At 43.1% G+C, this 91,645-nt stretch carries 90 protein-coding genes; 55 read left to right on the top strand and 35 right to left on the bottom strand.

Going from position 1 to position 91,645, the window contains the following annotated elements:
• Positions 1 to 41 precede the first annotated feature (41 nt).
• Complete coding sequence (locus tag GVO62_RS09580) at positions 42 to 1,082, bottom strand: UDP-N-acetylglucosamine 2-epimerase (protein ID WP_159118821.1); 1,041 nt, start codon at positions 1,080 to 1,082, stop codon at positions 42 to 44.
• A gap of 171 nt (positions 1,083 to 1,253) precedes the next feature.
• Here GVO62_RS09580 and GVO62_RS09575 point away from each other — a divergent pair, with 171 nt between their 5' ends.
• Positions 1,254 to 1,796: a gamma carbonic anhydrase family protein gene (locus GVO62_RS09575; RefSeq protein ID WP_159118819.1), complete on the top strand. Its 543-nt coding sequence runs from the start codon at positions 1,254 to 1,256 to the stop codon at positions 1,794 to 1,796.
• Here the strand turns inward: GVO62_RS09575 and aroE are convergent.
• Entirely contained in the window at positions 1,793 to 2,632 is an 840-nt protein-coding gene (gene aroE / locus GVO62_RS09570; protein WP_159118818.1) for a shikimate dehydrogenase, read from the bottom strand. The two genes, GVO62_RS09575 and aroE, sit on opposite strands and share 4 nt — an antisense overlap.
• On the opposite strand from aroE, the gene GVO62_RS09565 reads away from it, so the two are divergent.
• Complete coding sequence (locus tag GVO62_RS09565; RefSeq protein ID WP_159118816.1) at positions 2,631 to 3,059, top strand: group II truncated hemoglobin; 429 nt, start codon at positions 2,631 to 2,633, stop codon at positions 3,057 to 3,059. The two genes, aroE and GVO62_RS09565, sit on opposite strands and share 2 nt — an antisense overlap.
• A 115-nt stretch (positions 3,060 to 3,174) precedes the next feature.
• Here the strand turns inward: GVO62_RS09565 and GVO62_RS09560 are convergent, their stop codons facing one another.
• The 7 genes from GVO62_RS09560 to GVO62_RS09530 form a co-directional block, all read right to left on the bottom strand.
• The gene (locus GVO62_RS09560) at positions 3,175 to 3,855 is read right to left on the bottom strand and encodes an OmpW/AlkL family protein (protein WP_159118814.1); all 681 of its coding nucleotides are present in this window, start codon (positions 3,853 to 3,855) and stop codon (positions 3,175 to 3,177) included.
• A gap of 240 nt (positions 3,856 to 4,095) precedes the next feature.
• Positions 4,096 to 5,028, bottom strand: a complete 933-nt coding sequence (gene hemF, locus GVO62_RS09555) for an oxygen-dependent coproporphyrinogen oxidase (protein WP_159118812.1) — start codon at positions 5,026 to 5,028, stop codon at positions 4,096 to 4,098.
• Positions 5,025 to 5,630, bottom strand: a complete 606-nt coding sequence (locus GVO62_RS09550; protein WP_159118810.1) for an L-threonylcarbamoyladenylate synthase — start codon at positions 5,628 to 5,630, stop codon at positions 5,025 to 5,027. Before GVO62_RS09550 ends, hemF begins: the two co-directional genes overlap by 4 nt.
• Positions 5,631 to 5,675: 45 nt before the next feature.
• The gene (locus GVO62_RS09545) at positions 5,676 to 6,218 is read right to left on the bottom strand and encodes a DNA topoisomerase family protein (RefSeq protein WP_105932365.1); all 543 of its coding nucleotides are present in this window, start codon (positions 6,216 to 6,218) and stop codon (positions 5,676 to 5,678) included.
• Positions 6,219 to 6,305: 87 nt separating this feature from the next.
• Positions 6,306 to 6,782 (bottom strand): DUF494 family protein, encoded by a 477-nt coding sequence (locus GVO62_RS09540; protein WP_025257120.1) that lies wholly within the window; start codon positions 6,780 to 6,782, stop codon positions 6,306 to 6,308.
• 1 nt (position 6,783) lies between these two features.
• Positions 6,784 to 7,893 (bottom strand): DNA-processing protein DprA, encoded by a 1,110-nt coding sequence (gene dprA, locus GVO62_RS09535; protein ID WP_159118808.1) that lies wholly within the window; start codon positions 7,891 to 7,893, stop codon positions 6,784 to 6,786.
• A gap of 39 nt (positions 7,894 to 7,932) precedes the next feature.
• Entirely contained in the window at positions 7,933 to 9,006 is a 1,074-nt protein-coding gene (locus GVO62_RS09530) for a LysM peptidoglycan-binding domain-containing protein (RefSeq protein WP_159118806.1), read from the bottom strand.
• A gap of 216 nt (positions 9,007 to 9,222) precedes the next feature.
• Here GVO62_RS09530 and def point away from each other — a divergent pair, with 216 nt between their 5' ends.
• The 4 genes from def to trkA all read left to right on the top strand — a co-directional run bounded on the left by def (position 9,223) and on the right by trkA (position 13,459).
• The gene (def, locus tag GVO62_RS09525) at positions 9,223 to 9,732 is read left to right on the top strand and encodes a peptide deformylase (RefSeq protein ID WP_159118805.1); all 510 of its coding nucleotides are present in this window, start codon (positions 9,223 to 9,225) and stop codon (positions 9,730 to 9,732) included.
• Between the two features lie 8 nt (positions 9,733 to 9,740).
• A complete protein-coding gene (gene fmt, locus GVO62_RS09520; RefSeq protein WP_159118803.1) occupies positions 9,741 to 10,691 on the top strand; it encodes a methionyl-tRNA formyltransferase in 951 nt (316 codons plus the stop codon).
• Between the two features lie 2 nt (positions 10,692 to 10,693).
• Positions 10,694 to 12,013 carry a 16S rRNA (cytosine(967)-C(5))-methyltransferase RsmB gene (gene rsmB / locus GVO62_RS09515; RefSeq protein ID WP_159118801.1) on the top strand — a complete coding sequence of 440 codons (1,320 nt, stop codon included), beginning with the start codon at positions 10,694 to 10,696 and terminating at the stop codon, positions 12,011 to 12,013.
• Between the two features lie 66 nt (positions 12,014 to 12,079).
• The gene (trkA, locus tag GVO62_RS09510) at positions 12,080 to 13,459 is read left to right on the top strand and encodes a Trk system potassium transporter TrkA (protein ID WP_105932370.1); all 1,380 of its coding nucleotides are present in this window, start codon (positions 12,080 to 12,082) and stop codon (positions 13,457 to 13,459) included.
• Between the two features lie 157 nt (positions 13,460 to 13,616).
• Here trkA and GVO62_RS09505 read toward each other — a convergent pair whose 3' ends face one another.
• Positions 13,617 to 15,068: a TrkH family potassium uptake protein gene (locus GVO62_RS09505; RefSeq protein WP_159118799.1), complete on the bottom strand. Its 1,452-nt coding sequence runs from the start codon at positions 15,066 to 15,068 to the stop codon at positions 13,617 to 13,619.
• 294 nt (positions 15,069 to 15,362) lie between these two features.
• Positions 15,363 to 16,016, bottom strand: a complete 654-nt coding sequence (gene elbB, locus GVO62_RS09500; RefSeq protein ID WP_159118797.1) for an isoprenoid biosynthesis glyoxalase ElbB — start codon at positions 16,014 to 16,016, stop codon at positions 15,363 to 15,365.
• Between the two features lie 421 nt (positions 16,017 to 16,437).
• Between elbB and polA the strand changes: the two genes are divergently transcribed.
• Entirely contained in the window at positions 16,438 to 19,230 is a 2,793-nt protein-coding gene (gene polA / locus GVO62_RS09495) for a DNA polymerase I (protein ID WP_159118795.1), read from the top strand.
• Between the two features lie 387 nt (positions 19,231 to 19,617).
• On the opposite strand, the gene yihA is transcribed toward polA, so the two are convergent.
• Positions 19,618 to 20,253 (bottom strand): ribosome biogenesis GTP-binding protein YihA/YsxC, encoded by a 636-nt coding sequence (gene yihA / locus GVO62_RS09490; RefSeq protein WP_159118794.1) that lies wholly within the window; start codon positions 20,251 to 20,253, stop codon positions 19,618 to 19,620.
• A 174-nt stretch (positions 20,254 to 20,427) separates the two neighbouring features.
• On the opposite strand from yihA, the gene GVO62_RS09485 reads away from it, so the two are divergent.
• The 4 genes from GVO62_RS09485 (at position 20,428) to GVO62_RS09470 (ending at position 23,163) form a co-directional block, all read left to right on the top strand.
• Positions 20,428 to 21,051 carry a c-type cytochrome gene (locus tag GVO62_RS09485; RefSeq protein ID WP_159118792.1) on the top strand — a complete coding sequence of 208 codons (624 nt, stop codon included), beginning with the start codon at positions 20,428 to 20,430 and terminating at the stop codon, positions 21,049 to 21,051.
• A 354-nt stretch (positions 21,052 to 21,405) separates the two neighbouring features.
• Positions 21,406 to 22,053, top strand: a complete 648-nt coding sequence (locus tag GVO62_RS09480) for a class I SAM-dependent methyltransferase (RefSeq protein WP_159118790.1) — start codon at positions 21,406 to 21,408, stop codon at positions 22,051 to 22,053.
• 126 nt (positions 22,054 to 22,179) lie between these two features.
• Entirely contained in the window at positions 22,180 to 22,683 is a 504-nt protein-coding gene (yihI, locus tag GVO62_RS09475; protein WP_105932377.1) for a Der GTPase-activating protein YihI, read from the top strand.
• Positions 22,684 to 22,701: 18 nt separating this feature from the next.
• The gene (locus GVO62_RS09470; protein WP_105932378.1) at positions 22,702 to 23,163 is read left to right on the top strand and encodes a DUF2489 domain-containing protein; all 462 of its coding nucleotides are present in this window, start codon (positions 22,702 to 22,704) and stop codon (positions 23,161 to 23,163) included.
• A gap of 160 nt (positions 23,164 to 23,323) precedes the next feature.
• Here GVO62_RS09470 and GVO62_RS09465 read toward each other — a convergent pair whose 3' ends face one another.
• Positions 23,324 to 23,932 (bottom strand): DNA-3-methyladenine glycosylase I, encoded by a 609-nt coding sequence (locus GVO62_RS09465; RefSeq protein WP_159118788.1) that lies wholly within the window; start codon positions 23,930 to 23,932, stop codon positions 23,324 to 23,326.
• Positions 23,933 to 24,078: 146 nt separating this feature from the next.
• Between GVO62_RS09465 and glyQ the strand changes: the two genes are divergently transcribed.
• From glyQ to GVO62_RS09450, 3 genes are all read left to right on the top strand, one after another.
• Positions 24,079 to 24,984, top strand: a complete 906-nt coding sequence (gene glyQ / locus GVO62_RS09460) for a glycine--tRNA ligase subunit alpha (RefSeq protein ID WP_025257136.1) — start codon at positions 24,079 to 24,081, stop codon at positions 24,982 to 24,984.
• A gap of 2 nt (positions 24,985 to 24,986) precedes the next feature.
• Complete coding sequence (glyS, locus tag GVO62_RS09455) at positions 24,987 to 27,065, top strand: glycine--tRNA ligase subunit beta (protein WP_159118786.1); 2,079 nt, start codon at positions 24,987 to 24,989, stop codon at positions 27,063 to 27,065.
• Positions 27,066 to 27,152: 87 nt separating this feature from the next.
• On the top strand, positions 27,153 to 27,596 hold the full coding sequence (locus GVO62_RS09450) for a hypothetical protein (protein WP_236547115.1): 444 nt from the start codon (positions 27,153 to 27,155) through the stop codon (positions 27,594 to 27,596).
• Positions 27,597 to 27,678: 82 nt separating this feature from the next.
• Here the strand turns inward: GVO62_RS09450 and GVO62_RS09445 are convergent, their stop codons facing one another.
• Both GVO62_RS09445 and GVO62_RS09440 read right to left on the bottom strand, forming a co-directional pair.
• Positions 27,679 to 28,818: a hypothetical protein gene (locus GVO62_RS09445; RefSeq protein WP_159118784.1), complete on the bottom strand. Its 1,140-nt coding sequence runs from the start codon at positions 28,816 to 28,818 to the stop codon at positions 27,679 to 27,681.
• Positions 28,819 to 28,847: 29 nt separating this feature from the next.
• Positions 28,848 to 29,537: a hypothetical protein gene (locus tag GVO62_RS09440; protein WP_159118782.1), complete on the bottom strand. Its 690-nt coding sequence runs from the start codon at positions 29,535 to 29,537 to the stop codon at positions 28,848 to 28,850.
• A gap of 738 nt (positions 29,538 to 30,275) precedes the next feature.
• Between GVO62_RS09440 and GVO62_RS09435 the strand changes: the two genes are divergently transcribed.
• The 5 genes from GVO62_RS09435 to GVO62_RS09415 are packed head-to-tail and all read left to right on the top strand — an operon-like array spanning position 30,276 to position 33,145.
• Entirely contained in the window at positions 30,276 to 30,731 is a 456-nt protein-coding gene (locus GVO62_RS09435; RefSeq protein ID WP_159118780.1) for a nuclear transport factor 2 family protein, read from the top strand.
• Between the two features lies 1 nt (position 30,732).
• Positions 30,733 to 31,482 (top strand): SDR family NAD(P)-dependent oxidoreductase, encoded by a 750-nt coding sequence (locus GVO62_RS09430; protein WP_159118778.1) that lies wholly within the window; start codon positions 30,733 to 30,735, stop codon positions 31,480 to 31,482.
• Positions 31,479 to 32,051: a DUF2878 domain-containing protein gene (locus GVO62_RS09425; protein ID WP_159118776.1), complete on the top strand. Its 573-nt coding sequence runs from the start codon at positions 31,479 to 31,481 to the stop codon at positions 32,049 to 32,051. Before GVO62_RS09430 ends, GVO62_RS09425 begins: the two co-directional genes overlap by 4 nt.
• Positions 32,052 to 32,070: 19 nt before the next feature.
• Positions 32,071 to 32,607, top strand: a complete 537-nt coding sequence (locus tag GVO62_RS09420; protein ID WP_159118775.1) for a chalcone isomerase family protein — start codon at positions 32,071 to 32,073, stop codon at positions 32,605 to 32,607.
• A gap of 10 nt (positions 32,608 to 32,617) precedes the next feature.
• Positions 32,618 to 33,145 carry a DUF3833 domain-containing protein gene (locus GVO62_RS09415; RefSeq protein WP_159118773.1) on the top strand — a complete coding sequence of 176 codons (528 nt, stop codon included), beginning with the start codon at positions 32,618 to 32,620 and terminating at the stop codon, positions 33,143 to 33,145.
• Positions 33,146 to 33,194: 49 nt separating this feature from the next.
• Here GVO62_RS09415 and GVO62_RS09410 read toward each other — a convergent pair whose 3' ends face one another.
• The 9 genes from GVO62_RS09410 to dnaA form a co-directional block, all read right to left on the bottom strand.
• Positions 33,195 to 34,577: a sensor histidine kinase gene (locus GVO62_RS09410; RefSeq protein ID WP_159118771.1), complete on the bottom strand. Its 1,383-nt coding sequence runs from the start codon at positions 34,575 to 34,577 to the stop codon at positions 33,195 to 33,197.
• Positions 34,577 to 35,257, bottom strand: coding sequence for a response regulator transcription factor (locus GVO62_RS09405; protein WP_159118769.1), 681 nt, complete (start codon positions 35,255 to 35,257; stop codon positions 34,577 to 34,579). The genes GVO62_RS09410 and GVO62_RS09405 overlap by 1 nt, the downstream gene beginning before the upstream one ends.
• Positions 35,258 to 35,375: 118 nt before the next feature.
• Positions 35,376 to 36,053, bottom strand: a complete 678-nt coding sequence (locus GVO62_RS09400; RefSeq protein ID WP_159118767.1) for an OmpW/AlkL family protein — start codon at positions 36,051 to 36,053, stop codon at positions 35,376 to 35,378.
• A 526-nt stretch (positions 36,054 to 36,579) separates the two neighbouring features.
• The gene (locus GVO62_RS09395) at positions 36,580 to 38,010 is read right to left on the bottom strand and encodes an IS1182 family transposase (protein ID WP_159118766.1); all 1,431 of its coding nucleotides are present in this window, start codon (positions 38,008 to 38,010) and stop codon (positions 36,580 to 36,582) included.
• 204 nt (positions 38,011 to 38,214) lie between these two features.
• Complete coding sequence (locus tag GVO62_RS09390; RefSeq protein WP_159118765.1) at positions 38,215 to 38,736, bottom strand: hypothetical protein; 522 nt, start codon at positions 38,734 to 38,736, stop codon at positions 38,215 to 38,217.
• A 568-nt stretch (positions 38,737 to 39,304) separates the two neighbouring features.
• Positions 39,305 to 41,725 carry a DNA topoisomerase (ATP-hydrolyzing) subunit B gene (gene gyrB / locus GVO62_RS09385; RefSeq protein WP_159118764.1) on the bottom strand — a complete coding sequence of 807 codons (2,421 nt, stop codon included), beginning with the start codon at positions 41,723 to 41,725 and terminating at the stop codon, positions 39,305 to 39,307.
• Positions 41,726 to 41,733: 8 nt separating this feature from the next.
• Positions 41,734 to 42,822 (bottom strand): DNA replication/repair protein RecF, encoded by a 1,089-nt coding sequence (gene recF / locus GVO62_RS09380; protein WP_159118763.1) that lies wholly within the window; start codon positions 42,820 to 42,822, stop codon positions 41,734 to 41,736.
• 122 nt (positions 42,823 to 42,944) lie between these two features.
• On the bottom strand, positions 42,945 to 44,045 hold the full coding sequence (dnaN, locus tag GVO62_RS09375) for a DNA polymerase III subunit beta (RefSeq protein WP_159118762.1): 1,101 nt from the start codon (positions 44,043 to 44,045) through the stop codon (positions 42,945 to 42,947).
• 32 nt (positions 44,046 to 44,077) lie between these two features.
• Positions 44,078 to 45,739, bottom strand: coding sequence for a chromosomal replication initiator protein DnaA (gene dnaA, locus GVO62_RS09370; protein ID WP_159118761.1), 1,662 nt, complete (start codon positions 45,737 to 45,739; stop codon positions 44,078 to 44,080).
• Positions 45,740 to 46,354: 615 nt separating this feature from the next.
• On the opposite strand from dnaA, the gene rpmH reads away from it, so the two are divergent.
• From rpmH to GVO62_RS09245, 25 genes are all read left to right on the top strand, one after another.
• Positions 46,355 to 46,489 (top strand): 50S ribosomal protein L34, encoded by a 135-nt coding sequence (rpmH, locus tag GVO62_RS09365; protein ID WP_014290886.1) that lies wholly within the window; start codon positions 46,355 to 46,357, stop codon positions 46,487 to 46,489.
• A gap of 15 nt (positions 46,490 to 46,504) precedes the next feature.
• Positions 46,505 to 46,864 carry a ribonuclease P protein component gene (gene rnpA / locus GVO62_RS09360; RefSeq protein ID WP_105932699.1) on the top strand — a complete coding sequence of 120 codons (360 nt, stop codon included), beginning with the start codon at positions 46,505 to 46,507 and terminating at the stop codon, positions 46,862 to 46,864.
• Positions 46,828 to 47,097 (top strand): membrane protein insertion efficiency factor YidD, encoded by a 270-nt coding sequence (yidD, locus tag GVO62_RS09355; RefSeq protein WP_173359264.1) that lies wholly within the window; start codon positions 46,828 to 46,830, stop codon positions 47,095 to 47,097. Before rnpA ends, yidD begins: the two co-directional genes overlap by 37 nt.
• 10 nt (positions 47,098 to 47,107) lie before the next feature.
• The gene (gene yidC, locus GVO62_RS09350) at positions 47,108 to 48,763 is read left to right on the top strand and encodes a membrane protein insertase YidC (protein WP_120962276.1); all 1,656 of its coding nucleotides are present in this window, start codon (positions 47,108 to 47,110) and stop codon (positions 48,761 to 48,763) included.
• A 64-nt stretch (positions 48,764 to 48,827) separates the two neighbouring features.
• Complete coding sequence (locus GVO62_RS09345; protein ID WP_105932389.1) at positions 48,828 to 49,310, top strand: YajQ family cyclic di-GMP-binding protein; 483 nt, start codon at positions 48,828 to 48,830, stop codon at positions 49,308 to 49,310.
• A gap of 2 nt (positions 49,311 to 49,312) precedes the next feature.
• Positions 49,313 to 50,701, top strand: coding sequence for a tRNA uridine-5-carboxymethylaminomethyl(34) synthesis GTPase MnmE (mnmE, locus tag GVO62_RS09340; RefSeq protein WP_159118759.1), 1,389 nt, complete (start codon positions 49,313 to 49,315; stop codon positions 50,699 to 50,701).
• A gap of 53 nt (positions 50,702 to 50,754) precedes the next feature.
• A complete protein-coding gene (gene mioC, locus GVO62_RS09335) occupies positions 50,755 to 51,192 on the top strand; it encodes an FMN-binding protein MioC (RefSeq protein ID WP_120962282.1) in 438 nt (145 codons plus the stop codon).
• A gap of 29 nt (positions 51,193 to 51,221) precedes the next feature.
• Positions 51,222 to 51,890 (top strand): DnaT-like ssDNA-binding domain-containing protein, encoded by a 669-nt coding sequence (locus GVO62_RS09330; RefSeq protein WP_159118757.1) that lies wholly within the window; start codon positions 51,222 to 51,224, stop codon positions 51,888 to 51,890.
• Positions 51,891 to 51,896: 6 nt separating this feature from the next.
• Complete coding sequence (locus tag GVO62_RS09325) at positions 51,897 to 52,724, top strand: ATP-binding protein (protein ID WP_105932393.1); 828 nt, start codon at positions 51,897 to 51,899, stop codon at positions 52,722 to 52,724.
• Between the two features lie 941 nt (positions 52,725 to 53,665).
• The gene (gene mnmG / locus GVO62_RS09320) at positions 53,666 to 55,567 is read left to right on the top strand and encodes a tRNA uridine-5-carboxymethylaminomethyl(34) synthesis enzyme MnmG (protein ID WP_159118756.1); all 1,902 of its coding nucleotides are present in this window, start codon (positions 53,666 to 53,668) and stop codon (positions 55,565 to 55,567) included.
• 282 nt (positions 55,568 to 55,849) lie between these two features.
• A complete protein-coding gene (gene rsmG, locus GVO62_RS09315) occupies positions 55,850 to 56,485 on the top strand; it encodes a 16S rRNA (guanine(527)-N(7))-methyltransferase RsmG (RefSeq protein WP_105932395.1) in 636 nt (211 codons plus the stop codon).
• Between the two features lie 35 nt (positions 56,486 to 56,520).
• Positions 56,521 to 57,315 carry a ParA family protein gene (locus tag GVO62_RS09310; RefSeq protein WP_159118754.1) on the top strand — a complete coding sequence of 265 codons (795 nt, stop codon included), beginning with the start codon at positions 56,521 to 56,523 and terminating at the stop codon, positions 57,313 to 57,315.
• A 45-nt stretch (positions 57,316 to 57,360) separates the two neighbouring features.
• A complete protein-coding gene (locus GVO62_RS09305) occupies positions 57,361 to 58,239 on the top strand; it encodes a ParB/RepB/Spo0J family partition protein (protein WP_159118753.1) in 879 nt (292 codons plus the stop codon).
• Positions 58,240 to 58,445: 206 nt separating this feature from the next.
• Positions 58,446 to 58,832: an ATP synthase subunit I gene (locus tag GVO62_RS09300; protein WP_159118751.1), complete on the top strand. Its 387-nt coding sequence runs from the start codon at positions 58,446 to 58,448 to the stop codon at positions 58,830 to 58,832.
• A 100-nt stretch (positions 58,833 to 58,932) separates the two neighbouring features.
• Positions 58,933 to 59,766: a F0F1 ATP synthase subunit A gene (gene atpB / locus GVO62_RS09295; protein ID WP_120962294.1), complete on the top strand. Its 834-nt coding sequence runs from the start codon at positions 58,933 to 58,935 to the stop codon at positions 59,764 to 59,766.
• 98 nt (positions 59,767 to 59,864) lie between these two features.
• Positions 59,865 to 60,086, top strand: a complete 222-nt coding sequence (gene atpE, locus GVO62_RS09290) for a F0F1 ATP synthase subunit C (protein ID WP_012520222.1) — start codon at positions 59,865 to 59,867, stop codon at positions 60,084 to 60,086.
• Between the two features lie 45 nt (positions 60,087 to 60,131).
• Positions 60,132 to 60,602 carry a F0F1 ATP synthase subunit B gene (atpF, locus tag GVO62_RS09285; RefSeq protein WP_014951452.1) on the top strand — a complete coding sequence of 157 codons (471 nt, stop codon included), beginning with the start codon at positions 60,132 to 60,134 and terminating at the stop codon, positions 60,600 to 60,602.
• Positions 60,603 to 60,616: 14 nt separating this feature from the next.
• The gene (gene atpH / locus GVO62_RS09280; RefSeq protein WP_120962296.1) at positions 60,617 to 61,150 is read left to right on the top strand and encodes a F0F1 ATP synthase subunit delta; all 534 of its coding nucleotides are present in this window, start codon (positions 60,617 to 60,619) and stop codon (positions 61,148 to 61,150) included.
• A gap of 13 nt (positions 61,151 to 61,163) precedes the next feature.
• The gene (gene atpA, locus GVO62_RS09275) at positions 61,164 to 62,705 is read left to right on the top strand and encodes a F0F1 ATP synthase subunit alpha (protein WP_105932400.1); all 1,542 of its coding nucleotides are present in this window, start codon (positions 61,164 to 61,166) and stop codon (positions 62,703 to 62,705) included.
• A 58-nt stretch (positions 62,706 to 62,763) separates the two neighbouring features.
• On the top strand, positions 62,764 to 63,624 hold the full coding sequence (atpG, locus tag GVO62_RS09270; RefSeq protein ID WP_159118749.1) for a F0F1 ATP synthase subunit gamma: 861 nt from the start codon (positions 62,764 to 62,766) through the stop codon (positions 63,622 to 63,624).
• 33 nt (positions 63,625 to 63,657) lie between these two features.
• Positions 63,658 to 65,043, top strand: coding sequence for a F0F1 ATP synthase subunit beta (atpD, locus tag GVO62_RS09265; RefSeq protein WP_159118747.1), 1,386 nt, complete (start codon positions 63,658 to 63,660; stop codon positions 65,041 to 65,043).
• Positions 65,044 to 65,103: 60 nt separating this feature from the next.
• Positions 65,104 to 65,517, top strand: coding sequence for a F0F1 ATP synthase subunit epsilon (locus GVO62_RS09260; protein WP_105932402.1), 414 nt, complete (start codon positions 65,104 to 65,106; stop codon positions 65,515 to 65,517).
• A gap of 196 nt (positions 65,518 to 65,713) precedes the next feature.
• Positions 65,714 to 66,664 carry a hypothetical protein gene (locus tag GVO62_RS09255; protein WP_159118745.1) on the top strand — a complete coding sequence of 317 codons (951 nt, stop codon included), beginning with the start codon at positions 65,714 to 65,716 and terminating at the stop codon, positions 66,662 to 66,664.
• 61 nt (positions 66,665 to 66,725) lie between these two features.
• Positions 66,726 to 67,502: a hypothetical protein gene (locus GVO62_RS09250; protein ID WP_159118744.1), complete on the top strand. Its 777-nt coding sequence runs from the start codon at positions 66,726 to 66,728 to the stop codon at positions 67,500 to 67,502.
• Between the two features lie 108 nt (positions 67,503 to 67,610).
• Positions 67,611 to 68,210: a glutathione S-transferase family protein gene (locus GVO62_RS09245; protein WP_159118742.1), complete on the top strand. Its 600-nt coding sequence runs from the start codon at positions 67,611 to 67,613 to the stop codon at positions 68,208 to 68,210.
• Positions 68,211 to 68,228: 18 nt separating this feature from the next.
• On the opposite strand, the gene GVO62_RS09240 is transcribed toward GVO62_RS09245, so the two are convergent.
• Positions 68,229 to 68,813, bottom strand: coding sequence for a tRNA-uridine aminocarboxypropyltransferase (locus GVO62_RS09240; RefSeq protein ID WP_159118740.1), 585 nt, complete (start codon positions 68,811 to 68,813; stop codon positions 68,229 to 68,231).
• An 80-nt stretch (positions 68,814 to 68,893) separates the two neighbouring features.
• Between GVO62_RS09240 and GVO62_RS09235 the strand changes: the two genes are divergently transcribed.
• From GVO62_RS09235 to GVO62_RS09225, 3 genes are all read left to right on the top strand, one after another.
• Positions 68,894 to 69,235 carry an MGMT family protein gene (locus GVO62_RS09235; protein ID WP_373996018.1) on the top strand — a complete coding sequence of 114 codons (342 nt, stop codon included), beginning with the start codon at positions 68,894 to 68,896 and terminating at the stop codon, positions 69,233 to 69,235.
• A 50-nt stretch (positions 69,236 to 69,285) separates the two neighbouring features.
• Positions 69,286 to 70,491: an HD-GYP domain-containing protein gene (locus GVO62_RS09230; protein WP_159118738.1), complete on the top strand. Its 1,206-nt coding sequence runs from the start codon at positions 69,286 to 69,288 to the stop codon at positions 70,489 to 70,491.
• A gap of 385 nt (positions 70,492 to 70,876) precedes the next feature.
• Positions 70,877 to 71,518, top strand: a complete 642-nt coding sequence (locus tag GVO62_RS09225; RefSeq protein WP_039221278.1) for an OmpA family protein — start codon at positions 70,877 to 70,879, stop codon at positions 71,516 to 71,518.
• A gap of 48 nt (positions 71,519 to 71,566) precedes the next feature.
• On the opposite strand, the gene GVO62_RS09220 is transcribed toward GVO62_RS09225, so the two are convergent.
• From GVO62_RS09220 to GVO62_RS09205, 4 genes are all read right to left on the bottom strand, one after another.
• Positions 71,567 to 72,031: a nuclear transport factor 2 family protein gene (locus GVO62_RS09220; RefSeq protein WP_159118736.1), complete on the bottom strand. Its 465-nt coding sequence runs from the start codon at positions 72,029 to 72,031 to the stop codon at positions 71,567 to 71,569.
• 303 nt (positions 72,032 to 72,334) lie between these two features.
• Complete coding sequence (locus tag GVO62_RS09215) at positions 72,335 to 73,336, bottom strand: LacI family DNA-binding transcriptional regulator (protein WP_159118735.1); 1,002 nt, start codon at positions 73,334 to 73,336, stop codon at positions 72,335 to 72,337.
• Positions 73,337 to 73,381: 45 nt separating this feature from the next.
• Complete coding sequence (locus tag GVO62_RS09210) at positions 73,382 to 74,989, bottom strand: MFS transporter (protein ID WP_159118733.1); 1,608 nt, start codon at positions 74,987 to 74,989, stop codon at positions 73,382 to 73,384.
• A gap of 17 nt (positions 74,990 to 75,006) precedes the next feature.
• Positions 75,007 to 76,344, bottom strand: coding sequence for a GH1 family beta-glucosidase (locus GVO62_RS09205; protein WP_159118731.1), 1,338 nt, complete (start codon positions 76,342 to 76,344; stop codon positions 75,007 to 75,009).
• 525 nt (positions 76,345 to 76,869) lie between these two features.
• Between GVO62_RS09205 and GVO62_RS09200 the strand changes: the two genes are divergently transcribed.
• The 5 genes from GVO62_RS09200 (at position 76,870) to GVO62_RS09180 (ending at position 85,002) form a co-directional block, all read left to right on the top strand.
• A complete protein-coding gene (locus GVO62_RS09200) occupies positions 76,870 to 79,800 on the top strand; it encodes a TonB-dependent receptor (RefSeq protein ID WP_236547116.1) in 2,931 nt (976 codons plus the stop codon).
• A gap of 143 nt (positions 79,801 to 79,943) precedes the next feature.
• Entirely contained in the window at positions 79,944 to 81,617 is a 1,674-nt protein-coding gene (locus GVO62_RS09195; protein ID WP_159118727.1) for a tryptophan halogenase family protein, read from the top strand.
• Positions 81,595 to 83,100 carry a tryptophan halogenase family protein gene (locus GVO62_RS09190; protein ID WP_159118726.1) on the top strand — a complete coding sequence of 502 codons (1,506 nt, stop codon included), beginning with the start codon at positions 81,595 to 81,597 and terminating at the stop codon, positions 83,098 to 83,100. Before GVO62_RS09195 ends, GVO62_RS09190 begins: the two co-directional genes overlap by 23 nt.
• Positions 83,101 to 83,393: 293 nt before the next feature.
• Entirely contained in the window at positions 83,394 to 84,731 is a 1,338-nt protein-coding gene (locus GVO62_RS09185; RefSeq protein WP_159118724.1) for a type II toxin-antitoxin system HipA family toxin, read from the top strand.
• Positions 84,724 to 85,002, top strand: a complete 279-nt coding sequence (locus tag GVO62_RS09180) for a helix-turn-helix transcriptional regulator (protein ID WP_131137245.1) — start codon at positions 84,724 to 84,726, stop codon at positions 85,000 to 85,002. Before GVO62_RS09185 ends, GVO62_RS09180 begins: the two co-directional genes overlap by 8 nt.
• Positions 85,003 to 85,100: 98 nt before the next feature.
• On the opposite strand, the gene GVO62_RS09175 is transcribed toward GVO62_RS09180, so the two are convergent.
• Positions 85,101 to 85,964 (bottom strand): YicC/YloC family endoribonuclease, encoded by an 864-nt coding sequence (locus GVO62_RS09175; protein WP_156087296.1) that lies wholly within the window; start codon positions 85,962 to 85,964, stop codon positions 85,101 to 85,103.
• A gap of 301 nt (positions 85,965 to 86,265) precedes the next feature.
• Here GVO62_RS09175 and rph point away from each other — a divergent pair, with 301 nt between their 5' ends.
• Genes rph through tusA form a run of 3 tightly spaced genes read left to right on the top strand, consistent with a single transcriptional unit; the run spans position 86,266 to position 87,892 of the window.
• On the top strand, positions 86,266 to 86,979 hold the full coding sequence (gene rph / locus GVO62_RS09170; RefSeq protein WP_014951432.1) for a ribonuclease PH: 714 nt from the start codon (positions 86,266 to 86,268) through the stop codon (positions 86,977 to 86,979).
• A gap of 21 nt (positions 86,980 to 87,000) precedes the next feature.
• A complete protein-coding gene (pyrE, locus tag GVO62_RS09165; protein WP_159118722.1) occupies positions 87,001 to 87,642 on the top strand; it encodes an orotate phosphoribosyltransferase in 642 nt (213 codons plus the stop codon).
• Positions 87,632 to 87,892, top strand: a complete 261-nt coding sequence (tusA, locus tag GVO62_RS09160; protein WP_159118720.1) for a sulfurtransferase TusA — start codon at positions 87,632 to 87,634, stop codon at positions 87,890 to 87,892. The genes pyrE and tusA overlap by 11 nt, the downstream gene beginning before the upstream one ends.
• A gap of 8 nt (positions 87,893 to 87,900) precedes the next feature.
• Here the strand turns inward: tusA and GVO62_RS09155 are convergent, their stop codons facing one another.
• The 5 genes from GVO62_RS09155 to GVO62_RS09135 form a co-directional block, all read right to left on the bottom strand.
• Positions 87,901 to 88,704, bottom strand: coding sequence for a DUF1206 domain-containing protein (locus GVO62_RS09155; RefSeq protein WP_159118718.1), 804 nt, complete (start codon positions 88,702 to 88,704; stop codon positions 87,901 to 87,903).
• A 77-nt stretch (positions 88,705 to 88,781) separates the two neighbouring features.
• Positions 88,782 to 88,967: a hypothetical protein gene (locus GVO62_RS09150; protein WP_159118716.1), complete on the bottom strand. Its 186-nt coding sequence runs from the start codon at positions 88,965 to 88,967 to the stop codon at positions 88,782 to 88,784.
• A 25-nt stretch (positions 88,968 to 88,992) separates the two neighbouring features.
• Positions 88,993 to 89,454, bottom strand: a complete 462-nt coding sequence (locus GVO62_RS09145) for a hypothetical protein (RefSeq protein ID WP_159118715.1) — start codon at positions 89,452 to 89,454, stop codon at positions 88,993 to 88,995.
• A 153-nt stretch (positions 89,455 to 89,607) separates the two neighbouring features.
• Complete coding sequence (locus tag GVO62_RS09140) at positions 89,608 to 90,195, bottom strand: YqaA family protein (protein WP_159118714.1); 588 nt, start codon at positions 90,193 to 90,195, stop codon at positions 89,608 to 89,610.
• A 24-nt stretch (positions 90,196 to 90,219) separates the two neighbouring features.
• Positions 90,220 to 91,512, bottom strand: coding sequence for a metal-dependent hydrolase family protein (locus tag GVO62_RS09135; protein WP_159118712.1), 1,293 nt, complete (start codon positions 91,510 to 91,512; stop codon positions 90,220 to 90,222).
• Positions 91,513 to 91,645: the final 133 nt, after the last annotated feature.

The following is a 91,645-nucleotide window of genomic DNA, read 5'->3' as shown; positions in this document are numbered from 1 at the left end:
AAAAAAAGTGTCATATTCGTTTTGAACGCTCAAAATACCAACTATTCCCAATATTTCAGCTTATTCCTTAACCTAAACTTGCGCCAAAGGTTCAAAGGCTTCTTCTTAATTTTATCTTTATAGTTGTTATTGAAGTCATCAACCGCATCTAAAATCCGCTCGCAGTTATGTCCGTCTCTATATGCTTCATGATAATGAGCAAAGTCATTAACGTCTTTCATTAAGTCATCAGGTCGAGACAATGCCGTTTCTATTGCGCCCTCTACTTCATTCACATCGGTAACATTCAAAAGATGTTTTCCAGGGTTTGTATTGCAATAAGTAACAACAGGCTTATCCATCAACATAAACTCTAGGATAATTGAACTACTGTCGCACAACATAACGTCAGATTGCTGGAAGTCTTCTAATCGTACATTATCAATAAATGAAACATTGCTATGTTCGTCTGCCAACGCACGGTACTTATTCAAAAGCGCTTGGTCGCTAATCTTTGGATGAAACGTCAATCGCCAATTCCAATTTTTGCTTTTTGCCAGATGGCTTATGGTGTCAACCAGATGTGGGGCTGATGAAATTCCCTGTGAAAAGGTTGTGCCATAGAGGATAGTTGGAGCCTTATTATGCTTCTCATAGTCTAGGAAGTAAGGATCAACCTTTGCCCACCCCGTTTGATACACTTTGAAGAATTGATGTTTTGCTTCGAGCTTCTTGAAATACTCTGTGCTGCTTGGGCCTTGAGTGCAGTACATATCAAACCACCCGCGAATAGAAAAGTGGTCATCTTTTTCGTTATTCTTTTCTCCTCGCTTGCCTATGGGATATCCATGGAACACAGACACTTTTATGCCAGGTAAAAAGTGAAATATGAGATTCCCGCATGCAAAAATTGCGAGAGGGTTAAAATCGATAATGTCTTCAACGCTATTAAGCCTCAACTCATCAGCCTCTAAAAGGTCAGGACACCCATCCTCTAAAAACCACGCAGCTTCATCGCCTCTAGCTCTTATTGCTTCTTGTAGAGGTCTGTATATAGGGTATGCATAAGCAAGCCCGGTAAAAAACACATAGCGTTTTGACATCTATTCTTCTCGATATTTTTCGTAACGCATTACTCTATCATTTTTCTTTTCGACATTCCTTGGGCGGTGTTTGCATTGGGGATTCTCTAGGCGCTTATCAGTATCAACCCTTCTTTTTTGCTGTTAAAGTTTGCATCATTCACTTTCCTACTTCGTTTATAAGAGTGTGTAATGCATAAATCAGTAGATAGCTTTAAGGGTGTCTCACCTATTTTAGGGAAGCACGTTTACATCGATGCCTCTGCAAGAATAGTTGGAGATGTAGTATTAGAAGATGATGCCAGCATTTGGCCGTTAGTAGCAGCCCGTGGTGACGTGAACAAAATTCGTATTGGCGCCCGTTCTAATATTCAAGATGGCAGTGTTTTACACGTTACCCGTAAATCTGAGAAAAATCCCAACGGCTTCCCACTTATTATTGGTGAGGACGTTACCGTTGGGCACAAATGTATGCTGCATGGCTGCCAATTAGGTAATCGTATCCTGGTAGGTATGGGCGCAATTGTAATGGATGGTGTTATAGTTGAAGACGATGTGTTCATTGGTGCAGGTACATTAGTACCGCCAAACAAGAGATTAGAGAGCGGATTTCTTTATGTAGGAAACCCCATGCAAAAGAAAAGGCCACTCAACGACGCTGAAATAGCATTCCTAAAACAATCGGCCATTAACTACGTAGTATTAAAAGATGAATATCTTGAAGAAGCGAACTAGTTTCGCTTCTCGCTTTGCTCAACGATATCTCTGACCCGCTTTACAATATCCGATGTGTCAGGGCGCTTTTGTGTCCATATATAGAAGGCTTCGGCCGCTTGCTCAACTAACATTCCTAGCCCATCTATTTGTGTTTTAACACCTAGCTCAGCCGCATTTCTCATAAAGCGCGTGGGTGAGTTTTTATAGACCATGTCGTAAACCACTTCACAGTGTTGTAAAACACCATCAGTCAAACTACACGGCAATTCATTGCTTAAACTGGCGGCTGTTGAATTGATAATAATATGAGGCGCAACATCTGCGATATCTTCTATCGCCACCACCTGCACTTTAGGGTTTGAAGAAGCGGATGCTACTTCCTCAGCCTTCGCTTTTGTTCTGTTGGCGATGATTAAAGAAGCGGCACCTGCTTTTAATAACGGCGAAATGACGCCACGGGCTGCGCCACCGGCACCAATAAGCAATACACGTTTGCCCTTAATTTCCGCTCTATTATTGAGTAAATCATTTACCAGCCCAACACCATCTGTGTTGTATCCAAGCACATCACCATTGCCACCATTCATTAGTGTATTAACAGCTTGTGCATCTTTAGCCGCTTGGTCATCTACCTTTGCTAAGTTGAATGCATCAAGCTTAAAAGGCATGGTGACGTTACAACCTACCGCGCCTTCCTGAGCTAAAAACGCGTTGGCGGCATCTACAAAACCGTCTACTGGCGCAAGTATTTTTTCATAAGAAATATTTTCTCCCACTTGATCTGCAAACATTTGATGAATAGTTGGTGATAAACTCTGTGAAATAGGATTTCCGAATACAGCGAATTTTTTCATGGGAATACGAGACTTATTTAATATAAAGAAAAGCAACAATCGTTCTAAGAAGAGTACACCATATGAGCGTATAGGTGGAGAGGAGAAAGTACGGGAGTTAGCAAATGCTTTTTACGACATTATGGAGACCGATCCGCTAGCGAAAGAACTACTTACTATTCACCCTCAGCCACTAGACAGAATTCGTCATGTGTTTTTTTTATATTTGAGTTTATGGCTTGGCGGCCCTGATGATTATCAGCAGCAATTTGGTCATCCGCGTCTGCGTGCGCGTCATCTTCCCTACACAGTAACACCCGAGTTAAAGGCACAGTGGATGTACTGCATGAGAAAAGCCATGTTTAAAACCGTTGATGATATTACTTTAGCACAACAGTTAATTGAGGCGCTTGACCAACTTGCCGAACACATGGTGAATACACAATAAAAAAGCGCGTAAAAAGGATTAACCTTCTAACGCGCAAGTCCCCTGTACTGTCTACGCTCTTTGTGGCGCATAAAGTAGTGCAATTGTGAAAGCCTAACTTACCAGTAATAAAACTTTAGAAAGTGTAACCTACAGATAGTGTATAAACCCACGGGTCTATTTCAATATCGTTTACAGTGCCAGAAGCTTCGCCCACTTTAAATGTGGCTTCAGTATCAATATCTATATAGCGAACCGACGCGTTTACATGCCACTTTTTATCGATTTGGTAATCCATACCTATTTGGGCAGATAAGCCAAATGAGTTATCTAACGATAGGTCACTTAAACCCGCCGTTTCATTTGCACCCGTAAATTCCTCGTCAAAGATAAAGGTATAGTTAATCCCTGCACCAACGTAAGGCTGAAACGCCGAGCTTGCATCATTGAAGTAATAGTTAGCCGTCAATGTCGGCGGTAAGTGTGTTACCTCACCAAGCTGATTACCCGTACCTAATGGATCGGCAACGGAAAAGTTAACATCATGCTTAAATGGCGTTGCTGCCAGAAGTTCTATATTGATATTGTCGGTAATAAAGTACGCAACGTTTAAACCTAACTGGGTATCGTTGCCAATATTAAGTGCAACGCCAAGATCCGTCCCACCGGCCACGATATTAGACGTTGATTCATCCGGAGCTACCGTCGTAAGACCGCCTCGAACAATCCAGTCGCCCTGTTGATGAGCGCTGACTAAAGGTGAAAGTGCAGCAAGTGTAAGACAAAGTGCAGATGCAGATAGAAAGTGTTTGCGCATGATGTGTCTCTTTATATGTTTAACCAAGATGGCGCTACTTTACGCCTTTCGCTTAGCGAAACATTGATCCAGCGCAAGGTTGGTAAGCTACTGAAACACTGATGATATTCAGTATTGATGTAGATCAAAAAACGCCGTGTAAAAATATTACACGGCGCTTTTTCAGTCATTGAAATCGGTGTTTAACTATTGTGGTAGTGAGTAAGTTTTAAACCCCGATAACGCCTCGTTTGTGGCGCGTTACCAGTCAGTAGGCTTCAACCAGTCTGTTAACTTAGCTTCAGCGCTACCTGGTGCAGGTGAATAGCAATACTCCCAGCGGGCTAACGGTGGCATCGACATTAATATGGATTCCGTACGCCCACCAGTTTGCAAACCAAATAAGGTACCGCGGTCAAACACAAGATTAAACTCAACGTAGCGCCCTCTTCGATAAAGCTGGAAATCACGCTCTCTTTCGCCGTAATCAGCGTGCTTGCGGCGCTCGACAATAGGGACGTAAGCATCGATAAACCCATTACCGACTGCTTGCATAAATGCAAATGACTGTTCAAAGCCCCATTCATTAAGATCATCAAAAAATAAACCGCCAACGCCGCGGGTTTCGTTGCGATGCTTTAAGTAAAAATAGTCGTCGCACCACTTTTTGTATTTAGGATACACATCCTCGCCAAATGGCTTACACAACTTCTTCGCAGTGTTGTGCCAATGCGCGACATCGTCTTTAAACGGATAGAATGGTGTTAAGTCAAAGCCACCACCGAACCACCAAATGGGGGCTTCGCCCTCTTTTTCAGCAATGAAAAAACGAACATTAGCGTGGGATGTTGGGATATACGGGTTATGTGGGTGAATTACGAGAGATACGCCCATCGCCTGAAAATTTCGCCCTGCAAGTTCAGGTCGATTAGCCGTTGCCGATGCGGGCATTTGGCTTCCAAATACATGGGAAAAGTTAACGCCACCTTGCTCAATCACCGCACCATTTTTTAGTACTCGAGAGCGGCCGCCGCCTCCTTCTTCACGCTGCCAGCTGTCTTCAACAAACTGACCTTTGCCATCAGCAAGCTCCAGCGTTTGGCAAATGGTGTCTTGCAATCCTAATAGATAGCTTTTTACCTGTTCAATGACTTCGGCGGCGTTTTTACCATCCAGTAATTCTGCTGATGTCATACTCTTATTACCTCTGCTGTGTCACCATCGCGAATGGTACTGGGTTTGGATGCACCGCCAACTTCTCCGTCAATGTAAAAGACAGAATCGGCGAATACGGCTTTTGCTTCTTCAGTGGTGGTAGCCGGCGGTTGACCGGTAAGGTTAGCGCTTGTAGAGACTAAAGGCCTACCTAGCTTATTACATAACGCCACCACTACAGGGTGATTAGTTACACGCACAGCTATTTTACTGTGCTTGCCCGTCAACCATGCTGGTGCCGACGCCGACTTGGGTAATAACCAAGTGTTAGGACCCGGCCAACTTGAAAAGATATCGGTGCGCCTGTCAGGACGAATAGCATTGTCGTCAACATAAGGCAGCAATTGACTGTAATTCGCAGCAATTAAGATCACGCCTTTTTCAACTGGTCGCTGCTTTATCTCTAATAGCGCATTTACTGCCTCTTCGTTATCTGGGTCGCACCCGATACCCATTACCGCTTCGGTTGGATAAACGATTAAACGACCAGCTTGAAATGCGGCAACAACTGGGTCTACTTCAGATAAACTAGCCTCAACGGGGTTAAACGTATTTACGCTCCCATTTTGGATATCAGACATGGTTTTAATCTCTACGTATAGTTCTTCGTATAGTTGTTCGTATAGTTACTTTTTAAAGCCACAAGTTGGCTGAGGGCACTGAATCTGCCCTTTTTTATCTATTAAAACTCCCCATCCACATTCGGGGCACTTTTCATTTACTGGCGTGAAATTTAGCACATAACGGCATTTCGGATAATGGTTACACGCAAAAAACTGTTTGCCGTATTTGTTAGTACGCGAGATTAACTGGCCTTTCTCACACTTTGGGCAATCTACCAAAGTATCTTCTTTTTCTTTTATAGGCTCAATGTGATGGCAAGAAGGAAAATTAGTACAGCCGATAAACATACCAAATCGGCCCTTTTTTATTGCCAAGTCAGATGCGCATTCAGGGCAGGCTACACCCTCTAAGGTTTTGAGTATAGTGGTTTGCTTATCGTGAAGTGGCTTGCTGAAAGTACATTCAGGATAGCCCGAACAACCTATAAAGGGACCTGATTTGCTGTTCTTTATGTGAAGAGGTTTACCGCAGTCCGGGCAGTCTCCGAAATTATCATCAAGAGCATGCTCGTGCGCTGAAAAAAGTGAATGGTCTATTTTAGACATGTATTAGACGTTAAGGCCTTAAACACGCTGCTATTTCACAGCGTATTCTTAAGTAGGTTTTTTTAAATGCCAGAGTCTACGACTGCATTAATGCAGAACACCATCTGGCTCTTCGAACAAAAGATCTTCCATCTGCGCGTAGGCTTTTTCTTTGCCAGGCACGTTAAACAGTACCATTAGCACAACCCACTTCAGATCTTCTAAACAAAATTCGCTAGAGTCAATTTCCATAACGCGATCTATTACCATCTCGCGCGTAGACGCATCCAAAACGTTGACCTGTTCTAAGAACATAAGAAAACCGCGACATTCCACATCTAAACGCATTTGTTCTTCGTGCGTGTAGATACGGCTTAAGCTAGTGCTAATGCCTTTGCAAAAATACGGTTTAATATCCGTTTCTTGCAGTGCTGCTAACTTTTCTAACCATGCGAGGGCTTTATAAATCTCATCGTGATGAAATCCTGCGCGCACAAGCTCTTCCGTTAACTCGTCTTGATCAACACGAATTTCCGTTTCACTGTGAATGAAGTTTTCAAACAGATACATGAGGATATCGAACATATTATTTTCCCCTCAATTTAACGTAACCACCAGGGACAGCAGCTACTAAACCACGCAACTCATATTCTAATAATGATGCCATTGCTTGCGATACAGATAAGGCATTGCGCTGGGCTATGACATCAATAGCGGTGATGTCATAATCCACACTAGCTAATAATTTATCGGTTGCCAAGCTATTCGCTGCACTTTTTTCGTCTTGTTCATCTATGCCTAAGCTTATTTGCTCGGGATAAACCTCAATTTCTTCGAGAATATCGTTGCTAGTAGTTACTAATTTTGCGCCTTGCTGGATTAACCAGTGGCAACCTTCCGAATACGCGTGAAAGATATTTCCTGGCACAGCGAATACTTCTCGCCCAAGATCTGCGGCCAAATTTGCAGTTATCAAGGTACCGCTTTTAATTTTTGCCTCTACCACTAAGGTTCCAAGAGATAATGCCGCAATTATTCGATTGCGACGAGGAAAGTGCCAAGGCTTAGGTCCCTGCCCGGGGAAAAACTCTGTAATGCTTAACCCCCCATTATGGTTAATGTCATTAAGTATCTGGATATTTTTAGCTGGATAAACTTTATCAGGCCCAGTCCCCATAACTGCAATGGTGCCTGTGCTCCCTGCCATAGCGCCTTGGTGTGCAGCGCTATCTATTCCCATTGCGAGACCACTCGTCACTACCACTCCGTTATTAGATAAGCTCAGAGAAAAGTCATTGGCAATTTGTTTGCCTTGATGACTGGCTCGCCGACTACCTACCACTGCGATTTGTTTTTGCCCTAACAGTTCTAAATTGCCGGTAGCAAATAATACGAATGGCGGGCTGTCCAGTTGCTTGAGTAACGCTGGATAAAATGGCGAGTCTACGGTGATGATATGTCTATTTTGACCGGCTTCTTTCCATTTGAACGCAGCATCGACATACGGTTGTGATATTTGACCGATAAGCGCTTTTGTCTTTTCGCAAAGGGCTGTGTTTTCTTTTAAAAGCTCATGGGGAGAAAGCTGGTAGCGCTCCAGCACTTCTAGCCAACTCTTTGGCGAAACGCTCTGTGCAGAAGCAAGTTTAACCCACGGTAACTGCGTACTATCGGGGGGTGTTAGCTGTAAGTTCATCATCGCTCCTTAGTGAGCGACAATGAACTTAAAAAAGCATTAAGGTTTCGCCACTATGAAGCCGCGCTTAATTCCTTTATTCGCTCGCGTTATTAATCCATAACTTGCCGCATCAAATGTTTTAAATACTACGACTTCGCCAACTTTGAGTGCGGGCTGTGATACCGTATCGATAAACCATTCTCCGCCGCTTCTTGCGCCAGGCTCATCGACATAGCGCGGGCTTTCTTCGTCAATAATAGCTGGCCCTTGAGCGTAAACTCCCAAGACGGTACCAGGAGAAACATCTACGGAGCCCAAGTCGAGGATGACAACATCGTACTTACCAAGCAAATCGTATTCATGTAAGTCGCCAACTACTGCTCCTCTTTGCGATTTAGCTGGAACCAATTCAAAGCTATCGGGATGGTCGAACCCACCCGCCATTAGCTTATCGCCACGCTTTGCTTCCTGATCCGCATCGTCAATAAAAAGCAACATACTATCGTCAGCTTGCCCATTTTCTACCAACGAAGCCGAAGATACGTGAGTAACTTGAATACCCAATATTTCTCCGTCTAGATTTTTTATAGTAGCGTGCTTTCTCACTACCCTAAACTGATCGTCAGTACTGAATTGCTGTTGACTGAGGACAAAATCGTCCGAAGCAAATCTCACGTTTCCGTCTTGATTGCCCAACAACTTAGGCAATGCTTTATAGGCGCCTTCTTCAAGAAGCATGTGCTGCCTGATAAACGGAGAGAGCGTTGTCCAAGAGAGGACGTCTACCGGCTTTGGTTTAAGGCGTCTGTCTGTGGATGGTGAAAGTTTGTAAGTGGGTTTGTCTCGTTTCACCGTTAAAACAGGCTCACCATCAACAAAACCAACAACAATTACATCGCCTGGATAGATTAAGTGAGGGTTATCTATTTGCGTATTGGTACGCCATAACTCAGGCCAGAGCCAAGGTTCGTTTAAGAAGATATTTGCTATAGCCCAAAGTGTATCCCCACGCTTCACCGTATAGGTTTCCGGTGCTGTCTCTTTGAGCTGAAGCGCAAATGCAGGTAACGACAACAATGCACAAATAAGTAATATTGCGCCGCGGCGAGCGCCTATTAATCGTTTTTTCAAATTAACCACCTGCAAATTATTCACTATCTCTTTTTGTTGCTTTTTCGCACAATAGCACTATATCGGCAAAAGTTGTTATTCTTATAGGTCTTCGGCAAAAAACTGCACGAAAGTAACCGATATACGTTAGAATAGTAACTTAATAGGCACTGTAAAGCGTGCTGGCAATTAGATCGTATATGAATTTATACAGCGAAAAGGTGAAGTAAGCGAGAAATGGCAATTTTAGACGTATTAAGTTTTCCTGATGAGCGTCTTCGTACGGTAGCTAAACCCGTCGAAGAGGTTAACGACGAAATTAAACAACTGGTATCGGATATGTTCGAAACCATGAAAGACGAGAACGGAATTGGCCTTGCAGCTACGCAAGTTAACCGCCATGTTCAAGTTGTTGTAATGGACGTATCAGAAGATCAAAACGAGCCACGCGTATTTATTAACCCTGAAATTATTCGTAAAGAAGGCTCGACAATTAGTGAAGAAGGTTGCTTATCTGTGCCGGGCAACTACGCCAAAGTAGAGCGAGCAGAAGCGATTACCGTTAAAGCTTTAGATCAAAATGGCGAGTCGTTTGAGCTAGATGCTGAAGGGCTGTTGGCCATTTGTATCCAGCACGAACTCGATCATTTAAAGGGTAAGTTGTTTATCGACTATCTTTCCCCTCTCAAGCGCCAACGCATTCGCAAAAAGCTTGAGAAAGAAGCACGTCTTGCAGCTAAAGCTTAAGGATTAACGTGACAGCGCCATTGAAAGTCATTTTTGCCGGTACTCCGGATTTTGCAGCTAAACATTTATCGGCACTACTTGATAGTGAGCACGAGGTTGTTGCGGTTTACACACAGCCAGACAGACCTGCCGGACGTGGTAAAAAGCTAACAGCCAGCCCTGTTAAAGTACTTGCAGAAGAAAGTAACATTCCTGTTTACCAACCCCACTCTTTAAAAGTCGAAGATGCACAGCAAGAACTTGCTGCCCTTAACGCCGACTTAATGGTTGTTGTTGCCTATGGTCTGTTACTCCCAACGGCGGTGCTTAATGCGCCGAGACTCGGATGTATCAATGTACACGGTTCAATTTTGCCTAAGTGGCGCGGTGCAGCGCCAATTCAACGTGCTATATGGGCAGGAGATGCTGAAACCGGTGTAACTATAATGCAGATGGACGAAGGCTTGGACACAGGTGACATGCTATACATTGCAACGTTGCCCATTGCTGCTAACGATACTAGCGCGACCATGTACGACAAACTTGCCGAACTTGGACCTAAAGCCTTGGTAGATGTAGTCAATGACTTCGAAAGTTATTCTCCTACGAAGCAAGATGATACACAGGCAACCTACGCCAAGAAGCTGTCTAAAGAAGAAGCCTTAATTGATTGGTCTGATGACGCCGAACAGATTGAACGCAATATTCGAGCGTTTAATCCATGGCCCGTAGCTTGGATGCAGGTTGAAGACCAAAATGTAAAAGTGTGGGCTGCCAATGTGGTTACCCTCCCTAATAAAACTTCTCCCGGAACTATCGTTAGCGCGAATAAAGAAGGTATTACTGTTGCTACTGGACGGGACGCGCTTTGTATTACATTGCTTCAGATCCCTGGTAAGAAAGCGCTCCCTGCCTCTGACGTAATCAATGCTCGCAAAGCTTGGTTTGAAGTAGGTCGTTGTCTGACACAAACGGATTAAACGTGAAACCACTACCTCTACCGAAACAAAAAAACTTACGTGCCGATTGTGCGTGGGTTATCTATCAAATCTTAGAGCAAGGTAAATCATCTCGAGAGTGTTTAGAGCGCGTTCAACGCAGGCACAATGCAAGAGATAATGCATGGTTACAGGAAATGTCGCTGGGAGTAATGCGTCGTCTTCCAATACTGCAGCATTGGCTCAGAACCCTGCTCGATAGACCTTTAAAGGGTAACAAAAAAGTCGTTGAGCATTTGATTCTTCTTGGCCTCTATCAGCTTAATTTTTCTCGAGTAAGCAAGCATGCGGCGGTAGGTGAAACGGTGGCCGCAGCGTCGTATTTAAATGCTTCCGGGCTTAAAGGCTTAGTGAACGCAGTGCTACGTAATTTTCAGCGTGAAGAGCTTGCTTGCAAACCAGTTGATGATGCCATCATTAATAGTGGCCTGCCCAAGTGGCTGTATAAGGCGATAGAAGAGGCCTACGATGCTGATGCAGATCACGTGCGAAATGAAACAAACGCAATGGCCCCTATTTGGCTTCGCGTTAATACGCTTCAAACATCCTTAACAGCTTTCACTGAAGCACTTGATGGCGCCGGGGTTCAATACACGCTGAGCGATCAGCATTCAGATGCGATCATACTTACCAACAGAGAAGACATCACCGCCCTGCCTGGCTTTGAAAAAGGCCACTTTGCAGTACAAGATGGTGCGGCTCAGTTAGCGGTACATTATTTAAAGCCGCAGACAAATGAACGTATTTTAGATTGTTGCGCTGCGCCCGGCGGGAAAACAGGTCATATTGTAGAGCGCGAACCAAACACCGAATATGTATTGGCTTTGGATGCGGATGCCAGCCGTCTTAAACGCGTCGAAGAAAACATGACACGGCTTAAGCATCAGGTTGATATTAAACAAGGGGACGCTGCTGCCCCTGATTCATGGTGGGACGGTAAGCTGTTCGATAGAATTTTGCTGGACGCACCTTGTTCTGCCACAGGTGTTATTCGTCGCCATCCGGATATTCGCTGGTTACGTAAAGCCAATGATATAGATAATCTCGCGCAGCTGCAGCGCCGTATTTTGGATACTCTGTGGGGGCTACTAAAGCCCGGCGGTACCCTGCTTTATGCTACGTGCTCCATTTTGCCAAAAGAAAACGCAACGCAAATAGCGCAGTTTTTATCAGATACTCCCGATGCAATGTTGTCGCCGATAACGAAAACCGAAACTCCTGAAAAACCTGGTCGCCAAATTAAACCAGGTGAACAACAAATGGATGGTTTCTATTATGCGAGACTGGTAAAGTCGGCAGAATGAGAGCTCAATAGTTGTGCAATATCATAAACGTAAGACCGGCACGAATACGAAGGCAAAATAATAACAATGAAAATCATCATTTTGGGTGCAGGACAAGTAGGTGGCACGCTTGCTGAAAACCTCGTCGGTGAGAATAACGAAATTACCGTTATCGATTCAGACCCTACCATACTGCGTGGACTTCAAGACCGACTTGATCTGCAAGTAGTGACTGGTGTGGGGTCACACCCTGATGTACTGCGTAAAGCCGGCGCAGAAGACGCCGATATGTTGATAGCAGTGACCAACAGTGATGAAAGTAACATGTTGGCCTGCCAGGTAGCTTACAGCTTGTTCAAAACCCCTACCAAGATTGCCCGTGTACGTTCTGAGCAATACATCATCTATCAAGAGCAGCTTTATAAGCAGCAAGATATTCCCGTTGATCATATTATTGCGCCAGAACAACTGGTCACTAAAGCCATCAAACGTCTTATTGACTATCCAGGTGCGCTTCAAGTGGTTGAGTTTGCTGACGGTAAGGCGAGCTTGGTTGCAGTAAAAGCCTACTATGGTGGTTTGTTAGTCGGACACGCTCTATCTGCACTTAAAGACCATATGCCTAACGTAGAAACTCGCGTTGCTGCCATATATAGGCGGGGCCGTCCTATTCGTCCATTAGGAACAACCGTGATAGAGGCTGACGACGAAGTTTTCTTTATTGCAGCGACTAAACATATTCGTGCAGTGATGAGCGAGCTTCAAAAGCTTGAGTCTAGCTATAAGCGAATTATGATTGCAGGCGGTGGATTGATTGGTGCAGGTTTAGCCAAAAAGCTAGAGCATAACCACAATGTAAAGCTGATTGAATATAGCCCAGAGCGGGCGAAGTACCTTTCCGCCAATTTAGATAAAACCATCGTTTTCAGTGGCGATGCCTCTGACCCAGAGCTACTTAGTGAAGAAAACATTGAACAGGTAGACGCTTTCATCGCCGTTACTAACGATGATGAGGCGAATATAATGTCAGCAATGCTAGCAAAACGCATGGGGGCACAAAAAGCCATGGTGCTTATTCAGCGAAGCGCCTATGTAGACTTGGTTCAAGGAGGCGAAATAGATATTGCCTTTTCACCTCAGCAAGCCACCATTTCCGCCCTATTAACCCACGTGCGTCGCGGTGACATTGTTAACGTTTACTCGTTAAGACGCGGCGCCGCTGAGGCCATTGAAGCCATTGCACATGGTGATGAAAATACCTCTAAGGTCGTTGGAAAACAAATCGGTGATATTAAGTTACCACCAGGCACCACCATTGGTGCTATTGTTCGCGACGATCAGGTAATAATCGCGCACAGCGACACAAAAATAGAAGCTAACGACCACATTATCTTGTTCTTAGTTGATAAAAAATACATTGGTGATGTGGAAAAGCTGTTCCAGCCAAGCGCTTTTTTCTTTGGCTAGTGCAGTGCATAAGGAAGTGAATTCAACACGCGGATTAATACTAATAACAGTGTTATTAGAGGCGGTAAAATAGCGTTAAAACAAATTTTACGGCACGCACAAAAAGGCGCTACTCATCGCCCTTTCTCTTAACTTGGATGCGCTATGAACTTTCAAATTAACTACGCCAAAACGTAGGAGAAAACAGCACCAGAAGCGAGAACACTTCCAATCGTCCAAATACCATAGCCGTTACCAGGATCCATTTCCCAGCATCGCTAACATCAGCATAATTCGCAGCGACACTGCCAAGTCCTGGACCTAAGTTATTCAACATCGCAGCTGTTGCGGTAAACGCGCTTAGATTGTCGAGACCAGTGGCAATCAAACCAATCATTATTATCACAAAGACCACAGCATAAGCCGAGAAAAACCCCCACACGGCCTCCACGACTCTATCAGGCATCGCTCGGTCACCGAGCTTTACGCTGTACACGGCTTTAGGATGAATTAGCCTGTCAACTTCTCGCTTACCTTGTAAGAAAAGTAAGCACACCCGTACGACTTTTAAACCGCCACCCGTTGAGCTTGCGCACCCACCAATAAAGCTAGAAAAAATAAGCATGATGGGTAGAAACGTTGGCCACACAGAGAAATCTGTTGTTGCAAAACCTGCCGTGGTGCTGATTGACACCGCTTGAATCATAGCTTGGTCGAGAGCTTGCTCCGCTGAACTATAGTAGCCTGAAAGCGTAAGCACTAAAAAGCAAATGCCGATAAGCGACGCTTGAATAATAAAGAACGCTTTAAATTCAGGATCTTTAAAGTAACCTTTTATTGACCGTGAGCTCACCGCTGCATAATGGAGCGAAAAGTTAAGCGCTGCGATAAGTAAAAAGACCGTACAGACTACATTTACTACAGGGCTGTTAAAATAACCCAAGCTGGCGTCATGATTTGAAAAACCACCAATAGCGACGGTGGAAAAGGCGTGGCAAATAGAGTCAAAAACACTCATCCCTGCTAGCCAATATGCACCAGCACATGCAATAGTGATTGAAAGATAAATGTACCATAAATGCTTTGCTGTATCGGCTATGCGTGGTGTCATCTTATTGTCTTTCACAGGGCCCGGCGTTTCAGCTCGGTAGAGCTGCATGCCCCCCACACCTAAGATAGGCAGAATTGCTACGGCAAGTACGATGATACCCATACCACCTAGCCATTGTAGCTGCTGCCGGTAAAATTGTACTGAGTGCGGCAGAAAGTCTATTCCCTCTATAACCGTTGCGCCAGTGGTTGTTAAGCCTGAGAAAGACTCAAAGAAAGCATCGGTTATTGTCATACTTGGTTGTTCTAGCAAAATTAGCGGGATTGCCCCCACACTGGCTAGTACTGTCCAGAAAAGCGCAACGATAAGGAAACCTTCACGGGCCCTTAAATCATTTTTTTGCTGACGATTGGGATACCACAGCGCCATACCGCCAATAACGCACAATATAAATGCGAGGGTGAAAGGAAGGCCGCTGCCATCTTGATAAACTAACGACACGATAGCAGGTGGGATCATGGTTACGCTAAAGAGCGCAATCAGTAATCCAAGTATTCGTATAATGGCACGGTAGTGCATTTTTTATTAAGCCTTTGTTCTTATAACGGCGCAATCGTTTCAGTGTGTCTTTGAACAATACCAAAGAGCATCTCACTCCAAGGCCAATGATTCTTTACTATGCATTTTTTAGCATGTTATGCCGTTTGGGTTGGATGAATGTTTAAAAACACTATCAGAAACATTCATCTCGCTATAGTTTGAGCTTAAGCGATGGTCGAGAGTATAGAGTTTTGATTATAAGGCGATTATCTATACGGGGAAACCTTTGTCTCCCCTTATCACTTTACTATGCAAATACAGATGGTACAGATATCATTTCATGGCAAGGACGGTACTCACCATTTTACTGATACTCGCATGAGCTTCGCTAATGCTATTTGCCATCATGTATGCTGGTGTTGTAACGAGTTTAGCGTCGTTATCTACCACCACTTCATCAACGGCACAATCGACGTGACAAGCACCTAACGCATTTAAGCCCTCAGCTGTATCTTTATCGCTACCTATCGTCATCTTTGTTTGATTGCCATATACTTTTGCGGCAAGCGCTGGTGCAATACATGCGTATGCTGCGGGCTTTTTCGCTCGAGCGAAGGCTTTACAAACGTTGAGTACGTCTTCATTGAACGCACAGTTTTTGCCGTCTACAGCAAAAGTACACAGGTTCTTTGCAGCACCAAAGCCGCCGGGTAAAATAAGCACATCAAATGCATTTACGTTGCATTCAGCTATCGATTTTATATTTCCTCTAGCAATACGCGCTGACTCAACTAAAACATTACGTGTTTCACCTTCGGCAACCTCTCCCGTAAGGTGATTGATTACGTGTAGTTGTTCCACATCAGGTGCGAAGCATTGATAAGAAGCCCCCTCTTGCTCAATGGCTAAAAGCGTTAATACCGCTTCATGCAACTCAGCTCCGTCGAATACGCCACTTCCACTTAAAATCACGGCTACTTGCTTCATATTATTCTCCTAGGCGACATGCCATCTACTTATAAAAAAATTGGCTATTAAACACGCAATTGCTCAAAAAAAGTTCTTAATAATACGTATATACAATGTTAATGGTTATGCTACATTACTTGGCCAACTTGGTTAAACCAAAAATAAACGTTCACCAAGTTATCCACATAAAATGGAATGTTTAGTAGCAGGTATGCTGTTTTCACACCTTTGTCTCATTCCCTTATTTTTCTTGATTTGAAAGGTGATCTTTAATTTGACAAAGATCATCTGGATCACTGTGTCTTAAACTTTAGATCACAATGTTATCCACAGGCTAATAACGATCCGCTCTCCATCTTAATCTTCCTTCATTATATGGCGATCTAATCAAGGCTGTGGCATCCTTGCGCTCATATTGTATATTGGAAAAACGTCATCTATGCCTGACTCTAAAAAGCCCCCATTTATTCTTGTCGATGGATCGTCATATCTATTTCGCGCCTTTCACGGGCTTCCGCCGCTGACAAACTCAAAAGGTCAAGACACAGGTGCTATTTATGGCGTTGTGAACATGCTTAAAAGCTTGATCAAACAATACAATCCTACCCATATGGCGGTAATTTTTGACGCCAAGGGCAAAACGTTTCGCGATGATATTTATAAAGAGTACAAAGCGAATCGCCCTCCCATGCCGGATGAGCTTAGAAGTCAGATCGAGCCTTTACACACCATCATTAAAGCAATGGGCTTACCTGTCATTGTAGAGTCAGGCGTTGAAGCCGATGACGTGATTGGCACGTTAGCAAAACACGCTACTGAAAAGGGTATAGAAACCCTGATCAGTACGGGTGATAAAGATATGGCACAGTTGGTTAACGAACACGTTACTCTGATCAATACCATGACGAACCAGATTATGGACGTTGAAGGAGTGAATACTAAGTTTGGTATTCCACCGGAACTCGTGATCGATTTTCTAGCCCTTAAAGGTGATAAAGTTGATAACATCCCGGGCGTCCCGGGTGTAGGTGATAAAAGCGCCCAAGCTTTGCTAAACGGTATTGGCGGCATTGACGACATCTATAAGAATTTAGATAAGATTGCCGATCTTTCCTTTAGAGGTAGCAAGTCAATGGCTGCTAAAATGGAAGAGTATGAGGAACAAGCTCGCCTTTCCTATACACTTGCCACTATCAGTGTTGATCTAGACTTAGAGTATGATGTCGAAACACTGATGCCTTGCCAGGCAGACAACGAACAGCTTCGCGATCTGTTTGCAGAATATGAATTTAAGCGCTGGCATGCCGAAGTGAGTGCACTGGTTGCGGGGGGTGATACATCAAACACCCCAAGTACAAATGCTAACGATAACGACGACAACGAAGAAGAAAGTGGTTCTTCGCTCTCTGTCGAGATTGATAAGTCAAAATACGAAACCGTACTTGATAAGGACCGCTTTAATGAGTGGGTTGATAAATTAGCGAAAGCCGAATTAATTGCTTTTGATACCGAAACCACCAGCCTGAACTACATGGATGCAGAGATAGTTGGCGTGTCGTTCTGTATTGAAGAAGGCGAAGCTGCTTACGTGCCTGTTGCCCATGATTATCCCGACGCACCAGTACAATTATCAAGAGAATTTGTACTGGATGCCTTGAAGCCTATTTTGGAATCAGACCAAGTAATAAAAGTAGGCCAGCACATTAAATATGATAAGAATGTTTTAGCTAACTACGACATTACGTTAAACGGCATAGGCTTCGACACTATGCTTGAAAGCTATGTACTGAACAGTACTGCACAGCGCCACGATATGGACTCACTCGCCCTCGCCTACCTTGGCCATAAAACGATTCATTTTGAAGAGATTGCAGGCAAAGGTGCTAAACAGCTCACGTTTAACCAAATTAATCTTGATGAAGCTGGGCCTTATGCCGCAGAAGACGCCGATATCACCCTTCGATTACACAATGCAATTTGGAGTAAGTTGAAGGATATTCCTGAGCTTAAAAATCTACTGATAGATGTTGAAGTTCCCCTTGCCTGTGTTCTTTCTCGAATGGAGCAAGAAGGAGTTTTAATTGACAGTCAAAGACTGCGTCAACAAAGCCAAGACCTTGCTACACGTATTGCTGAACTTGAAAACGAGGTGCATGAAGAAGCCGGTGAACCATTTAACCTAGGTTCAACCAAACAGCTTCAGCATGTTCTTTTTGAAAAGATGTCGCTACCTGTAATTAAAAAGACACCTAAAGGCGCGCCGTCCACGTCTGAAGATGTACTACAAGAGCTTGCGCTAGAATACCCACTTCCAAAAAAGATTATGGAATATCGCGGCTTAACAAAACTCAAGAATACCTATACCGATAAGCTACCGAAAATGATCAATCACCGCACAGGTCGAGTGCATACGTCTTATCATCAAGCGGTAACGGCAACAGGGCGCCTTTCATCAACGGATCCTAATTTACAAAACATTCCTATTCGCAATGAAGAAGGTCGTCGCGTACGTCAGGCGTTTGTTCCAAGGGAAGGAAATAAGTTTGTCGCAGCTGACTACTCTCAAATTGAGCTGCGTATTATGGCGCACCTGTCTGGCGATAAAGGTCTTCTAGATGCGTTTGCTAACGGTAAGGATATCCATAAGGCAACGGCTGCTGAAGTATTTGGTGTGCCATTAGAAGACGTGACAACAGAGCAGCGACGCAGTGCAAAAGCGATTAACTTTGGTCTTATTTATGGAATGAGCGCGTTTGGTTTATCGAAACAACTTAATATTCCACGTAATGAAGCACAAAAATACATGGATCTCTACTTTGAACGCTATCCTGGTGTACTTGAATACATGGATTCAACCCGTGAGACCGCAAAAGAAAAAGGCTATGTAGAAACTGTATTTGGTCGTAGGCTTTATTTGCCAGATATTAAAGCAAGTAATGGAGCCCGTAGAAAAGGAGCTGAACGCGCCGCAATCAATGCTCCGATGCAGGGGACAGCAGCAGATATCATTAAGATGGCAATGATTAAGGTAGATGACTGGATAAGAAAAAATGCATCTGACGATGTCACTATGATGATGCAAGTACACGATGAACTGGTTTTTGAAATTAAAGAGGACAAAGTAGATGCTTATGTTTCTACTATTACTTCGCTAATGGAAAGTGCCGCTACGTTAAATGTGCCACTTGTTGTAGAAGCAGGCGTGGGCGAAAACTGGGACGAGGCGCACTAATTCGGTAATTAGATTACAGTTTTAACAGTGAAATGTAAGAATACGCTTCACTATTTGGTAATTTAATTACATAACACCCTTGCCTTTTCTGTGCGTTGTTGTAATATTACGCATGTAGGGTACAGAGGTGAGAAAGCTGTTTTCAAACCTTTGCTTTAACCCCGACAGTTTTGTCGGGGTTTTTTTATGTCTGCAGAAAAGTAATAATTTTTAATTATCAGTGATTTAAAAATTTAAAAATAATTTTTTTAACTTTTTCTGAACTTCTCTATTTCTGGCTACTCTATATCTACGGTTTTTATGTGTTTTCTCTCAGTTTACGCCTCGCACTTCGCGGGGCGTTCTTTTTTCAAACACACGACTTTGTTATCAAGATAGCAAAAGTTATCACTCCCCTTCGCTGTCAGACTCTTCACCACTTTCATTTTTATTTAAACCGAACCATGTATCTAAAATGCGCTCTAGTTCTGGTAAACCATGTTTATTTAGTGACGAGAAGGTTTGTACGGTTACATCGCCCATGAACGCCATTGCGGCCTCACGAGCCATAAGATGCTGTGCTTTTCGCTTGCCGCTTTTTAATTTGTCAGCTTTTGTAAGTAGTGCCAATACTGGTATATCTGACGCTACAGCCCAATGAATAAGGTCTTGGTCTAAATCTTTAAATGGATGACGAATGTCCATCAGCACTACCAAACCTTTAAGCGATTTACGCTTCTGTAAGTACTCGCCCAGTGATGCCTGCCATTTCTTTTTCATTGCCACAGGAACTTTGGCAAAGCCGTAGCCAGGTAAGTCCACTAGACGAAGTTCTTCCTCTAATTCAAATACGTTGATTAATTGGGTTCGACCTGGCGTCTTACTCGTTCTCGCTAAGTTTCTTTGACGAGTAAGGGTATTAAGTGCGCTTGATTTCCCTGCATTAGAACGACCCGCGAAGGCGACTTCAATGCCAGTGTCATTTTTCAAGTGACGAATGTCTGGTGCACTCGTAAAGAATTTTGCTTTGGTGTAGTACGACATCTAGAATAACCTCAACATGCGTCACAACCTTTGGTTTACAGTTATTTAATGAATAAACCAGCTAAAAACCATAGTTTTATCATGGAATAGGTTTTTCTGACGCGTTAAATGTGTAAAATACGCATGATATCACGTATATCACGCGAGCCGTTGGATCCATTTAAGAGATTTATTATGAAAAAACTGTGTTTGTTGGTATGTATGTCTTTAGGTTTAAGCGCGACTGCGATAGCAGAAGGCGATGCCGAGGCAGGAAAAGCGAAATCTGCAGTATGTGCAGCCTGTCATGGCCCTGATGGCAACAGCATGATTGACATGAACCCAAAACTTGCTGGCCAGCATGAGAAGTACATCGTTAAACAATTAACCGAATTTAAGCTAGCCTCTCAAACGGGCGGTGAAGAAGGTCGTAACAACGCTGTTATGAACGGTATGGCTGCTCCTCTTTCAGAACAAGACATGAAAGACTTAGCGGCTTACTTCTCGAGTCAAGAGCCAAAAGCCGGCGAAACACCTGAGCAGTACGTTGAAGCTGGACGTACACTTTACCAAGGCGGCGACGAGTCGAGAGGCGTAACAGCGTGTATCGCATGTCACGGACCGAAAGGTAACGGTATGGGCTTAGCTGGCTTCCCTGATATCAGCGGTCAACACGCAACTTACACAGCCTCACAGCTTAAAGCATTCCGTTCAGGTCAGCGTCATAACGACATGAATGGCATGATGCGTGATATCGCAATGAAATTAACCGATGAAGATATCGAGATTTTATCTAACTATATCGCGGGCTTACACTAAGCGTGACCGTTTTTAAACATTGTTGTTAAAATTTTGTTACCGAAAAAGTTGTATTTTGAAATTATTCGTGTAATCTAACGGCGTAGTTTGTAGGGGCCTTTGAAAACCTACAGGCTAAATAACAAGAATAATAATAAAAATGCAGCATGGAAGACAGGATAAAGAGCCACGAGGGCCAAAAACAACAATACAGCTCTGCTAACAAAAAAAATAAGGGGAGCACAGCTAGGGAAGCCAGATACACATAGATGTGTATAACGGGAGAGGTGTCATTGACACTCATACAATGCAAGGTGATGGTGAAAACCATCACCTTTTTCTTTTTCTAGTACTTCTTAAATTACCCGCTTTTTTATGTCTTGCCCTTTATGTTTAAGCTCTACACCACCGTCTCATTATCACAGTGATAAAAAACGTGACTACCTTCAATGCCACCATTGCAGCTTAGTCTATGTTTCTCCTGATTACTTACCATCTAAAGAGCAGGAAAAACAAGAATATGATCTGCATGAAAATAATTTTGAAGACGAAGGTTACAAAAAGTTTTTAAGAAAGCTTGTGACGCCCTTAACCCCCATTATCAAAGAGTTAAGCAGCGAAGAATTACGAGGATTAGATTTCGGTTGTGGCCCTGCCCCAGTTTTAGCAAGCATGCTAGAAGATGAAGGTATTCAAATGAACACTTACGACCCCTTCTATGCCAATACGCCTCAAGCGCTAGAACAACACTACAACATCATTACGTGTACAGAAGCTATAGAGCACTTTCATACTCCTCATAAGGAATGGGCATTGCTTACCACACTTCTAGCCTCCGAAGGTGTACTTGCCATTATGACAAAACGGGTGATTGATAAAGCGCGCTTTGCTAATTGGCACTATAAGAATGATATAACTCACGTTAGTTTTTTCAGTGTGGCTACCTTCGAGTTTTTAGCGCGTAGAGATGGGTTAGATGTCAGTTTTCCGGAAAACGATGTCGTTTTAATGAGAAAACGCTAGAGCGAAACATCGAATACTTAAACTTGTGTGTATTGATTTTCGACTGCTAACCCAAAGATCAATACGTAGGCACGAATTCGCGCTATAATAGCGTTGTTTTTTCACTCTCTTTGTTATTTGGAAATTATGGCACGTTCAAAGAAATCTCGTAAAGTCGGCTTGATCGGCGTTCGAAAAGATCCTGACTTTAAACCTAGCGAAAACCGCAAATCTGACTCGCCTCGCCCGAAAAAGCACAAAGGCAAGCCTGCTGGTAATCGCCACAATGTTGAACAGAAAAAAGTGACTGGCAAAAAGAGTGCAGAGAATAAAGATCCTCGCCACGGCAGTAAAAAGCCTATTCAGCTCGTTAAATCTGTCACTCCAACACCCGTTCAAAAGAAAAAGTTCGCTACACCAGCACAAGAGTTGGCTGCGCTAGAGGCTGACCAACGCCTATCTGACTTACTCGATAAGCTTGATGACGACAAACCATTGACTCGAGAACAACAGGCTTATGTTGATGAAAAGATGGCCCGTCACCGTATTCTTTGCGATTTACTTGGCATAGTCGAAGAGGACGATGAAGACGATGATATGGATCCGTTTGACGATTTAGACGCTATTAACATTGACGACTTCAAGCATTAATAAGAACGGGAAGAATTCATGCTTTGGGCAGTACTTTCAGGCATAGCACTATTAATTATTGTTGGATTGGGTTTTTATGCAGGTAAGCTGCTGTTCCTTTTGAAACAGCAGAAGGCACGTCAGGAGGCCGCAAGGCAATCTAGGATAGCCAATATCACCGACAGTATTATTGTTATTGCTAAAGCGATGGATCAGCAACAGTGCGATTTATCGGAAGGCGTTATCCGCATAGTGAACTTGCTGAATGCGCTGCCAATTAAAACACCACCAGATTTTAAGGCGCAGTATCCTCAGATTTATGCGCTTTTTGCTGAAATAAGTGGGTTTGCGGTTTTAGAAGAGAGGCAAAAGCTGCCTAAAAGCGAACGTAGAAAGCAGGATGTAGCCCGAGAGCAAATCGAGTCGGAGTACGAGTCAAAAGTGTTAGCAGAGCTTCCTCCTTTGCAAACCTATTGCCAAACACTTATGACAAATAAATAAATCTGTTGGGCACGTATTCTCGTTTTTTGAAAATTGGCCGATGCGCAGACTGCGTGCGGTCAATGTCTTATACCAGTCCGTATAGATAATAGGCAAAACTCTCTCCTTTTATTAACGCTATTGCTCTTCAACGACGTCTGATGAATTGATGTAGCTGATGTCATTTAACAGCGAGCTGGCAAGTTTGCTCATAACAATGGCATTTTACTTCATGATCGTTAACCATACCTACGGCCTGCATAAACGCATAGCAAATCGTTTCACCTACAAAATTAAACCCGCGTTTTTTTAATGCTTTTGACATCGCCTTCGACGCCTGCGTATAGGTTGGCGCTTTCTTGGAATCGCTCCATGCATTGATAACGGTACGTCCCTCAGTGAACTGCCAAATAAATTCACTAAACGGCTGTGTTTCTTCTATGGTAAGAAACCCCTTGGCATTTTTGATAATCGACTCTATTTTCAGCCTATTTCTTATTATCCCACTATCAAGCATAAGCCTATCGACATCGGAAGATCCCATTAAAGCTATTTTTTCAGGGTCAAACTGGTGAAACGCGCGCTCAAAATTCTGCTGTTTTTTTAAGATAGTCAGCCAAGATAAACCGGCCTGTTGACCATCAAGACATAACTTGGCAAAAAGTGCGCGACTGTCCAACTCCGGTACCCCCCATTCGTTATCGTGGTAAACAAGATAGATAGGATCGTTGCTCACCCAGCCACATCGATGTAAAGGTGTTTTTTTGTGTGTTTTCTTTTGGTTTGACATGAATGAAGATTAAATCCTTGCTGTGAACAGGCAATTGGGCTTTATTCGTAACGTTTTTTCACCCTTTACACCTACATACTATGCCTCACAAATTGTATACTATCCCACCTTTATTTTTAGTCAGATAACCAATAAGCAGCGGATGTATGCAGAAATACGATATTAAGACCTTCCAAGGGTTGATCCTTGCGCTTCAAGATTACTGGGCGCGTCAGGGCTGCGTTATTATTCAGCCTCTGGATATGGAAGTGGGTGCAGGTACATTTCACCCTATGACGTTTTTACGTTCTTTGGGTCCAGAGCCAATGAGTAGCGCCTATGTTCAACCATGCCGCCGACCTACTGATGGTCGATACGGCGAAAACCCAAACCGCTTACAGCATTATTATCAGTTCCAAGTAATGCTCAAGCCTTCGCCTGATAACATTCAGGAGTTGTATTTGGGCTCTTTGAAAGAGTTAGGTTTTGATCCGTTAGTTCACGACATTCGCTTTGTTGAAGATAACTGGGAATCGCCAACGCTAGGTGCATGGGGTCTTGGTTGGGAAGTATGGCTAAACGGTATGGAAGTCACTCAGTTTACTTACTTCCAACAAGTAGGTGGGATCGAATGTAAGCCAGTAACCGGTGAAATTACCTACGGTCTTGAGCGACTCGCCATGTACGTGCAAGGCGTAGATAGTATCTATGATTTGGTTTGGACCGACGGCCCTATGGGTAAAGTTACCTATGGTGATGTTTTCCACCAGAACGAAGTTGAGCAGTCGACGTATAACTTCGAACATGCCAACGTTGAAGCCTTGTTTAGAACTTTCGACGAATGCGAAGCAGAAAGCAAAAAGCTGATCGAAAACAACCTACCTTTACCTGCTTACGAGCAAGTAATGAAGGCGTCTCACGCATTTAATTTACTTGATGCCCGTCATGCTATCTCCGTTACCGAGCGTCAGCGCTATATACTTCGTGTTAGAACCTTAGCTAAAGCCTGTGCAGAAAGTTATTACCAAGCGCGTGAAGCATTAGGCTTCCCACTATGTAACAAGGAGGCATAAGCGTGCGTACAGAAAATTGTTTAGTTGAATTAGGTACTGAAGAGTTACCACCGAAAGCGCTAAAATCTTTGGGTGAAGCCTTCGCCACACAGTTTGAATCAGCGCTAACACAAGCAGACCTAGACTTTGGCTCAGTTAGTTGGTTCGCAGCCCCTCGCCGTCTTGCTGTTTATGTTTCAGGCCTTGCCGAAGGTCAAGCCGACAAAGTGGTAGAAAAACGTGGCCCGGCAGTTTCGGCAGCATTTGATGCAGACGGAAATCCTACTAAAGCAGCTCAAGGCTGGGCGCGCGGTAATGGCATTGATGTAGCCGATGCAGAGCGTCTCGTCACTGATAAAGGTGAATGGTTACTTCACAAAGCTCAAGTTCCCGGACAATCAGTTGTTGAGCTACTAGAAGGGCTAATCAACCAGACAGTGAGCAAGCTGCCTATTCCAAAGCCAATGCGTTGGGGTAATTACAATACTCAGTTTATACGCCCTGTTCACACCCTTTGTGTGCTTTACGGTAGCGAAGTGGTTAACGTGTCAGTATTGGGGCTAACAAGCGACCGTGTTGTTCAAGGTCACCGCTTCCATGGCGACGGACGCTTTGAGCTCGATCATGCGGACAACTACGCTTCGGCTCTAGAACAGCAATATGTGCTTGCAGATTTTGAAGCGCGTAAAGATAAAGTACGTCAGCAATTAGAAGACGCAGCGCAAAGCTTGTCGCTTAAACCAGATTATAACGAAGACTTACTTGAAGAGATTGCGTCACTTGTTGAGTGGCCTGTTGTCCTTCAAGCTGGGTTTGATAAAGCTTTCCTAGAAGTGCCAAAAGAAGCCCTTATCTACACAATGAAAGACGACCAGAAATACGTGCCGCTTTTAGATAGTAACGGCGCGCTTTCTAACACTTTCTTGTTTGTTACCAACATTGAAAGTCGCGACCCTTCTCAGGTTGTTTCAGGTAACGAAAAAGTTATCCGCCCTCGCCTAGCAGATGCTGAGTTCTTCTTTAATAGTGATAAAAAGACAACGCTAGAGAGTCGCCTTCAGAGCTTAGAAACCGTGCTGTTCCAAAAGCAGCTTGGTACACTTAAAGAAAAATCTGAGCGTATATCTGCCCTCTCGGCGTTCATTGCTTCGCAAATCGATGCGAATGAAACCCAAGCAGCCCGTGCTGGTCTTCTTGCCAAAACAGACTTAATGTCGAACATGGTGATGGAGTTTCCAGATGTTCAGGGCGTTATGGGCAAATACTATGCGCTGAACGATGGTGAAGAAGCGCCTGTTGCAGAAGCGCTATATGAGCAATACATGCCGCGTTTTGCTGGTGATGCGCTACCTGGTTCAGGTGTTAGCGCATCGGTTGCGCTAGCTGACAAGCTAGATACATTAGTAGGTATCTTTGGTATTGGACAGCTACCGAAAGGTGATAAAGACCCTTTTGCGCTTCGTCGTGCCGCAATCGGTGTTTTACGAATTGTTACTGAGCTATCACTACCGTTAGATCTCGAAACCCTAGTAGGTAAAGCTATCGATGTATATGGCGATAAGTTAACCAATACTGATACCCAAACACAGGTTGTTGATTTTGTACTAGGTCGCTTCACTGCGCTTTTACAAGATCAAGCTATCGCCATTGACGTGATTCAAGCCGTGGCTGCCCGTCGTCCCACCAAGCCAGCTGATTACTTAGCCCGCGTTCATGCCGTAGATAAGTTCAGAGCATTGGATGAAGCTGAAGCACTAGCCGCCGCTAATAAGCGTGTAGCAAACATTCTTGCTAAGCAAAATGTAGAAGTGACAGATACTGTTAATATTGATGAATCACTATTAGTAGAAAATGCTGAAAAAGCGCTTTATACCGAGCTAAAAGCGGCACAGAAGGAAGTTCAAAGCGCTGTGCCTACAAAAGACTATACGCGCATATTAACTGCCCTCGCTACGCTGCGTAATGTAATCGATAATTTCTTCGATAACGTAATGGTAATGGCGGATGATGAAGCGGTTAAAAATAACCGACTTGCTTTGCTGTCGCTTTTAAGGCAACTTTTCCTTACTACCGCAGATATTTCAATTCTCGCGAAGTCATAAGTAAGCTAGTAAACGTTATTTCGTCTAGGACTACAAAAGACAAAAGGCCTAGCTTCAATGTTGGGCTTTTTCATAAATGGAGACGCTGTGAAAAAGTTATTAACTATTGCTTCTATGTGCATCGCTCTCTCTGCATGTTCAAGCAGTGGAAGCTTTAAGATCCCAGAGATAGCACCGGATGTCCCTCGCATTCAGTTTGAAAACATGTTTCTTAGAGGTGTATTTAACTGGTGGGAAGCCGATGCGAGCTACAAGTTCAAACGCTCAAGCTCAGGTTGGACTGTTGACGTTGAGCTCATTGCTGACGGCCAACCCTACGACTTTAGATTGTCAGATGCTAAATGGACGCCCTCACAGAGCTGTGGCGGCAAATATAAGGGTCAACCCGTAATGTTAGGCTCTACCGTTTATTTGGTCTGTGAGCAGGGCTCAGAGAACCTGCAATTCACCCCCTCTTCCACGGGAACCTATCGCTTTACGGCAACAGCGGCAAGTGCGGGAGAAGTCGCTTTGGTTGTTTCAAAGTTATAAACCCAATTAAGCTTTGGTAGAAAATTGACATATGCGTGAAAGGTTTCGTTTAAATAACCTTTCACGCGTTAAACGTGAGTGCTTAGAAAAATTCCATTTCAAGCTCGGCTAGTGCCATTACATCGTTATCGTTCTCAACGAAATATAAATCATATTTCACATCATCTAAGAAGACCTGCAAATAGTCGTCATAGCCCATAACTTCATCACCATACAATGCCATTATTTCTGAGCTAGGCTGTCCGCTATAATATTTCCCAAACTTCCAGTCTTGCAACTTTTCCTTATTTCTAAACACACTTTCATAAACAGAAAGTTTACTTAATTTTCCATAACTAAAGTTCAGTACAAGATTGTTACTATAAACTTGAATCACGTCGCCATTATCGGCATAAGCGTCATACACTGGCTGAAAGCCTTGTTCATTTAAACGCTCTAGAGTTATTGGTTCATCAGTTTTTCTTTGATTTTCAATAAACGTAATAACATTGCCGTATTCAGTAGCTGTCTCGCTTTTTCCGCTTGAATTTTTGATGAAGTCAATGTCTGTGTATCCATACTCAAAACCATTAACTAGCCGCTTCTTTTCACCGTTAATAATTTTCACATCTATTACGACGTCTAAGTGCACGCCATCTAGTTCTTCCAGAGACATTCGGTATGTGTTATTTTTTACTTGGTTTCCATTAGGCAGCTGTTTAAGTAGCTTTGCTTTACTTGTTTCATAGCCCACTTTTCCCTCTATTAGCCAGTCACTATTAAACCGATTATCAAAAGCAATAAGATTAGTAAGTGTTGTCGATACCCAGTGATTTTCAGTAGTAATTTTTTTGACTACGCCGTTTTGAGTCACAACCCAAAGATTTCTTCCATAAGAATAAAGCACTGTATTTTCGTCAGCACTATATGTTGACGTTGGTATGCCGAGGATTTTCAACATTTTTCCAGTGGTCTGATTTATCGCTAAGCCAAACACGCCGTTTTCAAGAGAAATGCTATTGTTTTGTAACGCAGGCTGGGACTTATTGATACTTGGTGTACGAGATATAGAAAACTTAATTTCCTCTTCAATGACTAGTAAGGTTTCGTTGGTTTTACCTTTTGCCTTAATCACCGTTTTATTTTCATTATCAACAATTTCGTATTTAGTTTGACCTAAAGCAGTGTCTATTCGAAGCGTGAGCACAATTACGCAGATTAACGCAATTACTGGTACTTTCATTAGAATTCCTTTTTATTTGAGTATCGTTTTTAACGCCTAAGTGCTACCTCAGCATCATGGCTCCTATATTGTTCGCCAACCGCATTGATTTCGTCTCTGTATTCCCTTGCGTTTTCAGGGTGCCTTAACAACTCTGAAAGGCGCACTTCTACATTAGCGATCATTTTCCTTAAAGCATAATGCTCAAGTTCGTCTACTTGCCCCAGGAAAATAGCGATATCCTGTAAATGAGATAAACAGCAAGTGGTAATATCAACGCTGTACTGCTTAGCTAAGAACTTCACCATTCCATCGCTCGTCGCGCTGCTATTACTGCTCAATGGCTGCAATGGCATATCTGCAATATTTTTTTTAAACGTCACCGTAGTGTCTACAGAAAGGTTGAGCAACTTAACTGCTTCTAATCCTGCATTGCTAACATAGTTACCTATTCGATTATTGAGAGCGGTTAAGCTCTCGCTTTGTAAGTCAATTTTTGAATCGATATATACTTGCTTAGCGTGAAGTGCAATTTCGCTTGCATAAGAAATGTGGTTTAAATCTTCTAGAAAAACACCGCTGATTTTGGTGTCAAGAATGGTGTTTGCTTTGTTTATGAGCGCCGACTGTGCTTTTTGTGCTTCTGAAAATCGAATTTGAGATTCTGTTTTTCCTGCTTGCTTTGAGCAGCCTATTAACAAAAACACAAGTAAAAAGGTAAGAATTGAACGCCCTGTCATAAATCTATCCCTGTCGAATTTAGCAAATATTAGTATACGCCGTCATTCTGTAAATTAAGATTAATACAAATCTTAAACTTTTGTCACTTCTTATCTCTTAATTTGAGCATATTTCTGGATACAAAAAAGCGACTCTCTCGAGTCGCCTTTATAAGTACATGAACCTTGTGGGATCTCATAATCCTTGCAAAAAAGAACGTCCGTTTTTAAAGGCGTTGCGCGAATAATGAGAATTTTTCAGAATCCGAAATTCTCATAATCTCTTCTAAATTCCGCGAAAAATCTCATAATTACTTATAAAATCATAGGGAAGTTATGTTACGTTCGAGCTTTCCCTGATACCACTGATTTTTGCCGTAACCAGTTCGTCGAAAGCTTGTCCCTAAGCGACCCCTTTGTACGTGTTGCCGACATTCACAATTCCGCCTATCCAACATAAACCCAAACCTGATTATCAATGCCTCAATTTGAATGTCCGCTTTTTAGCCCATAGCAGACTAATTTAACCATCCGTAATTACTAAGACTTCACAGTAACACGCAGCAAAAATAAGAATAATTTGCTTGCAGCCCTTGCAGTGTGTGGTTTTTGTTGCAAATTAGGGTGTGTAGTTACTGAGAAGTCCACAACTGAGTGTGAATAGTTTTCTTACCTTACCAATTGTTAATTTTGTAGTCACATTCTGGTAATCCACCCTCCTGCACAATGAACACTATGATAAACATACGGGTGAACATTATGTTGGATACTACTCCAAACGACCGTGCTAAACACAAAGACCTTTCCCAAGGGCTTGCTTCTTTTTATAGCAATTTGAGTCTCAGTGTTTTGCCACAACTGAAAGTTCTATATAGCGAAGACATTGTTTTTATAGATCCTGTTGGGATACATAAAGGCCTCTCATCACTGACTCATTATTTTCAGCGGTTACTCGTTAACTGTTCCCAATGTCGTAGCCTGATTTCATCACTGTTTATCGATAGTGATGGTGGGTATATCCAATGGTCTATGACATTCGCTCACCCTCGATTGAATAACGGCAATGAATTGGAAATTAACGGCATTAGCGTGCTCAAGATTAAAGATAACAAAATTACTTATCAGCGCGACTTTTACGATATGGGCGCGATGATTTATGAGCACCTGCCAGTTATAGGAACAATCATTAAATTTCTACGAAAGAGGATGGCATAAGATGAATGAAATACTCATTACAGGTGCAAGTTCAGGTATCGGCTTGGCAACTGCAATTAAAGCAGCGAAAGATGGATGGCGGGTCATTGCCTGTGGACGCAATCAACAGCGGCTAGATGAGCTTGCAAGCCAGCATGAAAACATTAGAACGCTTGCGTTTGATATAACCGATGAAAATGCCTGTAAAATTGTTTTAGGGAAACTGTCACCCGACGTGGTGCTCTTAAATGCAGGCACATGTGAATATGTTGATGTAGATGATTGGCGACCTGCTATGTTCAAGCGTGTCTTTGACGCCAATTTCTTTTCTGTCGTTTATTGCATTGAAGCATTGTTGCCGAATTTAAAAGCAGGCAATCAAATCGTATTTGTAGACTCTTTAGCCCGGCTGTTGCCATTTACTAAAAGCCAGGCTTATGGCGCAAGCAAAGCTGCTTTATTTTATTTAGCAAAAACCATGGATGTTGACCTTAAGGAAAAGGGCATTGTTGTTAAGACTGCCTCTCCAGGTTTTGTCAAAACTCCCCTGACAGATAAAAACACATTTGACATGCCGATGAGTATCACAGCTGATGAAGCGGCTGTATCCATATTAAAAATCATTAATGGAAAAAGTCGAACTGGCTATTTCCCTACAGTATTTGCACTGATCGTACGAGCGCTTGGTTCTATCTTACCAATGTCGCTACAGGTGAAACTTTGCGGATTCTTGGCTACTTCGGCCGCAAATCAAGAGGCGTCAAAAGCATGAATACTTACAACAACTTTCATAATTTTTTGTGGTTCCAGTCAATATGGTTTATCGCAATTTTAGGTGGACAGCCTCTCGAGTGGGCGCTTGTCACACTGATTGCGAGTCATCTGTACTTCTGCAAAGAATGGATAACCGAACTTAAACTCATGGCATTCTGCGTAACTATTGGAGTAGGCATTGATGGTGTAAATACCTGGTTTGGGGTCTTCGAGTTTAACAATGAATCACAGATCACATTGATACCGATTTGGTTAGTGGCTATTTGGTGCGGTTTTATCGGTACATTGCGTCATAGTTTACGCTTCATGACAACAAAACCCTGGCTTATCACTTTGGCCTCGGGGATATCTGCGCCATTGAGCTACCTCGGAGCAATGCGCCTAGGAGCAGTGGAATTTCCGCTTGGTGTTTGGACTACGAGCATTCTTATTAGTATTTCATGGATGCTGATGATGCCTATATTTCTATTCATTTTAAGAACAATTGAGGACGAGGACCTTACCCTTGATGCCCCTCAAATCAGCAACGAACAGTCGTATACAGTTAACAAACAAATTCAAAATTAACAATACATTGGAGGTGACAATGCTAAGTCGTATTAATATTTTAAAGTCCCTGCTAGCAACAGTTTTGTTTATTGGCCAGATATCAATATCAACAGCCTCACAGAGCGACGGTTTGCAATTATTAAAACAAGAAAATTTAGTCGGTGAAGCGCGAATGACCTATCTATTTTGGGATGTGTATGATGCAAAATTATTCGCTCACGATGGTCAGTGGCGAGTAGATGAGCCTTTTATTCTTGAGTTAAATTATTTGCGAAGTTTAAAAGGCAAATCAATTGCGGAACGCTCTATCGAAGAAATACGCGATCAAGGATTCGACAACGAAGTGAAGCTAAATGAATGGTTGATTACGCTAGTTAAAATTTTCCCAGATGTTGATGAGACCAGCACAATTAAAGGTGTTGTGGATGAAAAGCGCAGTACTCGGTTTTATTTGAACGATGAGTTAATCGGAACAATCGAACAACCTGAATTTACTACTCAGTTTTTTAATATTTGGGTTGGTGAAAAAACCTCGGAGCCTAAATTACGTAAAAAACTCTTAGGGCTATCTTAAGGAGGCTGAAATGAAATTGTTATTGATTACTTTTGTATTTTTATCACTGACAGGCTGCGCAGTGTCTATAGATGGCAATCGTTACACTGACCAACAACCTGACTTTGACCTTAAGGCGTTTTTCGATGGTGAAGTAAAGGCTTGGGGCATAGTTCAAGATAGAAGCGGAAACCTAGTACAACGATTTGAAGTAGATATCATCGGTACGGTAGACGGCAATACCCTAACGTTAGATGAAAAGTTCTACTATTCAATTGGTGAAGGACCAACTGAAAGAGTGTGGACGATTAACGAATCTTCCACTGGTGTTTTTTCTGGCTTTGCGACTGATATTCCCGGCCCAGCGTCAGGGCGGGATTATGGAAACGCTGTGCTATGGAGTTATGAAATGGACTTGCCGGTTGGCGATACATCTTACGTCGTAAACTTTGAAGACTGGATTTGGGCTTTCGATGAAAACACGATTGTTAATCGGTCTTACATTAAAAAGTTTGGGATCGTTATGGCAGAGGTGACTATCTTTATGAGGAAAGCCTAAGTCATTCTCAATAATCGAACAGTTGGCGAAAACCATTCGCCAACTGTTCTTATTGAAGAAACGTAATTTGACAACAAAGTCCGGAATCAGACATTTCATTATCACTTAACACTAATTCTGCCTCATGCAGCTTAACAACAGCGGCAACCATAGCTAAACCCAGGCCATTTCCACTCGATGCACGGCTTTTATCTACGCGAAAAAAACGACTTGTCACACGCTCTTTGTTTTCGTCAGATACACCAATTCCGGTATCACAAATGGAGAACACTGTTTTATTGCCATCTTGTGTTAAAGATACGGTTATTTTGCCTTTGTGTGGTGTAAACTTAATCGCATTGTGAATTAAATTTCCAAAACACTGGAATAACAAATCTCTATCAGAATATACCTGAGCCTCTGCAATGTTCGAATCGACTTGAATCGATTTTTCTTCGGCGACTGGCGTATACATTTCAACAACATCATTTGCAATTACACCAATATCCCGAACTTCGAACGCACTTTTTTGCTTTTCCGACTCTATATCGGCAATGCGAAGTAAACCACTGAAAATAGATAAGATATTGTCTACCTCACCTAACAAGAGCTCTCGTTTCTCGGGCTGAGCAAATGCTTCGATATCCTGTCGCAACCTAGCTAGCGGAGTTCTTAGATCATGCGCGATGTTGTCGGAAACGGATTTTATGCTGTTAAGCATTTCTTCCAATTCATCTAGCATTTTATTGAGTACGATAGACAGTTTACTTAAGTCATCCCATGAACTTTCCACAGGTAATCGTTCGGAAAGGTTTCCTGAGGCGATAATGCGGTCAGTCGACTCTGCAATTCTATTAAATCGAATTACAACGTAATAGCCTAATGCAATGCTTAACGCGGAGACGAGAAACAGAATCAGGATCATTAACCAACCAAATGTACCGGCAACCCAAAGTGCAATTTCGATGTCGTCTATGTTTCTGCCAACCAAAAGTTCACTACCGTTGGGGAGCGTTCTAATAATGGCCATTATGTCGTAATGTTCACTGCCTATGCGGATACTTTTTGTATTGCTGTCAAGTAACTCATGGGCAATGTCAAAAAAGACGAATTCTCCTTTTTGGGGTTCTGAAAACACCTCTGGCCAGTTGGGAACGTTGCCTATTAACAGAGACGATACTTCAGGCTTAAGAGCATAGAAGTAAGCATTTTCAGGATCTTTTGTTTTTTCTCGTATCGAGTCTTCCAGGGCCTCAAAACCGACATGCTCGAATGTTTTTTGGAGAAGAGTAATTTCAGAATTAATTGCGTCTTTTGACTCTTTGAGCAATGCATTTTCGCCAGCCATAACAACGAAATATAAAACAAAGAACACACCAACCATTAACAAGGTTGAAAAAAATAGTCCGACTATAAAACTGGAGCTTTGTCTGAACTTACCAATCGTGTGCATTAATCACCCTGTGCAATGATGTAGCCTGCTCCACGTTTGGTCTGAATAAGTGGGGTGTCATGTCCTTTGTCTATTTTATTGCGTAGCCGGGAAATATGTACGTCGATAATATTGGTTTGAGGATCGAAATGATAATCCCAAACATTTTCTAAAAGCATGGTGCGTGTAACAACCTGCCCCTTATGCTTAAGCAAGTATTCCAATAACGTAAACTCTCGAGATTGCAGCTGTATTTCTTCGCCATTTCTAATGACGGTTCGAGCGAGCAAATCGACCTCTAAGTCATTCACTCTCAAAACAGTTTCTTTTTCAGTGGATTTGGTTTGTCTATTAGATAAAACCTCAAGCCTAGCCATTAGCTCCTCAAAGGCAAATGGCTTGGTCATGTAATCGTCAGCTCCAGCCTTTAAGCCCAAGACTTTATCTTCAACTTTGCCTTTCGCACTTAGGATAATGGTAGGCGTATCGATTTTTGAGGCTCGTAATGCATTGAGAATTGTCATACCGTCAACGTGAGGAACCATCCGATCTAAAACTAATACGTCGTATTTTTCTGTCGTTGCTAAAAAAAGGCCTTCTTTACCGTCATGCGCAACATCTGCAATATGCCCCAGTTCAGATAGACCTTTATTTATATAATTTGCAACAGTGCGATCATCTTCAATAATCAATACACGCATTCATACTGCCTTGTTGTAAGTATTCTGATTTTTTTATGAAATAAAGCATATTAACGGGCTTTAGGCAAAGGTAAGCGGAACTCTCTTTACAACGGCATACCTACCCTTGCCAAGTTTTCTAAAAACGGTATTTCAAGCCGACCCCCACTGTTAGTGGATTATAGTCAAAGCCTGTAACTGTTCCAGTGGCATTTTCTTCTGCCTCTAAGTCGATGGAAGACATTAAGCCGTATCTTACCTCGCCATTCATTGTCAGGTTTTCTGAGATCTTATAATCTGCTCCAACCATCAATTGAAAGCCAATGTCGCCATCTCCAGAATATGAAGACTCAACGCCATTCTGTTCGATATCAATATCGATTTCTTGAGTCCAGCCTATGCCCGCACCAACGTAAGTTTTCCAAGCATTATCTGTAGTAAAATGATAGTAACCGTTAAGGTAAAACATATTCGAAGCATAGTTTCCTTCAAACACCTCACCTGTTGCTGCAAGTGTTGTATCAGTGTCATTTGTGCGGTATTCCCAATATAATTCCACACTAACATTATGGTTATACTGATACCCTAAACCAAGGCCAGCATTAAACCCAGAACTGGTATTCACATCCCATTCGCCATTAAAAGCACCTGCGTCAGAGGCTGTGCCAGTTTGATTTGAAAGAGTGCTGATCCCAAAACTTGGTTTCAAGAACCATCCGCTATCTTCCTGCGCATGCACACTTGCACTCATTGTGAGAGTAATGATGCCTATGGTTACTAGAAGCTTTTTGGCTAGTGTTGATTTGCATTTTTTCATGTTTTGAATTTTCATGATTAAGTATCCCATTGTTAGTTAACGTTGCTTGTTTAAAAATTGGCTTGACGTTATTGCTATCAAGTTACGGATTGATAATAGATGACTGTTGGTTACCACTAGATGACTTGCTAATTACCAATAGTTAATGTTTTATAGGTCTGCCAGTTGGCATAGCATTTACAATGAATATTCTTAAGTTCAACTAGTAATATTTAACGCCTTAACATCTGATAATGGCTCAGGGGCAATTGTAAAATGAGATACGTGTTTGACTGATTACAAACAACAGAATGTAGTGCATAAACTGGAGTGTCTTAATTTCATGCTAACTCCTTGTCTAAGTGGGTCGCTGAACACTGGCTGTGAGGCAACGAAGTACGTAATTCAACCCGTCATCCCGATGAAAATCAGGATCTGCAGTGTACGCAGGCCGTGTGAAAACTCATATTTATGGTTGCTGTTTCAAATTGAATAATACAGTAATTCTGAGGCCACTATAGTTTTTGAATGAGTGTTTCCACAACTCTCATGTCTTCATTGCAGATATGAGACCGCTAACGCTCATGATATTCATCATTCTTTTGAAGTTGTATGCCAAGACCTGCAAACTTACCTCTGTTTTTACATGTTTTAATGTTCTTGTCAGTAGTTGTTGCGTTCCTGCCCATTGCTTTATTGTGCCAAAGGGATGTTCGACGGTTTGATGCCTCAATGTCATTGCGTTTGGCATGTTTTTGTAAGCTTGTGCCACGCGTTCAACATGCTCCTCATCATCGAGTCTTCGGATCCGTCTTCCTGCTGGTGATGTTGTGCACCGCGATTTCATAGTACAACCTTTGCAGGTCATGACCGACATGTAAGCGCGTAGCGGTTTTCCTTTGTCAGTTGAAACAAAGCTAAACGGGATATCTTTGCCAGCAGGACATTCATAGACGTCTTTTTCTTTGTTATAGACAAAGTCTTCTTTGGTAAACAGTCCTTTTTTTCGATTAGCCGAAGTACGGATCTTCGGAACAATTGCAGTAACGCCTGCCTCATGAACAGTCTTAAAGCTCGTGCTGTCGTCATAACCTCTATCAGCAAGAATGGTAATGTCTTGTTTACCTAACGCTTGTTGCACATGCTGGCTCATCGGAACAAGCTGATGTCTGTCACTTGGGTTATTCGTCACATAGTGGGCAAGTATCAAGTGGTGTTTGGTGTCGACAGCCGCTTGAATATTATAGCCAACTAATACGCCTTTATGCTTTAGTGCCATTCGCCTGCTGTCGGGGTCGATATAGGAGATTTGTTTGTCGGGTAAGGTTTCCAATTCTTGCTGTATTGTTTTTTCGCTTACCAGACGTGCTTGCAGTTTAGCGAGCTTGCCTTTCACTTTTTCTGCGTCTTCAGTGCGGGACTGGCGGTCTGCTCTATCGAGCTCCATAAGATAATTGGCAATATCTTTTTCGGTCGTTTCGATACACGTCTTTATCAAACCACGTGAGTAGTTCTTAGCGAGATTGTTAACCGCTTTGAATTTGGTGCCGTCAATAGCCACGATGGCATCCGTAAACATATTGAGTTCACGGCATATCAACACAAAGCGCTTACATACTTGTTGTATCGCGTTGCCGTTGTCACGTCTGAAATCAGCAATCGTTTTAAAATCTGGGGTAAGACGCTCAACCAGCCACATTAACTCGACATTACGCTGCGTTTCTTTTTCTAAACGTCTGCTTGATTGAATGCGATTAAGATAACCATAAAGGTAAATCTTGAGCATGGTTGCCGGAGAATAGCTTGGCCTACCTGTTTTGGCTGGTTGGCAACGTGCAAAACCCAACTCAGCTAAACCCAATGAATTGATAAACATATCGACTGCACGAATCGGATTATCTTCATGGATGTAGTCATCTAAAACTTCGGGGAACAGCGTGCTTTGTGTTCGGCTTTGGCCTTCGATAAATCTCGACATGTGATTGAAACCTATCAATTTTTTGATGGTTTTATTGTACCAATTCAGATATCAATTGAGGATCGATACTTAAGACCGATTGATCATATAAAAAGTCTGCTTAGACCAAAAGGTGATCAATAGTTTTCACACAGCCTGTACGTGAAGCTGCCGTACGGTAGTAGTCAGCTCAGCTGCGAAGATGAACGAAAGCTGGTGATTAAATTAATTAATTAGTCCTAAATAGCTGTTCAGGGTATGCGGCTGTTTGTAATCTGTTTCGGTTTGTTTTTCATTAACCACCTCTAAGTCTTTCCACCTAATGAGATATTCAAAATCGCACACATCATAACGGCCTTTGGCGATGATTATTGTCTTCTGTTGACTACCAAATTTCACCACACTTCGTGAGAAAGTTTGCCTTTGAAAACTCATGGCTTTCTTTATGATATTGATAAACTTCTCGCATTTTATTGAGCACCTCCTGTTCCAAAAAGTAAGGAAAGCCCCCTGAATTAGCAGTCCTTCGTAAAGCATATCAATATTGTGCTCATGAAATGTAGTGAATCGCCTGTAGCCCTCTTTATCACAGCTTGCCAAATAATTTTTAAGAAGCACTTCTGTTACTGCTATTTCAGGTTGAGCACCTGTAATCTTAGCCTCTAAATGTGTCCTCTCTTTTAGGTACTGACCTGTTAAAAAACTCAATAGCAATAGACAAGAAAGGATAAAATATTTAAGTTTCACAAACAGAGCCAATCAAATAAGAAATAGTTAACTTGCTTTATCGGGATTTTTTACAATAAGACAATGTCACCAGTCCATTTGTATGAGTTATACGAAGAGAAAGCGTGCAGGGCTGAAGGACGAAGAGCAGATATACAACATCACTGCTTTGAAGTTCGGTTCAGGTGTATAGTAGATATGGTAAACAAAGCCTATAGCGATTGAGTGTTTCTGATACATGCCAGAAATCCAGTGCCGCAAACCTAACTGTCCGCTTTGTCTGAAGCTGCCCCTCGCACCAATGACAATGACGGGCTGCAATTCGCTCAAACCTCTCGAACGTTTCCTGTAGCATAAACCTCTGCAACACTTCACCAACAAAGATTGCGGCCCGCAACGCGCTCCCTCTTCAAAATGTATATTCCAGGAACCTATGCTTTTTGAGACTTTTTTGGATCAAAGGCCTGCTATTCATACTTTTTAAAAAATAAAAAAGGCGTAAATAAAAAACGCCTTTTGCATTAATTATGAGAACTCATGGAAACAATGTGAGACAAATTGGAAACAATTATGAGAACCCACAATAGGTTTACACGTCCAAGTTTTCTACTTTAAGCGCATTGGCTTCGATAAACTCTCTGCGAGGTTCAACTTGATCGCCCATCAATGTTGTGAACAACTGGTCACAACCAATGGCGTCTTCGATTGTCACCTGAAGCATACGACGGCCTTCAGGATCCATCGTCGTCTCCCATAGCTGTTCTGGGTTCATTTCACCTAACCCTTTATAGCGTTGAATATACTGACCACGTTTTGCTTCGTTCATTAACCAATCAAGTGCTTCTTTAAACGACTCGACAGGCTGCTTGCGTTCACCACGTTGAATGTAAGCATCGACACCCATCATATCGTTAATCGCCAAGTTAAGCGCTTTAAGGCGTTGATATTCTGACGACTCGATAAACTCATGATCGATATTATATTCATAATCAATACCGTGCATGCGCATGATTATCGTAATGTAGTATTCGCTTAGTTCAGCGTCATTACGAATTTCATAGCGATATGTTGCACCGTCATTTTCACGCTCTGTAAGCTGTTCAACAAAGTGTTTAGCAACATGCTCCAGTGCGCTTTGGTCTTTAAGGTCTTCTAAGTTAAGGGTTGGCGTGTAGAGCATTCTGTAAAGAATAGATGAAGGCATTAAACGCTTCATACGATTTATCATCTTCTCTGCAGACTGATACTGTTTAACAAGATTTTCTAAGCCAACACCGCTAATACCTGGGTCATCATCGCTAGTATGCAATGATGCACCGTCGATAGCGATTGAAGTAAGGTAATTTGTTAAGGCATCGTCATCTTTAAGATATTGCTCTTGCTTGCCTTTCTTTACTTTATATAGCGGTGGCTGTGCAATGTATACATATCCACGCTCGATGATTTCAGGCATTTGACGATAGAAGAACGTTAGTAGAAGCGTACGAATGTGAGACCCATCCACGTCAGCATCGGTCATGATAATGATGCTGTGATAGCGCAGTTTATCAGGGTTATATTCGTCACGCCCAATACCACAACCTAGTGCCGTGATAAGCGTTGCAACTTCTTGTGAAGAAAGCATCTTGTCGAAACGCGCTTTTTCAACGTTCAAGATTTTACCTTTAAGTGGCAAAATTGCTTGGTTCTTACGGTTACGACCTTGCTTTGCAGAGCCGCCCGCAGAGTCACCCTCCACTATGTAAAGTTCACTTAATGCAGGGTCTTTTTCCTGACAGTCGGCTAATTTTCCAGGTAAACCTGCTAAATCTAGAGCGCCTTTACGGCGAGTCATTTCACGCGCTTTTCGAGCAGCTTCACGAGCACGTGCTGCATCTATAATTTTGCCCGCAATTATTTTACTCTCAGCAGGGTTTTCTAATAGAAACTCTGCCAGTTTTTCATTCATTGCGGATTCAACCGCTGGGCGAACTTCAGAAGAAACCAGCTTATCTTTGGTCTGTGAACTGAATTTAGGATCTGGAACTTTTACCGAAACAACCGCTGTTAGCCCCTCTCGAGCGTCGTCACCGCTTGCGTTCGTTTTCGCTTTTTTATTCAGCCCTTCTTTTTCCATGTAGTTATTTAACGTACGTGTTAATGCACCACGGAAGCCAGCTAGGTGAGTGCCACCATCTCGCTGTGGAATATTGTTTGTGAAACAGAATACATTTTCTTGGAAGCTGTCATTCCACTGCATTGCAACTTCTACTGCAATACCGTCTTCTTGCTCACTGCTAAAGTGAAATACCTTTTGATGGACTGGTGTTTTTTTCTCGTTCAAGTACTCAACGAATGCTTTAATACCGCCTTCATACATGAAGTGATCTTCTTTGCCATCGCGTTCGTCTTTTAAGCGAATAGACACACCCGAGTTAAGAAACGATAGCTCGCGAAGACGCTTTGCCAAAATATCATAGTGATACAGCGTATCTGTAAAGGTGTCAGAACTAGGCCAAAAACGGATCATTGTGCCCGTTTTATCACTGTCGCCAGTTACCGCTAGTGGAGCCTGAGGCACGCCATGAGCATATTCTTGCTCGTGTGCTTTTCCACCGCGACGAATTCGTAATTTCAATCGGCTAGACAGTGCGTTTACAACCGACACACCTACACCATGAAGACCACCAGACACTTTATAGGAATTGTCGTCGAACTTACCGCCTGCGTGTAGAACGGTCATAATAACTTCTGCAGCAGACACCCCTTCTTCAGGGTGCAGTTCTGTTGGTATGCCTCGACCATCGTCAGACACAGAAACTGAACCATCACTGTGAATGAGCACAGTAATTTCAGAACAGTGTCCAGCCAGTGCTTCATCGATAGAGTTATCGACCACCTCAAAAACCATGTGGTGTAACCCGGTACCATCATCGGTATCACCGATATACATACCAGGGCGCTTTCTTACGGCATCCAATCCTTTAAGTACTTTAATACTGGACGAGTCGTAGTTGTTCTCTGCTGACATACTAGCTTTTACTCCTCTTTCACGCTTCCATGTTCCACGTGAAACATTTTCTTTTCGTTATATTTTTGTATAAAAGCGAGTTGCGAGGATTCTATTGCAGTAACGAAAACCTGCGTATCCATTTCGAGCAACCCATCAATAAATTGTTCTCTTTTATCTGCATCTAATTCAGCACCAACATCGTCTAGTAAAAATATACTTTTTCGATTTGTAGCAGAATTAAAAAGCTTAGTTTGGGACATTTGTAGCGCCGCCACAGCCATTCTAAGCTGCCCTCTTGATAAAAGCTCCTGGGCATTGACGCTGTTAACTTTAAGTCTTAAATCGGCTTTATGAGGCCCAGAAGAGGTATGTCCTATTTTACCATCATACTCACGTTTTTTAACCAAGCTTTCTGATAAACACACATCTTTTTCCCACCCTCTATAGTAACTTAATTCGACATCGAAGTTTGGAAGAAATTCACGGGCATATTCTTTAAAGATTGGGGTAAGTCTATCAACGTATTGACGCCTCTTGTCCGTTAGCGCTTCCCCGAGTTGGACGAACTGCGACTCCCAATATTGATTCTCCGCCGCGTTCAAATTAGCCATTTGTTTCAAAAGCGCATTTCTATGTTTTAGAAACTTTGAATACTGATTAGCCAACAATTGAAACTCATGTTCCACGTGGAACAATCCCCAATCTAGAAACCGACGACGCTCCGAAGGAGAGCCGATAATTAAATCTGTGCTTTGAGGTGTGAAAAGCTGAAGCGGCACTAAGCTAACTAAATCAGAAAGCTTGTTTGAATGCGCACCGTTGATACTGCATATAAAAGATTCCGTGCGACCTCGCTTAATACCCAACTTAAGCGACTCTGTTTCCTCTGTTTTACAAGAGGCAAAAACGCTAAAGCTATCTTTATCATTTTGGATTACAGATCCGTGCTTATTTGTTCTAAAGGAACGACCAAAACCAAGATAGTATAGCGCTTCTATCAGCGACGATTTTCCACTGCCATTCGCACCTTTTATAATTGTTAAAAGTGGCGACGGGGAAAAATTGACAGAAGATAGATTACGAAATTGTGTAATCTGGACACGGTCCAGTTTCATGAGGTCACACTGAAAATAAAAAGAAGCGATAAACATTTGTTGTTAATCGCTTCCTGAGATAAGACACTAAACAATATTGAATTTACTAAATAGCCTATGAAATAGCATGCATTTATTTGCCTCTAAAGACGCATCGGCATAATTACATACAAAGCAGCATCATCAGCGTCATCTTCAATCAAAGCACTAGCATTTGAATCAGACAAACTTACTTTCACGCCATCAGCCCCTAGTGCATTAAGCACGTCAATAAGGTAGGCAACGTTAAATCCAATCTCTAAATCGTCACCCTGGTACTGAACATCAACAATTTCTTCTGCTTCTTCTTGCTCAGGGTTATTAGCCGTAATTTTAAGTTCGCCTGAAGAAAGATTTAAACGCACGCCCCTAAACTTTTCATTAGACAAAATAGCTGCTCTTGAAAACGCGTCTTTTAAAACCGCTTTACTCGCGATTATTTCTTTATCGCCATTTTGCGGAAGCACACGTCGATAGTCAGGAAATCGCCCATCAACTAACTTTGAGGTAAATATGAAGTCGTTCGAAAAAATACGTAGATGGTTAGCACCAATTTGCACCTTCAGAGATTTATCGTCCTCACCAATGAGGCGTGATATTTCTAACACCCCTTTGCGAGGGATAATAACCTGACGCGATGGAAGCGTGGTTTCGTAATTCAATCGGCAAAGTGCGAGTCGATGTCCGTCTGTAGCAACGGTACGAATAGTGTTTTCTTCAGTCTCGAGCGACATGCCGTTCAGATAGTAACGAACGTCTTGTTGAGCCATTGAGAAACTTGTCGCATCTATTAAACGCTTAAGATCGCTGCACGTTAATTCGAATTCAACTTCGCCTTCCCAATCTTCAAGGTTAGGATAATCATTTGCCGAAAGCGTAGATAGTGTATAGCGACCTCTCCCTGCACGAATAAGTGCTTTGCTACCATCAAGAGAGAAGTGAATATCTGTGCCCTCAGAAATACCACGAATGATATCGAATAACTTTTTCGCAGGGACAGTAATTTCCCCTTCGGTAAACTCACCTTCTAGTTTTACACTAGAAATTAGTTCGACCTCTAAATCTGTACCCGTAAGCCAAAGTGCGTCTTCACTTACTTTAATAAGCACATTAGAGAGTATTGGCAACGTATGCCTGCGCTCTACTGCGCCAGACACTAACTGAAGGGGTTGTAAAAATTGTTCACGGCTTATAGTAAATTTCATCGCAGTGCTATCTCGCCTCTAAGGTCGTGTTGTTAGGAAGACAAAGTCCTAATGAGGTTCTTATAGTCTTCTTTTATATCATGACTTTCTTCTCTTAGCTGCTGTATTTTTCTACATGCATGTAAAACCGTTGTGTGGTCTCGCCCACCAAATGCATTTCCAAGTTCAGGAAGGCTGTGGTTAGTGAGCTCTTTCGCTAGCGCCATAGCGACCTGACGGGGACGCGCTACACTTCTACTACGTCGTTTAGACAAAATATCAGCAACTTTTATCTTATAATAATCTGCGACTGTTTTCTGAATATTATCAACCGTAACCAATTTTTCCTGCAAAGCGAGAAGATCTCTTAATGCTTCGCGCACGAAATCTATAGTGATAGGACGACCGGTAAAGTTTGCGTTAGCAATAACACGGTTCAATGCACCCTCAAGCTCACGTACATTTGAACGCAAACGTTTAGCGATAAAAAATGCCACTTCATTGGGTAAGTGAATGCGGTTTTCGGCAGCCTTGCGCATTAAAATAGCCACTCGCGTCTCAAGCTCAGGCGGCTCAATAGCAATTGTTAAACCCCAACCAAAGCGCGATTTTAATCGGTCTTCTACCCCATCAATCTCTTTAGGATATCTATCAGAGGTAAGAATAATTTGTTGGTTACCTTCTAAAAGTGCATTAAAGGTATGAAAGAACTCTTCTTGTGAACGCTCTTTATTAGCGAAGAATTGAATATCATCGATAAGCAACGCATCAACACTGCGATAGAAACGCTTAAAGTCCTCAATGGCGTTATTTTGAAGAGCCTTCACCATGTCCTGCACAAATCGTTCAGAATGCATATATACAATTTTTGCATCGCCATTGTTTGCAACAATACCGTTACCCACCGCATGCAAAAGGTGAGTCTTACCTAAACCCGTACCACCATATATAAACAACGGGTTATAAGAACCGCCAGGGTTGTTTGCTACCTGAGTAGCCGCCGCACGAGCAAGTTGGTTAGATTTACCTTCAACAAAGTTGTCGAACTGATAAGTCGGGTTTATGTTGCTCTTATGTTTCATTGCCTCTGGGATCGGGACCACTTTTGGCTGCATAGGTGAACGCGTTGGTTGATTACCATACTGATTTGGATCGTAGCGATCTTGATTCTTAGATCCATGATCTCCGTGATCAACATATTGTCGATTGGCAGAGGCCGGTGGCGGTACTCTATTACTGGGCTCATACTCATTATTATACTGCCCAGACGATTTACCTCCTCCCACCGACGGCGAAGAAAAAGGGGAAGAAGAAGGATTATTAGTATTCGAAGCGGCCTGATTAGGAACGTAGCTATTACTGCTTTGAAGCCCTTGATTACCTGCTAACGAATTTTGGCCGCTGTAACCCGCATTGCCGCCGCTTCCTGTGGACGAAGATACATTTCCACTAGCTGACTGTGTGCGCGCATTACTATGACGGCTCATCACTTCTAAGCGCAACTGAGGCGCATCATTGCCAGCAAATTCTCGCAACAAGCCAGTTATATTATTGAGGTACTTATCTCTTACCCAATCAAGAACAAAACGATTTGGCGCATATAAGGAAACCATACCGCCCTCTTCTTCACAAACAAGCGGTCGTATCCACATACTAAATTGCTGCGTTGGTAATTCCTGACGCAACCTTTCAAGGCATTGGTTCCACAAAGACATAGTACGTAGCTAGCTCCCGTTACTCGCAAGAAAAGCCAACATCGAAAATGCCATATATAGAAAATCAGGCAACAGAAAGCGCCATCAGAGAGAAATAGCGTTGGAAGTGTTGGGTAACAGCGAGAAATTAAATTATCGTTTTATAAGCTGTGGATTATCTAACGTTATCAACAAAAAGTAAATAACGATCCCCGACGATCTTTCCGATCAAAACCCTATAGTATTGATTTTATTAACCTTTAGTTTTAGATCAAATCATACTATGTCGAGAAAAATTCGGTCTAAATAAGACGTGAAAATACAGAAGATCCCCTTGCAATTTTTAAGTTTAGTGATGTTTTACACAAACTACTGTGGATAACCTGAGCGACTTTTACACGTTATTCACAAGAACTTTGCATGATAATCTGACGTATTGTTCAAAATATAGTAAAAATTGTTCACTTATTCGTCCGAAAAGCAAGAATATCCATTGACACGAGGCCACGAGATCTCTAGAATTCAGCGTCCTTTTTCGATGGGCTTTTCTGGTGAAAACACCACATTATTCTGAAAGCAGCGTAATGTGTTACCAAAAACGCCTATGTTTAACTAAATATAAGTGAGACTTTGGTCATGAAAAGAACATTTCAACCGAGCAATTTGAAGCGCAAGCGTTCTCACGGTTTTCGTGCTCGTATGGCGACTAAAAATGGTCGTAAAGTACTAGCAGCTCGCCGTGCAAAAGGCCGCGCTCGTCTTTCAGCTTAATTGAAAGACGCTAAAGTGGGCGAGAATACGTTTTCTAGGGAGTTACGTCTGTTAACTCCCACCCACTTTACCTATGTGTTTGATGACGCAACCCCAGCTGTATCTCCCTCTTTTACTATCCTAGCTAGAAAAAATACTCTTTCAAATCCTCGTTTGGGCATTACATTGGCTAAAAAGCGCATACGCAAAGCCCATGATAGAAATCGCTTAAAACGCTTGGTCAGAGAAAGTTTCAGGCACAAACAACACAATCTACCCAATGTCGATATTATCGTTATTGGTAAGTCTGGCGCCGACAACCTTAGCAACCAAGAAGTATTTTCAACACTGGATAAGCTATGGAAAAAATTAAACAAGCGTTGCAGCAACTCTTAATAGTGGTGCCTTTGACCTTGATAAAGTGTTATCAATGGTTCATATCACCTATATTAGGGCAACGATGTCGTTTCCATCCTTCTTGTTCTTGGTATGCTATAGACGCGTTAAAAACGCACGGATTGGTAAAAGGCGGTTGGTTATCTATTAAACGCATATTAAAATGCCACCCTTTGCATGCCGGCGGATACGATCCAGTGCCGGAAAAACAACAAGATAAACACTCAAAATAAAGAGACCTCTATGGAATCGCAACGTAGTTTTCTGATAATTGGCCTTGCGCTAGTTAGCTTTTTGCTTTGGCAGTCATGGCAAAAAGATTATGGGCCACAGCCAGTTGTGCCTGTTGAACAACAAACGCAAGAAACATCTCAGGGCGTACCGTCATTCGTCGATAATGGCAGTGAAGATGTACCAAGTAGTGATAGCGTTCCGGCAGCGCAGCCCGTTGCAGCATCACAAAACAGTAACCGAATCATTGAAGTTAAAACCGATACACTAGATGTGCGCATCGATTTACTCGGTGGTGATGTAATATCAGCTGACTTACTTAAATTTCCGGTCGAGCAAGGGTCTGAGATTCCTTACAGCTTACTTCGTTCAGGTAACGGACTTTACGTAGCACAAAGCGGCCTTATCGGAGCACAAGGTCCGGATGCAAGCAGCAGCGGTCGCCCAGTTTACACTGCGCAAAGTGAATTCTACGAAATGACCGGCGATACTCTGGTAATTCCACTTACTTGGAAAAATAATCAAGGGCTAGCTATAACCAAAACATTTACGTTCACCAAAGATAAGTACGACGTAAACGTAAGCTATAGTGTTGAAAACAATACCGGTAATGCGGCAACTGTTCAGCCCTATGCGCAGCTTAAACAAGTGATGGAATTTGAAGATGACAGCAACATGTTTATGCCAACATATCGTGGTGCTGCTTACTCAACTGAAGACGACCGCTATCAGAAATACTCGTTTGACGAGATAGAAGATGAAAAGCTTCGTGAAACCACGAAAGCGGGTTGGGTTGGTATGCTTGAACACTACTTTGTTTCAGCGTGGGTTCCTTCACAAGAGCAAACCAACACACTGTATTCACGCAACCTAAATAATCAATATGCGGTCATCGGTGTTTTATCGCCATCTGAAAGCATAGCACCAGGTGAAACCAAGACACTGGCATCGACCCTTTACATGGGTCCGAAAGATCAAGAGAAACTTGCTAAGATTGCTCGTGGTTTAGACCTAACCGTGGACTACGGCATTTTATTCTGGATTTCACAACCGCTGTTCGCCCTGCTAACGTTCCTGCACAGTCTGGTTAATAATTGGGGTGTGGCGATTATCCTTATCACTATAGTGGTGAAAGGCGCGATGTACTGGCTAACTAAGAAGCAATACGAGTCAATGGCACGCATGCGCAACTTAGCACCTAAAATGCAGCAGTTAAAAGACCGCTTTGGCGATGACAGACAAAAAATGTCTCAAGCCATGATGGAGCTATACCGAAAAGAGAAAGTAAACCCTATGGGTGGGTGTTTACCACTTCTTCTTCAAATGCCTATCTTCCTAGCACTTTACTGGGTGTTGATGGAGAGTGTTGAGCTTCGCCATGCTGACTTTGTACTTTGGATCACTGACCTTTCTACGAAAGACCCTTACTTTGTGCTACCAATTCTTACTGGCGCAAGTATGTATCTATTGCAAAAGCTACAGCCAACCACCATTACTGACCCTATGCAGCAGAAAATCATGCAGTGGATGCCAGTAGCAATGAGTGTGTTCTTCCTGTGGTTCCCTGCAGGTCTGGTACTATACTGGTTAGTCAGTAACGTAATTACCTTGGTTCAAGCCAAAATGATTTATGCTTCAATGGAGAAGCGGGGCATCAGCAGTAAATAAGCTGTTGAGCATTTAATTATACAGCCCGCCTAAGCGGGCTGTTTTGTATTGAGAGGATTAAACTGTGCCATCATTTGATATTGTTTCAGAAATCAATATGGAAGAAGTGCGTAACGCCACTGAAAACGCAAGTCGGGAGCTAACCACACGATTTGACTTTCGCGGTATCGACGCGAGCTTCGAATACAAAGACAAAACGGTTGTCATGAAAGCCGAAGCTGAATTCCAACTTCAGCAAATGGAAAGTATGTTCAGAACCGCTATGTCCAAACGCAATGTCGACACGTCATCTATGGATGTAAAACCTTACGATGCCCACGGTAGAACCTATCGCCAGACCATTACCTTTAAAGAAGGTATTGAACAGCCAATGGCAAAGAAGATTGTAAAACTGATTAAAGACGCCAAAATTAAAGTGCAAACTGCAATTCAAGGTGAAGAGCTTCGTGTTACAGGAAAAAAACGCGATGATCTTCAACAAGCGATTGCGTTGGTAAAAGAATCAGACTTAGGTCAACCTTTCCAATTTAAAAACTTCCGCGACTAATTATGGAATCACTCACCCTTTCAACGGATACTATTATCGCCCAAGCCACGGCGCCAGGACGAGGCGGTGTTGGCATTGTTCGTGTTTCAGGTCCAAAGGCTAGCGCTATTGCCGAGGCGCTGGTGCCCTGTACACTTACACCTCGACTTGCCACGTATACGCCATTTGTTGATATAAACAAAAGCGTAATAGACCAGGGCATAGCGTTGTTTTTTAAAGGCCCAAATTCGTTTACTGGCGAAGATGTGTTGGAACTACAAGGCCACGGCGGCCAAGTGGTTATGGACATGTTGATAGATGCGGTGCTTACAACAGGACATGCTAGGCTCGCAAATCCAGGCGAGTTTAGTGAGCAGGCTTTTTTAAATGATAAGTTAGACCTTGCGCAAGCAGAGGCCATTGCCGATTTAATAGACGCCAGTTCAAAGCAAGCGGCCAAAAGCGCTTTACGTTCATTGCAGGGTGAGTTTTCCACGCAGATTCAAACGCTGTCTGACCAAATTGTCCATCTGCGAATGTATGTGGAAGCGGCTATCGATTTTCCTGAAGAAGAAATCGACTTCTTATCTGATGGTAAAGTGTCAGGTGATTTAAGTGCTATTATGGAAAGCCTTACCAAAGTGCGAGAACAAGCCAAGCAAGGTACATTGTTACGCGAAGGCATGCAGGTGGTGATTGCGGGTCGACCTAACGCTGGTAAATCCAGTCTGTTAAACGCGCTTGCTGGTCGTGACAGCGCTATCGTTACTGACATTGCAGGTACCACTAGAGATGTACTAAAAGAGCATATTCACATTGACGGTATGCCGGTACATATTATCGATACGGCTGGGCTACGAGAAAGCCCCGATAAAGTAGAACAGATCGGCATTGAACGAGCTTGGCAAGCCATCAACGAAGCGGACCATGTGCTGTTTGTTGTTGACTCTACCTCAACCAGTATTATCGATCCCTATGAGATTTGGCCTGAGTTTATGGCGAGACTTCCACAGGGCATTCCTGTGACTGTGGTACGTAACAAAGCCGACCTAAGCACCTTAGATATCGGGCAAAGTACAGTGGCAACTGAGCATGGTGAAATATCTGTTATTAACTTGTCAGCCAAGCAAGGTAGAGGCGTAGATACGTTAAAAACACATCTAGCAAAAACCATGGGGTTCGATACGACAACAGAAGGCCAATTTATTGCTCGAAGACGCCACATAGATGCGCTAGATCAAGCTTACAGCTACGTAAGCACTGGTGAACAACAACTTCATGACGCGATGGCGGGTGAATTATTAGCCGAAGAGCTTCGTTTAGCGCATCAAGCACTGTGTGAAATAACCGGTGAATTTACCTCTGACGACCTGCTTGGTAAGATTTTTTCATCGTTCTGTATCGGCAAATAAAACGCCGCCAGTTGCGCTGAATCTTTAATCGTAAATAAAGAAGTAACATATTCATGAGTAAGCATTTTGAAATTATTGTGGGCACTATGTTAGGTGCCGCAGAATACGTAGCTGACGCCATTGCTGAAAAGCTTAATGAGCGTGGATATACCCATACCATTCACGCAGAGCCCGACCTTGAGAATATTAACAAAGCCTCAACATGGATAGTATGTACATCTACCCATGGCGCCGGAGAACTACCCGATAATATTCAGCCATTTGCGAGACAACTTGAAAACGCTGATCTGCAAGCAGTCAATGCGTATGTGATCGGTCTTGGCGACACCAGTTATGACACGTTTTGCTTTGGTGCAAAAGAAATGGAGAAGCATATCCTAAATGGCGGCGGTAAGCTGATTAACGACGCCCTTTACATAGATGTGCTAGAACATCCAATTCCTGAAGATGCCGCTGTAGAATGGTTTGATGAAAAATTAGCAAATGCTTAATAGCCGCACTGTCACTTGGACTTTATTTAATGACCAGTAGCCTAACCCAAGCGGAACTCGCTGTTTTGCAATCACCGCTTTCCAACGATTGCAGAGTGTTGTATCTCCTTGGGCTTCGCGTAGGTGCAAATCAGACCACTACATCGACTGCACCTATTGATTATAAGCAGCTTCTAGCCTTACTTAATGGCGACAATAAAGACGATACCTTTCAACGGGGTCGTCAGATAAATAGCTTGGTAAAACAGCTTGAGCAAGTTGGCTTAGTTGCCCTCCCTCTTGAATTGGACCTCGAGCACACCATTAATGGCAAAACCCTACTTCTCCCTCTTTTAAGCGAGCCACAGTCGGACTTTGAACAACTGCACACACGCCATAGTGCAATGACTGCGACATGGACACCGAACAAAGCACTGTTTGAAGAAATGGCCTCACTGCTTGGTATCATTGATAAGACATTCGATGAAAACGAGGTCGGAGAATTTATCGCTTATTGGCTAGGCAGACCTAGTTCCGTATTTAGTGAGTTCCAGTGGACTCAAAAATTCGCTAATAATATCAAGCGAAAGCGACTTGCTTCAGGCTATGCGCCTACAAAAGTTGTCGGGACGCAACAAGTGAAAGTTGCAGCGGGCATAGAAGCAGATGATAATGCGAAAAAGCTGGTGGAAAAATATGCCGCAACCAAGAAGAGTTAAATCGTTATGGATCGTATAACTGACAAAATTGCTAATTTAGCGAGAGCACTTAAAAAAGATGTCGATCCCAATAGTGAGTATATCGACTACAAAACGCTGCGTAAGCAGTATGAGGCACAAGCTAATGAAGAAATAGCGCAACTACAGCAGCGCAGTAAAAAGGCGCGCGTAGAAGCTATTCATGGCCGTTCTGATTTAAATCCAAAGTGGACCTTCGCCAATTTAGTAGAAGACAGCGACGATGTTATTGAAGCCGTCTCTATTGCCCAATCTTTCATCGCGGCCCATGACGACCCCGCGTGGCGACAAAGCGGTTCTCATATGATGATCTTCTACGGTGATTACGGTAGGGGTAAATCACATATTGCAGGTGCAATTGCCCACCAACTCATTGAGCAATATGAAATCTCTGTGCTTTATCGTCAGCTTTCAACCTTGCTTGAAATGCGAAATTTCTCATTCGACTTCTCTGCAACTGACAACGCTAGCCAACGCTACAGAGAAATAAATCAAGAGCTTCTTGATGTAGATTTGCTCATATTAGATGAAGTATGTGTTAACGAATCTGCGCTTAAAAAGAATGCGCAAAGCTGGTTTGGAAATTTGTTAAGACAGCGATTAGTGAATAAGAAAAACTGTATTTTGATCACTAATCACAACCTAGCAGAACTTGAAAATGCGTTAGGACGCTACTGCTTTGAGTCTATTAAAGAGTATGATACATATAAAGTGAGGTTCCAAGGCCCTAGCCGCCGTGAGGGCTTAACCATAGAGCAAGAAGACATGCAGGGTTCTGTGGCACAGCCACGCTATCAGCCTAACCAGGTGCGTTAATAGCGCCTGGTTTATTGTCATTCATACTTACTCTTACAGCATTTCATAGACCCTGCCCCTGTTTCTCCGTTCATTAAATGCCTGTATGGCATTTAGTCGACAGCCGTTACAAAAAACGATACCTAAAGAGTGTTGTTACCTTCACAAGTATTGATAAACACAGTGTTGCACTTAAATAATCCACACGACTAACCTAACAGATACAATACAACCCTATTTACTGGCGCATTGCTTTCGCATCAACATTCCTTGTTCTTGGTCGAGGAATGACGTAATACCAGTCCGCATAGATAATTGGTATAAATTAAGAAAAAAGCGAAATATCTCAGAAAAAATTTATGCTGCTTTTAAAAATAATCAAAGTTTTAGATGTGTTGAAGAATGAGATCACGGGATCTAGTCACAGGTTTTATAAAAGATCTCCTCCACAATGTGATCGGTCTATAGAGCAGGTTCTATCGCGATCTTTAGATCACAATACATAATTAGCAAACATTTTATCCCCAGCTGGATCACATCTTGATCACGCCTGTGGATAGGATCCTACAAACCACTGTGTATAAGCTCTGATCGAAAAAAGAATAACTTTTCAAACAAAACGGCATGTGGATAAAAAGGGTGTTTATACACAAGATTCAGATAGGGTTATGGATCGGTGTTTCCCAATGTTATTGATCGCGTAACTTGATGATCTTTAGATGCTTTGATCGGTTACCCACAGAAATCGACGATCCTAATAAAAGTAAAAATAAACAGATCTAAAAGAGATCTTAAGATCTTATTAAACGATCACACCTTTTCTCTCAAAAGGTTTTGAGGAAAATTTAATCATTTTCTTTATCCAATAAGTCAGATAAAATACGCGCCCTTTTTTGAACATTCTCTGTTTTAAAAAAATAGTTTTTAGTTGGCTTATCGTCCGTGAATAGTGAGGTTTAACCATGTTTTATGCAGAAGCATTTGATGTCATCGTCGTTGGTGGTGGACATGCAGGTACAGAGGCGGCGCTCGCAGCTGCTCGCATGGGTGCCAACACGCTTTTGCTCACTCACAATATTGAAACGATCGGCCAGATGTCCTGTAATCCTGCCATCGGTGGGATCGGTAAGGGTCATCTTGTTAAAGAGATCGACGCACTGGGCGGCGCCATGGCATTGGCGATCGACAAAGGCGGTATTCAGTTCAGAACATTGAACTCTTCAAAGGGTCCAGCAGTGCGTGCTACCCGTGCCCAAGCTGACAGAACGCTTTATAAAAATGCCATACGGGACATTGTTGAAAATCAAGAAAATCTCACGCTTTTCCAACAAAGCGTAGACGATCTCATTGTTGAAAATGATCGTGTTTGCGGCGTAGTTACCCAGATGGGCTTAAAATTTAGCGCCAAGTCAGTGGTGTTAACGGTTGGGACATTTTTGGGTGGCACCATTCACATTGGTCTTGAAAACTATCGAGGTGGTCGTGCTGGCGATCCGCCGTCTATAGCGCTTGCTGACCGACTACGTGCGCTTCCGTTCCGAGTCGATCGCCTTAAAACCGGGACACCCGCTAGACTAGACGCACGTTCACTCGATTTCTCGGTAATGCAACCTCAGCCAGGTGATGATCCAACACCGGTGTTTTCATTCATGGGTGACAGAACCATGCACCCAACGCAGATCCCGTGTTACATAACGCATACTAACGAAAAAACCCATGATATTATTCGCGGCGGGTTGGATCGTTCTCCTATGTTCACTGGTGTTATTGAAGGCATTGGCCCTCGGTACTGCCCTAGTATTGAAGATAAGATCACTCGATTTGCCGATAAATCTTCACATCAAATATTTGTTGAGCCTGAAGGGTTAAACAGTATTGAAGTCTATCCAAATGGTATTTCAACCAGTTTGCCGTTCGACGTACAGATGAACCTTGTTCGCTCGATCAAAGGCTTTGAGAATGCACATATTGTCCGACCTGGCTATGCGATAGAGTATGACTTTTTTGATCCTCGCGATTTAAAACAAACGCTCGAAACTAAGTTTATTGAAGGTTTGTTCTTCGCTGGTCAAATCAACGGCACAACGGGTTATGAAGAAGCGGGAGCACAAGGTTTAGTGGCTGGTGCTAATGCCGCACTTCAAGTACAGCAAAAAGATCCTCTCGTGTTGCGTCGTGATCAAGCTTACATGGGTGTATTGATTGATGACTTGGCAACAATGGGAACGAAAGAGCCCTATCGTATGTTTACTAGTCGAGCTGAATACCGTTTGCTTCTTCGCGAAGATAACGCTGACAGTCGCTTAACAGCAATGGGACGAGAGATTGGTCTTGTTGATGACGCCCGTTGGGCCAAGTTCAACCAAAAGATGGAAGCGGTAGAAAGTGAGCTACAGCGTTTACGCGGTCAATGGATCCATCCTGAGCACGTAGCTGCGCCTCAGCTAAACACTATGCTAAAGAACCCTGTAAGTCGCGAACATTCTTTGGAAGAATTGATCCGACGACCTGAAATGACTTACAGTCAATTGATGGAAATTGAAAGTGTAGGCCCTGGTCTTGAAGATCCCATCGCATCTGAGCAGGTGGAAATTCAAATTAAATACGCAGGTTATATTGCCCGTCAAATGGACGAGATTGCAAAAACTCAACGTCATGAAAATACGTTATTGCCCGTTGATATGGATTTCAGCAAAATTTCTGGTCTTTCAAATGAAGTTGTAGCGAAGCTAACCGAGGCAAGGCCTGAGACGATAGGTAAAGCGTCTCGTATTTCAGGCATCACACCTGCTGCCATCTCTCTACTGCTGGTTTACCTGAAAAAACATGGCATGCTGCGTAAGCATGAAAAAATTAGCGCGTAAATCGCGCGCTTGATTCAACATACAACTTGTAGCGCTTAGTTTTTCTCACTTATTCGCGTATTATAGTGAATAAGAAATAAAGAAAAACTCGGCGCTTTTCACTCAGACCTATTGCTTTATTAAACTGCGCGTAGCCTTATTCTCCAGTTCACGTTTAAGAAACAAGCGTGATGAGAATAGAAAATGGCTAGACTCATGGCAGTTTCGACTAACACGCATAGTGTTGAGCAATCTGGAACTGCGTAAAGCAAAACATTTCAACGCGAACAAACAGACTTTTCGATGACTATACAGCAAGAATTGCACACCATTTTGGTTTCTGGACTCGAGGCTCTTTCATTAAATTTAAGTGATAAGCAACAGCAGCAACTCGTTGATTATGTGCTGCTTATGGATAAGTGGAATAAGGCTTATAACCTAACCTCTGTAAGAGATCCTAAACAGATGATGGTTAAACATATCCTGGACTCATTAGCCATTGTGCCGTTTCTTGAGGGCGAGAATATAATTGATGTGGGTACAGGTCCTGGTCTTCCGGGCATGCCTCTAGCAATCGCTTTCCCTGAAAAGTCGTTCACTTTACTCGACTCGTTAGGAAAACGCGTACGTTTTATGACGCAATGTGTACATATCCTTGGCTTGACTAATGTATCGCCGGTGCAAAGCCGCGTTGAAAAGCACAACGGTGAGTCACCTTATGATATTGTGTTAAGCCGTGCTTTCGCTTCACTAAAAGATATGTTGCACTGGTGTCAACATCTGGTAGATTCAGAAGGGCAATTCTTGGCGCTTAAAGGTCAGTTTCCACAAGATGAGATAGACGAAGTGAGTGATCACTTCCATGTGAGTAAAACGGAAAACCTCACTGTGCCAAATTTGGTAGGCGAACGACATCTGGTTTGGCTAAAAAAGAAATAGCTGAAAAATAGAAATAGACAATAACAGGATCAAACGTGGCTAAGGTAATCGCGATCGCGAATCAGAAAGGTGGTGTGGGTAAGACAACTACCGCAGTTAACGTGGCGGCCTCAATGGCGGCAACTAAACGCAAAGTATTGCTTATCGATCTCGATCCACAGGGGAATGCGACTATGGGGAGCGGCGTTGATAAGTACGACGTTGAATCTACCGCATTCGAATTGTTGATAGAAGAAAAGCCTATTAACGATGTAGTGGTTAAAAGCACCGCGGGTAAATATGACTTGGTTGCAGCAAATGGTGACGTGACAGCGGCTGAAATAAAGCTCATGGAAATGTTCGCTCGTGAAGTGCGTTTGCGTAATGCACTTAAACCCGTGATGGATTATTACGATTTTATATTTATCGACTGCCCACCCTCTCTTAATCAGTTAACGGTTAACGCTCTTGCTGCCGCAGATTCTGTCATGGTACCAATGCAGTGTGAATACTATGCACTAGAGGGACTTACAGCCCTGATGGATACTATTCAGAAATTAGCGTCAGTGGTAAATCCTGAATTGAAGATTGAAGGCGTATTGCGTACTATGTACGACCCGCGTAACCGCCTAGCTAACGACGTTTCAGAACAATTGAAGCGCCATTTTGGTGAGCAGGTTTATCGCACAGTCATACCGCGCAATGTTCGCCTAGCTGAAGCACCAAGTTTCGGAACACCTGCGATGTATTATGATAAGTCATCAACAGGTGCAAAAGCGTATTTAGCGTTGGCGGGTGAAATACTACGCCGTAGAGATAAAACATCGCCTGCACAGGCAAAAGCAAGTTAAACGACAATAAGCTGAATATCATCAGCACATGTCATAGAGGATACTATGTCAGCACGTAAAAGAGGCCTTGGCCGCGGTTTAGATGCATTACTCGCAACCAGCCAGTCATCTGCTCAAAGAGAACAGGATGCAGCCGAGGTCAGTTCAACAAATGGCGAGTTAAAAAAACTCCCTATTGAATATTTAGTGCCGGGGAAATATCAGCCCCGTAAAGACATGTCACCCGAGGCATTAGAAGAATTAGCATCTTCAATTCGCGCACAAGGTATTATTCAGCCTATAGTAGTAAGAAGGGTTGACGACCATCGCTATGAAATTATTGCCGGTGAGCGACGCTGGCGTGCATCCCAACTCGCTCAGTTAGATGAGATTCCGTGTATCGTTAAAAACGTGCCGGATGAGGCAGCAGTTGCTATCGCGCTTATTGAAAATATCCAGCGTGAAGACTTAAACGCTATGGAAGAGGCTCAAGCCCTTGACCGCTTAATGAATGAATTTGCACTGACCCACCAAGAAGTAGCTGAAGCCGTGGGTAAGTCGCGCACGACGGTGACAAATTTACTTCGCTTGAACAATTTGAACGATGACGTGAAATTACTGGTTGAGCATGGTGATATTGAGATGGGTCACGCTCGCGCACTTTTAGCGTTAGAAGGTGAAACGCAATCAGAAACGGCGCAAGTGGTATCGGGTAAAGGGCTTACCGTTCGCGATACCGAGAAGCTGGTGAAAAAGCTGTTAGAGCCAGCTAAACCCAAGCCTGAAAAGAAAGTTGATCCGGATGTACAAAACCTCATGACGCGACTTTCAGAAAATTTAGGTACACCAGTGAGTATTGACCACAACGCTAAAGGCAAAGGTAAGCTAACAATTAGCTTTAGTGATCTTGATCAATTAGATGGAATTATCTCTAAAATTCAATAATTTATAATTATAAAAAATAATAAAGTACCCTTGCCTACCCGCAATCGATACGCTGTCTGGTGTGAACACCGGACACTCTCCTTTCCGGTTATAGCAATAGAATATTTTCAGAATAACTTTCAAAAAGCGTTGTACTGTTGAAAATTGTCGGTAAAACAGTATACTTCTGACGCTTTTTGTAAGACGTGAACAAGCTGCGAGTAAAAGTGACGAACAAGTTAGCAAGACGCGGGTTAGACCTCGCCAAGAAAGGGCTACTTTTTCAGGCAATCACAGCCATAGTTATTACCGGTCTCGCAGGCGCTGCTGGGGGAAGTCATTCAGCCATATCAGCAGCCGCAGGAACTCTAATAAGTATCCTGCCTAATATTGTTTTTGCTATTTTTGCATTTCGTTATGCCGGAGCAAGTAAAAACGAGCTTGTTGCACGTAGTTTTAGCCAAGGCTCAAAAATGAAGCTGGCACTGACAATCATTTTATTTGTAATTGCGTTTAAAGGCTTAAACGCCTCGCCACTGGAAATTTTCATGGCATTCGTGATTACAACGGCTAGCCACGGGCTAGCTATGTTTCATTACGGTACGAAAGGATAAAGACAACGCGAGGCGTTGCGAGAACGAAAAAACGTAATCGATCGATTGAAGCATAAGAACCAGTCACCAAATTTTTACACTTTACAACTTGGGTTAAACAATGGCATCTGAATACACTACCTCAGAATACATCAAGCACCACTTGACCAATGCCACCATGTGCTCAACTGACAACGGAATCGCGTTTAACAAAGCGTGTTCTGATGCCGGTTTTTGGGCATGGCATGTTGATACATTGGCATGGTCTATTGGTCTTGGTTTACTTTTCCTAATTATCTTTAGAAGCGTCGCTTCAAAAGCAACAACGGGCGTACCTGGCAAAATGCAGGCGTTTGTAGAGCTTGTCGTTGAGTTCGTTGATGACAACGTGAAAAGCACCTTCCACGGTAAAAGCGCACTTATCGCGCCATTAGCACTGACTATCTTCGTATGGGTATTGTTAATGAACCTTATGGATCTTGTGCCAGTTGATCTTATTCCGTGGGTGTCAGGGCTTATCGGCCAAGCTGCTTTTGGTATGGATCCTCACGACGTTTACAACAAGGCAGTACCAACCACTGACCTTAACTTGACGTTTGCACTGGCGTCGGGCGTATTCATTCTTATTCTTTTCTACTCAATCAAGATGAAAGGTATTGGCGGCTTTGCTAAAGAGCTTACTATGCAGCCATTCGGACACCCTATCTTCATTCCGGTGAACTTCATTCTTGAGACGGTTACACTGCTTGCGCGCCCGCTTTCACTAGCCCTGCGTTTGTTCGGTAACCTGTACGCCAGTGAGCTAATCTTTATATTGATTGCTACAATTGGTTACTTCCAGCTACCACTGCACTTTATGTGGGCTGTGTTCCATATTCTTGTACTTCCGCTTCAGGCGTTTATTTTCATGATGCTAACCATCGTGTACTTAAGCCTGGCGTGTGAAGAACACTAAGCATTAACGGGTGTCGGTTACCTGGAAATCCGACACTGTTTTTACAGAGTTTGACTTTTAAACATTAACTTTAAATTTAACTTAAATCGGAGACGTAAATGTTATACATCGCTGTTGCACTACTGATTGGTCTTGGCGCCCTTGGTACCGCTATTGGTTTCGGTCTACTAGGTGGCAAATTCCTTGAATCTGCTGCTCGTCAACCAGAACTAGCACCTCAACTACAAGTTAAGATGTTCATCGTAGCGGGTCTTATCGACGCCATCGCGATGATCGGTGTTGGTATCGCTCTATACCTATTGTTCGCTGTTGGTGCCTAATATTACTAAACACTTTTTTAGCGAACTTTAAGAGGAGGGGCGATTGTGAATTTTAACGCCACTTTTATCGGTCAATTAATCGCCTTCGCTGTGTTCGTGGTGTTCTGCATGAAATATGTATGGCCTCCACTAATGGCAGCGATTGAAGAACGTCAGAAGAAAATCGCCGATGGGCTTGAAGCTTCTGAACGTGCAGAGAAAGACCTAGAGCTTGCTCAAGCGAAAGCTACTGAGCAATTGAAAGATGCGAAAGCGCAAGCAGCTGAAATTATCGAGCAGGCCAAAAAGCGCGCCAACCAACTGGTTGACGAAGAAACTCAAAAAGGCCATGCGGAACGCGAGAAAATTATCGCTTCTGGTTATGCCGAGATTGAAGCTGAACGCAATCGTGCCAAAGAAGATTTGCGCAAACAGGTTTCTGCTCTTGCAGTTGCTGGCGCACAGCAAATCTTACAACGTGAAATCGATGCTAACGCACAAAACGACATTGTTGAAAAACTTGTCGCTGAGCTTTAAGAGGGAGATGAGCCATGTCTGAATTGACAACCGTTGCTCGTCCTTATGCTAAAGCTGCTTTCGATTTTGCAGTCGAGAAAAACGCCATTGTGAAATGGCAAGAAATGCTCGCTTTTGCTAGCGCGGTAGCTGAAAACGATGATATGCATCAGTTATTAACTGGTGCGGTTTCAGCCGACACGCTAGCCGACATTTTTAATAATGTTTGTGGCGAGCAACTCGACGAACACGGCCAAAACCTAGTAAAGGTTTTGGCTGAAAATAAACGTTTAGCCGCGTTGCCTGAAATTTCTACTTTGTTTGATGCTTTTAAAGCGGACTACGACAAAGAAATAGAAGTGGACGTAACCTCAGCATCTACGCTGACCGATGCACAACTTAAAGAGTTGGTTGCATCTTTGGAAAAACGTTTGGCACGTAAAGTGAAGCTTAATTGTAACGTGGACCCTGCCCTGATCGCTGGAATGGTAATAAATGCCGGTGATACAGTTATTGATGGTTCCGTAAAGTCGAAATTGAACCGTCTAGCAGACGCGTTGCAAGCATAACGGGGATAAGAGCATGCAACTTAATTCCACTGAAATTGCTGAACTGATCAAGAAAAGAATTGAACAGTTCAATGTAAGCAGTGAAGCACGTAATGAAGGTACTATCGTCGCAGTAACTGACGGTATTATCCGCATTCATGGCCTTGCAGATGTAATGCAAGGTGAAATGATTGAGCTTCCTGGAAGCCGTTACGCAATTGCACTAAACCTTGAGCGAGACTCTGTAGGTGCAGTTGTTATGGGTCCATATGCGGACCTGAAAGAAGGCGATAAAGTACAATCTACCGGCCGTATTCTTGAAGTACCAGTAGGTAACGCACTTCTTGGTCGTGTTGTTAACACACTTGGTGAGCCTATTGATGGTAAAGGCGCAATCGACGCTGCTGGTTTTGAGCCAGTTGAAAAAATTGCACCTGGCGTAATCGAACGTCAATCGGTAGACCAGCCAGTACAAACTGGTTATAAGTCAGTTGATGCCATGATCCCAGTAGGTCGTGGTCAGCGTGAGCTTATCATCGGTGACCGTCAGTGTGGTAAAACAGCTATGGCTGTTGACGCTATCATCAACCAAAAAGGTACAGGCATCAAATGTGTGTACGTAGCGGTTGGTCAGAAAGCGTCTACTATTGCTAACGTAGTACGTAAACTAGAAGAGCACGGTGCACTTGACCACACAATCGTGGTTGCAGCATCTGCATCTGAGTCTGCAGCGCTTCAATACCTAGCGCCTTACTCTGGTTGTACTATGGGTGAATTCTTCCGTGACCGCGGTGAAGACGCGCTAATCGTGTATGATGATTTGTCTAAGCAAGCTGTTGCTTACCGTCAAATTTCACTACTGCTTAAGCGTCCACCAGGCCGTGAAGCTTACCCAGGTGACGTATTCTATCTTCACTCTCGCCTACTTGAGCGTGCTGCACGTGTAAACGAGCAATACGTTGAGCGTTACACTAACGGTGAAGTGAAAGGTAAAACTGGTTCACTAACTGCGCTTCCAATTATCGAAACGCAAGCTGGTGACGTATCTGCATTCGTACCTACTAACGTAATCTCAATTACCGATGGTCAGATCTTCCTAGAAACTGACTTGTTTAACGCAGGTATCCGTCCTGCGGTTAACGCTGGTATCTCGGTATCTCGTGTTGGTGGTGCTGCACAGACTAAAATCATCAAGAAGCTGGGTGGTGGTATCCGTCTAGCCCTAGCTCAGTATCGTGAACTAGCGGCGTTCTCGCAGTTTGCTTCTGACCTTGATGATGCAACTCGTGAGCAACTTGAGCACGGTGAGCGCGTAACTGAGCTGATGAAGCAGAAGCAATACGCACCGCTATCAATTGCTAACATGGGTGTTTCTCTGTTCGCGGTAGAAAAAGGTTTCCTTAAGGGTATCGAGCTTAACAAAATCCTAGATTTTGAAGCAGCTCTTCATTCTTATATGAACAGCGAACACGCTGACCTTATGAAGACTATCAACGAATCAGGTAACTACAACGACGAGATTGCCGCTAAGTTGAACGACGCTTTAACAAACTTTAAAGCGACACAAACTTGGTAATCAATGGTGCTGGTGTTTAACCACCAGCGCAATTCGTTGAGTAATCGGAGAAATAGTCATGGCCAGCGGTAAAGAAATAAAAGGTAAGATTGGGAGTATCAAAAATACTCAGAAGATTACCAGTGCGATGGAAATGGTTGCTGCGTCTAAGATGAAAAAGGCGCAGGAACGTATGGCTTCTGGCCGTCCATATGCACAAAATATGCTTAAAGTGATTGGTCACATTGCAAACGGTAACCTTGAATATCGCCATCCTTATTTGGAAGAGCGTGAAGTCAAGCGCGTCGGTTACATTGTGATTTCCACTGACCGAGGCTTATGTGGTGGCTTGAACACCAATGAATTTAAGCTCGTCACTCAAGACGTCAAAAAATGGCGTGAACAGGGTGTGGAAGTGGATTTTGCTGCATTAGGTTCTAAAGCGTGCAGTTTCTTCAACCGTTTTGGTGGCAAATTGCTTGCTGCTGAATCTGGTTTAGGTGACAAGCCGTCTGTGAGCGATGTAGTAGGTGTTGTACGCGTTATGCTTAAAGCGTATGACGAAGGACAAATTGACCGAGTATTCTTGGTATTCAATGACTTCGTTAACACCATGACACAGAAACCTGTGATCAATCAGTTATTGCCTTTGCCAAAGTCACAAGACGAAGAATACCAACATCGTTGGGACTACATCTATGAGCCAGATCCAAAAGAAATTTTGGAAGCACTAATGGTTCGTTACATTGAGTCTCAGGTGTATCAGGGTGTTGTAGAAAACGCGGCGTCAGAGCAAGCTGCGCGAATGGTTGCCATGAAGGCAGCAACCGACAACGCCGGTAACCTTATTGATGAGTTACAACTGATATATAACAAAGCGCGTCAGGCTGCAATCACACAAGAAATCAGTGAGATTGTAAGCGGTGCCGCGGCGGTGTAGGCAAAGGTTTAAAAGAGATAACGAGGACAAATTATGAGTCAAGGTAAGGTCGTCCAAATCATTGGCGCCGTTGTGGACATTGAGTTTCCACAAGATGCGGTACCAAGAGTTTATGACGCACTACGAGTTACCGAAGGTGACTTGTCAGGTCTAACCCTGGAAGTGCAACAGCAATTAGGTGGCGGTGTTGTTCGCGGCATCGCACTAGGTACTACTGACGGACTAAAACGTGGTCTTGCAGTAGAAAATACCGGTAATCCAATCATGGTTCCAGTTGGTACGAAGACACTTGGTCGTATCATGGACGTATTGGGTAACCCAATCGACGAAGCTGGCCCAATTGGTGAAGAAGAGCGTATGTCTATTCACCGTGAAGCGCCTAGCTACGAAGAACAGTCTAGCTCGGTAGAACTACTAGAAACTGGTATCAAAGTAATCGACTTGGTTTGTCCATTCGCTAAGGGTGGTAAAGTTGGTCTATTCGGTGGTGCGGGTGTAGGTAAAACCGTAAATATGATGGAACTTATCCGTAACATCGCCATCGAGCACAGCGGTTTCTCAGTATTCGCAGGTGTTGGTGAGCGTACGCGTGAGGGTAACGACTTCTATCACGAAATGAACGATTCAAACGTACTTGATAAAGTATCGCTTGTATACGGTCAGATGAACGAGCCACCGGGTAACCGTCTACGTGTTGCACTTACCGGTCTAACTATGGCTGAGAAGTTCCGTGACGAAGGTCGTGATGTACTATTTTTCGTAGATAACATCTATCGTTACACCCTAGCAGGTACTGAGGTATCAGCACTTCTAGGTCGTATGCCATCTGCGGTAGGTTACCAGCCTACTCTTGCAGAAGAGATGGGTGTACTTCAGGAACGTATTACATCAACGAAGACGGGTTCAATCACTTCAATCCAAGCGGTATACGTACCTGCAGATGACTTGACTGACCCATCTCCGGCGACAACCTTTGCTCACTTGGATGCAACGGTAGTACTTTCTCGTGATATCGCGTCTCTTGGTATCTACCCAGCGGTAGACCCACTAGATTCGACGTCTCGTCAGCTTGACCCGCTAGTAATTGGTCAAGAGCACTATGATGTAGCACGTGGCGTACAGACTGTGCTTCAGCGTTACAAAGAGCTGAAAGACATCATCGCGATCCTAGGTATGGACGAACTATCTGAAGAAGACAAGCTAGTGGTATCACGTGCTCGTAAGATTCAGCGTTTCCTATCTCAGCCGTTCTTCGTAGCAGAAGTATTTACTGGTGCACCTGGTAAATATGTATCGCTAAAAGACACAATCAGTGGTTTTAAAGGCATTCTAGACGGTGAGTACGACCACCTTCCAGAACAAGCCTTCTACATGGTTGGTTCTATCGAAGAAGCGCTAGAGAAAGCCAAGAAAGCATAAGTGTAGGGCTAGCGTCGGCTAGCCTAGCATAATGCTAACGTACCTAATCAGGAGGTTCACATGGCAATGACAGTACATTTGGACGTGGTAAGCGCGGAGAAAGCGATTTTCTCGGGTCGCGTTGAAACGATTCAGGTGACAGGTAGCGAAGGTGAGCTGGGTATCCACCCTGGTCACGCGCCACTTATCTCTGCTATTAAACCTGGTATGGTGCGTTTGGTTAAACAGCACGGTGAAGAAGAAGTTATTTATGTTGCTGGTGGTGTACTAGAAGTACAACCTGGTAATGTTACCGTACTGGCTGATACCGCGGTTCGAGCTGAAGATCTTGACGAGCAGGCAGCACAAGAAGCCAAACGACGTGCAGAAGAGCACATCGCCAATCCAGGCGCTGACTTTAACTATGCAGAAGCAGCTCACGAGCTTGCAGAAGCGATTGCACAACTTCGTCTTATTCAGAAGTTACGCAAGTAAAAAGCACAGCTTTGAAAAAACCCGCCAACTGGCGGGTTTTTTATTGCAGAACGAAAAGTAGACGTTCACATTCTCTTACGTTTATTTCTATTGCCATAACACTACACAAAGCTTATCGTTACCTAGGTAGCTTCCAATGAAAATAAAACGTATTACGGTTAAAAATTTCTCGCTTTATAACCACTGAATAATAAAAATGAAACTCAGCCCCTACACCAATATGCACAAAGGTGTCTCTATTGGCCTTTTCCCTTTTTTGACGACATTGGTTTTATTATCAGTGCATTATTTCACAGGCGCTCTTGATTGGCCTGAAGCTGGAAATATCCGTGCACAGCGAGACTTTAATTCCGCAGTTGGGATGTCGATTCTTTCGGGATATTTTTGGCTGTGTCTACAGTTGAATCATAAAAACGTTACAAGCACGCTTATTTCGATATTAGTAAAAACGAACCAGTTAAGCCATCTAAACCAACATAGGGCCATTCTCACGACCAAATTACATGTTAATAGCGTCAATTGCCTCATAGTGGCCCTATTTATAGCGATGTTATATGTATTTATCGAGGGTTTACTCATCCCAAAAATGATGCTGCATCAATATCTAATTGCTTTCTCTGCAGTTCTGTTTTGGTTCTTGCTTTTGCTGTGCCTCGTGCAGTTATCCTCCTACGTTAACTATTTGAATAAATTTGTTATAAACCAAACGGCTACGGGAATCGATCGATTAAACTCAATTACTTCACTAGCAAGGTTTGCTCTCTTCAATGCAACACTTACTAGCGGAGCATTAATCTTTTTTCCTATTTTTTGGTTTGGAAAGAGTATTCCGACTTTTGATATTTTGATGACGCTATTATTTTCGTTATTCGTCGCTTTTTTTCTTTATAAGCCAGTTATGAATTTGCGCGCATTGTGGTTAATTGAGAAAAGAAAAGTTGTCCGCAATATTAAAGATGAAGACGAGGGTAAATTGAATAAGAATAACGTTGAACAACTCTTGGAAGCTCAATACGAAGTGGAAGAACTAGAATCGTTATCGATGAGTCTTTTATTAGGAAGAGAGAAGCTCAGGCTTTTAGCCTGTATAGCCTTAATAACCTTTTCTTGGATTACAGTTCTTGGAGCATCATTAAACGATGTCTAATAGGTCAAAGGGACATCTCATTCTCGAATTTCTACTCTATCCGTCTTTATTGGTATTATCGATGGTTATACTGCATTTCTTAGCAGGTACGGTAAAACTAGACATTGATTCGAGTGACGCGCAGCGTGACTTTAATACTGCGATCGGGACAGCATTATTAAGTGGTGTGTTTCTTTTTTCGATTAGAGTTATTCAAAAACAGGCAGCTAAAAATCTGTATTCAATGCTGAATGTTATCGGAAAGCGAAATGAGTTTTGGCTACATCGAAAAAAGCTATCAGAACAGTTCGCCAAGCATTTGATTTGGTCAGTTGCAGTAAGTTTTATAATGCCTCTTTTGTACATGCTTTCTGAAGGCTTATTAGCTAGGCTACACGAAAAAGAAGTATTTATCGTTGCGGTAGGGGCCATACCTTTTTGGCTATTACTAACTCTTTTCGTTCTACAACTAATTACAGTTAATAGATACTCCTGGAAGATTTTATTTGGTGCAGACATCGAACTGGTTGATAAGCTTAAGCTTTACAGTCGCGTTATGAAAATGGCAATCATAACTTTAACTACGATTGGATTGGTACTTGCTGTTATCCCAGTTTTTTGGATAAACCAACCAATTCATTTTTTTGATATAGCCACCCTGATTTTTCTGCTTACCTTAATAGTCTCTTTTCTGTTTGCTCCCTTTGTTTACATTGCGCTTATCGTTGGGAAGGTTAAGTATGCGTTAGCAAAGGACATCGACAAAAGAGTTGATAAGTTAATTAAAGAGAGCGTAGTTCGCGAGAGAAGTCAGGAAATCGAGGAGTTACTCTATATAAAAGAGAAGTACTGTAATTAAGAAACGCTCAAATATAGTGCGCTAAATGACGTTTGATTGTTCAGTATATTCTTGTACGAACGATAAAAATGTAGGACTCTTTAACTTTCATTGAAGGGAACCTTTCCCATGCGAATATACGGTGATTTACGTTCTGGAAACTGCTATAAAATACAGCTTCTCTTATCTTTATTGGGCAAAACCTGCGAATGGGTAGACATAGATATTATGAAAGGAGAAACAAGAGCCCCCTCCTTCCTAGAAAAATCGCCCAATGGCAAAATCCCCTTGCTCGAGTTAGATGATGGCAGAGTGCTATCCGAATCTAATGCCATAATGCATTATATTGCTTTTAACACCCCGCTTGTGCCTTCTTCACCTTATCAATCTTCAAAGCTATTGCAGTGGCAATTCTTTGAGCAATATAGTCATGAGCCTTATATAGCTGTTGCTCGATATATAAACGTGTATTTAGGGCTTCCTGCTGAAAAAAAAGCTGAGTATGACGCTAAACAAGCTGGCGGTTATAAAGCGCTTGCCGTCATGGAGCATCAACTTAGCTTAACGCCTTTCTTACTGGGGGATACTATAAGTCTTGCGGATATTTCCTTGTTTGCTTATACCCATGTTGCCCATGAGGGGGGATTTGACCTTTCAGCGTATCCAGCTATTCGAAATTGGATACAACTGGTAAGGGATCAGAAAGGTTTTGTTCCTATGAATGCGTAGGATTAGCTATACGCTTGTTTACAGAAACTTTCGGCGATGGGCTAATGGTCCTCGCCAATTTTGCTGTAATGCTGTCTGAGCCTTGTATAGTGCACTTACATCGGTCTTTTTTAAGCAACTAATGGCGTAAGCTGTAGCTTCAAGTGTTGAAAGGGCGTTATCAACTGACGTGTGGCGAATAAGATAGTTTGAAACAGGGGCGTCACTAAAATGAAACGCAGGGAGGTTTTCTAGCCAAGGGTTTTTTTTAATGATACCAAAGGCTTGTTTCCAGCTTCCATCAATAAGTATTAATGTTTTAATTTCATTGGCTGTACTTTCAGTAGTGTCCTCAATAGCTTTACTTACCTCGCTAGGATAAATAAGTGCACAGTGTTTATCACTGCACCGCTTTGATAATGTCGTCATGTCGTGAAGGTTGTTAGCCAACACAATTTGCGTATCAGGGATACACAGAGAGAGAAGTTTGACGGTGTTCTTCGCGTGCTGAGCCTCTTTGTCATGCTGGATGACGGTGATATTAAGAGATACATTAATCTCATTAATATAGTCACAAATACAGGTATTCTTGGGGTAGCCACAGTGAGCACAATACAGGCGCATAATCTGACTTTTTAATCCTTACGATAGCAATGGTAAAGTATACTAAATACAGTAAGTAATTAACTGTTAGACTAATATACATGATGGTTAATAAAGCAGTAACATTACGTGTTGAAAAGACGCTTTCCTTAGTACCCAAAGGCAGCGTTATCAGCTATGGCGCTTTAGCTGATCTATCTGGTCTTCCGGGCAGAGCTAGATTGATGGGAAAGTGTTTGCAGGAAATTAAAGTAGACTGCAATTGGCATCGAGTTCTGAGGGCTGATGGCAAAATAGCATTTCCTGTCGGCTCTGACCACGCTGAAGAGCAGCGAGAACGTTTACTTTCTGAGGGAGTGATTGTGAACAATCATCGAGTAAATATGAAGAAGTTCGCTTGGTCTCCAGATTTACATACTATACTGGCAAAGTTGAAGTACTAATGCCCCTTTTTCATGAAAGAGTCATTAGATAAAGGTGAACTACGTTTGCAATGATAAAAAAAATCACGATTGATCAGTTAGTGCCTGGAATGTTTGTTCATCAAATACTTGAGCAGAAGGGCGCGTTGACGGTTAAAAGCCAGGGAAAAGTCACTTCTACAAACGTTGTAAATACACTTAAAAAACGGGGTGTGAAAACCCTTGCCATTGATACAGATAAAAGCTTTAAAGTGAGTGAAAGCTCTTCCTCGATATCTTCAAACAGTGCAAAAACCAAGTCTGCCGAAAAAAAAATCTTAGCCTCTACTAATTCAGTGTCTTTGGAAAAAGAGCTGAACAGAGCGACTAAATTACATCAGCAAGGTAAAGACATTCAAAAGCTTTTACTTGAAAACGTGCAGAAAGAAACGCCGTTTGACACAAGTATACCAAAAGCTTTTTCTAATAAGCTGGTAGAGTCTGTAGACAGAAACCCAGATGCTCTGCTTTGCCTAACGAAAATTCGTGAAAAAGATGACTATCTCTTAGAGCATTCTCTCAATGTCGCTATTTTGCTTGCTAATTTTGGTAAATATTTAGGGATGTCAGAAGAGGAAGTACAAGATCTATCGTATGCAGGTTTTCTTCACGATCTGGGTAAAATCAAGATACCGGATGAAATTCTTCACAAGCCTGGACGCCTAACGGAAAGCGAAATGGAAGTAATGAAAGGGCATGTTAAACTTGGTGTTGACTACCTTGAAACTATGAACATTGCTGCCCCATTAGTTCAAGCTATTAGCGAGCATCACGAACGGTTAGACGGTTTAGGATATCCTGCGGGTAAGCAAGGCGATGCAATCAGTAAAGCGGGTAGAATGCTAGCTATTGCAGATATGTATGATGCACTTACTGCGGATCGTGTATACAAGCCAGGCATGTCTAGCCAAAAAGCATTCTCAATTTTGATGAGCGATGCTCCTTTCCGTTTGGATAAAGCGCTGGTTCAACAGTTTATTATGTGCCTAGGGGTTTACCCAGTGGGCAGTCTTGTATTGCTTTCAAATGAGAGACTCGCAATGGTTTTAGAGCAGAAGGATTCTCCGCTTAATCCCCTCGTCAAAGTGTTTTATTCAGTCCGCAACAGTCATTACCTTACACCAAGAGATATTGACCTCTCGGTAGACAAAACCGTAAGCATAGTTAAAGCAGTCATAGCGTCTGATTATAAAATTGATGTAAATGGATTTTTTGAACGCTCGGTTTCCGTAGGGTGAACGTAAAGCGTTGCTTTTCAGCAACGAATTGTAGGATTTACATAGATAGAGTTACCTTATTCAGCCCCTTTTTCTATTATTCTTTGCTATTTCCCCAGTTCGTTTAGCGTGTGTTCAGGTTAAGCATTCTATTATATCGCTCAGATAGAATAACCAAATGTATCCCTTTACTGTTGTTTTATAAAAGGAATTCCTAGTAACTATTAGGCTTGTGTGGATTGTATCAAATTGAAATGTTATGCATCGCATAGGGGGAGTGGAACACTTTTTGCTGCTTAAGCTTAATTAAAGGTTAGTAAAACATTTTTAAAATAGAGCTCTTGATGATGCTGTTGTAATAGAAAATCCTTCATTTTTGAGCTTTTAAATTAGAGAAGAGGACGTTATGAAAAAGACTCTCGCTGTAAGTTTAATTGCTGCATCTTTAACGGTTGCAGGCTGTGCGACGGATCCGAACAATACACAAAAAGGCGCTGCAATCGGTGCTGTAGTTGGTGCTCTACTTGGCAAAGCAACGGGCGATAATGATAAGAGTCGTTATGCTTGGGGTGCTGCCGTAGGTGCAATCGCTGGTGGCGCAATTGGTAATTATATGGATAAGCAAGAAGAGGAGCTTAGAACCGAGCTCTCTGACACTGGCGTTCAGGTAGTACGCGAGGGCGACAATCTTCGCCTTATCATGCCAGGAGATATAACCTTTGCTACCGACAGCTCCAGTATTAGTCCAAACTTCAATCCTGTACTTCAGGACGTGGCGAAAGTGGTTAATAACTACGAAAAAACGGTATTGATGATTAAAGGTCATACTGACGATACGGGTTCTGAGCAGTACAATCAGTCCCTATCTGAGCGTCGTGCTGGTGCCGTTAAAAATCTGTTGATTAACTACTCAGTAAACCCTACCCGTATTACTACGGTTGGTATGGGTGAATACGCACCCAAAGTACCGAATAATAGCGCAGCTAATCGTTCAATGAACCGCCGCGTTGAAATGGAAATTCAACCACTGACCCAGTCTAATACGTAAAAGGTCGGGTGTTCCTTGAATTAGAAAGCCCCAACAGTGGGGCTTTCATCACTTTAGCGCTTTAATTTGTTCTGCCACGTCACCCGCAATTTCGTTTGGGATAGGAATGGTTAAATGATACTGGGTTATTTTCCAACTTCCTGCTTTCTTAACTAAAACTCCCGTACCTCGTGTTTCGCCAAGACTTTCGTTGTCGAGAAGTTCATCAAACCACGCTACGTTTTTATCCGGTGAAAAGTAAATATGTCTTTCTTTTGGAAGATAGGTCCAGCCCCGACCGTTGTCAAAATGCGGTCTTGCATAGGCTTTGAACTCTTTCTTACTCCAAACTTCAGACGCATCTGTACCAATAAATACAGCACTATCATCGTACAGCGCAAAATACTTTTCGAAGCTAGCAGTTGAAGCTGTTTCATGTAAGGAATCAAGTACCTCATCAACGATCTGTAGCTCACCGTCTGCTGCAGCTGAAAGTGATACCATTAATATAAACATTGCCGCTAGGTGTTTCATTGCTTCTCCTCGATGATATATCGCTGTTATTTTTATGTTTTTAGACGTAGTACGTAACGTGTTGCCTACAACGCGTTTTGCTCTTTAATTATCGGCTAATTGGAAGCTATTTAGCATCATATATTTAGGCTAATCTAAATCCATGTTTCACATGAAACAACGTTTGTGAAGTAAAAAGATTTTCCGAAGCGTAATCTGTAAAAGGTAGATTAGACACGTCGTTTTCATTCAATTTAATGATGCTGAGCTAACCTCTCAGGTAGAGCGGGCCGTTTCAACAGCAAGGTAATTAAGTAAGAGGCGTCAACTTTCAAAATTGATCGTAGATTCCCTGACAACCAGCGAAGGTTCAAAACAATGCTGAACGTTGTGAGCCTGTCCGTACACCTTATTTAAAATATACTTAGCAGACATTTCTGCCATGTCAGCAACAGGGTTACTTACGGTGGTTAACCTTGGGAAAACATGATGTGCGAATACGACGTCGTCAAAACCTACAATCGATAAATCCTGTGGTAGGCTCATTCCTAAATCTCTAGCGCAGCTTATGGCGCCAGAGGCCATCCAGTCGTTAGCACAAACAAGTGCAGAAAAAGGTAAATCACGCGCCATTAATTCTAACAGGCCGATTTTTCCGTCTTCTTCTGAATAATTACCGTTAAATATAAGTTGAGGGTTTACACTTAACCCTGCTTCAATAAGCGCCCGTTCATGCCCTTTTAAACGCAGACAGGCATCTGCTTTATAAGAGGGGCCTGATATGTAAGCAATATTTTTATGACCCAATTCAAGTAAGTGCCGAGTTGCTAGGTAACCACCTTTCTCGTTATCTAGTGTGATACACGCGCTTGGAAGTCCATCAACTTTTCGATTTACCAACGCGATAGGCAGCTTGTTCTGATTTAAATCCAAAAGATAGTCATCGGATAATGCCTCAGGATGCATGATCAATGCGTCGCAATTACGGCTTATGAGGAAATCTACCGCATCTTTTTCTGTCTCTGGGCAGTTGCGCCCTACCGTTATGATGACATGCTTATCTTGTGCGCGTAATGTGGATTCTACAGCCTGCATTAAGTCACCAAAAAATGGTACATTTAGTTCTGGAACGAGTACGCCGACACTGTCTGTCCTACTGTTCGCTAACGAGCGCGCTACGGAATTCGGGCGATAATTAAGTTCTTTAACTGCTTGGTCAACCCGCGCTTTCAAAGCTTTATTCACCGAAGACTTACCATTTAATACGCGAGATACCGTTGATAAAGAAACGCCCGCCCGTTCGGCAACTTCGTAAATAGTAGGCACGTGACAACACCCCGTTCGTTTTAATAATTACTTCAAGTTTTTGTATTATGCCGTTATCGGCGGTTGTTCGCTACGTCGAGAGAGCAAAGCTTGTGTAACTTCTTTTTGTTTTTCGTCATTTAACGGGTATAGACAAATTAACGCCGCGCCAGCAAAGCCAAATAGCGCTGGTATCCAACTCATTAAAGACTTCATACCCGGAAGCGTTTGATTAATTGTATTGATATCAAGACCGTTATAGCCATAGCTTCCTAATACCATCAAGACTAGCGCCCCAGCAAAGCCTCCCCCTGTTTTTTGAACAAAAGAGCCTGCAGAGTAGACGAGTCCGGTGGCTCTTCGACCTGTCTTATATTCGCTGTAGTCTGCCGAGTCTCCTAGCATAGAGAAAAATAAGGTAGGTAATATGGCTGCAAAAAATTCTGCACTGCAACCTAGAATGAATATGGCGCTCACGCTTTTCTGAGGAACAAAATAAATGCCAGAGGTCAATACGCTACTTGCTAACAGCGCGATAATAAAGAGCCTCTTGCGACCAAACATAGCGGCTAATTTGGACGTTGCTAATGCGCCGAAAATCGACACCACCAGCAGTGAAATGAAAAAGTAGCCTGTGAGTAGCTCATTGCCCATGTAATATTTGAAATAGTAGGCAATAACGCCATATTTGATGCCATTAAACATCATGGTTAGAAAACCCATTCCTAACAGAATTAGCCAGGGTTTATTGGAAAGCAGGTCGATAATATCCTGTTGTGAGCGGGTGTTCTCAGCTTCCGGTCGGCGAGTTAACCGTTTAATTGCAATAGTAGTAAGCGCTATAACAGTAATGAAGATTGCCCCAGTTAAAACGTCTCGATAATAAAAAAAGGCGGTTATTGCTGAAAGAGGAACGAGAATTAACGGTAGTTGCTTTCCCAAGTCGATGAGTTCAGACGTTAGTGAACGAGGAGCGGGCGCTACTTGGGGACCTGTCTCTGTTTTTGGAGAGTCCAGTTTAGTGTCTTGAGGCTTTGAAACCTGCTGCAACGTAACGCGCTCTTTCGTGGTAAAAACTGTTACACACATTAATATGACAAGCAACATGGCAAACAACCACATGGTATATTGATACCCTACAGCAGTGTTCCCTTGGCCTAGCAAGTCCACCAGCATAGGCAAACATCCCATAACAAGCAGTCCACCGAAGAATGCCCCAGCAAAACGAAAGCCAGACAAACTTGTACGCTCTCTATCATCACTGGTCATCACGCCCATTAGCGCTGAGTACGGTACATTATTAACCGTATACGCTAAGGTTAGTCCGATGTAGGTCAAGTAAGCGTAAATGAGTTTGCCTGAATACGAGAGATCAGGCGTGGTAAAGCAAAGGACCATGAAAAGGCCAAGAAAAGGAGTAGAGCCTAATATCCAAGGGCGAAACTTTCCCATCTTAGTCTGGGTTCTGTCAGCAATCATTCCCATAATAATATCGGTCACACCGTCAGAAAGACGAACGACAAGAAATAGCATCGCAGCGGCAGCGGCTGTAATACCGAACGTATCGGTATAAAATACTGCCAAATATGCAAGTGCGCCCCGCCAAACTAAATTGGCCGCAGCGTCGCCCATGCCATAACCCACTTTTTCTTTTAATGTCAGCTTATGGTTCATTGCTATTTCCACTATTGTTATGTTCGACTTGCTATGAGCGCTTTATAAGCATTGGCGCTAAGTTTAAGCGTACGCTTTTGCGTTTCAAAATCAACATGAACTAGTCCAAATCGCTTTTCATAACCTTCCGCCCACTCGAAGTTATCAAGTAGGCTCCATGCGAAGTAACCACTCACTTCTACTCCATCAATAACTGCGTTGTGTACCATGTTTAAATGGGCATTGTAGTAATCAACCCGATCAACATCATTAACAAGACCATCTTTTAGTTCGTCTGCCATTGCAGCACCATTTTCAGTTATAAAAATGGGAGGGAGCGTGTATCGTTCGTTTAATGAAGTAAGTAAATCATAAAGCGCTTTTGGATAGATTTCCCAACCAATATCGGTTAATGGACCTTGATGAGGATGCTCGAAATACAATGCGCCTTTCTCTTTGGGCGCAGAATAGTGTAATCGCGTGTAGAAATTTACCCCTAAGAAATCGATGGGCTGACAGATTGTCTCCATATCACCAGCTTCAATTGGTGGCCTATCCGCTTCGTCTATATCAAATAACACTTTGGGGTAGCTTCCCTCCATTACAGGCTGCATATACCATTGGTTGATATAGTCATCTGCTTTGCGGGTGGCTAATAGGTCTTCTGTCTTTTGTGTGGCGGGGTAGCATGGCGTAAAATTCAATACTATACCGGCTTCGCTATTTGGGACATTTTTTCTAAGCACCTTCATCCCAAGGCCGTGTGCTAGCAAAATGTGATGAGCCGCAGTTCTTCCGTATTTTCTACCCGTTCTGCCCGGGGCGTGAACGCCTATTTCATACCCTAAATAAGCACTGCAAAAAGGTTCATTGAACGTTGCATAGGAAAAAACGGACTCGCCTAACGCCTGCGTTATTTTGTCAACATAGTCTTCAAATGCAAAAGCAGTTTGTCGGTAGAGCCACCCACCCTTATCTTCCAGGTACTGCGGGAGATCCCAGTGATAAAGGGTAACAAATGGCTTAATGCCTTTTTCTTTTAACGCATCAACTAGCGTTTTATAAAAGGCAACGCCTTTTGGGTTTAGCTCACCTTCTTGAGTGATAACGCGCGGCCAAGAAATAGAGAAACGGTAAGCGTCTACATTTAAGTCTAACAAAATGTCGAAATCTTCTCTCCAGCGAGCAATATGATCACAGGCGACATCGCCATTGGAGTGATCAGCAATGGCTGAAGGCCGTTCACAAAATCTATCCCAAATACATTCGAGACGGTTATCGACATCCCCTTCTATCTGAAAACTTGACGTGGCAGTTCCATAAAGAAACGAATTTTTGAGTAAGGGACTGCCTGCGGGAAGCGAAATGCTGTTCATATGTAGATATCCTTTTTCTTACTGCACAAATTCTAAACGGATGCTGGCAGTACAATGAATCTGAAATAACAAAGCGGTTTATAGCACAAATAAAAAACAAATAGAAAGCGCTTTCTCATATTTATGTCATTTTTACGTTAATGGAATTAAGTGGCTGATAATATTTCTATGATTATCACCGGAATCTAATAGAGTTTTATTTTTCTTATAACGTATTGAATTTAATCATTTTAAGATTTTCATGAAGGAGTTTGGTGTTCTCGATATAGTTGTTTCCTGTGAATTAATTGTAAAAAATGTGTTGATCTTAAAATTTTGTTGAATTAATGTTCGGAAAGCGCTTTCTTACGTCTGGGTGTTCTAGCTTCTCTTTTGGAAAGCCCTTTCTGGCAGCGCATTAGGTTCACAACACACATAAAAGCCACTATTAAAGAGAGATAGACCGTGACACAAACAACACCAAATAAAAGCAAGATCGCAGCAAGTTTGTCATTGATACTCGGGACCGCTTTGAGTAGCGGCGTGATGTCATCTGCGACGGCGCAAGAAACAGAAAAAGACGTAGAAATTATTCAGGTATCAGGCATACGAAGTAGTGTTCAAGAGTCGATGGGTATCAAGCGTGACTCTGCTGGTGTTGTTGATGCCATCTCAGCAGAAGATATTGGTAAATTTCCTGATACCAACTTAGCAGAGTCACTACAGCGCATAACTGGTATTTCAATTAATCGGAATAATGGTGAAGGAAGTCAAGTCACAGCGCGTGGTTTTGGACCTGATTTCAACATGGTCACTTTAAATGGTAGGACCATGCCCGGCTCAGCTTTACCTGGAGGCGGCGGTACGCCGAATTCTCGAGCGTTCGATTTTTCCGATCTTGCTTCTGAAAGTGTGCGGGCTGTAGAAGTGTATAAAACTGGCAGAGCTAGTATTGCTACAGGTGGTATTGGTGCAACGGTTAACATTCGAACTGCGCGCCCATTCGATGCAGCGGACAACGGTATAATTGCTAGTGTTGGTGCTAAAGCCTTGCACGATACAACAAATCGTGTTGGCGATGATGTTACGCCGGAACTGTCAGGGTTCATTAACTATCTAAACGACGATAATACTTTTGGCGTGACATTTACGGGCTCTTTCCAGCAGCGCGACAGTGCAGCACAAGGTGCATTCGTTAATCAATGGAGAGTAAATCCTTTTGATGGAACTGTTCCTCAATCTCCCGATCCAGCGAACCCAGACAGTGGTGACCCTGTTGTGTTAAATAATGCGCCAGCTATGGGGCAACTGTTTGCTATTCCTTCTGACCTTCGTTATTACATGGCAGACCGAGAGCGTGAGAGAACCAATGCCCAGCTAACGGTCCAATTTGCACCCTCAGAAAAAATGACGGCTACGCTTGATTATACTTATTCGAGACAAGATCTTTATGAAGCGCGTGCTGAACAGTCTATTTGGATGGACGACAGGTATTTCGCTGAGCTAACTTTTGATGATGAAGCGGTGAAAACACCAATATTAATTTCCCAAGAGCGCCGGGATTTGCTTCCTCGTGATTTAGGCTTAGCGCTACAAGAACTTAACCAGGTAAACGAAAATAAATCGATTGGCCTAAACCTAGAGTACTTCGTTAATGATGACTTTACTCTGGTTTTTGACCTTCATAACTCGTCAGCTGAAGGTCGCCCAGATGCCCCTTATGGAACGTGGACAAACTTAGGGCTAGGTGCAAATGTGGTTAAAGGGCAAGGCGTCGACTTTAGCGGTGATTTCCCTGTTATGTTTGTCGATTTCGACGATGCAGCGCGGGATAACTTGAATGGCAACGGCGTGTTAGACCAAGATGACGTAGGCACGTCAATTTTGGATATGAACTTTTCATCGCAAGATACTGAAATTACCCAAGCCCGTCTTGATGGGTCTTATACGATGGATACTGGAAGTATTAACTTCGGTATAGAGTCGCGCTCTATGGAAAGTACGTCGCTTCAGTCACTAACGCGCCACACTATGGGGAATTGGGGAATAGAAAACCCAGGTGAATTACCTTCAGGTTCGCTAACTCCCCTTGATTTAGCTAACGAATTTGATGACTTCAATACTGATGGTATGTTTTCTCAAGGTTTTACTGGGAGCGTGGCTGAGATTGGTGCATTTGCTGCGCAGCAGTATGGTTTTGACTTAGTTGCTAACAATCCGTTTGCTACCAACAGAACTATTGAAGAAGATATTACCGCCGTCTACTTCGAGCTAGATTTGTCGGGCGAGTTAAACGGAATGGAGTATAACCTTCTGACCGGTGTACGCTACGAAAATACCGATGTTACTTCAATTGCAAATATTAGCTTGCCAAGTGCTATTGCATGGGAAGGTAACAACGACTTTAACGTACGTTTTGGCAGTGAAATGGAAGATGTTGAGTTTAAAAATAGCTACGACCATGTACTTCCCGCGTTAGACTTTGACATTGAGTTGGTTGAAAACGTAATCACCCGTTTCTCGTATAGTAAAACCATTGCGCGACCTACTTACGATCGCTTAAGTGCAGCATCGACCGTGTCTCCACAAAGTTTCCCTACACTTATAGGTAGCTCCATAACTTCTTCTGCAAGTTCGGGCAATCCCTTACTCATTCCATTTGAATCAGACAACTTAGACCTATCTGTTGAGTACTATTTTGATGAAACAAGCTATGTGTCGGTGGGCTTTTACGACAAGCGAGTTAAGAACTTCATAGGTAATGAACAAGTTGAAGAGAACGTATTCGGCCTAAGAGATGTGACAAATGGCCCTCGCGCAGAAGCTGCGCGTGCAGAGTTAGAAGCCCGTGGAATACCGGTAAACGATACCTCTCTGTTTAATATGGTTGCAGCCATAGAAAACGGTATTGAATATGACTCATTAACCGATGAACAATTTGAGCAGCAATTCGATATTCTACCGAACAGCGACGATCCGTTGATAACTTTTATCAATTCTAAACCAGTTAACAACAAAGCTGCCAACATTTATGGCTTTGAAGTAGCTGCGCAACATTTCTTTGGCGACAGTGGTTTTGGTGTGTTAGCGAACTACACGTCTGTTCAAGGTGATATCGGGTTTGACAATGAAGCGGCCCCCTCTATTACTCAATTCGCGCTAGTGGGATTAAGCGACACTGCAAACCTAGTACTCATGTACGAGAAAGATGCGCTGCAAGCTCGTATTGCATACAACTGGCGTGACAAGTTCTTAGACACTACGTCTCAGTACATCAATGAGCCGGGCTATACCGAAGCCTATTCACAAATTGATTTGAGTATCTCCTACGATGTCACCGAAGATTTAACGGTAGCCTTTGAAGGGATCAACATTACTGAAGAAAATATTCGCCGGCATGGACGCACCAGCGCAATGCTGTGGAACTTGGATGAGTTTGGTGCAAGGTATGCGCTAAGTGCTAGATATACATTCTAAAAATTGGGGTGTGTTTGCCCGCTATAGCGCTTAGGGTTGCGCTTTAGCGGGCTTTTTTGTCATAGTGCTGTTTGAATAGTAACCAGAAAATCGACTGAACATGTTTGTAGAAGTGCAGCGGGGCATATCGTGGTTCTTAACGTATGAGTGATAACGAAAGTCATAGCAGTATGCATCGGGTCGTCATTGTCGGTGGTGGTACGGCTGGGTGGCTTGCAGCAGGGATACTTGCCGCAAAACTAAGCGCGAATCACACCGTTACCTTGATAGAGTCACCCAACATCCCTTCTTTAGGTGTGGGCGAAGGCTCTTGGCCGTCACTGCGCGATACCCTTCTTGATATTGGTATTAGTGAAACGGAATTCTTAACGCTGTGTCATGGCGCTTTCAAGCAAGGCTCAAGCTTTGTTAATTGGCGTAAAGGCGGGCACTGCTATTATCATCCATTTACCGTTCCAACAGGCTACAACGAGCTCGATATTTATACATGTTGGAAATCAATCGCACCAAACACCTCGTACGAAGATGTGTTTTCGTTACAAGCCGCCATGTGTGCCGCAGGCAAGGCGCCAAAGCAAATTGCTACGCCGGACTACGCCCATGTGCTCAATTACGGTTACCATTTCGACGCCACAAAGCTTGCTGAGCTGTTAAAAAATCATTGCGTAGACAAGTTAAATGTCGCCCATGTCGTTGGTCATGTTGACAATGTTCACTCTCATCAAAACGGAGATATTGAAAGCGTATCAACAAAGGACGGGAAAAAAATAGTTGGCGATCTATTTATTGACTGTTCAGGCCACAGCGGCCTGCTCATCAATAAACACTTTACTATTCCCTGGATACCCGTTAAGCGCACAATGCTCAATGATCGCGCCGTTGCGCTTCAAGTGCCTTATTCAAACGAAGATGCTGAAATAAAAAGTACCACAGTGGCTACTGCACAAACCTGTGGATGGACGTGGGATATAGCGTTGCAGCACCGCCGAGGTGTTGGCCTAGTTTACTCTTCTCAATTCACAAATGAAGAGCAAGCAAAACAGGTGCTGATTGACTACGTTCGTGAACGCTACCCTAGTGCACAAGATGCAGAGCTTTCTTTTCGTACACTCTCCTTTGAGCCTGGCTATAGATCACAGTTTTGGGTAAAAAACTGTTTGAGCTTAGGTATGTCTTCGGGGTTTGTTGAACCGCTTGAAGCATCAGCTATTGCCATGGTCGAACTTGGCTTACGTATGCTCTGTGAGGCTTTTCCGCAAAACAAAGCACACATGGAAATAGCCAGTAAGCGCTACAACTCGCGCTTTGCATATCGCTGGCAGCGCGTTATCGACTTTCTAAAACTACATTATGCTTTAAGCGATAGAGAAGAGCCGTATTGGTTAGCGCAAAGAGATAAGGCGTCTATACCCGATTCTCTCGCTGAATTGCTTGAACTGTGGAAGTATCAAAGCCCTTCACGCTTAGATCTTATTGAGAACGAAGAGATTTTCCCCTCTGCTAGCTACCAGTATGTACTGTATGGAATGGGCTTCTCTTCATCTACGTCGCCTTTACGGCTAAATGAAGAGCATAAGCGTAAGGCAGTTCACATTCGCGAAACGTTACAACAAACTAAAAACGCTTATCTGCAGGGATTGCCGTCTAACAGAGTTTTGCTCAATGATATTGCAAAGCGCTACAGCAACGAAAAACAATACGTGCCCTCGCATGCTCAACGTGAAAAGAACGAGCACGCTTCAGCTTCGAGTTGTAATGACATAAAAAATACTTCAGATAAAAAGGACACCTCTTATGACCGTATCGGGTTTAGATAGCAGTAAAAATCAAACGCCCGTTAAGAACGTTGTTATTGCGGGTGGCGGTACTGCAGGGTGGATGGCGGCCACGGCGTTGTCACGGCTTTTGGGTAAGTCAATAAACGTTACGTTAGTCGAGTCGAAAAATATTGGTATTGTAGGTGTGGGCGAGGCCACTATTCCGCCGATAAGAACATTTCACAAGTTACTTGGCATCGACGAAAAAGCATTTATGCGCGCTACACAAGCTACGTTCAAACTGGGTATTGAGTTTGAAAATTGGTGTGAACAAGGTCACAGCTATATCCATTCTTTTGGTATTACCGGAAGAGAGTGTTGGGCTGGCGAGTTTCACCATTTTTGGCTGAGGGCTAAAGAGTACGGATTTGGAGGTGAATTTGGTGATTATTGCCCTGAACTTATTGCCGCTAAGCAGAGCAAGTTCGCCACATCGGAAGCCATGCCGCTTAACTTTGCCTATCACTTTGATGCCGTTGCTTACGGTCGATTTTTAAAGTCTATAGCGTGTGATGCTGGGGTAACTCACAAGGAAGGAGATATAGAAGAGGTCGTAGTATGCCCACAATCAGGCAACATCCAGTCCCTTCGATTAGCAAGCGATGAAGTCATAGATGGCGACTTTTTCATAGACTGCACGGGCTTTAAAGGGCTGCTTATTGAACAAGCCCTTCACACCGGTTACGACGATTGGCGACACTATCTATTTTGCGATAGTGCGGTGGCCATGCAAACTGAGCTTACTGCGCCGCCTGTGCCATACACCAAAAGCGTGGCCCATAAGGCGGGCTGGCGCTGGCAGATACCTCTTCAAGAGCGAATGGGCAATGGGTTGGTATTTTGTAGCCGTTTTATGAGCGATGAAGACGCCATCAATACACTTAAATCGCAAGTGACAGGCGTACCAATTAATGAACCTAGAGTCATTCGTTTTACGCCTGGAAAACGCAGGCGCGGTTGGAATAAAAACTGCGTAGCATTAGGCTTATCCAGTGGCTTTATTGAGCCACTAGAGTCGACCAGCATCCATCTAATCATGACTGGCCTCATACGCTTAATGCGCCTATTTCCTTTTGATGGCATCACCCAAAGCGCAATCGACGAATACAATAATAAGTTTGATAGCGAAATGTCGGCCATACTCGATTTTATTGTTATGCATTACAAGGTAACACAGCGCGAGGACAGCCCCTTTTGGCAGCAATGCCAACGCATGGAGATTCCGCCGTCACTTGAGCATAAATTGGCTTTATTTGCCGAGTCTGGCCGCGTGTTTTTAGATGACGGAGATATTTTTCGCGTTGATTCCTGGACCCAAGTATTAATGGGCCAAGGCATGACACCTAGCCAGTATCATCGTGTTGCCGATGAGATGAGCGAACAGTCACTTAAGCAGTTTATGGCAGGATTAAAGCAGCAGGTGGATAATCACGTAGCTAAACTCCCCTCGCACGAGGCCTTCTTAACACATTATCTGAGATGAGTTATTAGAAGCGTTAGATGTTGGCGGCAAAAAGTGGGTTAACGGTGAGCCAAGCGCCTGCTAACTAAAGAGTTACCAAGCACACTTCATAAGCACCATACCCAGCTAGAAATCTGGATTTAGTGCTATCTAAATCGGGAAAAACGCAAAAAAGTACTGAAAATGATAATCCATTTTGTAGTTAGCGGTAGTTTGTTATTGGAAATGATTGCTTCTTTGTAATTAAACGGTAGATTTCTACCGAAAGTATGCTAATTTTTAATATTTAACGGTAATAAACTACTGGATAAATGATGCAAACAGTCACACTGCAATTATTTAATCAAGGTCAATGGTGGGATGCTGCTACTCTGTGTTTCTCTGATGAGCGGCTCAATGCAAGTTGTTCGCTGTATTATGAGCATGAATATATTGCTAAGGTCGCAAGCTATGAGGTTAAAGATTGCTGGGCATGCTCCGTCAATGCGCCTATTAGCATTGTTCCTAAAGACTACCCTCATTGGCCAGCTCTGTTAGATGATATTTTGCCGGTGGGTAAGTCTCGAGATTGGTGGCTTAGTTATCTTAATGTAAGCCGCTCAGACGAGTTTCAGCAAAATTACGCACTGTTGACTAGTGCTTATATGTCGCCCGTTGGTAACTTAAGAATAAAAGAAGCCGTACCGACAGAAGCTAATATCGACTCTCGCCGTTTTCCAATTGAGAACGTGATTTCATTGCAATATGACTTTTTAGAGTATGCTAATGAACAAGGCGCCGCAGTAAGAGGGGCGACAGGAGCTGGTGGTGTTGCACCAAAACTGCTACTCATGCTTGAAGATGATAATGTTTTCATTGATGGGGACTTTGCAGGTAAGCCGTTGACCGCCACACCTTATTTAACCAAGTTTGCTAGAAATAGACGCTCAGCTCGAGATAACAACATCTTAAAAGCTGAGGGCGTTTTTTATAAGGCGCTTTCGGAGATTCTGGAGGGTACCAATGTTTCCACCATCGATGTTGAAAAGCTAAAAATATTAGAAGATAAACAAAGTGGCCAAGCTAGTTTATGGCTACCTCGCTTTGACGTCCGCATAGAAAGTGGTGTGGCTAGTCGTATTGGATTGGAAAGTATTTATTCAATCATTAATGCCGAGCCTGGCAGCTATCAAGATCATTTTGATGTGATGGAGACGGTGTGGCGAAGAATAAATTCTGCAACTCAGATGACGAAAAACGAATTTGCTAAGCAATATGTTGTTAGAGATTTTTTAAATATTGTCTTCGGTAACTCAGACAATCACGGCCGCAACATTTCATTTTTAAAATATGACGGCGATATTTGTTTTGCACCCATCTATGATTTTGCTCCTATGAAAGCCGATGAAGAAGGGATAACCCGTTTATTTAAGTGGGGGCGAAGTTGCGAAGTAGGTGGGCACGTTAATTTTTTAATCATTGCAGAGCAGCTTTCAGATTTTTGTGAGCCTAATGAAATAATTTTATTTTTGCGGCAACTGGCAGAAAAACTAATCGACTTGCCTGAGAGGTTGAAAAGATTGCATTGCCCAGATGAGATATTGAATTTTCCGGCGATTGGTTTTAGTAACACTAAAACTAAGTTAGTAGCAATGGGAGTCTATGATGGTTAGATTGACGGGCGAACAACGAAAAGAAATTTTAGCTCAGCTTGAAGATGATCTTGCAAACAATATTATCGGCATAGGCGAACTAGTAAAGCAGGTTCGTACCCAACTTTATGGCATGACCCAAACACAGTACGCGAAATTTATTAAAGTGTCTGATAAAACATTGCGCGATATCGAGAAAGGGAATACCGATCCTCGCGTCTCGGTACTAAATAAAATTTTAGCGCCTGGTGGTTTTCAACTTTCTGTTCGATCAGTTCGCCGCGATATATAAAAATATCTTTGAGGTGCATCAAGCCATGGGGTTTCATAAGAAATAAAAAAGCCCAGTATGTCTGGGCTTTAGCGGAGGCTTTTGGACTCCAACGGATATTATTCTATATTCTGGATCTGTTCGCGCATCTGCTCAATCAGTACCTTGAGTTCAACCGCCGATTGTGTGATGTCGGTGCTGATAGACTTTGAACCTAACGTGTTCGATTCGCGGTTAAACTCCTGCATCATGAAATCAAGACGGCGGCCTACTGCTCCACCCTTTTGAAGGATATTGCGGGTTTCTTTAACGTGAGCATTCAGACGATCTAACTCTTCCGCCACATCTACTTTTTGCGCAAGCATGATCATTTCTTGTTCAAAACGGCCTGCATCAAGCTCTACCTTTGCTTCTTCAAAGCGGGTTTGCACTTTTTCTCGCTGCCACACCATGATTTCAGGCATACGTGCGGCCACTTTTTCAGCTTCCACTTCAATGGCATCTAGGCGCTGCGTGATCATACCTTTAAGGGCTTCCCCTTCGGTAGCGCGGGCACTAATAAAATCGTTAAGTGCTTGGTCGAACGCGGCCATTACGTCAGCGTGGATGGTGTCCATATCGGCTTCTTCCGCTGCAATTACCCCCGGCCAGCGCAAAACGTCTAGTGGGTTAACCCCCGTGGATTGGCCATGGGATTGCACCCAGTCAGCGGCGTGAAGCACTTGCTTAGCCAACTCTTCGTTTAAGCTTAGCTTAGTTACAGCAGCATCGTTGGCAGTAAAACGCAGCGCACATTCCACCTTACCTCGAGCTAGCTTTTTACGGAATCGCTCACGTAAAACCGGCTCCAATGAGCGAAACTGTTCCGGCAGGCGAAAGTAAGTTTCTAAAAAGCGTTGGTTGACCGAGCGTATTTCCCACACGGCTGAGCCCCACTCTTTTTTTGTTTCTACGCGCGCAAACGCTGTCATGCTGTAAATCATAAATATCCTTTAAATTTAACTAAAAGCCTGCAAAAACAACCCGAACGTCGTGTTGTATACGTGAATATCTACAGCAGGTTTTCTTGTATTTTGTATATTAGCGCACATTTACGTAATTCAATAAGCAAACATGTAAAGTTCGTTTTTAACGGCCGCGGGTATTGCGTTATACTTAGGCGCAATTTCGTAGCTACATCGAATTTATAGGTTTTGACCGCGAATGGGGCTTTCTATTCACATATCGCCAATCAAACCTGTAAAACGCTACCCTTTTTTAAGCACTTACGTTGTGGAGAACACTATGCGTCCAAGCGGCAGAACCGCCAGTCAAATTCGCCCTGTTACAATTACTCGCCAATACACTTGTCACGCAGAAGGCTCTGTTCTTGTAGAGTTTGGTAACACTAAGGTGTTGTGTAATGCGACGGTAGAAGAAGGTGTGCCACGCTTTATGAAGGGCCAAGGGAAAGGCTGGATTACAGCTGAGTACAGCATGCTTCCACGTGCTACCCATACCCGCAGTGGTCGTGAAGCCGCTCGCGGTAAACAAGGCGGGCGCACGTTAGAGATCCAGCGTCTAATTGCGCGTTCACTACGCGCAGCGGTAGATTTAAAACTTCTGGGTGAAAACACCATTACGTTAGACTGCGACGTTATTCAGGCCGACGGCGGTACGCGCACAGCGTCAATCACCGGTGCGTGTGTAGCTCTTGTTGATGCACTTACTTACATGCGTGCAAAAGGCATTATCAAAACTAACCCGCTTAAACATATGATAGCCGCCCTTTCAGTGGGTATTTACGAAGGTACACCAATCGCTGACCTTGAGTACACCGAAGACTCAGAAGCCGAAACTGATATGAATATTGTGATGACTGAAACGGGTAAACTGATTGAGGTTCAAGGTACTGCTGAGGGTGAACCCTTCTCGTTTGAAGAGCTTGACGAGATGCTGAAAATTGGTAAGCACGGGTTACGTGAACTGTTCGATATTCAAAAAGCTGCACTAGCGTAAATCAGTAATTAAGAGGTCATCATGAAAGCGTTCCAGCGTGATTTTATCGAGTTTGCCATTGAGCGTGGCGTACTGAAATTTGGCGAATTCACTTTAAAGTCAGGCCGCGTAAGCCCGTACTTTTTCAATGCAGGTTTGTTTAATCGCGGTGGCGATTTGGCTAAGTTGGGGCGTTTTTACGCTGACGCGCTAATGGATGCAGGCGTTGAGTTCGATGTACTTTTTGGTCCAGCCTATAAGGGCATTCCAATTGCGACAACAACAGCTGTTGCATTGGCAGATAGCCACGACCTTGATGTGCCTTATTGCTTCAACCGCAAAGAGGCAAAGACTCATGGCGAAGGCGGCAACTTGGTGGGAAGTCCACTTGAAGGTAAGGTTATGCTGGTGGATGACGTGATCACTGCGGGTACAGCTATTCGCGAATCGATGACCTTAATCGAGCAGCAGCAGGCTAGCTTGTCTGGCGTGCTGATTGCGCTAGACAGACAAGAGCGCGGTAATGGCGAACTGTCAGCTATTCAAGAGGTCGAGCGCGATTTTGGCACTCAGGTTATCTCTATTGTATCCCTTGCCGATGTCGTAGCTTATCTGGCAGAAAAAGGCGGTTTTGATAGCGAGATTAGCGCTATTAACACCTACCGTGAAAACTATGGCATCTGATTTTGACAGCGCATTTAGCGCGGCTAGTCAGCATTTAGATGCGCTAGGATTGCGTTGCCCAGAGCCAGTAATGATGGTGCGTCTGAATATTCGAAAGCTGGCCGATGGGGAAACTTTATCGGTCACGGCTGACGATCCCTCAACGGCCAGAGATATTCCTAGCTTTTGCCGCTTTATGGATCATACGCTCATTGCGTCTCAAACTGAAACTATGCCATATCAATATGTCATCAAGAAAGGGCGCGACTAAGCGCCTTTTTACTCTACTTTTCGATACTTTGCTTCAAGTGCACAATAAAGGCCAAACATGATAAAGCCTACTCCCACAGCGGCGATAAGATAGGGCCCAAAGGGTTGCTTCATCAAGGTTTCGAGCGCTTTTTGTAGGCCACCGGCTTCTGATGGGTTACTTAATAAGGCGGCTAGGATAAAAAAGCCTCCTACCAGTGAATAAACAACGCCTCTAGCGGTATAGCCAAGTCTGCCAGTTACCGTTACACATTTTGTTATACGCTGACTCAATGAGGACAACGAGAACTTCTCTAGAAAATCGGTTGTGTAAGCGTGTTTAAACTGCACGATCGCGAAAATGAGAATACATACACCAATAGCTGCCACAACCATTAATCCCCATTCGTACTGAAGTAAGTATTCACTGACCTCTTTGCTATTGCCTTGTGAGGACGAACTACTTTGTATTTCGAGTAAGGTTTTCCCTCCCGCATATGCTGCGGCAAAGTAAAAAGCACCTGATACAAAAAAGAAAAGTTTATTAATGATATGAATAAAAAGACTGTCGTCTTCTGATTTGTCTTCAATAAAAATTTGAAGCCAGCGCCATAAGGCGTAACACGCAAGACCTATCACAAGAATACATAAGAAGATCTGGCCAAGGGGCTGCTGCTTCAATGTAATAAACACATTGGACTGGGAGGCTTTTTCACGATTCAGCGTGGTCAGTACTGAAGTCAGGATGAAGACACCGAGCATTACATACATAACAGTCTTAGCGCTATAGCCCGCTTTAGCTGTCACTTTCTTCCATTTAAACGAAGTTTTCACAGTTCCCTCTCATCACTTTTTAGCAAAATTAATAAATTACTTTCAAGTGATGTATCAAATTGTGTTCCGCTTTTACGTTAACTTTCTAGGCTGTTCGCCGCCGCTTGTATTAACAGCTTTTGTAAAACTCGTTTACTACGAGCGCAAGTGCAGTGGATATCTGTCATGTGCAACACTTCTCCGCTCAACATTTTTTGTAATACTGAGGCTTTGACGTTCAGTGAAACAAATCCTTCTTCATTTGAATGTTGGTTTAGTGTCATTGTTTTCCCCCTTTTTATCGTTCGCTTAATGAAGTGCTTTATACATAGGCTGACTTACCTCGTTAGGTAAACAAACATGCTCGAGGGTTTGCTGTATTGCTGTAATAAGTTTGCAGACGGATGGACGAGTAGCATGAAGAGGTAAGATTGCGATTAGCTGCTGCTGACACTCTTGTAATATAGCATGAGCCTCACGCTTTCTTTGCGCTTCGGTAAGTAAAGACGACAGATATATACCCATGGTGCCAAATGCGAGTACATCTTCTTGAACTGTCTTCTCTTTGCCAGCCGAAATGGGTTGCAGCGCGCACAGGATGGTTTTCGCGGCCTCAAAAGTTTGGTAACCGAGCTCTCGTGCGTGTTCCAGCCTGCCCTGCTGACGTGCCTTTTGGGCCTGCGCCTGCATGGTAAGGCGATGCTGACGTGCATCTGAAGGGTTTAATAGCAGCCACTTTTTGTAGACTGGACATAGACGCTGAGTATTCATAAAAGCACCTCCTGTTTTTTATTACATTAGTGCAAATAAGAATCATTATCAAATGTAAAGTTCAAAAAATCTATCTTAATAATTTCTGTTCAAAGGAAGCTGTAAATCAAACGGTAAGCATTGCAAGGTGAAAGACCCTAAGCGCGATGGTAGTTACGCGATTAAGTTAGATAGCCACCATAAAAGAAGCACGACGAGAGTGATAGCGATCACGGCTTTTATTTTATAGCGTTTAATGAGCTGTTCGGCCTTATCTCCAGCGTAATACACCACAACAGCAAGGCCAAAGTAACGTATTGCTCTTGCTATAACAGTAGCTAAAAGAAACAGAGGGAGCGAAAACTTGGTTGCGCCTGCAGCAAGCATGGCAACTTGAAAGGGAATAGGGGCAATACCAAGCGTCATAACGAACCAAAAGCCTTGGCTTTGCATGTTCTGTTTTACATTCTCGAACTGGTCTTGGCTGAAAAACGTGTCAATCAACCACTGTCCAATCATATCAAACAGGTAATAACCAAGGGCGTAGCCAAAAATGGCTCCGATCACGCAGCCAATCGTTGCCATGAGTGCGATTTTCCAAAGCGACTCACGTCTTGCCTGCATCAAGGGAACCATGACGGCTTCAAGGGGAATAGGCACTATGGTTGATTCTAAAAATGATGCTAACGTAATACCTTTAAGCATATGTTTAGAGTCGATGAGCTTTTTGGTTTTGTCTTTAACCTTTTTACCGAGTGCCATGTAATCCCTTCTGCTAAATTGTCTTTATTGCTTATAAATAACACCATCTTTCATTACAAAAGACACCTTTTCCATAAGCGTAATGTCGTCAAGCGGGTTGCCCGGTACTGCTACGATATCAGCTAACTTGCCTTGCTCTAACGACCCTAAAATATCGCTAATACCCAATAGTTTAGCGCTATTAACGGTCGCGCTGAGTAATGCATCAGCAGGTTTCATACCCGCTTCTACCATTAGCGAAAACTCCTGAGCATTGTCACCATGGGCCGACACACCGCTGTCTGTACCAAAAGCAATTTTTACACCCGCTTTGTGTGCTTCAGCGAAAGTATTTTGAATAAGAGGGCCAATGGCAGCGGCTTTTGGGCGAACTAATTCAGGAAAAAAACCGTCTATTTTCGCTTTGTCAGCAACGAACTTTCCGGCCAAAATCGTCGGTACGTAGTACGTGCCATGCTTTTTCATAAGAGAACGAATCTCATCATCCATAAAAGTGCCGTGTTCGATGGAATCGACACCCGCCTCAATAGCTCGCTTCATCCCCTCTTTTCCGTGAGCATGCACCGCGACTGTCATACCGTAGTCTTTCGCGGTATCTACGATAGCTTCTAACTCGTCAGTCATAAACTGTGGGTTCTGACCACTTTTAGCAACGCTGAGCACGCCTCCTGTTGCGGTAATTTTTATAAGGTCTGCACCGTCTTGATAACGGGCTCTTACTGCCTCACGGGCTTCTACTTCGCCATTGGCCACGCCTTGTTTAGGGCCAACGTCAGGCCGTAGTAAGTGCGACATACCGTTACTTGGGTCGGCGTGTCCTCCCGTTGTAGCAATAGATTTGGCCGCAGTATAAATGCGTGGCCCTGATGCGTATCCTTTGGTAATTGCGTTTCTCAATGCAACGGTTTCATTATGACCATCGCCAAGATTTCTAACGGTGGTAAAACCTGAGTTAAGGGTTATTTCAGCATAGTTAGCTGCCCGTAATGCGTAGTCAGCTTCATTCAGCGAAAATCGTTCTAGATAGGTTTGAGGCCCGCCGTGTTGCGACGATAAATGCACATGCATATCCATCAGACCTGGCATGACGGTTGAGTCTTTAAGATCAATAACCGTGTCGCCTTCTTGGGCTTGAATAAACCCCTTCTTCACAGATGAAATGGTATTGCCATCGACAATGATAGTGATGTTATCTTGAAGTTGTTTCGAGGTGCCTGTAAATGCTTTTCCCGCATGAATTAACGTTGCTGCGGTTGCACTCAAAGACGATGACATTAGAGCACTGGCTACTGCTAACGAAATAAAGGGCTTATTCATGATATAGGTCTTCTTGTTGATTGTTTTATAGACTATATCGAATGTAATTCACTCGTTGTTATAACGCAAAGCAAAGCGCTACTAACGGCTGCTTTTCGCTGATGAGTAACCTTTTATACCAGTCCGCATAGAT

Source organism: Alteromonas sp. KUL150 (assembly GCF_009811475.1).
GTDB lineage: Bacteria > Pseudomonadota > Gammaproteobacteria > Enterobacterales > Alteromonadaceae > Alteromonas > Alteromonas gracilis.
This window is presented reverse-complemented; position numbering and strand designations above follow the sequence as displayed.

Coding starts and splice junctions, on each gene's coding strand:
- GVO62_RS09580 (WP_159118821.1), bottom strand. CDS start 1,082: ATGTCAAAACGCTATGTGTTTTTTACCGGGCTTGCTTATGCATACCCT.
- GVO62_RS09575 (WP_159118819.1), top strand. CDS start 1,254: ATGCATAAATCAGTAGATAGCTTTAAGGGTGTCTCACCTATTTTAGGG.
- GVO62_RS09565 (WP_159118816.1), top strand. CDS start 2,631: ATGGGAATACGAGACTTATTTAATATAAAGAAAAGCAACAATCGTTCT.
- aroE (WP_159118818.1), bottom strand. CDS start 2,632: ATGAAAAAATTCGCTGTATTCGGAAATCCTATTTCACAGAGTTTATCA.
- GVO62_RS09560 (WP_159118814.1), bottom strand. CDS start 3,855: ATGCGCAAACACTTTCTATCTGCATCTGCACTTTGTCTTACACTTGCT.
- hemF (WP_159118812.1), bottom strand. CDS start 5,028: ATGACATCAGCAGAATTACTGGATGGTAAAAACGCCGCCGAAGTCATT.
- GVO62_RS09550 (WP_159118810.1), bottom strand. CDS start 5,630: ATGTCTGATATCCAAAATGGGAGCGTAAATACGTTTAACCCCGTTGAG.
- GVO62_RS09545 (WP_105932365.1), bottom strand. CDS start 6,218: ATGTCTAAAATAGACCATTCACTTTTTTCAGCGCACGAGCATGCTCTT.
- GVO62_RS09540 (WP_025257120.1), bottom strand. CDS start 6,782: ATGTTCGATATCCTCATGTATCTGTTTGAAAACTTCATTCACAGTGAA.
- dprA (WP_159118808.1), bottom strand. CDS start 7,893: ATGAACTTACAGCTAACACCCCCCGATAGTACGCAGTTACCGTGGGTT.
- def (WP_159118805.1), top strand. CDS start 9,223: ATGGCAATTTTAGACGTATTAAGTTTTCCTGATGAGCGTCTTCGTACG.
- trkA (WP_105932370.1), top strand. CDS start 12,080: ATGAAAATCATCATTTTGGGTGCAGGACAAGTAGGTGGCACGCTTGCT.
- GVO62_RS09505 (WP_159118799.1), bottom strand. CDS start 15,068: ATGCACTACCGTGCCATTATACGAATACTTGGATTACTGATTGCGCTC.
- elbB (WP_159118797.1), bottom strand. CDS start 16,016: ATGAAGCAAGTAGCCGTGATTTTAAGTGGAAGTGGCGTATTCGACGGA.
- polA (WP_159118795.1), top strand. CDS start 16,438: ATGCCTGACTCTAAAAAGCCCCCATTTATTCTTGTCGATGGATCGTCA.
- yihA (WP_159118794.1), bottom strand. CDS start 20,253: ATGTCGTACTACACCAAAGCAAAATTCTTTACGAGTGCACCAGACATT.
- GVO62_RS09485 (WP_159118792.1), top strand. CDS start 20,428: ATGAAAAAACTGTGTTTGTTGGTATGTATGTCTTTAGGTTTAAGCGCG.
- GVO62_RS09480 (WP_159118790.1), top strand. CDS start 21,406: ATGTCTTGCCCTTTATGTTTAAGCTCTACACCACCGTCTCATTATCAC.
- yihI (WP_105932377.1), top strand. CDS start 22,180: ATGGCACGTTCAAAGAAATCTCGTAAAGTCGGCTTGATCGGCGTTCGA.
- GVO62_RS09470 (WP_105932378.1), top strand. CDS start 22,702: ATGCTTTGGGCAGTACTTTCAGGCATAGCACTATTAATTATTGTTGGA.
- GVO62_RS09465 (WP_159118788.1), bottom strand. CDS start 23,932: ATGTCAAACCAAAAGAAAACACACAAAAAAACACCTTTACATCGATGT.
- glyQ (WP_025257136.1), top strand. CDS start 24,079: ATGCAGAAATACGATATTAAGACCTTCCAAGGGTTGATCCTTGCGCTT.
- GVO62_RS09445 (WP_159118784.1), bottom strand. CDS start 28,818: ATGAAAGTACCAGTAATTGCGTTAATCTGCGTAATTGTGCTCACGCTT.
- GVO62_RS09440 (WP_159118782.1), bottom strand. CDS start 29,537: ATGACAGGGCGTTCAATTCTTACCTTTTTACTTGTGTTTTTGTTAATA.
- GVO62_RS09435 (WP_159118780.1), top strand. CDS start 30,276: ATGTTGGATACTACTCCAAACGACCGTGCTAAACACAAAGACCTTTCC.
- GVO62_RS09430 (WP_159118778.1), top strand. CDS start 30,733: ATGAATGAAATACTCATTACAGGTGCAAGTTCAGGTATCGGCTTGGCA.
- GVO62_RS09425 (WP_159118776.1), top strand. CDS start 31,479: ATGAATACTTACAACAACTTTCATAATTTTTTGTGGTTCCAGTCAATA.
- GVO62_RS09420 (WP_159118775.1), top strand. CDS start 32,071: ATGCTAAGTCGTATTAATATTTTAAAGTCCCTGCTAGCAACAGTTTTG.
- GVO62_RS09415 (WP_159118773.1), top strand. CDS start 32,618: ATGAAATTGTTATTGATTACTTTTGTATTTTTATCACTGACAGGCTGC.
- GVO62_RS09410 (WP_159118771.1), bottom strand. CDS start 34,577: ATGCACACGATTGGTAAGTTCAGACAAAGCTCCAGTTTTATAGTCGGA.
- GVO62_RS09405 (WP_159118769.1), bottom strand. CDS start 35,257: ATGCGTGTATTGATTATTGAAGATGATCGCACTGTTGCAAATTATATA.
- GVO62_RS09400 (WP_159118767.1), bottom strand. CDS start 36,053: ATGAAAAAATGCAAATCAACACTAGCCAAAAAGCTTCTAGTAACCATA.
- GVO62_RS09395 (WP_159118766.1), bottom strand. CDS start 38,010: ATGTCGAGATTTATCGAAGGCCAAAGCCGAACACAAAGCACGCTGTTC.
- gyrB (WP_159118764.1), bottom strand. CDS start 41,725: ATGTCAGCAGAGAACAACTACGACTCGTCCAGTATTAAAGTACTTAAA.
- recF (WP_159118763.1), bottom strand. CDS start 42,822: ATGAAACTGGACCGTGTCCAGATTACACAATTTCGTAATCTATCTTCT.
- dnaN (WP_159118762.1), bottom strand. CDS start 44,045: ATGAAATTTACTATAAGCCGTGAACAATTTTTACAACCCCTTCAGTTA.
- dnaA (WP_159118761.1), bottom strand. CDS start 45,739: ATGTCTTTGTGGAACCAATGCCTTGAAAGGTTGCGTCAGGAATTACCA.
- rpmH (WP_014290886.1), top strand. CDS start 46,355: ATGAAAAGAACATTTCAACCGAGCAATTTGAAGCGCAAGCGTTCTCAC.
- yidD (WP_173359264.1), top strand. CDS start 46,828: ATGGAAAAAATTAAACAAGCGTTGCAGCAACTCTTAATAGTGGTGCCT.
- yidC (WP_120962276.1), top strand. CDS start 47,108: ATGGAATCGCAACGTAGTTTTCTGATAATTGGCCTTGCGCTAGTTAGC.
- mnmE (WP_159118759.1), top strand. CDS start 49,313: ATGGAATCACTCACCCTTTCAACGGATACTATTATCGCCCAAGCCACG.
- mioC (WP_120962282.1), top strand. CDS start 50,755: ATGAGTAAGCATTTTGAAATTATTGTGGGCACTATGTTAGGTGCCGCA.
- GVO62_RS09330 (WP_159118757.1), top strand. CDS start 51,222: ATGACCAGTAGCCTAACCCAAGCGGAACTCGCTGTTTTGCAATCACCG.
- GVO62_RS09325 (WP_105932393.1), top strand. CDS start 51,897: ATGGATCGTATAACTGACAAAATTGCTAATTTAGCGAGAGCACTTAAA.
- mnmG (WP_159118756.1), top strand. CDS start 53,666: ATGTTTTATGCAGAAGCATTTGATGTCATCGTCGTTGGTGGTGGACAT.
- rsmG (WP_105932395.1), top strand. CDS start 55,850: ATGACTATACAGCAAGAATTGCACACCATTTTGGTTTCTGGACTCGAG.
- GVO62_RS09305 (WP_159118753.1), top strand. CDS start 57,361: ATGTCAGCACGTAAAAGAGGCCTTGGCCGCGGTTTAGATGCATTACTC.
- atpB (WP_120962294.1), top strand. CDS start 58,933: ATGGCATCTGAATACACTACCTCAGAATACATCAAGCACCACTTGACC.
- atpE (WP_012520222.1), top strand. CDS start 59,865: ATGTTATACATCGCTGTTGCACTACTGATTGGTCTTGGCGCCCTTGGT.
- atpH (WP_120962296.1), top strand. CDS start 60,617: ATGTCTGAATTGACAACCGTTGCTCGTCCTTATGCTAAAGCTGCTTTC.
- atpA (WP_105932400.1), top strand. CDS start 61,164: ATGCAACTTAATTCCACTGAAATTGCTGAACTGATCAAGAAAAGAATT.
- atpG (WP_159118749.1), top strand. CDS start 62,764: ATGGCCAGCGGTAAAGAAATAAAAGGTAAGATTGGGAGTATCAAAAAT.
- atpD (WP_159118747.1), top strand. CDS start 63,658: ATGAGTCAAGGTAAGGTCGTCCAAATCATTGGCGCCGTTGTGGACATT.
- GVO62_RS09260 (WP_105932402.1), top strand. CDS start 65,104: ATGGCAATGACAGTACATTTGGACGTGGTAAGCGCGGAGAAAGCGATT.
- GVO62_RS09255 (WP_159118745.1), top strand. CDS start 65,714: ATGAAACTCAGCCCCTACACCAATATGCACAAAGGTGTCTCTATTGGC.
- GVO62_RS09250 (WP_159118744.1), top strand. CDS start 66,726: ATGGTTATACTGCATTTCTTAGCAGGTACGGTAAAACTAGACATTGAT.
- GVO62_RS09245 (WP_159118742.1), top strand. CDS start 67,611: ATGCGAATATACGGTGATTTACGTTCTGGAAACTGCTATAAAATACAG.
- GVO62_RS09240 (WP_159118740.1), bottom strand. CDS start 68,813: ATGCGCCTGTATTGTGCTCACTGTGGCTACCCCAAGAATACCTGTATT.
- GVO62_RS09235 (WP_373996018.1), top strand. CDS start 68,894: ATGATGGTTAATAAAGCAGTAACATTACGTGTTGAAAAGACGCTTTCC.
- GVO62_RS09230 (WP_159118738.1), top strand. CDS start 69,286: ATGATAAAAAAAATCACGATTGATCAGTTAGTGCCTGGAATGTTTGTT.
- GVO62_RS09225 (WP_039221278.1), top strand. CDS start 70,877: ATGAAAAAGACTCTCGCTGTAAGTTTAATTGCTGCATCTTTAACGGTT.
- GVO62_RS09220 (WP_159118736.1), bottom strand. CDS start 72,031: ATGAAACACCTAGCGGCAATGTTTATATTAATGGTATCACTTTCAGCT.
- GVO62_RS09210 (WP_159118733.1), bottom strand. CDS start 74,989: ATGAACCATAAGCTGACATTAAAAGAAAAAGTGGGTTATGGCATGGGC.
- GVO62_RS09205 (WP_159118731.1), bottom strand. CDS start 76,344: ATGAACAGCATTTCGCTTCCCGCAGGCAGTCCCTTACTCAAAAATTCG.
- GVO62_RS09200 (WP_236547116.1), top strand. CDS start 76,870: ATGTCATCTGCGACGGCGCAAGAAACAGAAAAAGACGTAGAAATTATT.
- GVO62_RS09195 (WP_159118727.1), top strand. CDS start 79,944: ATGAGTGATAACGAAAGTCATAGCAGTATGCATCGGGTCGTCATTGTC.
- GVO62_RS09190 (WP_159118726.1), top strand. CDS start 81,595: ATGACCGTATCGGGTTTAGATAGCAGTAAAAATCAAACGCCCGTTAAG.
- GVO62_RS09185 (WP_159118724.1), top strand. CDS start 83,394: ATGCAAACAGTCACACTGCAATTATTTAATCAAGGTCAATGGTGGGAT.
- GVO62_RS09180 (WP_131137245.1), top strand. CDS start 84,724: ATGGTTAGATTGACGGGCGAACAACGAAAAGAAATTTTAGCTCAGCTT.
- GVO62_RS09175 (WP_156087296.1), bottom strand. CDS start 85,964: ATGATTTACAGCATGACAGCGTTTGCGCGCGTAGAAACAAAAAAAGAG.
- rph (WP_014951432.1), top strand. CDS start 86,266: ATGCGTCCAAGCGGCAGAACCGCCAGTCAAATTCGCCCTGTTACAATT.
- pyrE (WP_159118722.1), top strand. CDS start 87,001: ATGAAAGCGTTCCAGCGTGATTTTATCGAGTTTGCCATTGAGCGTGGC.
- tusA (WP_159118720.1), top strand. CDS start 87,632: ATGGCATCTGATTTTGACAGCGCATTTAGCGCGGCTAGTCAGCATTTA.
- GVO62_RS09150 (WP_159118716.1), bottom strand. CDS start 88,967: ATGACACTAAACCAACATTCAAATGAAGAAGGATTTGTTTCACTGAAC.
- GVO62_RS09145 (WP_159118715.1), bottom strand. CDS start 89,454: ATGAATACTCAGCGTCTATGTCCAGTCTACAAAAAGTGGCTGCTATTA.
- GVO62_RS09140 (WP_159118714.1), bottom strand. CDS start 90,195: ATGGCACTCGGTAAAAAGGTTAAAGACAAAACCAAAAAGCTCATCGAC.
- GVO62_RS09135 (WP_159118712.1), bottom strand. CDS start 91,512: ATGAATAAGCCCTTTATTTCGTTAGCAGTAGCCAGTGCTCTAATGTCA.